Source organism: Flavimobilis soli, from assembly GCF_002564025.1.
Lineage (GTDB): Bacteria > Actinomycetota > Actinomycetes > Actinomycetales > Cellulomonadaceae > Flavimobilis > Flavimobilis soli.
Genome location: NZ_PDJH01000001.1, coordinates 1,999,484 through 2,112,398, shown reverse-complemented (window position 1 = coordinate 2,112,398; position 112,915 = coordinate 1,999,484). Strand labels below are relative to the sequence as shown.

Here is a 112,915-nt window from a genome sequence, read left to right as displayed (position 1 = left end):
GTCGCGGCCTGGGACGCAGCCACGGCAAGGCGATCCTCTTCGGCGAGCACGCCGTCGTGCACGGCGCACCCGCGATCGTGGTGCCTGTCCCGGCCCTCACCCTCACCGCACACGTGACCGTCGTCGACGGCCCGAGCCGCATCGAGTCCTCCCTCTACGCCGGCCCCACCGCCGACGCGCCGGACCGTCTCGGCCCGACCGTCGCGGCCCTGCAGGCCGCCCTCGACTTCTTCGACCTCGCCGACGTGAGCGTCGAGCTGCGCATCAGCAGCGACCTCCCCGCCTCGCGCGGCCTCGGCTCGAGCGCCGCGACGGGCGCCGCCGTCGTCGCGGCGATCGCCGACCTCGCCGGAACCGACCTCACGCCGGCCGAGCGCCACGACCTCATCCAGACGTCCGAGCGCGTCGCCCACGGCGCCCCGAGCGGCATCGACGCCCACGGCGTCGTCTCCGCCTCGCCGCTGTGGTTCCACGGCGGCGCCGTGGAGGCGCTGCCGACGGGCGCCGACCTCACGTTCGTCCTCGCCGACACGGGCGTCGCGGGCAGCACCCGCACCGCGGTCGACGCCGTCCGCCGGGTCCGGGACACCGAGCGCGAGCGGTTCGACGTCGTCCTCGCACGGCTCACCTCGATCGCGCGCACGGCGCGCACCTCGCTCGCCATGGGCGACCGCGCGACCGTCGGCGCGCTCATGGACGAGTCGCACGGGCACCTCGCGGGGCTCGGCGTGAGCGGACCCGAGCTCGACACGCTCGCCGCCGCCGCACGCGCCGCGGGCGCGCTCGGCGCGAAGCTCACCGGAGGCGGGCTCGGCGGCTGCCTGCTCGCCCTCGCACCTGACCTTCCGACGGCGGAGCACATCGCCGCCGAGCTGCGCGCCGCCGGCGCGACCGCAGTCCACACGTCGACCACGGAGGCGTTCGCATGACGACGGCCACGGCCCAGGCGCACCCCAACATCGCCCTCATCAAGTACTGGGGAAAGAGCGACGAGGCGATGTCGCTGCCCGCGACGGGCAGCCTCTCGCTGACGCTCGACATCTTCCCGACCACGACCACGGTCGAGGTCGACGAGGCCCTGACGGCCGACGTCTTCGAGCTCAACGGCACGGTCCGGGACGACGACGCCGCACGCCGCGTGAGCACCTTCCTCGACCTGGTCCGGGCCCAGGCGGGCACGACCGCGCACGCGCGCGTCACCTCGACCAACACCGTCCCGACGGGTGCGGGCCTCGCGTCGTCCGCGTCGGGCTTCGCGGCTCTCGCCGTCGCCGCCTCGGCGGCGTACGGCCTCGACCTCGACGAGGCTGGCCTCAGCCGCCTCGCCCGCCGCGGCTCGGGCTCGGCGTCACGCTCGATCATCCCGAACGTCGCGCTGTGGACCGAGGGCGACGACGCGACGTCGTACGCGCGGGAGGTCCCCGCCCCGACGATCGCGATGGTCGTCGTCACGCTCGACGCGGGCGTCAAGCACGTCTCCAGCCGCGTCGCGATGCGCCGCACGATCGAGACGTCGCCGTTCTTCCCCGCATGGGTCACCTCGACCCGCACGAGCCTCGACGAGATGGTCGCCGCGTGCGCCGCAGGTGACTTCACGCGCATCGGCGAGCTGACCGAGGCCAACGCGCTGCGCATGCACGCCACCATGCAGGGCGCCGAGCCCGCGATCCGCTACCTGAGCCCCGCGAGCATCGCCCTGTTCGACCGCGTGGTCGCCCTGCGCGCCGAGGGCATCGATGCGTACGCGACCGCGGACGCCGGCCCGAACGTCGCGGTCATCTGCCCGCCCGCCGACGCCGAGCGCGTCGCCGCAGCGCTGCGCGAGACCACGGACGCGCTGCCGGGCGTCAACGCCTCCGTCCTCGTCGCCGGACCCGGCCCGGGCGCCCACCTCGTCGACCGCGCCGGCGGCGCCGCATGATCACCGTCCGCGCGCCGGGCAAGCTCTTCGTCGCCGGCGAGTACGCCGTCGTCGAACCGGGCCAGCCCGCGGTCATCATCGCGGTCGACCGCTACCTCGCGGTCACGCTCACCGAGAGCGTCGACGTCGGCACCGTGCACTCCCCCGAGTACGGCCAGCTGCCGCTCGTGTGGCGGCGCTCCGGCGACGACGTCACGATCGACCGCGACCACCACCCGTACGACTACGTCATGTCCGCCATCACGACGGTCGAGCGCGTGCGCGCCCGCCGCGGCGTCGCGCCGAAGTTCTTCGACACGCGCATCGACAGCCAGCTCGACGACGTCTCCGGCCGCAAGTTCGGCATCGGCTCGTCGGCCGCCGTCACGGTCGCGACCGTCCGCGCCATGTCCGACTTCTACGGCCTCGCGCTGACCAACCTCGAGGTGTTCAAGCTCGCTCTGCTCGCAACCGTGCAGATCGCGCCTGCCGCCTCGGGCGGCGACCTCGCGGCGAGCTGCTTCGGCGGCTGGATCCGCTACAGCGCCCCCGACCGCGCGGCCCTCATCGACGAGCTGCGCCGCCACGACCCGGCGGACCTGCTCGACGCCGACTGTTGGGACGGCCTGTCCGTCACCCGCCTCACCCCGCCCGAGGACCTCCAGCTGCTCGTCGGCTGGACCGGCTCCCCCGCCTCGACCACCCGATTCGTCGACGTCGTCAAGGCCAAGCAGGCGACCGGGGACGTCGACATGGCGGCGTTCGTCGCCGCCAGCCGCGAGCACGTCGACGAGCTCGTCCGCGGCCTCCAGGAGCACGACGACGCGGCCGTCCTCGACGCGATCCGCGGCGCCCGCGCTCTCCTGCAGGGGCTCGGGACGCAGGCCGGGCTAGACCTCGAGACGGCGCGGCTCGCGGCGCTGTGCGACGCTGCCGAGGAGGCAGGCGCCGCCGGCAAGCCCTCGGGCGCCGGCGGGGGCGACTGCGGGATCGTGCTCGCGCCGCCGTCGGCCGACGTCGCCCGCATGCTCGTCGCCTGGGAGCGGGACGACGTGCGCCACCTGACCATCTCGGTCCACCCACCCGAAGGAGCCGTCGATGACGAGTGAACGCAAGGACAACCACGTCGCCCTCGCGATGGACCAGAACCGTGGCGTGCGCGGCCGCAACGACTTCGACGACGTCGAGCTCCTCCACCATGCCCTCGCCGGCATCGACCCGGCGACCGTCAGCCTCGGCACGACCGTCGGCGGCGTGAGCTGGGACGTGCCGTTCTACATCAACGGCATGACCGGCGGCAGCACCTCGACCGGCGAGATCAACCGCACGCTCGCGATCGCGGCTCGTGAAACAGGCATCCCCATGGCGTCCGGCTCGATGAGCATCGCGCTCAAGGACCCGTCGCAGATCCCCACCTTCCAGGTGATCCGCGAGGAGAACCCCGACGGCTTCGTCATGGCGAACCTCGGCGCGGACCACGGCGTCGACAACGCGCTGCGCGTGATCGACCTGCTCCAGGCCGACGCGCTGCAGATCCACGTCAACGCCATGCAGGAGACGGTCATGCCGGAGGGGTCGCGCGACTTCTCCGCGTGGCCTGCCACGATCGAGGCCGTCGTCGCGGCCGTGCCGGTCCCCGTCGTCGTCAAGGAGGTCGGCTTCGGCCTGAGCCGCCGCACGCTCGACACCCTCGCAGGCCTCGGCGTCACGGTCGCCGACGTCTCCGGCCGCGGCGGCACGAACTTCGCCCGCATCGAGAACTCGCGCCGCGCAGGCGGCGACTACGCGTACCTCGAGGGCTGGGGCCAGTCCACGGTGAGCTGCCTGCTCGACGCCCCGAGCGGCTTCCCGACGCTGCTCGCCTCGGGTGGCGTGCGCAACCCGCTCGACGTCCTCAAGGCCCTCGCGCTCGGCGCGAAGGGCGTCGGCGTCGCGGGCACGTTCCTCGCGCTCGCCGTCGACGGCGGCGTGGACGCGCTCGTCACCGAGATCAACCGGTGGAAGGAGCACCTGACGCAGCTCATGGCGACCGTCGGCGCGCCGACCGTCTCCGCCCTGGCGGGCACCGACCTGCTCGTGCGGGGATCCGTGCGAGAGTTCTGCGAGCTGCGCGGGATCGACGCCGCCGCACTCAGCGCCCGCTCCGCGGGCGCGACCGACAACACCCGAGGAGGCCACGATGGCCGCTGACGCCACCGACGCCGAGGTGACCCGCACGGTCACATCCGTCCCCACGCGCTGGGTGGGTCCGCTCAAGCTCTCCGGCAACGTCATGACCGGCGAGCAGTCCGTCCCGCTCGCGACGTACGAGATCCCGCTGTGGCCGTCGGTCGGCCGCGGCGCGCGCATCTCGCGCCTCGTCCCCGACGGCATCGTCACGACGCTGATCGACGAGCGCATGACCCGCTCGACGCTGTTCGTCGCGGAGAACGGCGCCGCCGCCTTCGCGGCCTGGCAGCGCATCCGTGCGCGTCTGCCCGAGCTGCAGGCCGTCGTCGCCGCGCAGAGCGCGTTCGCGAAGCTCATCGACCTCGACGAGCAGATCGTCGGCAACCTGCTGTTCGTGCGCTGGGAGTTCACGACCGGCGACGCGTCGGGCCACAACATGGTGACCAAGGCGTCCGAGGCGCTCATGTCGTTCGTCCTCGACGCCGAGCCGACCCTCTCGTACGGCTCGATCTCGGGCAACTACTGCTCGGACAAGAAGGCCACCGCGATCAACGGCATCCGCGGCCGCGGCAAGAACGTCGTCGCGGAGATCCTCATCCCCGAGGAGCTGGTCCACAAGCAGCTGCGCTCGACGGCGAAGCAGATCGCCGAGCTCAACCTGCGCAAGAACTTCGTCGGCTCGACGGTCGCGGGCGCGCTGCGCTCCGCCAACGCGCACTACGCGAACATGCTGCTCGCGTTCTACCTCGCGACCGGCCAGGACGCGGCGAACATCGTCGAGGGCTCGCAGGGCATGACCCACGCCGAGGACCGCGACGGCGACCTGTACTTCTCGTGCACGCTCCCGAACCTGATCGTCGGCACGGTCGGCAACGGCAAGGACGTGCCGGGCATCGACGAGGCGCTCGTCCGCCTCGGCTGTGAGCGAACCGACGTTCCCGGGGCCAGCTCCCGGAGGCTCGCGGTTCTCGCAGCGGCTACCGTGCTGTGCGGGGAGCTCTCGCTCATGGCCGCGCAGACGAACCCTGGCGAGCTCATGGCTGCGCACATCACCCTCGAACGGAACGCAAGGAGGTCGTCGTGACGGCGACTGCACCCCAGATCGGCCTGATCGACCTCTCGGTCGCGACCGGCCACCACGTCGTGTCCCTCACCGACCTCGCGGTCGCGACGGGCGTCGACCCCGCGAAGTACCACGTGGGCATCGGGCAGGACGAGATGAGCCTGCTCGCACCCGACGAGGACATCGTCACGATGGCCGCGACGGCCGCCGCGCCGATCATCGAGCGTCACGGCACGTCGAAGATCCGCACGGTGCTGTTCGCGACCGAGTCGGGCATCGACCAGTCGAAGGCTGCGGGCGTCTACGTCCACCAGCTCCTCGGCCTGCCGTCGGGCTGCCGCGTCGTCGAGATGAAGCAGGCCTGCTACTCCGCGACGGCTGGTCTCCAGGCGGCGCTCGGCATGGTCGCGCGCAACCCTGACGAGCAGGTGCTGCTCATCGCGAGCGACAACGCGCGCTACGACGTCGACTCGGCCGCCGAGGCGACGCAGGGCGCGGGCGCGGTCGCGATGCTGATCGGTGCCGACCCGGCGCTGCTCGCGATCGAGCCCGTGACGGGCGTGCACACGGCGGACGTCGACGACTTCTGGCGTCCGAACGACCGCTCGACGGCCGTCGTGGACGGGCGACTGTCCGTCACCGCGTACGTGGACTCGCTCCTCGGCGCGTGGGACGACTACCAGGCGCGCGGTGGCGTCGCGGCCGAGGAGATCGACCGCTTCTGCCTGCACCAGCCGTTCACGCGCATGGCCGCGAAGGCGTTCGCCCAGCTGAGCAACCACACGGGCGTCACGCGCGATGACACGGTCATCTCGTCGACGTTCACGTACAACCGCCGCATCGGCAACTCGTATACGGCGTCGCTGTATTTCGCGCTCGCGTCCGTCCTGGACAACGAGGCTGACGTCGCGGGCCGCCGCATCGGATTCTTCTCGTACGGGTCCGGCAGCGTCGGCGAGCTGTTCACGGCGGTCGTGCAGCCCGGCTACCGCAAAGCGCTGCGCCCCGGCGCCGTCACGGCGCAGCTCGACGCGCGCGTGCCTGTCGACGTCCCGGAGTACCGCAGGATCCACGCGGCCGCTGAGCTCGCCTCCGACGTCGACGTGAAGACGCCGCACGTGACGGCCGCGCCGTTCCGTTTCGCGGGCATCGTCGGGCGCGCCCGCCGGTACGAGCGCAACTCCTGACGCAACGCTCGACGAGGGCCCGGCCGCCGCAGCGGCCGGGCCCTCGTCGTAGGGCCGCTGCTCGCGACCGCCGCGACGTCCGCTCCGATCCCTGCCGTACCGCAGGTCGGCTCCGGTGCACTGGGTCCGTCGAGCCCGGTAGAGAGGGTCGTCCTTGCGCCCGCGGTGACCGTGAAGGTCCTGCTGGACGCGCCGCCGGCACCGGTCCAACGTGTCACCGGCCAGGCGCCCGACGTGGAAGGGGTCCATCACTGCGACTGCGTCGGGCAGCTCCTCGGTGGTGGCGGTCTTGAAGCCGGAAGACCCGTCCATCGCTACGACCTCCAGGCCGTCCCGCCAAGCCTTGGGACGCTCGGCGAGCCACGTCTTGAACGCCTGCTTGGAGCGCCCCTGGACCATGTCGAGCAGCCGTGGAGGACCGGTGCGGTCGCGGATCGGGGTCAGGTCGATGATGACCGTGACGTACTTGTCGCCGCGGCGGGTGTGGCGCCAAACATGCTCGTCGACGCCGATCACCTTGACGCCCTCGAAACGGTCCGGGTCCTCGATGAGGACCCGCCGGCCCTCGGCGAGCACGGCGGTATTGGCCGTGTTCCACGAGACCCCGAGGCTTTCGGCGATCCGAGCGACGGTCAGGTGCTGGGCGACCAGACCGACCAGAGCCCACCTCAGCGCACTGCGGGACAGCTTCGCCCGCGGCTCGGCAGCGCGGCTGGTGTCTTGGCGCAACACGTAGCCGCAGCCGGTGCACTGGTAGCGGCGGACGGTCACCAGAGGCGTCGTCGGGCGCCAGCCCAGCGGCTCGTGCGCCAACCGGCGCGTGACGGTGTCTCGCGCCAGGCCTTCGCAGCCGCAGCGCCGGCACCACCGGTCCGCCTCATCGACGTCGATGACCCGGCAGGCGAGCACCGCCCGGTCCGGCTCGAGATGCTGCCCGACGACCTGCAGGCCGAACTCATCGAGACGGCAGAACGTGGTCAGGTCAGCGCGCGCGAAGGTAGCGTCAAACACGTCGAGGTCTTCCTGGATGGGCAGTGTGAGAACTTCCGTCCTCGGGAGACCTCGACCTCTACGCAGGCACCGACGCGCCGCCTGCTACACCCTCAACTGCGATGAGCCGTCAATCAGTGATGCGAGCGAGCTTCAGAACGCCAAAGGGACCATCGCCAGCTTCCTCCCATGACACGTATGAGCCAGCCACCATCAACGAGTGCGCAAGGCCTTCACCGTCCGGCAAGCGATATACGTTCATGTCAGAGAGCCGGACAATCCCACGCTCGGCATCGGTCGCGAAGACAAGAGAGTCGCCATCAATACCGAGTCGGGTCACCCCGTATGCGGACTCGACATCCACCGCAGAGAGCACGCCGCTCCTGAGATCTAAGATATTGATCCGGGATGTCGCCGTCTCAGACGATCCCCCTCTGAGCGCCCACACGAGGTGCGACTCCGTCGCGACCATTCCCTCGAACTGGGTCGACTCCGCCAGGACTCCCGAGACAAGCTCCTCCTCGGGGGTCTTTGCCTCTCCGTCTCTCCGGGCGATCACAAAACGCCCTTCAGGCAAGGCAGGGTCGTACCCGCTCACACGCACATAGACGACGTCCTCACCGACAGCGGTCGGCAAGATCCCTCCGTCCGCAAGCCTGTCAAGGCTGCCACGACCGTCGAGGTCCTTGCCAAAGATGCCAACACCGAGATCATCCAGAGTAAGTACCGCTGAGCCAAGAGGGTAGGGCGACCCCCAAAATACCCTCGAAGAACCGACGCTTGGCTGAATGTACGGCCCCTTGATGGGCAGCAACTCGTCCGGAAGAAGGTCTTCGGAACTGGCTATCGGCACACTGGCTCCCTGCCCATCGAGGCGGTGCGAGAACACGGACCAACTGTCAGTAGCCAGGTCAGTCGACGGAGTCTCGACCCATGCGACCACTCCACCGAATGCATCTGCAGCCTCGCCTTGGCGCGGAACCCGGCGATCAACGCCATTCACATGCACGGTCGGCCACAGCGTGACCCTCCCGCCAGCAAGCACGCCGGTACGCGTCTGCGTCAGACTAGTCGGCTCAGCCTGGTCCTCGATCGACTCCACAACAAAAGATCCGTCATCGAGCAATACCCTCGGAATAAGCCCCTGCTCGCGCATGTCCGGTGCCTTCACCTCTTCAATGACTCCTTTCGCTAGGGCGTCCTGCACCGCGGCGAACTTGAGCAACTTGTCGGGAGCACTGATGAGCCGGCCCTCGAACTGAATGTCGAGGTCCAAGGGGCCATCCGTACCCGCACCGTCGTCGTATCCGGGGAGCGACCCAGACCCACTAGGGCTCGGAGCGTAGGTTGGCGAGGCGGATCCCGAAGACGTCGCGGCTGTACGAGGCGGGGCGTCGCCACCAGCTGCTTGCCAGACCCCTACAGCGCCGACTCCCGCACACACAAGAAGGGCACCGATCAGGATGGGCCGACGACGAGGACTCAACCCACTATTCCGTTCGACTGAAGATAGCGACTGGTGAAGGTGCTCGTGGCATGGCTGAACGTGGGCTTCGTGGCCCCGAAGCCGGTGAGACTCGGCGCATTCGCCGCAGGATCGGCGAAGTACAGGGTATCGCCCGATGCACTGTAACGGTATCCCGCCAACCAGTGCCCAAGGGTGCGGTTCGGATGCCCGTTGTAGTGGGTGCCGCCTTGAAACTCGACAGTATCGACGGCAAAGGCATAGCCGAGATCGATGTTGAATGTTGCGATCGAAGCTACTCGGGTCACAGTGGGCGCATTCACCTGATACCAGGTCTTCGGGTTCGCGCCGGTCCACTTGTTCAGAGCCGCCACAAAGCTCTTGCTCGCCCAGGTTGTGGCGCCGCGACTATCGGTCATCATGTATCCGCTGCCCGCTAGGTTCGACTGCGACAGAGCCTTGCCGTCAGCTACGCTCTTCGCCCCCTTGAACTTAGGTGTCTTCAGAATCATGAAGCCCACAGCAGGCCCGCAATAGTAGCTCTTCGACTGCGGAACCTGTGCGATGCTAATCTGATTCCCAGTCGCGGCAGCCGCGGCGACTAGGCCGGCTTGGGCAGACTTAGCGCCAAGGCGCGTCGTGGAGGCATCTACGCCGAGCGCCCCACTCTCTGCAATAGCCAATCGTCCCCCCTTAGACGAGCGGCCAACCTTCTGCAGATAATGCTGAAGAGCCTCGGCGACGTAGCGCTCCTCCGCTGCCCCGAGGACTGGACTCGAGGGCACAGCAGGCACATCTCCGCCAGTCTCACTTCCGAGGATCGCCGGGCCGTCTGGTTCTGTGGCGGCGCTCGCCCCCCCCGGCAGCAGCGAAGGTTGCAGCCAACGCAATGGAAACCGACGCGGCGATCCGACGGACAGCCTTGTGACGCAAGCGATTATTCACATCATCCCCTGACTTTTGTAAGCACACGACCTCGTGTGACGCGGAGAGCATATAGGACGCGGCGGTCCGCTGTGTAGAGCCGTGCCCGAACGTATTTACCGGAGGAGCGAGCCGTCTCGTGGAGCGCTCGGAGTGCGCTCTCCCTGCCCGACAGGCCGCAAAGATCGCAAGGGGACGGGCACCGCAAGTGGTGGCCTCCATCACTGTGCGGAATGGCCTTCGCCGCCAGGGTGTTCCCCAGGCAGACAGACACTCCCAGGAGGCTCGCATGACGTCCGACGGCCAGGACCGCGGCACGGTCGACGTCGACGTCGTCGTGGTCGGCGCCGGTCAGGCTGGGCTCTCCGCGTCGCACCACCTGCGACGGCTCGGTGTGGAGCACGTCGTGCTCGACGCGAACGAAGGCCCTGGGGGCGCGTGGCGGCACCGCTGGCCGTCGCTCACCTTCGGCGGCGCGCACGGCATCCACGACCTGCCCGGCCTCCCGCTCGGCACGCCCGACCCGGACGAGCCGTCGTCGCAGGTCGTCGAGCGGTACTACGGCGAGTACGAGCGCCGCTTCGACCTGCCGGTCGTGCGCCCGGCACGTGTGACGGCGGTGACGTCCGACGCCGGGCCCGACGGCCCGCTCACCGTCACGTCGGACGCGGGCGTGTGGCGGGCGCGCCGAGTCGTCACCGCGACCGGCACGTGGGACCGCCCGTACTGGCCGTACGTCCGCGGCCGCGAGACGTTCCGCGGCCGGCAGCTCCACACGCGCGACTTCTGGACGGTCGAGGACATGCGCAACCTCGACGTCGTCGTCGTGGGCGCGGGTGCGTCCGCGACGCAGTTCCTGCTGCAGCTCGACGGCGTCGCACGCTCGACGACGTGGGCGACCCGGCGCGAGCCCGAGTGGGTCGACCGACCGTTCGACACGGAGTGGGGCATCGACGTCGAGAAGCGCGTGCAGGCGCGGACGCTCGCCGGTCTGCCGACGCTCAGCGTCGTCGCCGCGACGGGACTGCCGCTCACGCCCGAGTACCAGCGCGCGATCGACTCGGGGCTGCTCGTCTCGCGCGGGATGTTCACGCGGGTCGTGCCGGACGGCGTCGTCTTCCCGGGACGCGACGGCGGCCCGGAGGAGAGCGTGCACGCGGACGTCATCCTGTGGGCGACCGGCTTCCGGCCGGCGCTCGACCACCTCGCCCCGCTCCGGCTGCGCGAGCCGGGCGGCGGCATCAGGACCGACGGGACCGTCGTCGACCGCGACCCGCGCGTGCTCCTCGTCGGCTACGGGGCATCGGCGTCGACCCTCGGCGCGACACGCGCCGGACGGCGCGCTGCCCTCGCCGCGGCCCGCAGCCTGGAAGACGCGCCGCTCACGGCAGCGGCCCCGGTGCCAGCACGCTGAGCACCGGGGCCGCTCGGGCGCGTCAGTAGCGGAAGGTCGAGACTGAGGCCCGCAGGTCGGACGCCATCTTCGCGAGCTCGTTGACCGCAGAGGTCGTCTGCGCCAGCGCCTGCGTGGTCGAGTCCGCGGCGCCCGACACCCCGGTGATGTTCGAGGCGATCTCACCGGCGCTCGAAGCGGCGTCGGCGACGTTACGGCTCATCTCGTTGGTGGTGGCGGTCTGCTCCTCGACGGCCGAGGCGATCGTGAGCTGGTAGTCGTTGATCTTGGCGATGACGTCGGAGATCTCGGTGATGGCGTGGACGGCGTTGTCGGTGTCGGCCTGGATGGCCTCGACCTTGCGGGCGATGTCCTCGGTCGCGCGGGCCGTCTCCTGGGCGAGGTCCTTGACCTCGCTCGCGACGACCGCGAAGCCCTTGCCGGCCTCGCCCGCACGCGCAGCCTCGATCGTCGCGTTGAGCGCGAGGAGGTTCGTCTGCTCGGCGATCGAGGTGATCGACTTGACGACCGCTCCGATCTCCTGGCTCGACGCACCCAGGCGCGAGACGGTGTCCGTCGCGTTCGCGGCCTGGCTCGTCGCGCGGCTCGCGACGCCCGCAGCCTCGGAGGCGTTCTGGGCGATCTCACGGATCGAGGCACCCATCTGCTCGGCGCCCGCGGCAACAGTCTGGACGTTGCCCGAGACCTGGACGGCGGCGTCCGAGACGACGGCGGCCTGCGCGGAGGTCTCCTCGGCGCCGGCGGCGATCTGGTGCGAGCTCGCCGAGAGCTGCTCCGACGCGGCGGCCACCGAGTCGGACGACCGGACGACCGACTCCATGACCGAGCGCAGGCTGCTCAGCGCGTCGTCGAGCGCAGCACCCATACGACCGAGCTCGTCGCGCGACTGCAGTCCGGCCTCGCGGGTGAGATCGCCCTCGGCGAGCCCCTCGACGACGTTCTGCACCGCCTTGGTGCTGCGCGCGACGCCCCCCGCGACGAACCAGCCGAGGACGAGCGCGACGAGCCCGCCGACGACGAGGATCACGATGGACACCAGGCTCTGGGACTTGTACGCCGCGTTCGAGCGGTCGACGGCCTCGCTCGCCTCGGCGTTCTCGGCGTCGAGCAGCGCGCTGAGGCTGTCGACGACCGTGTTCGTCACGTCCGTGCCGCGGCTCTCGTTGGCCTGGACCCATCCGGCGACGTCACCGGCGTTCGCGAGCCGGGCGAGGTCGCCGCGCTGGAGCTCGAGGTACTGGTCGATGCTCGTGCTGAGCGTCTCGAGCGTCGCCCTGCGCGAGGTGTCGAGGTTCGTCGCCGCGTAGCTGGCCTGCGCCTTCCGGAAGACCTCCTCTGCTGCGTCGAGCTGCGCGAAGGCCTCGTCCCTGGCGGCCTGGGCGCTCGCCATCGCGGCGTCCCGCACAGCGATCCGCATCTGCGCGCTCGAGTACCGCATGTTGGCCACGTAGCGGATGCCGAGGATGTTGTCCTCGTAGAGGTCCTCGGTGTTCTGGGCGGAGCTGCCGAGAGCGACCAGCCCGAGCACGCCCACCAGCACGGCCATCGCTGCGGCGACGACGACCGCCGCGAGCACCTTGCTGCGGATGCTGAGGTCCTGGAGGCGAGAGAAGAAGCTCCTGGACTGGGCGGGCACGTCGGACATCACTAGCTCCATCGGGTAGGTGGCCGGTCGCCTGGTCGCGAACGGCGTCTGTTTCCCGATCGGTAGGTGAGATCTCGGGTCGAGCGCTCGCGATTTTTCACGGCGACATCAGTGAGGGGGCTCACAGGCCTCACGCTCTCCGCGCCCGGCAGCCTGACCTGCGGCCGCCGGCCCTTCGGTGCGACGGCGCGCGCCGGCGCTCCTGCTCAGCGCGGCAGCTGCGAGACGATAGCGAGCGCGGCGAAGCCCAGCCCGCCGATCGTGACCGCGATGAACAGCAGCACGACGCCGACGAACATCATCCGCGAGTTGCCGTTCTTCTCCGGGTCGACGACGACGTCGTCGGGGTTCCGCGGGTCGACGTAGACGGTGATCGGCTGACCGTCCGCGTACGGCTTGAAGATCATCGGCAGGCGGCCTCGCGCACGCCTCCACGTGCCGTCGGGCAGCGGGTAGTCGAACTCGATCGTGTGGGCGTTGCCGCCGAGCTGCCACCGCTGCACGACGCGCCCCTCGACCGCGACGCGCGCGACCTTCGGGCGACCTCGCGCCCCCTTGGCGAGCAGGACGATCGCAGCGACGAGCAGAGCGAGCCACACGAGCACTCCGAGCACGACCCAGACCCCAGCCGCACCGATCATCCGCGCTCCTTCCTTGGACCCGCCGCCCTCGCGGCAGCCGCCCCATCCTGCCGTGCGCACCACGCCCTCGCCACCGGTCGTGGCGGGCGCGCCCAGCGACACCGGCGCACCGCCCCCGCTACCGTCGAGGCATGACGACGTTCATCGCGCACCGGGGCGCGAGCACCGCGTACGCCGAGCACACGCGCGCGGCCTATGTGCAGGCGCTCGCCGACGGCGCGGACGGCCTCGAGTGCGACGTCCAGCTCACGGCGGACGGCGAGGTCGTGCTGTGGCACGACCCGACGCTCGACCGTACGAGCGACGCGACGGGTGACCTGCACGACCGCACACTCGCGGAGCTGCGCGGCCTCGACACGTTCTCCTGGCGCACCGCCGACCTGCCGACCTCGCACGGTGACGCAGCCGCGCAGGTCCTCACGCTCGGCGAGCTCGCGGCGCTCGCGATCGAGGCGGACCGGCCGGTCGTGCTCGTCGTCGAGCTCAAGCACCCGAGCCCGTTCGGGCACGCCCTCGAGGACGCGACGCTTGCCGCGCTGCGCGCGCACGCGTGGGACTCGGCGAGCGGGCGTCTCGGCGAGTCCGACGTGACCGTCTGCTTCATGAGCTTCTCGACGTCGTCGCTCGAGCACCTCGCGTCCGACGTCCCGGGCGACGCGCTCATGCTCCTCGTCGACGAGCTCTCGGACGCTGCCCTCGTCGAGGATCTTGCGCCGGGCACCGAGGCGACGCCCGAGGCCGTCGCGTCCGCGCGCGCCGCGGTCGGCCGGGGCCTGGCTCTCGTGGCCGACGGCGCGGTCGGCGGCTTCGGCCCGTCCGTCGCCTGGTGCCGCGCGCACCCTGACGAGGTGCGGGACCTCGTCGCGCAGGGCCGGACGCTGCGGGTGTGGACGGTCGACGACGTCGCGGACGCGGAGTTCCTCGTGAGCCTCGGCGTCGGAGAGCTCACGACGAACACCCCGCGCGAGCTCCGCGCTGCGCTCGCCGCGACCCAGCCTCCACCTGGCGCAGCAGCCTGACCTGCAGAACCACCCCGCAGAGCCGACGAGACCTCCACGGTCCGTCCACCCGGCCGGGTCCGCGCAGGGCCACGATGAGAGCACGCGCAGGCCGACGAGTCGGGCTCGCCGCCGCTGTCTGGGCGGCGGCCGCCCTGTTCACAGCTTCTGGGACAGCCAGTCGAACACGGTAGCGAGGTACTGCTCGCGCGCCGGCTCGGGCGACAGCGCAAGGTCGTGCACGCCGCCCGGGATCTTCGCGAGCGTGACGTCCTCGCCGACCTGCTTGGCCCGCGCCTCGATCTGCTCGACGTCGAGGACCTCGTCACCGTCAGGACCTGACCGGTCGCTCGTGCAGACGAGAACCGGGCAGCGCACCGCGAGCCCACGCGCGAGACGGCGATGCCCGCGTCGCACGGCGCGCAGCCAGGCTGCACGCACCGGTACACCGTCGGGGTTCTTGAGCGCGACGTCGTAGTCCCACTCGCCCCCGCCCGCGACGTGGAGGCGCTGGGCGTACGTCGACGGTCCGTCGTTGATCACGTACGTCGGCCCGAGCGGCCCGACGACGTCGAGCACCCGCGTCGCGACCTCACGGTCGAACCACGGCGCCGCGAGGTCGAACCACGGCGAGTTGAGCACGAGCGCGTCGACCGCGACCTTCCTCCGCAACGAGTGCGCCCACAGGCTCGCTGTGAGCCCACCGGTCGAGTGCGCGTTGACGGCCAGCACGTCGTGCGACCGCCGGATCCACGCCGCCGCCTCGGTCAGCTCGGGCCGGTAGTCGCGCAGGTCGTCGACGAAGTGCGGCAGCTGCCACGGCCGCCACGAGCGCCCGCACCGGCGCAGGTCGAGCGCGTAGAAGTCGTACCCCTCGTCCTCCCAGCGCTGGGCGAGGTGCGTCTGGAAGAAGTAGTCGTTGTAGCCGTGCACGTAGAGCACGGCCCGACGGCGCGCTGGCGCCCCCTCGGGCTGCACCCGCCGCACGAGCGTCGCGACGACAGGACCGTCGTCGTCCCCCTCGAGGTCGAACGTCGCCTTCTCGAAGCCGTCGAGCTCGTCTGCGACCCAGCGCATCGGCACCCCCTGTGCGGTCCGTCGGTCCTGGTCAGCAGGTTACGCCGGGACGTCGTCGCGCCGCGCGCCCACGACGTCGTCCTCGCGCGCACCGTCCGGGATCGGCACGAGAAGCAGCAGCCCCACGAGCAGGACGACCATGATGCCGAGGATCCCCCAGTACTGCGCACCCGAGATCGCGATGAACGTCGAGAACGCGGCAGGCGCCATGAAGCTCGCGGCGCGCCCCGTCGTCGCGTACAGCCCGAAGATCTCGGACTCGCGACCCGCCGGGATGCGCCGCGCGAGCATCGTGCGGCTCGCGGACTGGGCGGGCCCGACGAAGAGGCACAGGAGCAGGCCGAACACCCAGAACGCGCCCTGACCGGCGTCGTGCAGGAAGAACACCGCGACGCCCGAGACGACGAGGCCGACGAGGGACCCGACGATCACCCGCTTCGGTCCGAGGCGGTCCTCGAGGAACCCCGCGGCGATCGTAGCGAGGCCCGCGACGACGTTCGCCGCGATCGCGAAGACGATGATCTCGGAGCTGGAGAAGCCGAACGTCCCCGCCCCGATCACCGCGCCGAACGTGAAGACGCCCGCGAGCCCGTCGCGGTACACGGCCGAGGCGATGAGGAACCGCACGACGTCGCGGCGCTCGCGCCACAGGGCCGCGACGTCGCTGAACAGCTTGCGGTACGCGCCCGCGACGCCGAGACGCGCACGCGTCGGCGACGGCGGCACCTCGGGGACGGCGAACAGCACGGGCAGTGCGAAGACCGCGAACCACACCGCGGAGAACAGGACGGCGACGCGGTACCGCAGCCCGGCGTCGTCCCCCACGCCGAACCAGCCGACCTCCGGGTTGATGAAACCGACGAACAGGATGAGCAGCAGCACGATCCCGCCGATGTAGCCGGCGCCCCAGCCGATGCCTGAGACGCGTCCGACGTTCGCCGAGGTCGAGACCTGCGTGAGCGTCGCGTTGTAGTTGACCGACGCGAGCTCGAAGAAGATGTTGCCCGCCGCCAGCAGCGTGATGCCCAGGAGCAGGTTGCCCGTGAGGTTGTCGGGATCGGGCGTCACGAAGAACATCGCGGCGCTGATGGCGACCGTGACGAACGTGTTGACCGCGAGCCAGCGGCGGCGGCGCCCGCCGTCGTCCGAACGGGCGCCGACGACGGGCGCGCTCACCGCGATGAGCACGCCGGCGATCGCGAGGCCCCAGCCGAGCCACGCGGAGTGGTCGGCGAGGACGCCGTCAAGCAGGAGCTTTGCGGGGCCCTTCGCCACGCCGGCGACCTTCTCGGCCTCGGCCGCGTCGACGACGTCGCGCGCGACGAAGTCGCTCGACGTGATCCATCGCGTGAACACGAAGGTCGTGATGACGGCGTTGAACGCCGCGGAACCCCAGTCCCACAGGGCCCACGCGGCCACGGTGCGCTTGCGCACGGGAGCTGCGGGAGAGAGCGACGTCGGGCGATCGGTGAGGTCGGGCTCGTCGTTGAGCCCCGCTTCGTCGGCGGTCATGGTCGGATGGTAGACCGATGAGACGGCGCAGGTCGGAAGCCGAGACGAACGGGGCGTGTCCCCGCCCGTCCCGGCCCGCTCAGGTCAGACGTCGATGCGACGCGGCCCCGCCTGCCAGGCGCTCCACGCGGACGCCACGATCTCCTCGAACGAGTGCTGGGCCTTCCAGCCGAGCACCTCGTTGATGCGGTCCGGGGAGGCGACGAGCTGCGCCGGGTCGCCCGCGCGGCGCCCCCGGATCTCGGGCGTCGCGTCGAGGCCGGACGCGACGCCGATCTGGTCGATCACCTCGCGGACCGAGGCGCCCTTGCCGGTGCCGACGTTGAACGTGTCGTGCGGACGCTCGTCCTTGCCCAGGTAGTCGATCGCGGCGATGTGCGCCTCGGCGAGGTCACGGACATGGATGTAGTCGCGGATGCAGGTGCCGTCGGGCGTCGGGTAGTCGTCCCCGAAGATCAGGGGCTTCTCGCCGCGGCCCAGACGCTCGAGGACCATCGGCACGAGGTTGAGCACCGCCGGGTCGCCCAGGTCGTCCCAGCCGGCACCGGCGACGTTGAAGTAGCGCAGCGCGACGAAGCGCAGGCCCCACGCGCGGGCGGCCGCACGGCCCAGCCACTCGCCGATGAGCTTGGTCTCGCCGTACGGGTTGATGGGCTCCGCGTGCAGCTTCTCCTCGACGACCGCCGAGGACGGGTTGCCGTAGGTCGCGGCGGAGGAGGAGAACACGAGGCGGTCGACCGTGGCCGCCTCCATCGCGGTGATGACGTTGGTGAGGCCGCCGACGTTCTGCTGGTAGTAGTAGGCCGGACGCTCGACCGACTCCCCCACCTGCTTGCGCGCGGCGAAGTGGATGACCGCGTCGACCCCGTGCTCGCGCATCGTGGCGGTCAGCACCCCGACCGCCTCGGGCGACGCGACGTCGAGCTTCACCAGGACGGCGTCGCCGATCCGGGAGGCCGAGCCCGTCGAGAGGTCGTCGACGACAACGACTCGCTCCCCCCGCTGCTCGAGAAGACGGACGACGTGTGCTCCGATGTACCCGGCTCCGCCGGTGACGAGGGTGGTCATGCTCACGATCCTATCGAGCCGGCCTGGCTCACCGCAGCGACCGGAGGGCCCAGACCTCGGGCGAGTCCTGGTCAGGCCCAGCCGAGCTCGTGGAGCTTGTCGTCGTCGATGCCGAAGTGGTGCGCGATCTCGTGGACCACGGTGATCCGCACCTCCTCGACGACGTCCTCCTCCGTCTCGCAGATCGCGAGCGTCGGGTTGCGGAAGATCGTGATGCGGTCGGGCATCGCGCCGGCGGCCCACGCGGCGCCCCGCTCCGTGAGCGGGATCCCGTCGTAGACGCCGAGCAGCTCCGGGTCGTCCGGCGGCGCGTCGTCCTCCACGAAGACGACGACGTTGTCCATCTGGGCGGCCAGGTCCTGCGGGACCTCGTCGAGGGCGTCGCTCACGAGCTCCTCGAACCGCTCCCTGGTCATCTCGATCACTCGTCCATCATCCCTTGCGTCGTAGCGCGAGGGCAGCGAGGGCTCCACACGCCCTCTGAGCGCCTCACAACCGCAGGATCACGCCGATTTTGCCAGGACGCCGTCGTACGCATATGCTTACCGAGGTCTCCAACGGAACCGACTAGGCCCCCATCGTCTAGCGGCCTAGGACGCCGCCCTTTCACGGCGGTAGCACGGGTTCGAATCCCGTTGGGGGTGCGCAGCACCAGTAAGACATGCAGTAAGGTCTTGTCTCACCACAAGGCCCCGTAGCGCAGTTGGTTAGCGCGCCGCCCTGTCACGGCGGAGGTCGCGGGTTCAAGTCCCGTCGGGGTCGCTCGATATCGCCCGGTCACCTGACCGGGCGTCGTCGGTTACGGCCACTTAGCTCAGTTGGTAGAGCGTTCGACTGAAAATCGAAAGGTCGGCAGTTCGACCCTGCCAGTGGCCACAGCTCAGAAGCCCCGCCCGGTCCCCGGAGCGGGGCTTCGTCGTCCCGGACCGTCTGTCGGCGCGCCCTGCTGCGCACCTGACGTCCCGGTTCTCGCCCTGGCGCACGCCCGGAGCTACCACACCCCTCTCACCAGCAGCTCGGCCTCCCTGTCTGCGGACTCCTCCGTGCCGCCCTACAGTTGTCTCGCACTCCGAATCACGATTGAGTGGAGTGTCGGCGCAACCGCGAACGGCCGGACGAAGGCAGGTACCTCATGACTGACCCGCTGCACGGCGACGGCGCCCGCACCGGCGCCTCGAAGAACGACGAACCGTCGGTCGGCGAGCTCTTCGGGAGACTGACCGAGCACACGACCCGGCTCGTCCGCGCGGAGATCGCGCTCGCGAAGGCGGAGCTCAAGGCGAAGCTCACCAAGATCGGCATCGGTGCCGGCCTGCTGGTGGCCGCCGGGGTCCTCTCGCTCTACGCGCTCGGCAAGCTGTTCGACGCCGCGGCGCTCGGTCTTGCCGAGGTCGTCGCCCCGTGGCTCGCGTTCCTGATCGTCGGGGTGGTGCTGCTCATCATCGTCGGCATCCTCGCCGCGGTCGGCGCGAAGGCTCTCAAGGCTGGCACGCCGCCCGTCCCCGAGAAGGCGATCGACAACGTGAAGACGGACGTCGAGGAGATCAAGAAGGGACTGCGTCGATGAGCGCCGAGAAGGAGCCCCAGCTCTCCCTGCCCGCCGCCGAGGCCGAGGTCCTCGCGGCCCGCGCGGACCTTGCGCGGACGGTCGACGCCCTCGCAGGCCGGCTCGACCCGCGCGTGCGCGCGGCGGAGGCGGCGCAGGCGGCCAAGCAGGCCGCGGTCGACGCGCGCGGGCTGCTCACCGGCAAGGGTGCGCCGCAGCACGACCGGGAGCGCAGCCGGAACCTCAAGATCCTCATCGGTGCGGCGCTCGGGGCGACCGCTCTCGTCACGCTCGTGATCGCCCGGCGGCGTTGAGCCGACCGGCTCCTGGTTCCGGGTACACGAAAGACGGGACCGCCACGGCCCCGTGAGGGTATCGCTGGAGCTGACGAGCACTGACGGCTGGGGGTCACCGGGAGGGCGCCCCCAGCCGCGAAGTTCGACGATGCCGCTGAGTGGGCGGCTACGTCAGCTCCCGTCGGCGAGAGCGGCCTGCGTCGCGCTCTCGTTGAGGAGCGAGAGAACCTCAGCCTCGCGGTAGCGGCGGTGACCACCCAGGGTGCGGATCGCGGAGATCTTGCCCGCCTTGGCCCAGCGGGTGACCGTCTTGGGGTCAACACGGAAGAGGCTCGCCACCTCGGCCGGAGTCAGCAGTACGTCGGACTCATTGCCGTGGACAGGCATGGTCGCTCCTTCATCGTCGTTCTTATAAGGCATCATCATGCCACCCGCAACTGGGACAAGTTGCCACCGGCGCGGGTGAAGATGTGAGGTTCGTCGCACTTCATCCGATCTGTCCAGATAGCCGCGCAGCGGGCCTCTCCCTCCTTATCGGCAGGGAAAGCCAAAGTGGTCGGAATACCGTCGGACCATGTACCGTTGGGGGCGAATAGACGAGTCAACATGCCGGACCGCCCGTGCACCGGAGCCCTGAAACGGCATACCGACACGAGCCAGTCCTGCCTCTATGTAAGGGGGGTCACAGCCATGGGCCGCGGCCGTCAGAAGGCGAAGCAGACGAAGGTCGCTCGCGAGCTGAAGTACTACACCCCGCCTACGGACATCAGGGCGCTCGAGCAGGAGCTCTCCCGCCGCAGCGCGACTGACGTCGTCGACCACCGCAGTGCGGCGGAGGACGACGTGGACCCGTACGTGGACTGGAACGACGAGCGCGACTGACTCGCTCCCCCCTCGGCTCCACGGCCGTCCGTCGTCGAGCTGACCCGAGCAAGCGAGAGCGCCGTACACCCCAGGTGTGCGGCGCTCTCGTTCGTCTGTCGCCAGGTGGACCGGCGTCGCGGGCCGCAGCCCGCGACGCCTGACGCCTACCGGTAGTCCCCGACGAGACGCACGGCTCCCGCCTGGACGCCCTTCGTCCCGGAGACGAGCCCGTCGCGGTCGTCGTCCGGACCGAGGTGAGCAACCTCACCCAGCACCCACGCGTCGATGCCGGCCGCCTTGCAGCGCGCGATCGTCGCGGCGACGCCGTCCGCGCCGACGACGGCGACCATGCCGACCCCGAGGTTGAGCGTGTTCTCCAGGTCGCCGCGCGGCACGCCGCCGAGCTCACGGACGAGGCGGAACACCGCGGGCACCTCCCACGAGGCGCGGTCGACCGTCGCGACCGTGCCCGCGGGCAGGACGCGCGCCAGGTTCGCCGCAAGGCCGCCACCGGTGACGTGCGTGAACGCGTGCACCTGGGTCGCAGGGTCTCCCGCGATCGCGAGGACGTCGGACGCATAGACGCGCGTCGGCTCGAGCAGCTCCTCGCCGAGGGTGCGGCCGAGCTCGTCGACGTGCCGGTCGAGCTCCCAGCCCGCGTGCTTCACGACGGCACGCACGAGCGAGTACCCGTTCGAGTGCAGGCCCGACGACGCCATCGCGACGAGCACGTCACCCGCCTCCACGCGGTCGGGGCCGAGCAGCGCGTCCGCCTCGACGACGCCCGTCGCCGCACCCGCGACGTCGTACTCGTCCTCGCCCAGGAGACCCGGGTGCTCGGCGGTCTCCCCGCCGACGAGCGCCGTGCCCGCGACGGCGCACGCCTCCGCGACGCCGCGCACGATGTCCGCGATGCGCTCCGGCACGACCTTGCCGCACGCGATGTAGTCCGTCATGAACAGCGGCTTCGCACCGACCACGACGATGTCGTCGACGACCATGCCGACGAGGTCGAAGCCGATCGTGTCGTGCTTGTCCATCGCCTGCGCGATCGCGACCTTGGTGCCGACGCCGTCGGTCGACGTCGCGAGCAGGGGCTTGCGGTACGTGAGGACCTCGGAGAAGTCGTACAGGCCCGCGAACCCGCCGGCCCCGCCGAGCACCTGCGGCCCGTGCGTGCGCCCGAGCGCCGCCTTCATCAGCTCGACGGCCTTGTCGCCCGCCTCGGTGTCGACGCCTGCCGCGGCGTACGTGATTCCTTCGGTCATCGGTGCGCTCCTCGCGTCGTGGACCGCTCGCGGACCACGGGGATGGACGTTGTGCTTGCGGTCAGGGACGGTTGAGCGCGTCGCCGCCGCCCGTGGACACGGCCAGGGTCGTCAGGCCGTCGGTCGGGTTGCCGAGCGGCGCCTCGCCGGACTCGAGCAGGTGCTTGCCGAGCTTCTCGTCGTCCGGCAGCTCGATCGGGTACTCGCCGGTGAAGCACGCCGCGCACAGCTGTGCCTTCGGCTGCTCGGTCGCCTCGATCATCGCCTCGAGCGAGATGTAGCCGAGGGAGTCGGCGCCGAGGGAGGCCGCGATCTCGTCCTTGTTGAGGCCGTTCGCGATGAGCTCGGCACGCGACGCGAAGTCGATGCCGTAGAAGCACGGCCACTTCACCGGCGGTGCGGAGATGCGGATGTGCACCTCGGCGGCACCCGCCTCGCGGAGCATGCGCACGAGCGCGCGCTGCGTGTTGCCCCGGACGATCGAGTCGTCGACGACGACGAGGCGCTTGCCGCGGATGACCTCGCGCAGCGGGTTGAGCTTGAGCCGGATGCCGAGCTGGCGGAGCGTGTCCGACGGCTGGATGAAGGTGCGACCGACGTAGGCGTTCTTGGTGAGGCCCTGGCCGAACGGGATGCCGGACTCCTGCGCGTAGCCGACCGCGGCCGGCGTCCCGGACTCGGGGACGGGGATGACGAGGTCCGCCTCGACGGCGTGCTCCTGCGCGAGACGGCGGCCCATCTCGACGCGCGCGGCGTGCACCGAGCGACCGGCGATCGTCGTGTCGGGGCGGGCGAGGTAGACGTACTCGAAGACGCAGCCCGCGCGCTTGACCTCGGCGAAGCGGTGGGAGCGCAGGCCCTCGTCGTCGATGATGATCATCTCGCCGGGCTCGACCTCGCGGACGACCGAGGCTCCGACGATGTCGAGCGCCGACGTCTCGGAGGCGACGACCCAGCCGCGCTCGAGGCGGCCGAGCACGAGCGGACGCACGCCCTGCGGGTCGCGCGCGGCGTAGAGCGTGTGCTCGTCCATGAAGACGAGGCTGAACGCGCCGCGCAGGCGCGGCAGGACCTCGAGCGCCGTCTGCTCGAGGGTGTGCCCCTCGTCGCCCGCGAAGAGGGCGGTGATGAGGGCCGTGTCGGTCGTGTTGCCGCGAGCGAGCTCGCCGCGACGCTGGGCGCCGTAGCGCTCCGCGACGAGCTCGACGAGCTCGGCGCTGTTGACGAGGTTGCCGTTGTGGCCGAGGGCGACCGTCCCCTTGGCTGTCGCGCCGAGCGTCGGCTGGGCGTTCTCCCAGGTGACGCCGCCGGTCGTCGAGTAGCGGCAGTGGCCGACGGCGATGTGCCCGCCGAGCGCGTTCAGCGCGGTCTCGTCGAAGACCTGCGAGACGAGACCCATGTCCTTGTAGACGAGGATCTGCTGGCCGTTGCTCGTCGCGATGCCGGCTGACTCCTGGCCGCGGTGCTGGAGGGCGTAGAGCCCGAAGTACGCGAGCTTGGCGACCTCCTCGCCGGGCGCCCAGACGCCGAAGACGCCGCACTCGTCCTGCGGTCCCTTCTCGCCGGGCATGAGGTCGTGATTGAGCAGTCCGTCTCCGCGCAAGGCCACGAGTTCAGTGTCCCACAGCACACCGAGCCCTCGCGGAGAGCCCACGATTCGGAACGAACGGTGCGCGGCCGCCGACGTGGCCGCCGCGCGAACCGCCCCCCGACCTCGGCCGGGACCAAGGTCCGTGGACGGACCTTCCTGACATGTGAGACAGCCGGAGCATTGTCGATCGATTCCGTCGGGTTGCGGTTACGTTCCTGCTCCGACCAGCACCCGCCGGCCGACCCCTACGGAACGAAGGCACCACGATGACCGCACGCTCGACTCGAGGGATCCTCACCCTTGCCCTGGCCGCACTCACGGCGACGGCGCTGAGCGCCTGTGGCCCGGAGCCTCTCAACGCCTCGACCAGCGGCGACGCCGCGAGCACGCAGCTCAGCCTCGTCGGCTTCGCTGTGCCGAAGGCCGCGAACGACGCCGCCCAGGCCGCGTTCGCGAAGACCGACGCGGGCGCCGGCACCACCTGGACGACGTCGTACGGCGCCTCGGGCGACCAGTCCCGCGCCGTCGAGTCCGGGCTCGACGCCGACTACGTCCACTTCTCGCTCACGGGCGACGTCACGCGCCTCGTCGACGCGGGCCTGGTCGACGAGAGCTGGGACGACGGCGAGCACAAGGGCATCGTGTCCGACTCCGTCGTCGTGCTCGTCGTCCGCGAGGGCAACCCGAAGAACATCCAGGGGTGGGATGACCTCGTCCGCGACGACGTCTCGATCGTCTCGCCCAACCCCGGCTCGTCCGGCTCCGCGCGCTGGAACATCCTCGCCGCGTACGGGTCCGTCCTCGCCAAGGGCGGCACCGAGGCGGAGGCGACCGAGTACCTCACGAAGTTCTTCGAGAACGTCGCCGCACTCCCCGGCTCCGGCCGTGACGCGACGACGGCGTTCACGTCCGGCACCGGCGACGTCCTCATCTCCTACGAGAACGAGGCGATCCTCGCGCGGCAGAACGGCGAGACCTTCGACTACGTCGTCCCCGCCGAGACGCTCCTCATCGAGAACCCGGCCGCCGTCCTCAAGGACGCCGACCCCAAGGCCAAGGCCTACCTCGACTTCGTCCTGACGGCCGAGGGCCAGAAGGAGTTCGCCGCGAAGGGCTTCCGCCCGCTCGTCGACGTCGGCCCGATCGAGGTCGAGGGCGCGAACGACCCGAAGAACCCCTTCCCCGAGCCGGAGAAGCTGCTCACGATCGCCGACGACTTCGGCGGGTGGAGCGAGACCAACGCCAAGTTCTTCGGCGACGACGGCCTCGTCACCAAGATCCAGCAGGAGACGGGCAAGAAGTGACCTCGTCGCGCACCACGCTCGGGCGGCCGGCCCCTCAGGGGCCGACCGCCTCGGCCGTCTCTCCACAACCGCCCGACGACGCGCCGCAGCCCCCGGCTCAGCAGCGGCGCGTGCGCCGCGCACCGGGCGCCCGCGACCTCACCGCCTCATCACGCGTAGGCCTCGGCGTCGCTGTCGTCTGGTTCTCCGTGCTCGCGCTGCTGCCGCTCGCCGCCGTCGTCGTCGCGACGTCGTCCGGAGGCTGGGGCAGGTTCAGCGCGACGATCACCGACCCGCAGACCGCCGCCGCGATCAGCCTGACGATCACGCACGCGCTGATCGTCACCCTCGTCAACATGGTCATGGGCACCGTCATCGCGTGGGTCCTCGTACGCGACTCGTTCCCCGGCAGGCGCCTCCTCGAGGTGCTCATCGACATCCCGTTCGCGCTGCCGACGATCGTCGCCGGCCTCGTGCTGCTGTCCCTCTACGGGCCGTCGAGCCCGCTCGGCGTCAACGTCGCCAACACCGAGCTGTCCGTGACGCTCGCGCTGCTGTTCGTCACGCTGCCGTTCGTCGTGCGCACCGTCCAGCCCGTCCTCGCCGAGCTCGACCAGGACGTCGAGGAGGCCGCCGCCTCCCTCGGCGCCGGGCGCACGACCATCCTGCGCCGCGTCATCCTCCCCTCCCTCGTCCCCGCGATCGCCTCCGGCGCCGCACTCTCCTTCGCGCGCGGGATCAGCGAGTACGGCTCGCTCGTCCTCCTCTCAGGCAACCTGCCCATGCGCACCGAGGTCGCGTCCGTGCGGATCCTGTCCTACCTCGAGAACGGTGACCAGGCCGCGGCCGCCGCCGTCGCGACGCTCCTGCTCGCCGTCTCGCTCCTCGCGATCGTCGCCCTCGACCTCATCCAGCGGAAGGTGGCGTCCCGTGGCTAGGAGCAGGACCACCACCTGGGTGCTGCGCGTCGTCGTCGTCGCGTACCTCGTGCTGCTCGTCGGCTGGCCGGTCAGCCTCGTCGTGCAGCACACGTTCGCCGACGGCCTCACGTCCCTGCGGCACACCCTGAGCGAGCCGTCCGTCGTCTTCGCCCTCCAGCTCACCGCGTCCGTCGCCCTGCAGGCGACGCTCCTCAACACCGTGTTCGGCGTCGGCATCTCCCTGCTGCTCGTCCGCAAGGAGTTCCGAGGAAAGCGCCTGCTGTCGGCACTGCTCGACCTGCCGCTGTCCGTCTCCCCGGTCGTCGTCGGGCTCGCGCTCGTCCTCGCCTACGGCGGCCGCGGCACCTGGTTCGGGCCGACGCTCGAGGCCAACGGCCTGCAGATCATCTTCGCGACGCCGGGCATCGTGCTCGCGACCGCGTTCGTGTCGCTGCCCCTCGTCATCCGCGAGGTCGTGCCCGTCCTCACCGAGATCGGCACCGATGAGGAGCAGGCCGCGCGGTCCCTCGGCGCAGGCGGGCTCCAGACCTTCTGGCGCATCACGCTGCCCGCGATCCGCTGGGCGATCGTCTACGGCGTCGTCCTCACGCTCGCGCGGTCCCTCGGCGAGTTCGGCGCCGTCAAGATCGTCTCCGGCAACCTCGAGGGCCGCACGCAGACGGCGACGCTCCTCGTCGAGCAGAAGTACCAGGACTTCGAGCAGGCCACCGCCTACGCCACGAGCTTCCTGCTCGCCGCCGTCTCCGTCGCCTGCATCATCGTGGTCTCGTTCCTGCGGCCCGAGACGAAGGCCCGCCGATGACCGCACCAGAGCACGCGCGCCCGGCGCGCCCCACCGAACCCGCGCGCCCGGCGCGCCCCACGCACCGCGCGAACCACCTCGAGGAGCGACCATGAGCATCGACGTCCGCGGCGTCGGCAAGAAGTTCGGCGACTTCGTCGCCCTCGACGACGTCTCCGTCTCCATCCCCACCGGCCAGCTCACCGCGCTGCTCGGCCCCTCCGGCGGCGGCAAGTCCACGCTCCTGCGCATCATCGCCGGGCTCGAGACGGCCGACACCGGCACCGTCTCGATCGAGGGCCGCGACGCCACGAGCCTGCCCGCGCAGAAGCGCAACGTCGGCTTCGTGTTCCAGCACTACGCCGCGTTCAAGCACCTGTCCGTGCGCAAGAACGTCGCGTTCGGGCTCGAGATCCGCAAGACGCCGAAGGACGAGGTGCGACGGCGCGTCGACGAGCTGCTCGCGCTCGTGCACCTCACGCAGTTCGCGGACCGCAAGCCCGCCCAGCTCTCCGGCGGTCAGCGGCAGCGCATGGCGCTCGCCCGGGCGCTCGCCGTCCAGCCGTCCGTGCTGCTGCTCGACGAGCCGTTCGGCGCGCTCGACGCGAAGGTGCGCAAGGAGCTGCGCGACTGGCTGCGCCGCCTGCACGACGAGATCCCCGTGACGACCGTCTTCGTGACGCACGACCAGGAGGAAGCCCTCGAGGTCGCCGACGAGATCGTCGTCATCAACGAGGGTCGCGTCGAGCAGGTCGGGTCGCCCGACGACCTCTACGACACCCCGGCGAACCCGTTCGTCATGGGCTTCCTCGGGCCGGTCACGACGCTCGGCGACCGCCTCGTGCGGCCGCACGACGTGCACGTGTTCACGGAGCCGCCGTCGGGCCTCGCGACCGTCGAGGGGAAGGTCGTGCGGGCGCTGCGCGTCGGGTACGAGGTGCGGCTCGAGGTCGAGGCGGCAGGCAGCCGCACCGAGGTGACGCTCACGCGCGCCGAGCAGCGCGCGCTCGGCGCATCGGGCGGGTCGACGGTCTGGCTGCGCCCGGCGCCGGACGCCCGCACGCTCGCCCTCGTCTGACGCTCGGCGACCGATCGCCCGATTGCACGGCCCACGCGTGCAATCGGGCGATCGGTGGGAGGGAGACTCCCCCACCAGACGACAGATCGCCCGGGTGCACACGTCGCGCGTGCAACCGGGCGATCAGTGCGAGGGGCACTCCCCCACCGGACGACAGATCGCCCGGGTGCACACGTCGCGTGTGCATCCGGGCGATCAGTGCGAGGGACACTCCCCCACCAGACGACAGATCGCCCGGGCGCACACGTCGCGCGTGCAACCGGGCGATCAGTGCGAGGGACACTCCCCCACCAGACGACAGATCGCCCGGGCGCACACGTCGCGCGTGCAACCGGGCGATCAGTGCGAGGGACACTCCCCCACCAGACGACAGATCGCCCGGGCGCACACGTCGCGCGTGCAACCGGGCGATCAGTGCGAGGGACACTCCCCCACCAGACGACAGATCGCCCGGGTGCACACGTCGCGTGTGCATCCGGGCGATCGGTCGGGACTCGGGCGCGGCTCGATCCCCGCTGGGTCAGCGGCGGGAGCGGCGGTCCGCGATCAGCGCCCAGACGACGCCGACGACGAGACCCGCGAGCGTCACCTCGAGCGTGAGGATCGAGCGCGACCACGTGGGGTGCCCGGGCTCGAGCGCGAACAGGTTGAGCGCGGCGCTCACGATCAGACCGACGACGACGCCGGTCCACGCGAACGCCTTGAAGCGGGGCGCGCGGCGCACCGTCCGCGGGTCGACGACCTCCGTCACGGGCACCGTCTCCGCAGGGGTGGGCGTCTCCGCGGGGTCGAGCACCCCCGCGGGCGTCCCCGCGGATTCGGGCGTCTCCGCGGGGTCGAGCATCCCCGCGGGGTCGGGCATCTCCGCGGGGTCGGGCGTCGGCGAGCTCGGCTGCTGCGGGTCGGTGGAAGTCACGTTCCGACCCTAGCCGCTCGGCGGCGTCATCCTACGATCGAGCCATGCCCGCACGACGCCGCACCGACCCCACCGCAGGACGCGCCGCGATCGCCGCCTGGCGCGAGGACCCGACCAACCGCCGCGCCCGCGCGACCGCCGTCCGCTTCACGCTCGAGGAGGTCGCGGCGATCGAGCCCGGGCACGCGGTCGAGGTCCGCGTCCCGCCCGACGGCGCGGTCCAGGCGATCGAGGGCCCGCGCCACACGCGCGACACCCCGCCGAACGTCGTCGAGACGGACCCGCAGACCTGGCTCAGCATCGTCACCGGCGAGGTCGCGTGGGCCGACGCCGTCGACGACGGACGGCTGCGCGCGTCGGGGACGCGCGCCGACATCTCGCGACTGTTCCCGCTCCAGGCCGCGAGGCTGCGCTGAGCCCCTCAGGTCAGGCCCGGCACGGACGAACGGCCAGCTCGGTGGCACCGGTAGACCACGCGCCGCGCAGCTCCGCCGCCCGGGAGCCGGTGTCAGACCCCGCCGATAACGTCGCGGTCATGATCGACACGCTCGCCCCGGCGCCCGCACTCCGTTCCGCTCGGCTCCTGCTCACCCCGCTCACGCACGCGGACGCGGACGCGGTGCACGCGATCTTCGCGGACGCGCGCACGTGGCAGCACCTGCCGAGCGGCCGGCACACGGACGTCGAGCAGACGCTCGCCATGATCGAGCGGTCGCTCACCAGCCTCGCGGAGTACGGCTGCGGCACGTGGTCGATGCGCCTCGCCGACGACGGCCCTGACGGGCCGGTGATCGGCGTCGGCGGTGTCACGTGGTCGAGCGCCGGCTGCTGGAACCTCGGCTACCGGCTCGCATCCGAGGCATGGGGCAAGGGCCTCGCGACCGAGGTCGCGCGCGCGGGCATCGTGCACGCCCGCCGCGCCGAGCCGGACGCACCGGTGACGGCACGCGTCCTGTCGACCAACCCCGCCTCGGCGCGGGTGCTCGACCACGTCGGCCTCACGCAGGTGTGGCGCGGTGTGCCGCGCGACCGCACGCTCGAAGTGCCCGACGTCGAACGGCTCGTCTTCAGCGACCGTCGCCTGCGCCCCGAGACGTTGGACGGGCTCATCGCCCTCGGCTAGGCGCCCCGTCGCCCGCCTCGGCAAGCTCGAACGCAACCTTGCCCGCCGCCACGTCGACGGACACGAGGCGCACCCGTACCCGAGCCCCCAGCTCGATCTCCGCCTCAGGCGACGAGACCTTCGCCCGCACCGCAGGCTCCGCGATGATCACCGTGCCGCGGCCGCGACTGCCGTTCGTGTCGACGACGACGCCGTCGAACACCTCGCCCTCACGACCGCTCAGCACCGCCGCCTCGACCGCGTCCACGCACCCGCGCTCGAACGCCGCCGCACGCTGAGCCGTCGACGACATGATCTGCGGCAGACCGACGAGCCCCTCGCGCACCCACGCGGGCACCGGCTCGCCGGCGCACACCGCCGCGCACGCCGCGAGCCCGTACCGGTCGACGAGCCGCCGCAACGGCGCCGTCACGTGCGCGTAGTGCGCCGCGATCGCCGCGTGCTGCGACTCCGACGGCTCGGCAGGCAGCGGTTGCCCGGCGTCGCCGTCCAGCACGAGGTAGTCGGCACCGCGGAACAGCGACGTCGCCTCGTTCATGAACGCCGCGTGCGCGGGCGTCCGAGCGTCGAGCTGGTCCAGCAGGTCCGCGTAGGCGAGCGCCTCGGGCCACTCGATCCCGAGCGCCGCAGCCGCCCGACGCAGACGCGCGAGGTCGCGCGGGTCCGCGGGCGGAAGCGTCCGGAGGATCCCCACGCCCGCACCGACCATGATCCGCGCCGCCGCCATGCCCGTCAGCAGGGAGATCTGCGCGTTCCACGCCTCGACCGGAAGGACCTCGCGGAACTCGAGGTGCACGTCCACGCCGTCGACCACCGCCTGCTGCTCCGGGACGTCGAGCGAGACTCCGCCGCGCTCCCGCTCCCGTTCGAGCCGCAGGGTCCCGACCTCCCGCAGGAGGAGCAGCACGTCGGACGCGCTGCCGTCGTCGAACGCGGCCTGCGCCTGCGCGTAGGAGAGCCGTGCGCGCGAACGTACGACGGCGCGGCGCACCTGCGCGTCGACCTGCTCGCCGCGGGCGTCGAGCAGGACGTCCCACAGGTAGGCGAACCGGTCGACGTCGGGCAGGAGGCTGAGCACGCCCTCGCTCAGCACGGGAGGGTGCAGCGGGATGCGGGTCGCCGGCCCGTAGACCGTGGTGCCGCGCTCGCGCGTCACGCGGTCGAGCGCGCCCCCCGGCGCGACGGCCTGCGCGACGTCCGCGATCGCGTACCGCACGCGGAAGCCGCCGTCCGTGCGCTCGATGTGGACCGCCTGGTCGAGGTCCATCGACCCGGGCGGGTCGATCGTCACGAGCTCGACATCACGGGCGTCGAGCACATCAGCGGGCGGGGACGCGAGCTCTGCGACCACGCGCTCTGCGGCAGCCTCGGCCTCGGCGAGCGCGTCCGCAGGGAACTGCTCCTCGAGGCCGAGCTCCGTGCGCAGCGCCTCGAACCGGTCCGCGAGCGACGGCGACGGCTGCGGCTCGAGGCGCATCGTGTGCCGGGTCATCGGGCTCTCCGGTCGACGAGACCGAGCGCGTACTCGGTCCACCAGGTGCCCGCCGAGGGGCCGCCGTTGCAGCTCCCGTCGCTCTCGCCCGGGCGCTTGACCCAGAGGAAGGCGTCGAGCCTCTTCCCTCCGACCCAGCGCGGCTTGGCGCCGAGTCCCTGGCCGGGCGGGTTGCACCACTCGGCGCCCGCCGTCGCGCGGCCGTTGCGGGACGTGTCGATCACGTAGTGGCGGCTCTTCGCCTTGACCCCGCGCTTGCCGAGTGCCCTGGACACCTTCTCGGCGTACGCGCGCTCGTCCTTCGTGGAGCGGAAGTTGGAGACGTTCGTCGCGAAGCCCCGCGCCTTCGCGACGCCGGCGGCCTTGAGGCGCTTCGCCATGTCGGCGGGTGTGCGCCAGCTCGAGTGCCCTGCGTCGATGTAGACGAGCGCGCCTGCGGCGGAGAGCTTGCCGACGGCGTACGTGAGCAGCTTCGCGCGCTGGGCGCCGCCGCAGTCGAGCCCGAGCGCGTCCGGCTCGAGGACGACGATCGCCTTGCTGCCGCGAAGCCCCGCAGCCACTTCCCGGACCCACCTCTTGTAGGTCGAGGCCGTGAAGCCGCCGGACGAGTGGCCGCCGCAATCGCGGCCGGGGATCGCGTACAGGACGAGCTGCGGGACCGCCTTGGCCTTCGTGGCCTTGCGGACGTAGGTCCGCACATCCTTGCGGACGGTCGACGTCGCGTTCCAGGTTCCGAACCACCTCGCCTGGGCGGTGCTGGAGATGACCTTGAGCTTCTTCGCGACGCTCTTCCTGCCGGCCTTGGCCGCCGCCTTGCGGGCAGCCTCGGCCTGCGTGTCCTTGTCGACGTAGAGCCTGCGCGTCGTGGTCGCGGTCGCGAGCCCGCTCGCGACGGACGCAGCCGCGGTCGGGGAGGTCGCGGCGTCGGGCAGCGCGGCGCTCGCACGCGAGAGGGAGATGGTGCTCGCGGGTCCGAGGGTCGTGGCGCCGCCGCCGGCGGCGGCCGTCGCCGGCGGCACGGCGAGGACGACGACCAGGGCGAGAGCGGCGGTGGCGCGACGGCGGCGTGCGGCGGTGCGGAGCATGGCACGAACGTAGCGCGGATCCGCCGCGCAGGACGGGTGACGAGCGCCGGAACGACAGCGGGCGGGCTCCCTCATGAGGAGCCCGCCCGCTGGTGCGCCGTCGTCCCGGGTGAGGGGTGCGACGCGGCCTCGCGCGGCGTGCCGCGCGAGGAGGTCGTGTCGGGTCAGATGACGCCGAGCGCGAGCATCGCGTCGGCGACCTTCGTGAAGCCGGCGATGTTGGCACCCGCGACGTAGTTGCCCGGCTGGCCGTACTCGTCGGCCGTGGTCGCGCAGCGGTCGTGGATGTCGTTCATGATCCGCGCGAGCCGCTCCTCGGTGTGCTCGAAGCTCCACGAGTCGCGGCTCGCGTTCTGCTGCATCTCGAGGGCCGACGTCGCGACGCCGCCCGCGTTCGCAGCCTTGCCGGGGGCGAAGAGCACGCCGGCCTCCTGGAACATCGTGATCGCGGCCGGGGTCGTGGGCATGTTCGCGCCCTCGGCGACCGCGAGCACGCCCGAGGCGATGAGCGCCTTGGCATCCTGCTCGTCGAGCTCGTTCTGGGTCGCGCACGGGAGGGCGACGTCGCCGCCGAGCTCCCAGACGCGGGCGCCCTCGACGAACCTGGCAGACGGACGACGGGCCGCGTACTCGGCGATGCGGGCACGCTCGACCTCCTTGACCTGACGGACGAGGTCGACGTCGATGCCGGCCTCGTCGACGACGTAGCCGGACGAGTCGGAGCAGGCGATGACGTGGGCGCCGAGCTGCTGGGCCTTCTGCATCGCGTAGATCGCGACGTTCCCGGAGCCGGAGACGACGACGCGCTTGCCCTCGAAGGACGTGCCCTTCGTCTCGAGCATGTGCTGCGCGAAGAAGACCGTGCCGTAGCCGGTGGCCTCGGTGCGGACGAGCGAGCCGCCCCACGTGATGCCCTTGCCGGTGAGGACGCCGGACTCGTAGCGGTTGGTGATGCGCTTGTACTGGCCGAACAGGTAGCCGATCTCGCGGCCGCCCACGCCGATGTCACCGGCGGGGACGTCGGTGTACTCGCCGATGTGGCGGTAGAGCTCGGTCATGAAGGACTGGCAGAAGCGCATGACCTCGGCGTCGGACTTGCCGCGCGGGTCGAAGTCCGAGCCGCCCTTGCCGCCGCCGATCGGCATGCCGGTCAGCGAGTTCTTGAAGACCTGCTCGAAGCCGAGGAACTTCACGATGCCCAGGTACACGGACGGGTGGAAGCGCAGGCCGCCCTTGTACGGGCCGAGGGCGGAGTTGAACTCGACGCGGAAGCCTCGGTTGATCTGGATCTGGCCACGGTCGTCGACCCACGGCACGCGGAAGATGATCTGGCGCTCGGGCTCGCAGATGCGCTGGAGCACGGCGGCGTCCGCGTACTGCGGGTTCTTCTCGAGGACGGGGCCCAGGGAGTCGAAGACCTCGCGAACTGCCTGGTGGAACTCCTCCTCGCCAGGGTTGCGTCGGAGCACCTGCTCGAAGACGGGCGCAAGTGAGCTCTGCATGGGTTCTCCTCGGGTGACGATTCGTTGCAAACCACTGTCCCACCGCGAAAACGAGACGGTCGTCCCGTCTCAGGATGCGACCCTGGTTCACGCGCGCTAAACCCGCGTCAGAAAGCAGTTCCTGACACCCTCTCGCTCACGATATGAGACTTTGGTCCTAACTGGATCAGATCGCTCGACAAGGGCGTATCACTGTTGCAGGAGGTCGCAGCACCGCGACCCACGGACGAAGGACGAGGGAGGGAACGTGCACCACATGCCCGCAGCGCGCCGTGCGACTCCGGCCACGCCCTCGTCGCCGCGCCGCGACTGTCCGAGGGGCACGAGCCCCGCGGTCGCCACGACCCGCTGACTCGTCGCCCCTCACCGGCGTGACGCCGGACGGCACGGCCTCGCCGCGCCCGCTCTGACAGCCACACTTCTGCCTTTTCTCGACCATCGCGGTCCAGAAATGCGCCCGGTGCTGCCCTCGCACACCCAGAAACCCACCCAGGAGCCACCATGACCGCTACCACCGCACGCCCCCGCCGCCGCGCCGCCGCCGCGCTCGCCGCCCTGCTCGCCCTGCCCGCCGCGCTCGCCGCGTGCGGCACCGCCCAGGCCGACGCCGGCGCAGCCGACGGCACGACCGTCCTGCGCTACCAGGGATCCGTCGGCCAGGTGACCTTCCCCGAGCTCGCCGAGGACCTCGGCTACTTCGAGAAGGTCAGCCTCGAGTGGATCGGCGACGTCACCGGTGGCCCCGCGTCGATCCAGGCCGTCGCGACCGGGCAGGCCGACATCGGGAACGCGTTCAACGGCGCGATCATCAAGCTCGTCGACTCGGGAGCGCCCATCAAGGCCGTCCTCGCCTCGTACGGCTCCGACAGCCTCACCAACGGCGGCGTCTACGTCCTCGAGGACAGCCCCATCACGACCGCCCGCGACCTCATCGGCAAGAAGATCGCCGTCAACACGCTCGGCGCTCAGGCCGAGGCCGTCGACCGGAGCTGGCTCAAGCAGGAGGGCCTCACGCCCGAGGAGATCGCCCAGGTCGAGCTGACCGTCGTCCCACCCGTGAACGCCGAGCAGACGCTCCGCGAGGGACAGGTCGACGCCGCAGGGCTCAGCGGCCCGCTCCAGGACCTCGCGCTCGAGCGCGGCGGCATCCGCAAGCTGTTCTCCGAGGTCGACCTGTTCGGCGAGCTGTCCTACGGCAGCTACGTCCTGCCGACGTCGCTCATCGAGAAGAACCCCGACGCCGCCGCGGACTTCGTCCAGGGCACCGCCCGCGCGATCCGCTGGGCCCAGGTGACCCCGCCCGAGGAGGTCCGCGAGCGCTACACCTCGATCATCACGGAGCGTGGCCGCGGCGAGAACACCGACCTCGTCGCGTTCTACAAGTCCAGCTCGGTCGCGGGCGCCGGCGGCGTCGTGGCCGACGACGAGATCAACCTGTGGATCGACTGGCTCGTCGAGGACGGCCAGATCGAGCCCGGGATCACCACGGCCGACGTCGTCACGAACGACCTCAACCCGTACGCGAACGGCACGTACGCCCCCGACGCAGGCCCCGACGGCAAGCCCGTCGACTGACGCCGCACCTCAGCACCCCAGCACCCCAGCACCGAAGACCACCGCACCCAGGAGGAACCATGTCCGCGCGACCCGACCGCCAGCTCCACCTCAACCTCTTCATCACCGCGACCGGCCACCACGAGGCCTCGTGGCGCCACCCCGGCTCGCCCGTCGAGAACATCTACACGGCGAAGCACTTCCAGGACCTCGCGCAGCGCGCCGAGGCGGCGAAGCTCGACGCCGTCTTCTTCGCTGACATCCCCGCGCTCACCCCGCAGGTCGAGCACGGACCGGCGGGCCACCTCGAGCCGATCACGACGCTCGCGTCGATCGCGGCCGTGACCGAGCGCATCGGGCTCATCGCGACGGCGTCGACGACGTACTACGAGCCCTACAACCTCGCTCGCCTGTTCGCGTCGCTCGACCACCTCTCCGGCGGCCGCGCCGGCTGGAACATCGTCACGACCGCGAGCGCCGCGGCCGCCGAGAACTTCGGCAGCGAGCCGTTCCCGGACCCCGCGCAGCGGTACGCCCGCGCGGAGGAGTTCCTGCAGGCGGCGACCCGCCTGTGGGACTCGTGGGAGGACGACGCGATCATCGCCGACCGCGCCTCGGGCCGGTACGCCGACCCGGCGAAGATCCACCGCGCGGACTTCGCCGGCTCGCACCTGTCGGTCGGCGGCGCGTTCAGCGCGCCGCGCCCGCCGCAGGGCTACCCGGTGCTCGTGCAGGCCGGCTCCTCGAACGAGGGGCGCGCGTTCGCGGCCCGGTGGGCCGAGGCGATCTTCACCGCGCACCAGCGCATCGAGGACGCCCAGGCGTTCTACGCCGACATCAAGTCGGGGGCGATCTCTGCGGGCCGTCGTCCGGACGACGTCGTCATCCTCCCGGGCCTGAGTCCGTTCATCGGGTCGACGGCCGCCGAGGCGCACGACCTCGAGCAGGAGCTCAACGAGCTGACCGTGCCCGCGTACGGGCTGCGCCAGCTGTCCGCGCTCGTGGGCGTGACGCTCGGCGAGGACGACCTCGACCGGCCCGTGCCGCTCGAGCTGTTCGCGGGCGCGGGTGACGTCACCGACAACAACCGCTCGCGCTTCCAGGTCGTCGCAGGCATCGTCGAGCGTGAGCGTCCGACGCTGCGCGGCCTGCTGCACCGCCTCGCTGGCGCCCGCGGCCACCGCGTCCTGACGGGCACGCCGGACCAGATCGCGGACTCGATCGAGGAGTGGTTCACGCGCGGCGCGGCGGACGGCTTCAACGTCATGCCGCCGTTCCACCCGGGCGGCTTCGAGGCGTTCGTCGACCACGTCGTGCCGATCCTGCAGCAGCGCGGCCTGTTCCGCACCGAGTACGAGGGCCGCACGCTGCGCGAGAACCTCGGCCTCGAGCGTCCGGCCAACCAGTACGCGGGCACGCTCGCCGGCTCGCTCGCCGAGGCGATCGCGTGACCGTCCCCCCACCGGCAGCCGGCACCGGGACGACGCGCGCGCCGGCGACGCTGCGCTCGCTCGTCGTGCCGGTGTACGCCCCGGCCGTCGTCTTCGGGATCGGGCAGGGCGCGGCCCTGCCGGTCGTCGCCCTGTCCGCGACCGAGCTCGGCGCGTCGACGACGGTCGCCGCGTTCGTCGCGGCGTCGACGGGTGCGGGGCTGCTGGTGGGGGACCTCCCGGCCGGGCGGATCGTCGCCCGCTACGGCGAGCGCGTCGCGATCGTCGGCGGCTCGGTCGCCGGCGCGCTCGGGGTGCTGCTCGCGCTCCTCGCGCCGACGGTCTGGCTCCTGGCGGCGGGCGTGCTCGTGTCGGGCTGCGCGATGTCCGTGTGGACGCTCGCCCGGCAGCGGTACCTCGCCGACGCCGTCCCGGTCGTCATCCGCGCCCGCGCGATGTCGGTGTTCGCGACGATGTGGCGCGTCGGCGCGCTCGTCGGCCCGTTCGTCGGCGCCGCCGTCATCTCGCGGACGGGCACGCGCGGCGGCTTCGCCGTGCAGCTCGTCGCGATCCTCGTCTCGGGCTGGCTCATGTCACGCCTGCCCGACGACGGTCCGCGCCGCGAGCGGGGCGCTCCCGTCCGCAGCATCCCGGGAGGGGGACGCGCGACGCTCGTGGGCGTCGCCGTCGCGCACCGTCGGCTGTTCCTGTCCCTCGGGCTCGGGACGCTCCTGCTGGGCGCGACGCGCGCCTCACGTGACGTCGTCGTGCCGCTGTGGGGCGAGCACATCGGGCTCGACGCGGCACAGATCTCCCTGATCTTCGGCTGCGCAGGCGTGCTCGAGGTGCTCGTCTCGACACCGGCCGGGCACCTGATGGACCGCTTCGGCCGGGCCGTCGTCGCGGTCCCGTCGCTCGCCTTCCTCGCCGTCGCGTACGGCACCCTCCCCCTCACGACGACGGCGCTCGGCATGTGGGTCGTCGTCACGGTCCTCGGCATCGGCAACGGCCTGAGCAACGGGTTGCTCATGACGATCGGCGCCGACGTCGCACCGCCGGCCTACCGCGCGGAGTTCCTCGCGTCGTGGCGGCTCATGCACGACTCCGGGATGTTCGCGGGCCCGCTCGCCGTGTCCGCCGTCTCGGTCGCCTCCCTCGCCGCCGCGAGCCTCACGATCGCGGGCCTCGCCGGGCTCGGCGCGCTCGTCATGTGGCGCTCCGTGCCCCGCTGCGTGCCGCACCCGCGGCCCGACGACTGTCCGGACGCCCCGCCGCCCGCCGCGCACGACACCCACCCCCAGCCCCACCTGTCCCAGGAGGTCTCCCGATGACCGCACCGACCACCACCCTGCCGAGCGCCTCGGGCGCGACCGCGGTCCGCGACCGCGTCGCCCCGGCCGGCGCCACCCTGCCCGACGGCGCCACGTCCGACGGGCGCCCGCCGCGCCTGCGCCTCGCGAACGTGCACAAGGAGTTCGTCGTCCGCGACCGCAGCCGCGGCCGCCGCGGCGCCCGGCGCCGCTTCGTCGCCGTCGACGACTTCACGCTCGACGTCGCCGCGGGCGAGTTCCTCACCGTCGTCGGCCCGTCCGGCTGCGGCAAGTCCACCCTGCTCGACCTGCTCGGCGGACTCGCGACGCCGACGTCGGGCAGCATCCAGCTCGACGGGCACGAGATCACGGGCCCAGGCCTCGACCGTGGCGTCGTCTTCCAGCAGTACGCGCTGCTGCCGTGGCGCACCGCCCGGTCGAACGTCGAGTTCGGCCTCGCCGCGAAGGGCGTACCGCGCGCCCGACGCTCCGCGATCGCGCGTGAGTACCTCGACCTCGTCGGCCTCACCGGCTTCGAGGACCGCTACCCGCACGAGCTCTCGGGCGGCATGAAGCAGCGCGTCGCGATCGCGAGGTCCCTCGCCTTCGACCCCGAGGTGCTGCTCATGGACGAGCCGTTCGCCGCCCTCGACGCCCAGACGCGCGAGACGCTGCAGGACGAGCTGCTGCGCATCTGGCGCGCGACCGGCAAGACGGTCGTCTTCATCACGCACGGCATCGACGAGGCCGTCTACCTCGGCCAGCGCGTCGCGATCATGACGCCCCGCCCCGGCCGCCTGCACTCGGTTCTCGACGTCGACCTCGACGTCGAGTCGGCCGAGGACGTGCGGTCGACCGCCGAGTTCGGCGCGCTGCGCCACGAGATCTGGACGCGGCTGCACGCCGCCGATAAGCAGGAGCCCCACCATGACTGACACCGTCGCCTTCGCCGACCCGCCCACCCTCGGGCGACGCCAGGTCCTCACCGCCGAGGCGGTGCGCGAGCCGCTGCGGCGGCGTGTCGCCACCGGCGCCGTCCGCACGGCCCGGTCCTCCGTCGCGATCCTTGCGTTCCTCGCCCTGTGGGAGGTCGCCCCGCGCGTCGGGCTCGTCGACGCCGTGTTCCTGCCGCCCCTGTCGACCGTGCTCGTCGCCCTCGGCGACCTCGCGGCCGACGGCGCGCTCGCGACCCACGTGTCGGCGAGCCTGGGCCGCGCCGCCGTCGGCTTCGGCATCGCCGTCGCCGTCTCGATCCCCGTCGGCATCGCGATCGGCTGGTACCGGCCGGTCGCCGAGCTGCTCACGCCGATCCTCGAGCTGTTCCGCAACACGGCGGCGCTCGCGCTCCTGCCGGTGTTCATCCTCATCCTCGGCATCGGCGAGACGTCCAAGATCGCGCTCGTCACCTACGCGTGCTCGTTCCCGATCCTGCTCACGACCATCTCCGGCGTCCGCACCGTCGACCCGCTGCTCGTGAAGTCCGCCCGGTCCCTCGGGCTCACGCCCGTCCGCCTGTTCTGGCACGTCGTCCTGCCTGCCGCCGTCCCCGCGATCTTCACGGGCGTGCGCATGGCCGGTTCGGCGTCGATCCTCGTGCTCATCGCCGCCGAGATGATCGGTGCGAAGGCCGGGCTCGGGTTCCTCATCACCTACACCCAGTACAACTTCCAGATCCCCGAGATGTACGCGGGGATCATCGTCATCGCCCTCACGGGGCTCGCGATCAACGGCGTGCTCCTCGCGATCGAGCGCCGCTTCTCCCGCTGGCGCACAGCCTGACCCTCCCCCTTCTTCCCGCTTGGAGCCCACCATGTCCGCACCCCTGAACGTCGTCGTCCTCAACGGCAGCCCGTCCTTCCCGTCCAAGACCGCCGCCCTCGGCCAGGAGATCGTCACGCGCCTCGCCGCGCACGTCCCCGTCGCCGCGAGCACCGTGAACGTCGCCGAGCTCGTGCCGTTCTTCGGCGACACGTATGGCGACCCGCGCTCTCCCGTCGCGGCCGCCCTCGAGACCATCGCGGCCGCCGACCTGCTCATCGCCGCGAGCCCGATCTACAAGGGCTCGTACACGGGGCTGTTCAAGCACGTCGTCGACCTGCTGTCGCCGTCCGCTCTGCTCGGCAAGCCCGTCCTGCTCGTCGCGACCGGCGGCTCGGAGCGGCACACGCTCGCCCTCGAGCACCAGTTCCGGCCGCTGTTCGGCTTCTTCCAGGCCGACACCCTGCCCGTGACCATCTACGGGCACGACTCCGAGTTCACCGACTACCAGGTCACCGGCGAGGGTCTCGACTCGCGCATCGACAAGGCGATCGCCCGCGCCCTGCCGTTCCTCTCCGCGGACGCCCGCGAGGCTACCCTCCTGCCGGTCATCTAGGTCAGGCACGGTCCCGCGCGGCCGCTCCCGCTGTCCCGACACCAGCCCCTCCTTCCCGAGCCCTCGCCACCCCACGTCGACAGATCGCCCTTCTGCACGCCTCACGCGTGTAACGGGGCGATCGGTGCGGAGGGCCCGGCCACCCGAGGTCGACGGATCGCTCGTCTGCACACCTCACCTGGGCAGACGGGCGATCTGTCGCCGATCAGAGGACGGGATCGTGTGGGCCCGCTGCGTCAGCGGCGGGCAGCCGCGAGCCGTGCGAGCGCGAAGCGGTCCGCCCGCGCCGCGACCGGTGCGTCCGGCGTGAGCGTCTCGTCGGCGAGGTCCGCGAGGACGCGCCCGAGCGCAGGCGCGAACTTGAAGCCGTGCCCCGAGAAGCCCGCCGCGACGACCACGCGCCCGACGCGGTCGAGCACGAAGTCGTGGTCCGGCGTCGTCGTGTACGTGCAGGAGATCGCCTCGAAGGCATCAGGGTCGGCCCCCGGGACCCGCTCAGCGACATAGTCGCGGAGCTGCGCGAGCTGCCGCTCGTCCGGCTGGAACGTCCGTCGGTCCGGGTGGACCACAGGCCCGACGGCGTGGAAGCCCACCTTGACGCCCTCGCCCGGCGTCTCGAGCCCGTACGTCCCCGACGGCCAACGCCGGCCCGGCCCGACGACGTCCGCGCCAGGGTCATGCGTGAACGACGGCCACGGCGTGGCCGCGTCGCGCGGTGCGAAGTGCGCCGGCTGCTCCTGCGTGACGACGAGCCGCGACAGCCCGGCGAACGCCGGGCGGCGAGCCACGCCGTCGTGCACGCCGGCGAGCAGGTCCGTGCTCCACGCCCCCGCCGCGACGACGACGCGCTGCGCGACGAGCTCGGCGACGTCGTCGTCCGACGACGACGCGAGCGCCTCAGGCTCGGTGCGGACGAGCACGCCGTCCGGCACGTCCTCGATCGCCGTCACGCGGCGCCCGTGGACGACACGCGCACCGTGCGCGACCGCGTCGGCTTGGAACGCCGCGACCGCGCGGTCAGCGTGCAGGCGGCCCGCCGTCTCGGGCTCGACGAGCACCCGCCCCTCGAACGCGAGACCGGGCCAGCGCTCAGCGGCCTCGGCCGCGCTCACGAGCGCGTGCGGCACGCCGCGCGACCCGAGGGCGGCCGCGAGGTCCGCGAGGTGCGCCTGCACCGACGGCCCGCCCGACGCGACGCCGCCCGTGATCGTGAGGATCTCCACGCCCGTCGCGGCTTCGAGCTCGCGCCACAGGCCGTGCGCCTCGAGCGTCAGGTCGAGGTACTCGGGCTCCGTGTACGTCGTCCGGTAGATGCGCGACGCGCCGTGCGACGCCCCGCGCACGTGACCGGCGTCGAACCGCTCGAGAAGCACGACGTCGGCACCGCGCCGCGCGAGCGCCCAGGCGGTCGCAGAGCCGACCACACCCCCGCCGACGACGATCGTCTGGACTCGCTGGGTCATGCTGGCTCCTCGAAGGGGTGCGGGCGACGACGCCCGGGCGGTGCGGACGACGGCATCGTTCCACCTGCCCGCGCGCTGCGACAGAGCAGTCCACTGTCAGGCTGCGGAGGGCTCCGGTAGCGTCGGGCCATGGGACTCCTGCACCAGTACGACCTCACTGTCGAGTGGACCGGCGCCGGCGAGTCCGGGACCGCGTCCTACACCTCCTACACGCGTGACCACGTCGTCCGCATCGACGGCAAGCCTGACCTCCTCGGGTCCTCCGACACCGCCTTCCGTGGCGACCCGTCGCGCCACACACCCGAGGACCTGCTCGTCGCGGCCCTCTCGCAGTGCCACATGCTGTGGTTCCTGCACGTCGCGTCGAGCGAGGGCGTCGTCGTCACCGGCTACACGGACCGCGCGCAGGGCACGATGCGCGTCGAGTCGGGCGGCGCGGGCCAGTTCACGGACGTCGTCCTGCACCCGCACGTCGTCGTACGGGACGCGACGACGGCGTCGGGCGCGCCCGTCGACGACGCGCTGCTGGCACACCTGCACGCGACGGCGCACGAGCGCTGCTTCATCGCCCGCTCGGTGAACTTCCCCGTGCACGTCGAGCCGACGCTGAGCGTCGAGCAGGGCGCACCCGCATGACGGTGACGTTGCCGTCGTCCGTCCGCATCGAGCCCGGCGTGGGCGACGGCGACCTGCTCGTCGTCGAGACGCCGTCGGGCACCGCCCGCATCCACACGTACGGCGCGCACCTCGTCTCGTGGGTGCCCGCGGGTGGCGCGGACCTGCTGTGGGTGTCGCCGCGCACGGCGTACGAGCCGGGCGCGGCGATCCGCGGCGGTGTGCCGCTGTGCTTCCCCTGGTTCGGCCCGCACCCGTCCGGGACGGGCCCCGCGCACGGCTTCGCGCGCGTGTCCGTGTGGCGCCTCGTCGAGGCGACGGAGCTGCCCGACGACGCCACTCACCCCGGCGGCGGCGTCGCGGTGACGCTCGAGCTGACGGAGCAGGACGTCGACCCGGCCCTGACGAGCGTGTGGCCGCACCCGTTCGCGGCGCGCGTGCGGCTCGTCGTCGGGCGCGAGCTGTCGCTGTCGCTGGCCGTGACGAACACCGGCGGGCAGACGTTCTCCGTGTCGGAAGCCCTGCACACCTACGTCGCGGTCGGCGACGTGCGCCGCGTGATCGTCACGGGGCTCGACGGCGCGACGTACGTCGACAAGGTTGCTGACGACGTCCACGTCCAGGTCGGCCCGGTCGTGCTCGACGGCGAGACCGACCGCGTCTACACGGGCACCGCGGCGACCACGCAGGTCGTCGAGCCGGGCCGCCCGACCGTGACGGTCGCGAAGTCCGGGTCGCGGTCGACCGTCGTGTGGAACCCGTGGGCCGAGAAGGCCGCCGCGATGGCAGACGTGCCCGACGACGCGTGGACCGGCTTCGTGTGCGTCGAGACGGCGAACGCGTTCGACGACTCCTTCGCGGTCGAGCCGGGCGAGACCCGCACGATCACGGCCCGCTTCACGGTCGGCTGAGGCGGCGCCCACCCCGCGCCGCGCAGCGCCGCGCCGTGCCGCGGCGCCCTCCGGCGTCGGCCGTCTTGTCGCCCAGCGCCGACCACCTGCGTCGGCCGTCTCGTCGCCGAGGTAGGGGCGTGCACGCGAGGTAGGGCCCTGCATGGCCCTACCTCGCGCGGGAGGCCCTACCTCGCGTGGGTGGCCCTACCTCGCGATGGTCAGCACGCCTGTGGCACGTGTGCCGTCCGACCTGGGTCAGGCGACGGCGAGGCGGTAGCCGCGCTTGACGACCGTCTGGACGAGCGCCCGGGCGTCCGGGGCGTGCTGCGCGACGGCGTCGCGCAGCCTGGCGACCGCGACCTCGGCGGTGTGCGGGTCCTCGGACAGACCGGGCAGCACCTGGAGCAGCTCCGCGCGCGTGACCACCTCGCCCGCCCGGGCGGCAAGGACGCGGAGCACCTCGAGCGTCGCTGGGGACAGCGGCAGCACGTGGCCGTCCAGCAGGGCAGCGCGCGACCGGACCTGCAGGCACCCGGCGACCGTCGCGACCTGGGTCGTGCGGTCCTCCTCGTAGTGGCTCACGAGCGCACGCACGAGCGCCCCGAGGCGCGCCCGTTCCGGCACGACCGGCTCGATCCCGCGCGCGACGAGCGGCGCCGCCGTGACCGGCCCGACCGCCGCGGCGATGAGCGACCGGTCGGCGAAGCGCGTCGCGAGCGCCTTGCCCACACCCTCGCGGTCCACGACCTCGAGCCAGGCGTGCGCGCCCGGCGCGGACGTGAACACGACGGCGTCGACCTCGCCGAGCGCGGCCGCGCGCACCGACTCGACGACCGCCTGCGGGTCGGCCGGCGGGCCCCACCGGTAGACGACGAGGTTCCGGACCTCCGCGCCAGCCGCAGCCAACTCGACGTCGAGCTGGTCGGCGCCCGAGCCGTGCTGCTGGATCGCGACCCGCTCGCCCGCGACGCCCTCGGTCAGGAGCAGGTCGAGGATCTCGGCGCTCGTCTCGGACTCGGCGACCCAGTCAGCGGTGAGGCCCGCAGCCTGGATGGCCCCGCGGGCCTTGGGGCCGCGTGCGATCAGCCGGGCCCGCTCGAGCAGGGCGTGCAGGTCGTCGGCGAGACCGGCGGCGTCGGCTGCTTCGATCCACGCGCGGAACCCGATGCCCGTCGTCGCGATGACCGTGCTCGGCGGATCGGCGAGGAGGGCGCGCGTCGCCGCGACGAGCTCGGTGTCGTACTCGTGCGGGATGATCCGCATCGCCGGCGCGTGGCGGATGGTCGCGCCGCGGCGCTCGAGCGCGGCGCTCAGCTCGGTCGACCGACGGTCCGCCGTGATCAGCACCGTGAGACCAGCGAGCACAGGGTCGAGACCGGGCTGGGACGTCGGGGTGCCGGTCACCGCGGGGCGCGCGGGAGCGGCGGTCGCGGGCGACGTGGACGCGGGGGCTGCGGCGTCGGCCCCGGTGGCGGCAGGAACAGCTGCGGTGCCGCTCTCAGCGGCACCGGTGACGGGCGCGGCCCCGGGGGCCGTGCTCGGCGTCGTCATGCGTAGGCCACCTCGGCCTCGCGGGCTGCAGCGTCCACGTGAGGAGCGTACGCGCGCGCGTCGGACGGTGCCGAGGTGTCCACACCCGCGCCGTCGGCCAGCGTCTCGGGCGTCAGGGGCACGTCGAGCGCATGGAGGTCGAGCCCCAGCAGGGCGGGGTCCGCGACGTCGCCCAGCACGACGACGGCGGGCGACCGCACGCCGACGTCCGCGCACGTCTGCACGAGGGACCCGAGCGTCGTGAAGGTCGCGCGCTCGCCCTCGGTCGTCGCCTGCTCGACGATCGCCACGGGGGTCTGCGCGCCCGCGCCCGCGGCGAGCAGGGCCTCGACGTGCTCCGCGAGCCGCGCGACGCCCATGAGCACCGCGACGGTCGCCGCCCGCGTCACGACCGCCTGGACCGCGAGCTCCGGCAACTCGTCGTGCCCCTGCACGACGAGGAGCGCGGACGCCGTCCCGCGGTGCGTCACCGGGACGCACGCCGAGGCAGGGGCGGCGAGCGCGCTCGAGACACCGGGCACCACCTCGACCGCGATCCCGCGAGCGCGGCACGCCGCGACCTCCTCGCCACCGCGGCCGAACAGGAACGGGTCGCCGCCCTTGAGGCGTACGACCCTGTTCCCCGCGACCGCCTCCGCGACGAGGATCTCGTTGATGCGTTCCTGCGGCACCGCGTGGGCGCCCGGCCGCTTGCCGACGTCGATCACGCGGACGCGCTTCGGGAGGTCGCCGAGCACCGACGTCGGGCCGAGCCGGTCAGCGACGACGACATCGGCCGAGAACAGCGCGCGTCGCGCGCGCACCGTCATCAGGTCCACCGCGCCCGTGCCGCCGCCGACGAGGACGACGGAGCCCGGCGCCACCGCGCCCCGCGCGGCCGAGGTGCGCGCGGCGGAGATGCGCGCGGCGGATCCCGGCGCCCCCGAGCCGTTCGCGGCCGGGTTGCGCACGGCGGAGCCCGGCGCGACCGGACCCTGCCCGACCGAGCGCCGCGTACTCATGCCGCTGTCCTCGCTCCCGGCGCACCCGAGGACCCGACGTGCACGACGCCGTCGCGCACCTCGACCGGCCACGTCACGAGCGGCGTGCGCTCGCCCTTCGTCGTGTCCAGGCACTCCCCCGTCAGCAGGTCGAACACCTGCTTGTACAGGGGCGACGTCACGACCGGTCGCCCGCCGCGGGTACCGACGATGCCGCGCGACATGACCATCGCCTGGGTGTGCGGCTCGTGCTGCTGCACGGCGTGGACGGTGTCGTCGAGCAGCCGGAAGAGCGCGACCTGCTCGCCGTCGACGAGAGCCGCCGCGCCCCGCTCGACCGCGAGGTCCGCGAGCGCGCAGACCGGGGTCCACGCGGCGTCGGGCACGTTGCCAGGCAGGACACCGCCCGGCACGGCCGCGGCGGGCGCGCCCTCGGCGGGCGTCGCGTCGACGAGAGCGGGGATGCCGGTCATGAGCGGACCTCCAGGGTGGTTCCAGCGACGAGCACCGGACCCGAGCCGCGCGCGGCGCGCTCGTCAAGTGTCGCGGGCCGCGCCTGCCCGCGCTCCGCGACGTACGCGAGGGTGCGGTCGTGCTCGTCAGGGGCGTTGACGAAGCTGCGGAAGTGCCGCAGCTTCTCCGGGTCGGCGAGCGTCGCCGCCCACTCGTCCTCGTACGTCTCGAGGTGCAGCGCCATCGCGGCGTCCAGGTCGGCGCAGATGCCGAGCGAGTCCTCGAGGACCACCGACCGGATCGCGTCGACCCCACCCTCGTAGTCCTCGACCCACGCGGCCGTGCGCTGCAGCCGGTCCGCCGTGCGGATGTAGTACATGAGGAAACGGTCGATCGTGCGGACCAGGTCCTCGGTCGACAGGTCCTCCGCGAGCAGCACCGCGTGCTTCGGCGTGAACCCGCCGTTGCCGCCGACGTACACGTTCCAGCCGTTGTCCGTCGCGATCACGCCGACGTCCTTGCCGCGCGCCTCCGCGCACTCGCGGGCGCAGCCCGAGACGCCGAGCTTGATCTTGTGCGGCGACCGCAGCCCCCGGTAGCGCAGCTCGAGGTCGACGGCGAGACCGACCGAGTCCTGCACGCCGAAGCGGCACCACGTCGACCCGACGCACGACTTCACCGTGCGCAGCGACTTGCCGTACGCGTGACCCGACTCGAAGCCCGCGTCCACGAGCCGCTGCCAGATCTCCGGGAGCTGGTCGATCCGCGCCCCGAACATGTCGATCCGCTGACCGCCCGTGATCTTCGTGTACAACCCGAAGTCCTTCGCAACCTGCCCGATGACGAGCAGGCCCTCCGGGGTGATCTCACCGCCCGGGATGCGCGGGACGACCGAGTACGTGCCGTCCTTCTGCATGTTCGCCATGACGTGGTCGTTCGTGTCCTGGAGCGTCGCGCGTTCGCCGTCGAGCACGTGCGCCGGCGCGATCGTCGACAGGATCGACGCGACGACCGGCTTGCAGATGTCGCAGCCGCGACCGGCGTCCGGCGTCCCGAACCGTGCGACCACCTCGCTGAACGACGTCAGGCCAGCGACGCGGACGGCGTCGTACAGCTGCGCGCGCGACAGGTCGAAGTGCTCGCAGAGCGCGTTCGACACCTCGACGCCCGACTTCGTGAGCTCCGCCGTCATGAGCTTCTTCACGAGCGGGAGGCACGAGCCGCAGCTCGTGCCGGCGCGCGTGCACGCCTTGACGCCCGCGAGGTCGGTACAGCCGTGCTCCGTGACCGCGGCGCGGACCGTGCCCGCCGAGACGTTGTTGCACGAGCAGACGCCCGCGTCGTCGGGCAGCTCGAGGTCCGGCGCACCCGCGCCGCCCTCCGGCAGGAGGAACGCCGCCGGGTCGCCCGGGAGGGCACGGCCGAGCATCGGCCGCAGGCTCGCGTACGCCGACGCGTCACCGACGAGCACTCCGCCGAGCAGGGTGCGCGCGTCGTCGGCGAGCACGAGCTTCTTGTAGACGCCACCGACCGGGTCCGCCCAGACGACCTCCATCGACCCCGGCGTCGTCCCGAACGCGTCGCCCCACGACGCGACGTCCACGCCCGCGAGCTTGAGCTTCGTCGCCGTGTCCGCACCCGGGAACGTCGCCGCGCCGCCGAGGAGCCGGTCGACGACGACCTCCGCCATCGCGTACCCCGGCGCGACCAGGCCGATGCACGCGCCCTGGATGCACGCGACCTCGCCGATCGCCCACACGTTCTCCGCCGCGGTGCGGCACGCGTCGTCGACCACGACGCCGCCGCGCGCGCCGATCTCGAGGCCCATGCCGCGGCCGAGCTCGTCGCGCGGCCGCACGCCCGTCGCGATGACGACGACGTCCACGTCGAGCCGGCCGCCGTCCGCAAAGTCGAGCCGCCCGACGGCGCCCGTCCGCCGCGACGGCCGCATGCGCTGCGTCGCGGTGTTGACCCGCACCGCGACCCCCAGGTCGTTGATGAGACGGCGCAGCGCCTCACCGCCGCCGAGGTCGACCTGCGCGCTCATGAGGTGCGTGCCGAACTGGATGACGGTCGCGTGCGCGCCGAGCGCCTTGAGCGCTCCCGCCGCCTCGAGACCGAGCAGGCCGCCGCCGATGACCGCGCCACGGACCGGACGCTTCGCCGCGCGCTCCTCGACCCAGCCGCGCAGGGCCGCGACGTCGTCGATCGTGCGGTAGACGAACACGCCCGGCAGGTCGTTGCCCTCGATCGGCGGGACCGCGGCGTCAGAGCCCGTCGCGAGGACCAGCTCGTCGTACGGGAACGTGCGGCCCGAGGCCGTCGTGACGGTCCAGGCGTCGCGGTCGACGGAGGTGACCGCATCGCCGCGGACGAGCCGCACGAGCGGGTCCTGCCACAGCGCCGAGTCGCCGAGCGCGAGGTCCTCGGGGTCGCGGCCGGAGAAGTACGAGGTGAGCGCGACGCGGTCGTAGGGCGCGCGCGGCTCCTCCGCGAGGACCGTGACCGAGAACCGGCCGGCGTCGTCACGGTCGCGGAGCGCCTCGACGAACCGCTGCGCGACCATGCCGCCACCGACCACGACGACCCGCCGCGGCGCGCTGCCCTGAGGTTGCGTGGTGGCGGGGGGCGTCGGGGCCTCGGTGGGGCCGGCCGAACTGCCCTGAGGCTGCGCGGCGGCGGGTGCCGGGGCCTCGGCGGGGCCGGCCTCGTCGTCGGCCGGGAGCGCAACCGGCGCGTCCGTGCCCGTCCGAGCGGGCGCGACGTCGGTGCCGGGCGCGGCGATCGCACCGTCCGCGGGCGTGGGCGAGACGACCTCGGGCTGTGCCGAGCCGCCGTCTGCCTGGGGCTGGGAGGTCGTTGTGTCCATGTCTGCGACGCTATGGCGGGGCGATTTCCACGCCATACCCCGGCTGTTACCCGACCGTAAACCTCTCCTCACACGCGCCCGGCCACCCCTGTGAGCCGCCGCCCCCCTGCGTGCGGCACGCAGCCCGCTCCACGTCAGCGCTACGCGCGTCCCGGCCTGCCGTGTGCCCGTCAGGCGGCCCCGCGCTCCCGGCGGCCCCGAGGCGCCCGGCCACCCGTGAGTCAGTCAGTCCCGGCGCGAGTCCGTCAGCTGCGACCCACGGAATCAGGCCAGAACCGACGGACTCGCGTTTCGGCGGTTCTGGCTGGCCACCGGCCCCGGCGTCCCCGCAAGCCCGACAACTCTGGCGGCACCTGCGCCCCCCGGCCCCGCAGGCCCCTCCGGCCCCGCAGGCCCCCCGGCCCCGCAGGCCCCTCCGGCCCCTCATCCTTGAGTCAGTCAGTCCCGGCGCGAGTCCGTCTGCTGCGGCCCACCGACTCGCGCCAGAACTGACGGACTCACCGTTGCGGCTGCCCTGGCTGCCCCGACGGGTCCCGCGTTCGCGGCGGGTTCGGCGAGTCCGGCGGACCCAGCGGCCAGCGAGACACCGGGGCCGCACCGGGTCACCGGAGCAGAAGGTGCGGGCGCGGGGTCAGTCCTGCCCTCTCGGCTGTCGGCGCGAGCGCCCTGAGTCTGTGGTGGAGTCCCTCGACGTCACGGAAGTCGGCGCTCGTCAGGCGCAGGATCTTCCAACCGCTCTCGACGAGCGCGTCCTGCCGTCTCTTCTCCGCCATCAGCACGGCATCCGGGTCACCGTTCGCGAGCTCTCGGTACTTGACCTTCCCGTCGAACTCGATCAGCTGGCGCCACGCGTCCCAACCCATGTCTGCGCGATAGTTCCCCCGAGAGGTCGAGACCTCGATCTGCAGGCGCGGCCCCGGCAGTCCGGCAGCCAGAACGTGCAACCGGGTGAACGACTCCCAGGGTGACTCGGCACCACCGTCTGCAAGACCTAGCACCTCCCGCGCCCGGGCGATTCCCCGGCGACCCCGATGGCCCGCGGCCAGCTCGCGCACCGCGTCACCGTCGGCGCCGTGTCGGAGGCACGCGTCCGCCACGACGAGAGCGTCTGTGACCGGTTCCGTCCGAGCGACGTCGAGCATCGTGCGTTCAAGACTCGTGACCAGCACGCCCCGGTGCCTGACGACGTCGTGCGGCTCGAGCGCGACCACGTGCGCGGTCTTGAGGCGGGAAGCGTCACGCCCGCGGCTGTGCCTGGCGTAGACGTGCACCGCTGCCGGGACCCGCCACAGCGGCAGGCCCCACAGCAGGGCAGCGGTCGTGTGCGTGAACACGGGCTCCTCGCTACGGGCCGACGTTGCGGCGACCGAGGCGACCTGAGCGAGGGCGAGCCGGCGGCGGTTCGCGGGCAGCTCTAGTCGCGGATCCGGGTGCGCGCCCCGGGTGGAGGGACGTGCGGTCGGTACGGGCTGCCCTGCACCGCGGGAAGGCGGGACGCTACGGCGCTCTGGTGACCTGGCCAGCCAACCCGCGTCGACGTAGCAACCGCGCCACACTCGCACCCACCGGCGAGCGCGGACCATCTCACGGACGACGCGATCGTCGTAGTCCGCGGCTCGGTAGATCGCGGGAAGGTCGAGCTGTGTCCGATGCCCCAGTGCAGTCATGGTCACTTCACTACGCGGACGAGAGCTAGCCCCACCGGCCGCTCGGCGTCGCGGTGAGGTCGGCACCACTGCTTCGGGACTGTGGGCACCCGTCCGGCAGGTCCTGGGCTCCTGGCGGCCCTTGCGACTCCGTCAGTTCCAGCACGAGACCGTCAGTTGCAGCCGACTGACTCGCGCCGAAACTGACGGACTCGAGGGACGTGTGGGCGGCGGCCCGGCCTGAGCCGCGGCGTCAGCCGGCGCGGGAGGGGGCTGGGGCGGAAGGGGCTACGGCTGGGGCGGGGGCTTCGCCGGGCCGCTCCGCCGCCGCGTCGGGGGCCGGTTCGGCGGCGTGGAGCCAGTCGAGGATGCCGCAGACCGGGGCCTTGCAGCCGCTGCAGCCGGTCGTGGCGCGTGTCGACCTGGCGATCTCTTCGACCGTGCGGTTGCCGTCCCGCCAGGCCCGCACCAGGTCGCCCTTGGTGACGCCGTTGCAGCGGCAGATGGTCGCGCGGTCCGGGATGCGCACAGGCGTGTCGGCGCCGCCGCTGACGGGCCCGACGGCGCGCACGAGGAGCTGCGCGGGGTCGCGCGGGACGGGGGTGCCGCGGGTGAACGCGGCGACGAGGTCTGCTGCGACGGCTCCGCCGCCGACGCACGTCGCGCCGACGACGCGCCCTGCCTGGACGACGACCTCGAGGTGGCGCACGGCGTCGGGGTCGCTGAGTCGGACGGTCCGGCGCGGGTGCTCGGCGCACGCGGCGGGCCGCGCGCTGCCCGAGACGCCCATCGCGACGACGTCGACGCCGCGGCCCTTGACCTTGACGACCGAGCTGTCGTCGACGGGCCCGCACGTGCAACCACCAGACGCGCGAGCCGACGACGCGGGACGTTGGCCGGCCGCCGACCCTTCCGGGTCCTGCGGCCGTGCCTCCACGACACCATCGTGACCTTGGCCGTCGCTGGGGCTGGCCTGGAACTTGCCGGTGAAGACGCCGCCGCGGTCGTCGGGCTCGCTGCCCATCGCGGTCCGGCGCCCTCCCGGAAGTGCCTCGCCATGCCCGTGACGGGCTGCGCTGCGCGGTTCGTCGGGAACGGTGGCATGTCCCCCGTCCCGGCCCGCGACGGCCGCCGACCGGTCCTTCGGGGACTCCCCGGCACGCTCTGCGAGGTGGCGTGCGAGCCGCCGCGCCTGGTCCCACCCCTGCACGACGAGGCCGGTCCCGCCCTCCGGTGGCTGCGCGCAGTCCCCGATCGCGAAGACGCTCGCGTCGCCGGGCGTCGCAAGGTCAGGGCCGACGACGACGCCGCGGTCGACGTCGAGCCCCGCCTCCGCCGCGAGCCGCGTCTCGGGGACGGTACCGGCGGTGACGACGAGCAGGTCGGCGGGCAGCACGGTCGCGTCCTCGAGGACGACCCCGGCGACGCGCCCGTCGCGCAGCAGGACCTCGGCCGCACCGACTCCCGTGCGCACGTGGACGCCGAGGCGGGCGACGGCGTCGGCTGCGACCTCGCCTGCGGCCGCGTCGAGCTGGGCGTTCATGAGCCCGCGCGGGTGCACGAGGTGCACGACGGCGCCCGCACCGGTGCGTCCTGCGAGACCGACGGCGACCTCGAGCCCGAGCACGCCAGCCCCGAGCACGACGACGTGGCGCGCGTTGGCGCTCGCCGCGACGATCTCGCGGGCGTCGTCGATCGTGCGCAGGACGTGCGCGCCCGGGACGAGGCCAGCATCTCGGGCCCCGCGAGGGCCGGGCGCCGGGCGGGCATCGCGACTCGCGTCGTGGCGCTGCGGGCCGGGCGACAGGTTGCTGGCAAGGCTGGTGGCGTCGCGCTGCGGGCCGGGCACCGGGCGGGCGTCGCGCCCCGCGTCGTCGCGCTGCGAACTGGGCAGCGGGCTGCCGTCGAGATCAGCGTCTTCGCGCACGAGCCCGGGCAGCTCAGGCACGCGCGCCGACGCGCCGGCCGCGAGGACGAGCGCGTCGTACCGGTGCCGCCCGCCGATCGAGTCGACGACGACGCGGCCGTCGCGGTCGACCGCGACCGCCGAGACCCCGGTCCAGACGCCGACGCGCGGGTCGACGACGCCGGGCAGGTCGATCGCCCCGAGGTCGTAGGCGCCTGCGACGACCTCGCTGAGCAGCACCCGGTTGTACGGGAGGTGGTCCTCGGCGCCGAGCACGGTGATGTCGAGCGCTGCCGCGCCGGGCTCGGAGCTCGCGCACAGCTCGGCGACGAGCCGCGACCCGACCATCCCGTTGCCGACGACCACGACCTTCATCGCGCACCTCCCGTCGCGACGCCGACCGGCTCAGGAGCGAGGGCCGCGGACTCCCCCGCGACAACCTCCAGCGAGACGGTCGCGACCTTGAACTCGGGCATCCCGGAGACGGGGTCGGTCACCGGGTTGGTGAGCCTGTTGACGCTGTTCGCGCCGGGCCAGTGGAACGGCATGAACACCGTGTCGGGCCGGACGTTGCGCGTGAGCCGCACGACGGCGACCGCGGTGCCGCGCCGGGAGGTGAGGCGGACGCTGTCTCCCTCGGCGACGTCGTGCAGCTCGGCGAGCAGGGGGTGGATCTCGACGTACGCGTCGGTGACAGCGCGGGCGAGCTCGGGGACGCGGCGCGTCTGCGCGCCGGACTGGTAGTGCTGCAGGACCCGCCCGGTGACGAGGTGGACGGGGTGCGCGGTGTCGAGGACGTCGTCGGGCCCGCGGTGCTGCACGGGCATTAGGCGGGCGCGGCCGCCGGGGAGGGGGAACGAGTCGAGGAAGGCGCGCGGGGTGCCGGGGTGGTCCACGCTGGGGACGGGCCAGTAGAGGCCGCTGCCGTCGGCGCCCTCGGTCGCGGCTTCGTGCGCGTCGAGGCGGGCGTGCGAGAGGCCGGAGTAGTCGGCGCGGCCGCCTGCGCTCGCGCGGGCGAGCTCGTCGAAGACGGCGGACGGGTCGGTCGGCCAGTCGCCTGGCGCGTCGAGGCGGCGCGCGAGCTCCGCCCAGACCCACAGCTCGCTGCGCGCACCCTCGGGCGCGGCGACGGCCGCACGACGGCGCAGCACGCGCCCCTCGAGGCTCGTCATCGTGCCGTCCTCCTCGGCCCACTGCAGGACTGGGAGCACGACGTCGGCGCTCGCCGCGGTCTCGGACGGCACGAAGTCGCACACGACGAGCAGGTCGAGAGCGCCGAGGCGCTCGCGGACGCGCGCGCCGTCGGGCGCGGAGACGAGCAGGTTGGACCCGTGCACGAGGAGGGCACGCGGCCCGCCCGGCGTCCCGAGCGCGCGCAGGAGCTGGCCGGCCGGCATGCCCGGGCCGGGGATCGTCGCGGGGTCGACGCCCCAGACGCGGGCGACGTGCTCGCGCGCGGCGGGGTCGGTGATCGAGCGGTAGCCGGGGAGCTGGTCGGCCTTCTGCCCGTGCTCGCGGCCGCCCTGCCCGTTGCCCTGGCCGGTGAGCGTGCCGAAGCCCGCACCCGGGCGCCCCACGAGACCGAGCAGCAGGGCGAGGTTGATCGCCGCGGTGACGCCGTCGGTCCCCTGCCGCGACTGCTCGAGGCCGCGGCCCGTGAGGACGTATGCGCCCGCCCCGCCGCGGTGCGGGCTCGCGTGGGCGAGCAGCCGCGCAGCGCGGCGTAGCTCGTCGGCGGGGACGCCGGTGACCTGCTCGGTGCGCTCGGGCCACCACTGCGCGAGGTCGGGCCGCAGGTCGTCGAGCCCGGTCGTGCGGTCGTCGAGGTAGTCCGTGTCGGCGAGCTGTTCGAAGACGACGACGTGCGCGAGCCCGAGCAGCACGGCGAGGTCGGTGCCGGGGAGGGGCTGCAGGTGCATGCCGGCGCCGTCGTCGGTGAGCTCGGCCGTCGCAGAGCGCCGGGGGTCGACGACGACGAGGCCCCCGTGCTCGCGCGCACCGGCGAGGTGCGCGACGAGCAGGGGCATCGTCTCGGCGGGGTTCGAGCCGACGAGGAGGATCGCCTGCGCTCCGTCGAGGTCGGTGACGGGGAACGGCAGCCCGCGGTCGAGGCCGAGGGAGCGGTTCGCGGCCGCGGCGGCGGAAGCCATGCAGAAGCGTCCGTTGTAGTCGATGTTGCGGGTGCGCAGCGCGATACGCGCGAACTTGCCGAGCTGGTAGGCCTTCTCGTTCGTGAGCCCTCCCCCACCGAAGACGGCGACGGCGTCCGGCCCGTGGAGCGCGCGGATGCTGCGGAGCCCGTCGGCGACGACGTCGAGCGCGTCGTCCCACGATGTCGGGACGAGGGTGCCGTCCGCGCCGCGGACGAGCGGCGTCGTCAGACGGTCGGGGGCGGCGAGGACGCTCGCCGACGTCCAGCCCTTCTGGCACAACCCGCCCCGGTTGGTGGGGAACTGTCGCCCCGCGACCGTGACGGGGAGCCGACGGCGGTCGGCCCCGACGGGCGGCGCTGCGGCGGTCGCCGCGACGCCGGGTGAGGCGAGGCGCATGCCGCACTGCAGCGCGCAGTACGGGCAGTGCGTGTCCGTGGCCGGCACGGGCTCACACGCCCTCGGCCGCGAACGCCGAGCCCGGCCGGACGTAGAGGACCCACGTCAGCGCGGCCATGACGGCGTAGACGGCGATGAAGATCGCGAGGGCGGGCACGAGCGTCCCGGCGACGGACGTCGACATCGCGAAGCCGCGCGGGATGAGGAAGCCGCCGACGGCGCCGACCGCTCCGGCGATGCCGAGGCAGCCGGCCGCGGACTGGCGTGCGCGCCCCAGGTCGGCCGGCGCGACGCCGGTACGGAAGACGGCGGGGATCATGCGGTAGGTCGAGCCGTTGCCGACGCCGGACGACGCGAACAGGAGGAGGAACGCCCCGAAGAAGAGCGGGAACGAGTGCTGCTGCAGTCCGAGGATCGCGCCGCCCGCACCGACGGCGAGCCCGCCGAAGCAGATGATCGTCAGGCGGGCACCGCCCACGCGGTCGGCGAGCGCGCCGCCGAGCGGACGCATGAGCGCCCCGACGAGCGCGCCCAGGAAGGCGAGCGACGTCGTCGCCTCGGGGAACTGCGTCTTGAGGAGCGTCGGGAATGCGCCCGAGTAGCCGATGAACGAGCCGAACGTGCCGATGTAGAGGAACGAGATGAGCCACGTGTGCGGGTGGCGCCCGGCGGCGGCGAAGCTCCGCGGGTCGCTCGCGACCCCGCTGAGGTTGTCCATGAACCGCCACGCGACCACGGCCGCGACGAGGACGAGGGGGACGAAGATCAGCCCGGCCCGCTCGAGGCTCAGGCCCGCCCCGGTGATGACGACGAGCGGGACGACGAGCTGCACGAGCCCGGTGCCGAGGTTGCCGCCCGCGGCGTTGAGGCCGAGCGCCTTGCCCTTCTCCCGCTCGGGGTAGAAGAAGGTGATGTTGGTCATCGACGACGCGAAGTTGCCTCCGCCGAAGCCCGCGAGTGCGGCGACGGCGAGGAGCGTCCCGAAGCCGGTCTCGGGTCGCTGGACGACCCACACGAGCGTGAGGACGGGCAGGAGCAGCAGGAGCGACGAGATGATCGTCCAGTTCCGGCCGCCGAACAGCGGGACCGTGAACGTGTAGGGGATACGCATCGCCGCGCCGACGAGGCTCGGGACGGCGATGAGCCAGAACTGCTGGTCGACGGTGAGGTCAAAGCCGGCCGCGGGCAGGTGCGGCACGACGACGCTCCACAGCGCCCAGACACAGAAGCCCAGGAACTCAGCGTAGATCGAGCCGGCGAGGTTGCGGCGGGCGACCTTGCGGCCGACGGCGGTCCAGAACCCTTCGTCCTCGGGGTTCCAGCCGTCGATCCAGCGGCCGGGACGGACGGCGAGCGTGGGGGCCGTCGCTGGGGCTGTCGTGGCGGGTGCGGTCATGGCGGGCTCCTTCCAGGGGCGTGGAAGGAGTCTTTAGGCGCGTTGTTTCGCCCCCGCAGGGTCGGGGTAAACCGCCCGTAACGTTGTCCGCACAGCGCGGGACCGGCCGCTGTGAGGCCGCGAGGCCGGTGCCCGGCTCCGTGAAGTAGGGCCCCGCACGCGAGGTAGGGCCCCGTCCCAAGAAATCCCCTCGCCGGGCAGGTCGCCGCACGCGAGGTAGGGCCCCGCACGCGAGGTAGGGCCGTGCAACGCCTTACCTCGCGTGGACGGCCCTACCTCGCGCCGGAGCGCCTGCTTCGTGGGGCGCCTGCCGCGCGGCGCCGCAGCCCGCCCCGCGCCTCAGCCGAAGATCGCGGGCAGCGCGCCCTCGAAGACCTCGCGGGCCTGGTCGAGCGGCAGCGTGAACACGCCCTCGACGACGAGCGCCTCGGCGTCGTCCTCCGTCGTCGCGCCGGTCTCGCCGAGGCGCAGGTGGGGGACGCCGCGGGCGACGCACGCGTCGACGAGGCGCACCTCCTCGCCGCGGGGGACGGACACGATCGCGCGGGCGGTCGACTCGGAGAACAGCGCCTCGAACGCGGTGAGGCCGTCGCGCTCGAGGAGCGCGTCGAGCGACACGGTCGCGCCGACGCCGTAGCGCAGGCTCGCCTCGACGAGCGCCTGGACCAGGCCGCCCTCGGAGAGGTCGTGCGCGGCGTCGACGAGCTCGTCGCGGCTCGCGTTGATGAGGACGTCGGCGAGCGCCTTCTCGGCGGCGAGGTCGAGGCGCGGCGGCAGGCCGCCGAGGTGCTGGTGCACGACGTCGGCCCACGCGGAGCCGTCGAGCTCGGCGCGCGTGGTGCCGAGCAGGAAGATCGACTCGCCCGGGTTGCGCCAGCCGGAGCCGGTCGCGCGGGTGACGTCGTCGATCACGCCGAGCACGCCGACGACGGGCGTCGGGTGGATCGACGAGTCGATCTGGCCGGGCTCGCCCGTGCCGTTGTAGAGGGACACGTTTCCGCCCGTGACGGGCGTGCCGAGCTCGGCGCAGCCGTCGGCGAGGCCCTCGATCGCCTCGACGAGCTGCCACATCGAGTCGGGGTCCTCGGGCGAGCCGAAGTTGAGGCAGTCGGTGATCGCGAGCGGACGGGCTCCCGTCGTCGCGACGTTGCGGTACGCCTCCGCGAGCGCGAGCTGGGCGCCCGTGCGCGGGTCGAGCTTCGCGTAGCGGCCGTTCGCGTCGGTCGCAAGCGCGACACCGAGGCCCGTCGACTCGTCGACGCGGATGACGCCGGAGTCGTCGGGCTGCGCGAGCGCGGTGTTGCCCTGCACGAAGCGGTCGTACTGGTTCGTCACCCACGCCTTGGAGGAGTGGTTGGGCGAGCCGAGGATCTGCAGGGCGGTCGCGAGCAGCTCGTCGCCCGTCTCGGGGCGGGCGAGGCCCGCAGCGACGGTCGTGTCGGCGTTGAGGCCGTCCTGCCAGGCCGGGCGCGCGTACGGGCGGTTGTAGACCGGGCCCTCGTGCGCGACCGTGCGCGGGTCGACATCGACGATGCGCTGACCGTGGTGGTCGATCGTCAGGCGGCCCGAGTCGTTGACCTCGCCGATCACGGCGGTCTCGACGTCCCACTTCTTCGTGATCGCGAGGAACTCGTCGAGCTTCTCCGGCGTGACGACCGCCATCATGCGCTCCTGCGACTCCGACATGAGGATCTCGCCGGCGTTGAGCGTGGGGTCGCGCAGCAGGACGTCGTCGAGCCACACGTGCATGCCGCCGTCACCGTTCGAGGCGAGCTCCGACGTCGCGCACGAGATGCCGGCCGCGCCGAGGTCCTGGATGCCCTCGACGACCTTCGCCGCGTACAGCTCGAGGCAGCACTCGATGAGCACCTTCTCCATGAACGGGTCGCCGACCTGGACGGACGGGCGCTTCGCGGGGACGCCGTCCTCGAACGTCTCGGACGCGAGGATCGAGGCGCCGCCGATGCCGTCGCCGCCCGTGCGGGCGCCGAACAGCACGACCTTGTTGCCGACGCCGGAGGCGTTGGCGAGGTGGATGTCCTCGTGGCGCAGCACGCCGAGGCACAGCGCGTTGACGAGCGGGTTGCCCTGGTAGGACGCGTCGAAGACGAGCTCGCCGCCGATGTTGGGCAGGCCGAGCGAGTTGCCGTAGCCGCCGACGCCGGACACGACACCGTGCACGACGCGCGCTGTGTCGGGGTGGTCGACGGCGCCGAAGCGCAGCTGGTCCATGACGGCGACGGGGCGGGCACCCATCGAGATGATGTCGCGGACGATGCCGCCGACGCCGGTCGCGGCGCCCTGGTAGGGCTCGACGAACGACGGGTGGTTGTGCGACTCGACCTTGAACGTGACGGCCCAGCCGTCGCCGATGTCGACGACGCCTGCGTTCTCGCCGATGCCGACGAGGAGGTGCTTCTTCATCTCGTCGGTGGTCTTCTTGCCGAACTTCGACAGGTGCACCTTGGAGGACTTGTACGAGCAGTGCTCGGACCACATGACCGAGTACATCGCGAGCTCGGCGGCGGTGGGGCGGCGTCCGAGGATGTCGCGGATCCGCTGATACTCGTCGGGCTTGAGCCCGAGCTCGGCGAACGGCTGCTGCTCGTCCGGTGTGGCCGCTGCGTTCTCGACGGTGTCCAGGGTGGGCTTGGGCGCGGTCATCGGTTCCCTCAGGTCTGGTGGGCGAGCGTACGGCGAGCCGGCATCGTCCGCGTGGAGCCGGGCGGCGCCCGTGCGGGCGCCGGGCGGCAGGTGCGTCCGGGTGCTCATCCGTGCGGGCGAGACGGCGTCAGTCTATCCAGGCGCCGTCGTCGTCCGCCGCGCGTCTCACGCCGCGCAGGAGCGCGCGGTCGCCGCGCGGCGGGAGGGCCGACGTCGGCCCGTGCGCGGGCGCTGCCGGCTCAGTGCCGGATGAGCGCCAGGAGGAGCGCCGCGAGCGCGAACGCGCACGCGAAGCCGCGGTTGACGGCGCGCTGCTGGCGCGGGGAGCGCAGCGCGCGCAGCACCTTGGCGGCGAACCCGGTGTAGCCGGTCATGACGAGGACGTCGACCGCGACCATGGTCGCGGTGATCGCGAGGTACTGCGGCACGAGCGGGCGCGCCGGGGCGAGGAACTGCGGCAGCACGGCGAGCATGAAGACGACGGCCTTGGGGTTGGACGCGTTGACGAGGAAGCCGCGCGTGACGAGCGCACGCGGGCTGAGCTCGGCGACCTCGACGGTCACGTCCGCCTCGGCGGGGGCCGCGCGCCACTGCGCGATCGCGAGGTAGGCGAGGTACGCGACGCCGAACCACTTGATGACCTCGAACGCGACGTCGGAGCCTGCGATCAGCGCTCCGACGCCCACGGCGACGACGCCGATCTGGAGGACGACGCCGATCTGCAGGCCCAGGATGTTCCAGTAGCCGCGCCGCAGCCCGACCGCGAGACCGGTCGACATGGACGTCACCGCGCCGGCGCCGGGCGACAGGCTGATCGCGAGCGACGCACCGAGGAACGCCGCCCACACCTGCCATGTCATGCCCGGATGCTATGCCCCTGGTGTTCCGGTGCGCCTCGTAATTCGCGAGGCGGTGGGCGCCGCGCTGCGCTCGCCTCCCAGGAGCGGCACCCTGCCTCCGCTGCCCGATCCGGGCGGGTCGGCCGGGGGCGTGCGGGCCGGGGCGCTCGTCCGCGTGGGCGGTTAGCCTCGACGCGTGCGCCCCACCGTCCTCCGCCCGTCCGGGCACACCCCGCGCGGGGTGCGCGCGGCGTCGTGCACGGTCGCGATCGCCGCGCTCCTGCTCGCCGGGTGCTCGCGGCCGTCGATCCCGGCCCCGACCGTCCTGCCGCCGACCACCGCGAGCGCGACGTCGGCTCCCACCGCGACACCGAGCCCTGCGGGGCTCGAGGTGACGGACGGGCTCGGCCGGACTTTCGCCGTCGCGCTGTCCGACGGCGCGCTCACGACCGGGACGAGCGACCTCGGCGAGGGCGCAGTGCAGGTCGTGGCGACGTTCGCGACCCGCGACGCGGTCCTCGCGCTGCCCGCGCCTGAGGGCGCGCGCTGGGAGGTGCAGTCGGACCGGTCAGCGGTGCTCGTCGACGATGCGCGGCCCGAGGTGGGCGGCCTGGCGCCGCCGACGGCGAAGGACGCGGCGGGCACGCCCGTCGGCACGCTCGTGGAGGGTGACGGCGAGCGGCTCGAGGTGCGGCTCCGTGCCCGCGGCACGGCACAGCTTCCTGTGACGGTGACGCTCGACGTCGCGCCGTCGGCGCTCGACCGCGCCGAGTGGGCGGACCGCCTCGAGGGTGGCAGATCGCTGCAGGTCTTCCCGACGGCGTTCGGCCGCTCCGGCTCGGTCGCCGCGCTCGAGGCGGTGCGGCAGGCGCTCGCCGCCGCGGAACCGAAGGCTGCGACGTCGGTCATGGACAAGCAGCTGCGCTGCCACGCCCTCGGCGCCCCGACGAAGGAGAGCTGGAACCTCGAGCCGTGGCGCCCCGACGTCGACTATCTCGAGTACCTGCTCGCCCGCTGCAACCCGGTGGACTGAAGCCGCGTCTCAGGACGCGGGCCGGCCGTGTCCGTCTGCGGGCGCCCGCGGCTACGGTCGGTGACATGACCGCCCCGCGCCTCTCCGCCCCGACCGGGCTGATCGCCTACCTTCCGACGCCTGTGCAGCACGACTGCGTCGACGTCGCCGCGTTCGCGCGGCTCGTCGAGCGGGCGACAGCCGCGGGGGTCGACGGGCTCGGCGTCCTCGGGTCGACGGGAGCCGCGATGCACCTGAGCCGCGAGGAGCGGGCGGAGGTCGTGCGGGCGGCCGTCGAGCACACGGACCTTCCGGTCGTCGCGGGTGTCTCGGGGCTGCGCACATCGCTCGTCCGCGCGCACGCCGACGACGCGCAGGCTGCAGGCGCGGCCGCCGTCCTGCTCGCGCCGGTCGGGTACGTGCCGCTCGTCGACGCCGAGGTGATCGCCCTCTTCACCGACGTGCTCGTTGGGCTCGACGTGCCTCTCGTCGTCTACGACAACCCGGGCACGACGCGCGTCGACATGTCCCGCGGTCTCCTCGCGGAGCTCGCCACTCTGCCGGGCGTTGGCGGCATCAAGACGCCCGGCCCGACGACCGGTCCGGGCGAGTCGCGCCGGCGCGTCGCAGAGCTGCGCGCTGCCCTGCCCGACGGCGTGACGCTCGGCTTCTCGGGCGACGCGTCCGGCCCTGCGGGCCTGCTCGCGGGCGCGGACACGTGGCACTCGACGGTCGGCGGCGCGCTGCCTGACGTCGTCGTGCCGCTCGCCCGCGCCGCCCGCGCGGGCGACGAGACGGTGCAGGACGCCGTCGCGAACCTTGCGCCGCTGTGGGACCTCGTCCGCGCGAACACGGGCGTCCGCGTCTCTGCAACGCTCGTCGAGCTGCTCGGCCTCGTCGAGACGCCGTCCCTCCCCCGGCCGCTGCTCCCGCTCGACGGCGACGACCGAGCTGCGGCGGCGCGGATCATCGCTGCACTCGGTTGACGCCGCCCGGCGGCTGACGCTCAGCAGAGACGGCACACCGATCCCCCACGCCAGACGAACTGGGGCTGCGGTGCGCGCGGGGAGGACGTTCCTGGCCCTGGCCCGCGCCAGCCCGCCACCGCTACTGTCAAGCCCAGGTGGGCCATGCGGCATCTTCGCGGCAGTGCGCACCGACAGCAGCCGCGCCCCCTCGCCGCATGCAGATCCAGTCTGACGGGGCGAAGACCGCCCCCTCGGCAATCTGGGGCGTGCCGGTCCACAACAGTTGGAGTATTCGATGAACAGCAACCCTGAGGGCCCCGCCGAAGGTCAAGCCCCACCGCCTGTGCCCCCGCCCGGCTCCCCGTACGGCGGACAGCCGGTCCCTCCCGAGAGCCCCCAGCAGACGCAGCCTCCAGGCATGCCCTACGGCGCCCCGCAAGCTGCGCCGTATGGCACCCCGCAAGCTGCGCCGTACGGCGCGCCGCCGATGGCGCCGTACGGGGCCCCGACCATGGCACCGAAGAAGCCGGGCAACGGCCTCGCTGTCGCGGGATTCGTCCTCGGGCTGCTGGGCTTCCTCGGCTCTTTCGTCCCGGTGCTCAACATCGGCGGGATCATCATGGGCCTCGTCGGCGTCGTGCTGGCGATCGTGGGCCTCACCAAGGCCAAGAACACAGGCACCGGTAAAGGGCTCGCCCTGGCGGGCGTGATCCTGGGCGCGCTCGCCGTCGTCATCGGCATCGTCATCAACGTCGCCTTCGCCAGCGTGTTCAAGGACGCCGTCGACGACGCGACCGGGACGACCGTCGTAGCCCCCGGCGGCTCACGGGACTCAGCGGACGCCGGGCTCGGCTCGACACGCGACAATCCCGCACCGCTCGGGTCTGCCGTCACTGGTGACGACTGGACGGTGACGATCAACTCGGTCGCGAAGGTCGAGGAGGACTCGTTCGGCTCCAAGGCGGCCGAGGGATCGGTCCTCCTTCTCGTCAACCTGACCGCTACCTACGACGGCGACGATCCGCAGGGCTCGACCCCGTGGGCCACGGTGAACTTCGTGACCGCCGACGGTACGACCGTCGACAGTCTCGACGCGTCGACCTTGTTCGTCGCGGAGGACAGCTTCGACTCCATGACGACCCTCTATGCGGGCGGTTCCACTGCCGGGGACCGGATCCTCGAGGTGCCCGCAGACGGCTGGGAGCAGGGCGTTCTCGCAGTCTCCCCCGGCATGTTTTCTGACGACACCTTCGTCGCGGTGAAGTAACGGACTGACGCACAGATCTACGGCCCCCTTCCCGCCAGGAAGGGGGCCGTCGTCGTCCCCCCGGACGCACAGGGAATCAGGTTGAGCGCCCGCCGTACGGACCATTGCCAGGCCTCCACCGCGCAGGGGCCACAATGGTGCCCATGGTTGATTTCGCACTAGTCGTGGCAGGGTCTGAGGCTTCCGGCGGCGCCGGCATCCAGGCTGATCTCAAGACGTTCCAGCAGCTGGGAGTGCACGGTTCGGGGGCGCTGACGTGCATCGTGTCGTTCGACCCGAAGAACGACTGGGGGCACCGCTTCGTGCCGGTCGACGCGCCCGTCATCGCTGACCAGATCGAGGCCGCGACGGCGGTCCACGACATCGACGTGGTCAAGATCGGCATGCTCGGCACGCCCGTGACGATCGAGACGGTCGCCCGCGAGGTCTCCGCCCGTTCGTTCAAGCACGTCGTGCTCGACCCGGTGCTCATCTGCAAGGGCCAGGAGCCGGGCGCCGCGCTCGACACGGACACGGCTCTGCGCGAGAAGGTCCTCCCCCTCGCGACGGTCGTCACGCCGAACCTCTTCGAGACGAAGACGCTCGCGGGCGTCGACGACATCACGACGGTCGACGAGCTGGTCGCCGCCGCGAAGCGCATCCACGAGCTGGGTGTTCCATTCGTCGTCGCGAAGGGCGGCGTCGAGCTTCCCGGTCCGGACGCCGTCGACGTGCTCGTCTCCGACGACGGCGTCGAGGTGTTCTCCCGTCCGAAGATCGGCGAGGAGCGCGTCTCCGGCGCCGGCTGCACGTTCGCAGCGGCAATCACCGCGGAGCTCGCGAAGGGCGCGTCGGTGCGTGACGCCGTCGCCGTCGCCAAGGACTTCGTGACCGCTGCGGTCGAGGCACGCCTGCCGTCCAACGCGCCCTTCACGTCTGCTTGGCAGGGTGCTTACGCAGGATGACCCGCACGCTCCCGAGCTGGCGCCGCAGCGCCGGCTCGGGAGGCCGTGGGGGCGCAGGGGGAAGCTGGGCGTGCGTGGGCTGAAGGACTTCGGGCGCCCACCACGCGTGATGGGGGTCGACGTCGCGCGCGCGGTCGCCGTCGTCGGCATGATCGCCGCGCACGTCGGCGGGGTGCCCGATCTGGAGTGGAGCGACCCCTCGACGTGGGCAGGGCTCGCGAACGGGCGGTCGTCCCTGCTCTTCGCGCTCGTCGCGGGCGTGTCGGTCGCGCTCATGACGCGCAAGCTCGACCCGTCCGACGACGACGCGGTGCGCCGGACGCGACTCACGCTCGTCGGGAGAGGCCTCGCGGTCTTCGTCATCGGGTTGGTGCTCGAGTCGCTCGGCACTCCCGTCGCGATCATCCTGTGCGTGTACGGCGCGCTGTTCGTCGCCGTCGCGCCGTTCGTGGGCTGGTCGAGGCGGCGGCTCCTCGTCGCCTCGGGGCTTCTCGGCGTGCTCGGCCCGGTCGTCGCCGCGACGCTCGCTGCGACCAACCGCTACGGCGGTATCGGAGCGACCTTCACGTTCTTCTCCACGTACTCCGTGCCGGTGTGGCTCGCCCTGATGTTCGCGGGGATGGCAGTCGGCCGATCGCAGCTCCGTTCGCTCGGGATCGCCGCACGGCTGCTTGCGATCGGGCTCGCTCTCGCGATCACCGGCGCGATCGGCGGCATGCTCGGCACGCAGCTCGACGAGCCGGTCGCCGCGTCACCCTCATCCTCGACGGGGTCCGCGTCCGTTACCTCAACCTCGTCAACCGATACGGCTCCCGCTGGTTCCGACAAGGTTGCCGGGCCGGAGACGCTCCCGGGCGAGGACGTCGACCTCATCGGGATGACGTGCGAGCGCTACCCAGGGCCCGGCAGCTACGTCTCGTGCTACAACGCCACGGACGCGCCCGACGACGAGCCGATCATCGACAACCCTGACGAGCCCTCGGTCCTCGACTCGATCCGTTCGTCGGTGCTCGCGGACTACCCGCACTCAGGCGGGGTCTCCGAGGTCGTCGGCTCGGGCGGCATCGCGCTGATGGTCCTCGCGCTGTGCCTGCTCCTCGCGCGGTTCCTGCGGGTGCTGCTGATCCCGCTGGCCGCGCTCGGCAGCATGCCGCTGACGGCGTACTCGCTGCACATCGTCACGCTCGCAGTCCTGGGCGACTCCGTAGCGCCGGGACCGATCCAGTGGGCCGAGCAGAGCATCCTCCTCATGGTCTTCGCGACCGTGTGGGTCGCAACCATCGGGCGTGGTCCCCTCGAGCGTCTCGTCGCGCGAACCGCACGATGGTTCGCCCGCGCTACCGTGAGCTGATCGATCACCGACGCCGACCGAGGATGGCTGATTCCCATGTCCGACCCGTACTCGTCGGGGCCGTACCCGCCGCAGCCCTACGCCCACGCCTACGGGACGACGTGGGGTAGCGCGCCCGCATACGTGACCGACCGCCGCGTGGTCGACCCAGCCGTCGTGGTCATCGCCTGGGTCCTCGCTGTGCTGAGCGGGTTCTACATGCTGCCCTGGGCGATCGCCGCGACCCGCGGGCGCTCCAACCACGGCATGATCGCGCTGATCAACGTCCTCCTCGGGTGGACCTTCATCGGATGGGTCGTGGCACTCGTCATGGCGTGCCAGTCGCACGCCGTCATCGGCGGCGCCGGGGCGCCCTTCGCTTCGACACCTCCAGGCTGGTACCCGAGCCCGCAGGGCGGGCAGGAGTTCTGGGACGGCGTGCGTTGGACCGGCCAGCGAGCTCCGTGACGGTCGTCTGAGCCTGGCCTTGGTGCGTTCCCTGCGCTAGCGCCTGGCGACCTTGACGGTCGCTGGCGACCGAAGGATCACGGTGCGGTAGTTCTTCTTGGTGACCTTGACCCGCACGGAGATCTTCTTGCCGCGGTACTTCGCGGCCACCTTGTACTTCGCCTTCGTCGCCTTGGGGATCTTCTTGCTGCCCGCATACCACTGGTAGGTCTGCTTGGTGCCCTTGGCGTCGACCTTGGGCTTGACGATCTTGAGCGTCCTGCCGACGCGTGCCTTCCCCTTGATCGCGGGCTTCCTCGTGACGGTGAGCTTCCCCTTGAGCACCTTCGGTGCGGTCTTCACCGAGGCAGGCCGTGCGCCGGGGCCGGCCGCGGTGACGACCGCGTGGATCGTCTTGCCCTCGTACTTCGGCAGCAGGTAGAACGACGGCCTTGTGGCGCCAGCGACGGGCTTCCCGCTGACGTACCACTGGTAGGTGATCTCGGGCGCGGCGGGTGCCCAGTTCCCTGACGAGACGGCGAGCGTCCCGTAGCGGGCGAGCTTGCCCGACACGGTCGGCCGCGTCGTCGCCCGCCGCACGACGTCGGGCCGGGTCGTGTCGACCGTATAGAGCCGCACGTCGTACGGTGCGAAGCGCGTTCCGGGCGCCTGGTAGAAGGTCGCGGGAAACACCACGCGGCTTCCGAGCACGGTCGCTCCCCGCGCGGAGCTCTGACCTGATGTGACGCTATCGAATCCTCCGCTCGACAGGGCGAACGTTCCTCCGGCAGTGCCGTCGCTGCGCCACAGCACGTACCCGCGCGAGCTCCAGGCGGTGAAGTAGATCTTGCTGCCGACGACGACCGGCACGCTGTCGAGCACCCCGGGCAGGCGGGTCACCAGCCTGGTGCCGCCAGCGGTCCCGTCGGAGATCCACAGCTCGGCGCCGCTGAACATCGCGACCCGCGAACCGAGCGCGGTCAGGTGCACCCGGTTGCTCTGCACGCCGTGCGTCACCCCGGGCACGATGTCCTTGACCACCCGGGTCCCCGCAGGCGTCCCGTCGCTGCGCCACAGCTCGACGCCGGTGACGGCGTCGTCAGGCGTGTAGAAGAGCGTCCGCCCGACCGTGACCGCTCCGCCCGGAGGGACGTACGTGCCCCGCGCTGGCTGATGGTCGAAGACGAAGCGCGTGCCGTCAGTCGTGCCGTCGGAGTACCAGAGCTCCTTGCCGGTCACCGAGTCGTCAGCGAGGAAGAAGATCCCGCGGTCGGTCGTCGCGAGGAACTCGGGGTTCGACCGGTTCTCGCGCCCCACGTCGGGAGCGATGTTCTTCACGAGCTGCGTCCGCGTCCCATCGGTGCGCCACAGCTCGTTGGGGGTGGCGCCTCCGACGATGCTCAGGTTGAGATAGAGGTGCCCGCCGAACGCGATGCCGGTCTCGACGTTGCCGCGAACGTCGTCGGGCAGCTCCCGCAGCACGGCGGTTCCGGGGTCTACGGTCCTGACGGCGCTTGACCAGGTGGCGAAGAGCCGGTTCCCGACAGCGGTGAGTCCGTGCACGCGCGCGCGGCGGCCGTCGCCGTCCCGGAGAGGGACGGGGGCGCCCGCCCCCTCGATGTACCAGAGGCCAGCAGCGACACCCTCAGCGTCGACGCCGTCGTTCGTCGAGAAGTAGAGGCGGTTGCCTGCCACCGTGAGGAAGCGCGGGGTGGAGCCGCTTGCGGCCCCTCCGACGGCGAAGTCTTTGACGAGGGTCGCTCCATCGGCGCTCCCGTCGGTGCGCCACAGCTCGGTGCCACGCGTCCCGTCGTCGGCGACGAAGTAGAGGGCGCCGTTGAACGCGATGCGTTCCCCGATCGAACGGAACACCTGGGTGGTCACAGCCGACACCTGATCGGCGGCGGCCGGGGTTCCGGCGAGGAGAGACACCACGAGGGCGGTCGCCGCTACGGCGGCCACGGAGGTTCGTCCTGTTCGCATGACTGCTCCTGACGATCGGGCGCCGTCCGGCCGAGCGGACCGACTGGGTGCGTGCGCTCAACGTAGCGACACCCTGTCAGGTTGGGAGGGGGGAAAACCCATCGCCCTCACCTAGCCCGGGCACCTCACCCTCGACGACGCAGCGCCCCACCCCGCACGAGACCGTGCGGGGTGGGGCGCTGCGCCGTCTAGCGCTGTGTCAGCGCTTCTTGGTGAGGTGCTTCTCCTTGACGGGCTCGTCGCCCGCGGCGCGCAGCGCGCGGTAGTAGGCGCGCGCCTCGTCCTGACGCTCCTTCTCCGCACCCGTCGCGATCGAGGCGCGCAGGTGCTCCGGACCGTAGCCGAACGCGTCGACGAGGTCCTGCGCGTGCGGGCGCAGGCGCAGCACGAGCCGGTCGATGTAGCTCGACACCGTGCGGGCGCGCTGCCCGGTAAGGCGCCCGTTCATGAGGTACCAGGCGAGGTTGCTCTCGATCACCGTGAGGCCGTACAGGTCGCGCACCCAGGTGAGGACGCGACGCGTGCCCTCGTCCTCGACGTCGAGCAGCGCCTTGGTGAACGCCTCCCACTGGACGAGCTCCGCGTGGGCCTTCGCCATCTCGATGAGCTCGTGCTGGTTCTGGTTGAACAGCGCGGCCGCCTCGGCGGCGGGCAGCTTCGACGCGGGGCGCAGGCGCCCGGCGACGTGCTCGACCATCGTCTCGACGCGGTCCGCGAGCAGCGAGCGCTGCGCCTCCTCGCCGCGCAGGTGCCCGACGGCGCGGCGCCGCTGGCCCTGGTCGGTGATCGTCTGGAGGGCGCGGGCGACGGGCGTGCCGTACAGGACCGTGTCCGCGGCGCGCTCGACGACGAGGCGGGCCATGCCGCCAGCGTCGATGTTCTTGAACTCGTTCGCGTAGTCGGTCAGCAGGCGCTTGCCGACGAGCTGCATGAGCACCGTGTTGTCGCCCTCGAACGTCACGTAGATGTCGAGGTCCGCGCGCAGGCCCGTGAGGCGGTTCTCCGCGATGAAGCCGGCGCCACCGCACGCCTCGCGGCACTCCTGCAGGGTGCTGAGCGCCGTCCAGGTCGACGAAGCCTTGAGCGCGGCCGCCATCGTCTCGAGGTCCTCACGCGACTCCGGGGTGTCCATCTCGCCCGAGAAGACGGCGTGGAACAGGTCGAGCAGGCGGTCGTGCGCGAAGTGTGCCGCGTACGTGCGCGCGATCAGCGGGATGAGGCGGCGCTGGTGCCGCCCGTAGTCGAGGAGCACCGTCTCCTCGCCGTTCGCTCCCGGGAACTGCCGCCGCTCGTTGCCATAGCGGACGGCGATCGCGAGGCCGATCTTCTGCGCGTTGACGGCCGCGCCGTCGAGGGACACGCGTCCCTGGACGAGCGAGCCGAGCATCGTGAAGAAGCGGCGGCCCGAGCTCTCGATCGGCGACGAGTACGTCCCGTCGGGCGCGACCGAGCCGTACCGGGCGAGAAGGTTCTCGCGCGGCACGCGCACGTTGGTGAAGTGGAGTCGGCCGTTGTCGATGCCGTTGAGGCCGCCCTTGACGCCGTCGTCCTCCCCACCGATGCCCGGCAGGAACGCCCCCGCGGTCCCGTCCGGGTTCTTCTCACGGATCGGCGTGTAGAAGGCGTGCACGCCGTGGTTGACGCCCTTGGTGATGAGCTGGGCGAAGACGACCGCGGCGACGCCGTGCTTGCCCGCGTTGCCGAGGTACTCCTTCCACGCCGCCTTGAACGGCGTGTGGATGACGAACTCCTGCGTCTCCTCGTCGTACGTCGCGGTCGTGGCGACGGACGCGACGTCAGACCCGTGACCGATCTCGGTCATCGCGAACGCACCCGGCACGTCGAGCGTCATGGCTCCCGGCAAGAGGCGGTCGTGCTGCTCGGGGGTGCCGAGGTGCAGGATCGCCGACGCGAACAGGCCCCACTGCACGCCCGACTTGATCTGCATCGACGGGTCCCCCGCGACGAGCTCCTCGAAGCCGGCGAGCGAGCCGCCGGCGTCGTCGGCGCCGCCGAGGCGCTCAGGGAAGGCGCGCAGCACCTTCGCCTCGGTGACGAGCAGCTTGAGCTGGTTCAGGACGCGCTCGCGGTGCTCCTCGACGGACATGCCCTCGATCTTCTGGAAGCGCGGGTCGCCCACGATGGCCCGGGCGAACAGGCGCAGGTCCCCCCACCGGCCGAGAAGCTGGTGCGTGAGGCTCGCGACGTCGACGCGCGCCTCCACGTCAGCGTCCTTGGCCGAGGGTGCAACGGTGGTGGTCATCGGGACTCCTTTGTCTCCACGGGTCTTTCGGGTGCGGGGCTCGTGCCCCGGTAGCTCAGGGGGTCGTGCTGGACTGCGGGACCATGCCGCTGCCGGGGCCGACCCAGAGCCATGCGGTGATCTGTGCGGCGACGTGCGCGGCGTCGGGCGTGCCGGGCTCGTGGCGGCGCGAGAGCCACCACTCGCCGGTGCCCGTGACGAAGCCGACGGCTCCGGCGGCCCAGGCGTCGACCTGGGCGGTGTCGTAGCTGCCGACCTCTTCGGCGAAGGGGCGGGCGACGAGGGCGACGACGGAGTGCATGAAGTCGCTCAGCGGCGCCTGCTGCGCGGTGAGGGGTGCGTCGCCGGAGTGCTTGACGACGGAGTTGGCGACGGAGGCGTTGCGGGTGACGAAGTAGTAGACGCTCGGCGAGTGCTCGATCATCTGCAGGTAGGCGCGCACCATGGCCTCGAGCGAGGCGCGGGGCGTGGGTTGGTGCTCGGACGCCTGGGCGAGAGTCGCGCGGATCGCCTCGACGACGGCTTCGCCGACGGCGTTCTGCAGGCCTACCTTGTCGCCGAAGTAGCGGTAGAGGATGGACTTGGAGGTGCCGAGCTCGCCGGCGATCTCGTCCATGGAGAGGTCGGGGCCGCGGCGGTGCACGGCGCGGCGTGCGGCGTGGGTGAGCTCGGTGCGGCGCGCTACCCGGTGGCCTTCCCACCGGGTGGAGCGGCCGTCGGCCGCGTCCGTCTGTTCGACGACGTCGTTCGCTCGCATGGCTTCCTTGCCTGTTCGATGCCTGGTGTCGGGTACCTCACGGGGTGACCCGGCTCACGAAACCCACAGTATCAGGTACTGTGGGTTCGAGGAACATTCCCAGCAACGGAGCGAGAGGGAACCGATGTCCCAGTCCACCACCCCCACGGCAGACGGCGTCCGCGACGCCTACGTCCTCGGCGGCAACCGTATCCCCTTCGGCAAGGTCGGCGGCGCCTATGCGCGGGCCAGCAACCAGGACATGCTGACCGCCGCGCTCGACGGGCTGATCGCCCGCCACGGCCTGCAGTCCGAGCGTATCGGCGAGGTCGTGGGTGGCGCGGTGCTCAAGCACTCGGCCGACTTCAACCTCGTCCGTGAGTGCGTGCTCGGCACGACGCTCGACCCGCGCACCCCCGCGTTCGACCTCCAGCAGGCGTGCGCGACCGGCCTCGAGGCCGTCGTCACCCTCGGCAACAAGATCCGTCTCGGCCAGGCCGAGTCGGGCATCGCGTGCGGCGTCGACTCGACGTCCGACGCGCCGATCGCCGTGAGCAAGGGCCTGCGCCGCGCCCTGCTGACGGCCGCGAACGCCAAGGACACCGCGACCCGCGTCAAGGCGTTCCTCAAGGTCCGCCCCAAGGATCTCGCGCCCGACGCACCGCGGACCGACGAGCCGCGCACGGGCCTGTCGATGGGTGAGCACCAGGCGATCACGACCGCCCGCTGGGGAGTCACCCGCGAGGCCCAGGACGAGGTCGCCCTGCGCTCGCACCACAACCTCGCCGCCTCGTACGAGCGCGGCTTCCAGGACGACCTCGTCACCCCGTACCGCGGGCTCGTGCGGGACCAGATCCTGCGTCCCGAGACGTCCGCCGAGAAGCTCGCGAAGCTCTCGCCCGTCTTCGGCAAGCGCCTACCCACCCCCGCGACGATGACCGCGGGCAACTCGACGCCGCTGTCCGACGGCGCGTCCGCCGTCCTGCTCGGGTCGCGCGAGTGGGCGCAGGAGCGCAACCTCCCGCTGCTCGCGCGCTTCGTCGACGCCGAGACCGCAGCGGTCGACTTCGTGCACGGCCACGAGGGCCTGCTCATGGCTCCGGTCCACGCCGCGGCGCGCCTGCTCAAGCGCAACGGGCTGCGCCTGGAGGACTTCGACTACGTGGAGATCCACGAGGCGTTCGCGTCCGTCCTGCTGACGACGCAGGCCGCCTGGGCCGACGACGAGTACTGCCGCACCGAGCTCGGCCTCGACGGCGCGCTCGGCACGATCGACCCTGACCGGATCAACGTCAACGGCTCCTCGCTCGCCGCGGGCCACCCGTTCGCCGCGACCGGCGGCCGGATCGTCGCCCAGACCGCCAAGCAGCTCGCCGAGCACCAGCGCGAGCACGGCACGCCCGCCCGCGCGCTCATCACGGTGTGCGCGGCCGGCGGCCTCGGCGTCGCCGCGATCCTCGAGTCCGTCCCCGCCGAGGGAGGCAACTGATGAGCGACAAGTACATCGACCTCGTCAACGGCGGCTTCGGCGGGACCGTCGCCAAGAAGCTCGGCCTGCCGCAGCCTGCGCCGCTGCGCCGGTACAAGCCGGGCGCGGCGCTCGTGCCTGGTCCCGTGCTCGTGCTCGGCCCGGACACCGACCAGACCGACGCCGTCGCGTCCGCACTGCTCGGCTGGGACCTCGAGGTGCACCGCTCCCCCTCGACGGGCACCGCCCGCTGGGGCGCCGTCGTCGTCGTGCTCTCGGAGGTCGACGACGCGAGCCAGCTCGGCGAGCACGTCCTGCCGCTCTCCCCCGCGCTCAAGCAGATGGCCCGTGGCGGCCGTGTCGTGACGATCTCGCGCGCCGCGTCGGGCGCGACGACGCCCACCGCGGCAGCGGCCCGCCAGGCCGTCGACGGTTTCGTGCGGTCGCTCGGCAAGGAGATGCGCGGCGGCGCGACGGCCAACGGCCTCGTGCTCGCGCACGAGTCCACGACTCCGGCCGACGACGGCGTCCTTGCCGCGCTGCGCTTCTTCCTGTCCGCGCGGTCGTCGTTCGTCGACGGCCAGCTCCTCACGATCGGCGACGCGCCCGTCCTCGCCGACGTCACCACCTCCGACGAGGAGCGGCCGCTCGCCGGCCGCGTCGCCGTCGTCACGGGCGCCGCCCGCGGCATCGGTGCCGCGATCGCGCGCACCCTCGCGCGCGACGGCGCGGCGCTCGTCCTCGTCGACGTGCCGGCCGCGGGCGAGCACCTCGCCAAGGTCGCGAACGAGGTGCGCGGCACCGCGCTCCAGCTCGACATCACCGCGCCCGACGCGGGCAGCCGCATCATCGAGCACGCGATCGCGCGGCACGGCGGGCTGCACGTCGTCGTGCACAACGCGGGCATCACGCGCGACAAGCTGCTCGCGAACATGAAGCCCGAGACGTGGGAGTCGGTGCTCGCGGTCAACCTCGCCGCGCAGCTCCGGATCAACGAGCAGCTGCTCGCGTCCGAGCACTTCCGCGACGCGCCGCGCATCGTGTCGCTCGCGTCGACGTCGGGCATCGCGGGCAACCGCGGGCAGACGAACTACGGCGCGTCGAAGGCTGGCGTCATCGGCATGGTGCGTGCGACCGCGCCGCTCCTCGCGGCGGCCAGCGGCGGCACCGGGACCGTCAACGCGGTCGCGCCGGGCTTCATCGTCACGGAGATGACGGCGCGGATCCCGTTCGCGACGCGCGAGGTCGCCAAGCGCCTCAACTCGTTGCAGCAGGGCGGTGACCCGTCCGACGTCGCCGAGGCGATCGCGTTCCTCGCGTCGCCCGCAGGCGGGGCCGTCAACGGCCAGGTGCTGCGCGTCTGCGGGCAGAACCTGGTGGGGGCCTGACATGACCGCGCCACGGTCCCGGACGATCGCGGGCCCGCCGTCCGGCACGAGGGTGCAGGCCCTCGCCGACGTGCCCGGGCTCGGCGGGCTGTACCTGCGCGGCGCCGCCGGCTCGGCGCGCACGAGGCTGCCGGGGGTCCGCCGCGGGGGCGGCGGACCCCCGGCCCTCCCGCCCGTCGCGTACCGCGCGAACGGGCTCCGCGTCGACGTCGACCACCTGACGACGTACCAGCACCTGCTGCGCGAGCCCGGAGCCGACGCCCTGCCGTCGGGGTACCTGCACGTGCTCGCGTTCCCGGTCGCGACGGCGGTCATGGTCCGCGACGACTTCCCGCTGCCGCTGCTCGGCATGGTGCACGTCGCCAACTCGGCGTCGCTCCTGCGCCCTGTCACGGTCGGTGACGAGCTCGAGGTGACGGCGTGGACACAGGACCTGCGTCCGCACCGTCGCGGCAGTCAGCTCGACGTCGTCGCGGAGGTCTCGGTCGACGGCGAGGTCGCGTGGCGCGGCGTGTCGACGTACCTCGCGAAGCACGCGGGCGGTCGGGCGCCGGGCGGCGCCGACCGTACCGACCGCGCCGACGGCTCTCCTGACGCCGAGGTAGGGGCTTCGACGCGAGACAGGGCCTCCCAGGGCCCTACCTCGAGTGCAGACCCCTACGTCGACGAAGGGGCGGAGCGTGACGGCGGCGGGACGGGCAGCCACGGAGCAGGGCGGGACAGCGGCGCGCCCGTCGGGTCGGTCGTGTGGAAGCTGCCTGCTGGCGTCGGTCGGGAGTACGGCGCCGTGTCAGGCGACCGGAACCCGATCCACATGTCGGCGCTCTCGGCGAAGGCCTTCGGGTTCCCGCGGGCGATCGCGCACGGCATGTACACGGCCGCGCGGGCGCTGTCCGACGTCGGGCCGCGCCGCGGCGACACCTACGACTGGACGGTCGAGTTCGCCAAGCCCGTCCTGCTGCCCGGCACGGTGTCCGTCGAGATCACCGAGCCGCAGTCCGGCTCCTTCGAGTACGCGGCGCGCAGCCCGCGCAGCGGCAAGACCCACCTGACCGGGACGGTCACCAGGATCTGACGGGCCCAGCGCACGGCTCCGAAGGGGTGCCGGACCTCGATGGTCCAGCACCCCTTCTGTCGTGTCGTCAGCGCGCCGCGGCCTCGCCCTGCGGCACGTAGCGCACCGGCACCGTGGGCGCGGTCGGTGCGTCCAGCTCAGCGAGCCGGGCCGTGAGACCGGCGCGGGCCGCCGGCCACTCCGAACGCAGGATCGAGAAGTACGCCGTGTCCGAGCGCGTGCCGTCGAAGGCCACCCGGTGGCTCCGCAGCACGCCCTCAGGCTGCGCGCCGAGGCGTCGGATCGCGGCGAGCGAGCGGGTGTTGCGGACGTCGGCCCGGAGCGCGACGCGCTCCATCCCCCACACGTCGAACGCCTGCGAGAGCAGGAGCAGCTTCGCGGCCGGGTTCACGTGCGTCCCCCACCAGCGACGGCCGTAGAACGTGTGCCCGATCTCGACGCGCCTGACGTCGTGCGCGACGTCGTAGAACGCCGTCACGCCCGCGACCGTTCCCGCGGTCGCGTCGACGACGGCGAACGCGACGGCTCCGCCGGCCGCCAGCCGTTCGAGGTGGGCGACCATCGCGTCAGCAGTGTCAGGCAGCGGCACGGTCATGCCGTGCCACATCCCCGCGTCGACGAGGCCGCTCAGGTCGTGAGCGTGTCGCTTCTCGAGGGGTTCGAGCCGGACTCCGTGACCTGACAGGACGAGCTTTTCCATCCGCCCACACTAGGTCGCGCGGCGCGGTCGCGGCTCGAGATTTGTCACGGCCCGTCCGTGGCCGGCCTCGCCTCGGTCAGCGCAGGCGACGGCGGCGCGCGAGGCGTCCGCGGGGCGCGCGCCCTCGACGTGCACCGAGGGGCGGCTGGTCACCGGCCAGCTCCAGGCTCGGCTCCTCGGCCATGCCCAGCTCGGGGACGGACGCGCCGACGGCGGCGAGCGGCGTGGGGCCGTTCGCGTCGAGGAGCGCGGTCGCGTCGGGGCCGCCCAGACCGGCGATCGCGCGCAGCGGGTCGATCCGCGCGAGCAGGCCCTCGCGTACGACGGGCCACTCGGGGGCGAGGATCGAGAAGACGACCGAGTCGACGCGCGACCCGTCCTGGCCGTCGCGGAAGCCGCGCAGCGTGCCCTCGCGGGTCGCGCCGAGCCGCTCGATCGCGGCGAGCGAGCGGACGTTGCGGGCGTCGGCGCGGAGCTGGACGCGGTGCACCCTGAGACGCTCGAAGGAGTGCTCGAGGAGGAGGAACTTGCAGACCGGGTTGACGACGCGACCCCAGACGGCGCGGTCGTAGAACGTCCGGCCGATCTCGACGCGACGAGCGGCGCCCTGGTGGTCGACGAGCGCCGTCGAGCCACGCACCTCGTTGCTCACCTCGTCGACGACCGCGAACGCGTAGCAGCCCTCGAGAGCCTGCGAGTCCTCGATGTAGTTCATCAGCCCGACCTCGCCCACCGGCATAGGTGTGGCCATGCCTGCCCACAGGTCGGGATCGACCATGGCAGCAAGGTCGCCGACGTGCTTGTGCGTCAGCGGCTCGAGGCGAAAACCGTGCCCCGAGAGGGTGATGTCGTGCTCCACGCGAGAATGAAAACACGCGTCAGGGACACCGCCAACACCTGCCGTGTGACCTGTGGGCGAACGCCAGGCGACCACCCTTCGCGAGTGGCGGTTTTCCGCCCCTCACCTCGGGAACCTTGCGACTCACATCACCTCGACGGACGGCCCGGGAACCGCCCCGGAAACACCCTTGACGGACGCCGCGTTCACGCCTCGGACGGAGCGCCGCACCCGCCCGCGAGCGCGACGTTCGCGACGGCCGCCGTCGCGACCAGACCGGACAGCCCGGAGACGTCCGGGAGGGGGCGCCGGTCGTCGCGGACGACCCAGCACCCGTCCTGCACCGCGTAGTCGGCCCGGGTGCCCTCGCGGACATAGCTCGCGAGGGCCGTGACCAGCCGCTCGACGTGCTCGCCGGTCGTCCCCACACCGACGCTCGCGCGCACCGCGCCGTACCGGTGGCCCAGGCGGGCGAGGAGCGGGTGCGCGCAGAACTTCCCGTCACGCACGCCGATGCCGTGCTCTGCCGACAGGTAGGCGGCGACGAGGCCGGGGTCGTGCCCCTCGACGACGAACGTCACGACGCCCACCGGGTCGACGGCGTCGTCCCACGCGCGCAGCACCTCGACGCCCGGGATCTGGGAGAGCCCCTCGACGAGCCGGGCGCGCAGGCGCGCCTCGTGCGCGTGCAGCGCGGCGGGGTCGAGCGCGGCGAGCTCCTCGCACGCGGCCGCGAGCGCGACCGCGCCGATGACGTTGGGCGAGCCGGCCTCGTGGCGGGCGGGCGCGAGCGCCCATGTCGCCGACGCGGCGCCGGCCGCCGGGACGTCGGGCTCGGAGTGGGTGACGGCGCGGACCGCGCCGCCGCCCGCGAGGTGCGGCGTGCCGGCGTCGAGCCAGTCGCGGCGGCCGACGAGCGCGCCCGCGCCGTACGGCGCGTAGGTCTTGTGACCGGAGAAGCCGACGTAGTCGACGTCGAGCGCGGCGATGTCGACGCCGCGGTGCGGGACGAGCTGTGCGCCGTCGAGCACGACGCGCGCCCCTGCGGCGTGGGCGAGCGTGACGACGTCGGCGACCGGCAGGGCCTCGCCCGTCACGTTGGACGCGCCCGTGACAGCGACGAGCGCGTACGGGCGGGCGGCGAGCTCGGCGCGCAGCGCGTCGAGCGTCGCGGCGACGCTCGACGCTCCCGCGAGGACCGCGGCGCCGCCGGGCGCGGCGGCCCAGGGCAGGAGGTTCGCATGGTGCTCGACGTCGAGGACGAGCACGCGCCCCTCCCCGACCGTCGCGGGCACGCAGCCCGCGAGGAGGTTGAGCGAGTCGGTCGTGTTGCGCGTGATGATCGTGACGTCGTGCTCGCGTGCCCCGACGAACGCGCCGATGGTGCGGCGGGACGCCTCGTAGAGCGCGGTCGAGACCTGGGACAGGTAGCCGGCGCCGCGGTGGACGCTCGCGTAGAGCGGGAGCGCCTGCGCGACGCGCGCGGCGACGGACTCGAGGGCGGGTGCGGACGCGGCGACGTCGAGGTTCGCGTAGGTGACGTTACGTCCGTCGACGAGCGGGACGAGGGTGTCGCGGCCGACGACGGGCAGGAGCGCGGGCTCGTCCGTCACGTCGGTGCGGTTCTCAGGACAGGTGGTGCTGGCGATCGACATGGCAGGGCCCTTCAGAGACTGGGCGCTGTGCGCCCGCGCTTGCCGCGGTCGGTCGACCGCAGCCTGGTCGTCACCCGGGGCACCCCGCCGCGAGAGGAGGGTTGCCGGCCAGCAAACCGGGGTTTTGCGCTGGCACTCATGACCGTGCGGACATCGTGCCACCGCCCCTGGAGGCGCGTCAACATCTGAGACGCGATGCCAGTTTCTGAGACCCGCGCTCGGGAACCGCGGAATCTCGCCATTCGCAACGGCCTCGGCAGCACCCCTGCCGGGAGGGTACGATCCCCTCACCATCCAGAGCGGCCGAGTGACGTGGCACGACGACGCCGCAGCAACCCCCCAGCAGGACGAGGGTGCTACCGCCACGTTCGATGCGAACGGAGAACGCCATGAGCTACGCAGGAGACGTCACCCCCGAGGCCGCGTGGGAGCTGATCACCACGACACCCGACGCGATCCTCGTCGACGTCCGCACGCAGGACGAGTGGCGCACGATCGGCGTCCCCGACACGAGCGCCGCCCGCACGGCCGCGCGGTTCGTCGAGTGGAACACCGCCTGGGGACCCAACACCGAGTTCCTCGCCCAGCTCGAGGCCGCAGGCGTCGCGAAGGACGCGACCGTCCTGTTCCTGTGCCGCTCCGGTGTCCGCTCGGTCGCCGCCGCCCAGGCCGCGACGGCCGCCGGCTGGGCCGACGCCCGCAACGTCCTCCAGGGCTTCGAGGGCGCCCAGGACGCGACCGGCGCCCGCACGATCGACGGCTGGCGCAACGCCGGTCTCCCGACCACCACGATCGACGAGGCCGCCCGGTGACCGCGGGGCCCCGTGAGGTCCCCGCATCCTGGCGTCCCGCGACCGTCTCGGTCCGCGGCGGCATCGAGCGCTCCGGGTTCCACGAGACGAGCGAGCCCATCTACCTGACGCAGGGATACGTGTACGGCTCCGCCGCCGAGTGCGAGGCCGCCTTCAAGGGTGAGGCCGACCGCTTCATCTACTCCCGCTACGGCAACCCGACCGTCCACACCTTCGAGCAGCGGCTGCGCCTCATCGAGGGCGCCGAGGGCTGCTACGCGACCGCGACCGGCATGTCCGCCGTCTTCACGGCGCTCGCCGCGATCGTCGGACAGGGCTCCCGGATCGTCGCCGCCCGCGCGCTCTTCGGGTCGAGCCTGACGATCTTCGACGAGATCTTCGCCCGCTGGGGCGTGCACACCGACTACGTCGACGGGCACGTCCTCTCCCAGTGGGAGGAGGCGCTCGCGACGCCCGCGGACGTCGTCTTCTTCGAGACGCCGTCGAACCCGATGCAGGACATCATCGACGTGCGCGCCGTCGCCGACCTCGCGCACCGCGCGGGGGCGACCGTCGTCGTCGACAACGTCTTCGCGACGCCCGTCCTGCAGAAACCGCTCGAGCTGGGCGCCGACGTCGTCGTGTACTCCGCGACGAAGCACATCGACGGGCAGGGCCGCGTGCTCGGCGGCGCGATCCTCGGCAGCGCCGACTACATCGACGGGCCCGTGCAGACGATGGTCCGCCACACCGGCCCGTCGCTCTCCCCGTTCAACGCGTGGGTGCTGCTCAAAGGCCTCGAGACGCTCTCGCTGCGCGTCCGCGCCCAGTCCGACGCCGCACTCCAGGTCGCGACGGCGCTCGAGTCCCTGCCGGGCATCGGTCGGGTCTACTACCCGTTCCTCGACTCGCACCCGCAGGTGGCGCTCGCACGGGCCCAGCAGACGGGCGGCGGCACCGTCGTCACGTTCGACCTCGAGGTGCCGGGCTCGGCATCGCCGGACCAGGTCAAGGAGCGTACGTTCCGTTTCCTCGACGCGCTGCGCGTCGTGGACATCTCCAACAACCTCGGCGACGCGAAGAGCCTCATCACGCACCCGGCGACGACGACGCACCGCAAGCTCGGCCCCGAGGGCCGCGCAGCGGTCGGCATGGCGGAGTCGACGGTGCGGCTGAGCATCGGGCTGGAGGACCCGCTCGACCTGCTCGACGACGTCGAGCAGGCCCTCAAGGCGTGACGCGGCAGGCGTCGGCGGCGTCGAGGTAGGGGCGCGCACGCGAGACAGGGGTCTGCACGGCCCTACGTCGCGTGCACGCCCCTACGTCGCGCGCACGCCCCTACCTCGCGCGGACAGCCCTGCGTCGCGCGACGCGCCTCGTGGCGACCGGCGGACGCCGGCGGCCTCAGACGTACTTGAGCATCCACTCCTTGTTCGGGTCGCGACCGAACTCGGGGTCAGGCACGTCTGACACGTCGACACCCTCGACGTAGCTGTCCGGGTCGATCCGCTCGGGCAGCTCCGCGAAGCGCGCCGCAGCGCGCTCAGGCTCAGGCACCACCGTCTCGTCGCTCATGGCACCACCGTACGCCGCGGACGACCGCCCGCCCAGGGGTGATTTTCACGGCGCCGCCCGTCCAAAGGTCCCACCATTGCGCGCAGATCGACGGCGAGACTGACGACGACGAGAGACCGCCGAGCAGAAGGCCCGCCATGTCCGAGCAGAACGCCCCCGCCTCCCCCGGGCGCATCGTCGTCGTCGGCGCGGGCATGGTCGCCCACCGGCTCGTGGAGCAGCTCGTCTCCCGCGCCCCCGGCGAGGCGACCTGGTCAGCGACCGTGCTCGGCGACGAGGCGCACCTGCCGTACGACCGTGTCCACCTCTCCGAGTTCTTCGGCGGACGCTCCCCCGAGCAGCTCGCGATGGCCCCGAGCGTCTGGGACGACCCGCACGTCACGCTGCGCACGGGCGACGCCGTCGCGTCGATCGACCGGGACGCCCAGTCCGTCACGACGCGCTCCGGCGAGACGTTCGAGTACGACACGCTCGTCCTGGCGACCGGCTCCTGGGCCTGGACGCCCCGTACCGAGGGCACCGACCTCACTGGTGTCTTCAGCTACCGCACGATGGACGACGTCGTCGGGCTTCGGGCCTGGGTCACTGACCGCGCGACCACGCTCGACCGGCCGCTGCGCGGCGCCGTCGTCGGCGGTGGCGTCCTCGGGCTCGAGGCCGCGTCCGCCCTGCAGGACCTCGGCGCCACCGCGACCGTCGTCGAGTTCGCCGACCGCCTCATGAGCGTCCAGCTCGACGACGGCGGAGGCGAGGCGCTGCGCGTCCTGATCGAGGACATGGGCGTCACCGTCCGCACAGGGACGGGCGCGACCCGCCTCGTCGCGGCACCCGACGGACCGGTCGGCCTCATGGTCCTCTCCGACGGCTCGACGCTCGACGTCGACGTCGTCGTGTTCTCGACCGGTATCCGCCCGCGCGACCGGCTCGCCCGCGAGTGCGGCCTCGCGATCGGCGAGCGTGGCGGCGTCGTCGTCGGCCCCACGTGCCGCACGTCCGACCCGGCGATCTGGGCGATCGGCGAGGTCGCGTCGCACGACGGCGAGTGCGCCGGCCTCGTGGCTCCCGGCAACGCGATGGCTGACGTCGTCGTCGACCAGCTCCTCGGCGGCGACGCGGTCTACACGCCCGCGCCAGACGGCACGAAGCTCAAGGGCGTCACGCACGACGGCGTCCCGGTCGAGGCCGCGTCGTTCGGCGACGTCTTCGCGCTCACCCCCGGCGCGCTCGAGGTCACGTTCGCCGACCCGGTCGCCAAGACGTACAAGAAGCTCGTCGTGTCCGACGACGCACGCACCCTCCTCGGCGGGGTGTTCGTCGGGGACTCGTCGCTCTACCCGTCGCTGCGGCCGATGCTCGGCCGCGCCCTCGGCGCGGACCCGAGCGCGTTCCTCGCCCCGGAGGGCGGCGCAGCCGCCCCGAGCGCCGACGTGCCCGACGACGTCGTCGTCTGCTCGTGCGCGAACGTCACCGCGGGCACGGTTCGCGGTGCCGTGACCGACCACGGGTGCACGAGCGTCGCCGAGGTCAAGAAGTGCACCAAGGCCGGCACGGTCTGCGGCTCGTGCGTGCCCCTCCTGACGAAGCTCGTCAACACGCAGCTCGAGGCGTCCGGCGTCGAGGTGTCGCGAGCGATGTGCGAGCACTTCGCGATGTCCCGCCAGGAGCTCTTCGCGCTCGTCCAGGCGGAGGGTCTGCGGACCTTCTCGCAGATCGTCGCCGCGCACGGGCGTGGGCGCGGGTGCGTCATCTGCAAGCCCGTCGTCGCCTCGATCCTCTCCTCGCTCGGCATCGGTCACGTGCTCGAGCGCGACCAGGCGTCCCTCCAGGACACGAACGACCACGTCCTCGCCAACATGCAGAAGGACGGCACCTACTCCGTCATCCCGCGCGTGCCCGGCGGCGAGATCACGCCCGAGAAGCTCGTCGTCATCGGGCAGGTCGCCGCCGACTTCGGCCTGTACACGCGCATCACGGGCGCGCAGCGTATCGGCATGTTCGGTGCGCGCATCGACCAGCTCCCGGAGATCTGGCGGCGCCTCGTCGAGGCGGGCTTCGAGTCGGGGCAGGCCTACGGCAAGTCGCTGCGCGCGGTGAAGTCGTGCGTCGGCAGCTCGTGGTGCCGGTTCGGCGTGCAGGACTCGGTCGGCATGGGCGTGCGGCTCGAGCTGCGCTACCGCGGCCTGCGCACCCCGCACAAGTTCAAGGTCGGTGTCTCGGGCTGCGCCCGTGAGTGCGCCGAGGCGCGCGGCAAGGACGTCGGCATCATCGCGACCGAGCGCGGCTGGAACCTGTACGTCGGCGGGAACGGCGGGTTCACGCCACGGCACGCCGACCTCCTCGCGGAGGACCTGTCCGACGACGAGCTCATCACGGTCGTCGACCGGTTCCTGTCGCTCTACGTCCGTTCGGCGGACCGCCTGCAGCGCACCGCTGGCTGGGTGGCCGAGTACCCGGGCGGCGTGGCCGAGCTGCGCAAGGTCCTCGTCGAGGACTCGCTCGGCATCGCGAGCGAGCTCGAGGCGGCGATCGCGGCGCACGTCGAGTCGTACACGGACGAGTGGGCGGCGACGCTCGAGGATCCTGAGAAGCTCGCCCGCTTCACGTCGTTCGTCAACGCGCCCGACGTGCACGACCCGGACCTCGCGTACACGCCCGAGCGCGGCCAGGTCCGCCCTGCGCGCCCGGGCGAGCCGGCCGACAACAACCCGGTGATCGCCCGCACGATCACCGTACGCTCGTGACCCTCGCGCGCCGCCCCGGCCGGCAGCCGGGACCGCGCTCCACCGAAGGAGAACCATGTCCGCCCACGGCGACCTGACCTGGACCGACGTCTGCGCGCTCGACGCGCTCGTCCCGGAGCGCGGTGCGGCCGCGCTCGTCGAGGGGCACCAGGTCGCGCTGTTCCGGCTCGCCGACGACTCGGTGCTCGCGGTGCAGCAGCGCGACCCGTTCAGCGGCGCGAACGTCGTCTCGCGCGGGATCGTGGGGACGGTCGGCGACGTACCAGCCGTCACGTCGCCGATGCACAAGCAGGTGTGGGCCCTCGCGACGGGCGAGTGCCTCGACGCCGCGGGGAAGGAGCCGCAGGACCTGCGGTCCTACCCGGTCGAGGTGCGCGACGGCGTCGTGCGGGTCGCGGTCAGCTAGACCGGTCCGCTCCCGCCCACGGATCGCCTCGATCCACGCGTGACGTGTGCGTCAGGGCGATCGGTGGGCCCGAGAGGGAACGCCTCGTTGCACACGCGACGTGTGCGGCAGGGCGATCGGTGCGTGCGAGGGGCGCAGGGCAGAGCCGCGCCTGTCAGACGGCGGGGAGGTCCTTCGCGAAGCACAGGGACTCGTCCGAGTCGGCGTACTCGCCGTAGCGCTCGATCGGCTCGAAGCCGATCGAGCGGTAGAGCGAGACAGACTCGTGCTGCTTCGTGCCCGTCTCGAGGACGAGCCGGCGCAGGCCGGCAGCGCGGGCGTACGCCTCGAGCCCTCGCATGAGCAGGCGTGACAGTCCACGCCCCCGGTACTCAGGTGCGACGAACACACGCTTGACCTCGCCCGTGCCGGGCGCGTGGAAGCCACCGATCTCGTCGGAGACGCCGGAGACGTCGCGCAGCGCGGCGCACCCGACGGGCACGCCGTCGACCCGCAGCAGGAGCGAGACGACGATCTCGTCCGCTGACGGCGGCCGGCCGATGTCGCTCGTCGTCGGGACCTCGTCCGCGTCCGGGTCCGCGTAACGCACGGCGAGCTCCGCCTGCTGGATCGTGCGCAGCTCGGCCGACTCGGCGTCGTCCCACGGCACGGCCGTCAGCGTGACGCCCTCGGGCAGGGCGATGCCGGCGAGCGTCGCGTCGCCGACCGTGCCGGGAAGGTTCGTCCCGCTCATGCGTGGACGAGGGAGCCGATCACCGACGTGAAGAACCGCAGCCCGTCCACACCCGCGCGCGGCCCCGCGGCGGAGTCAGGACCGAAGCCCGCCTCGACCGCGTGCTCTGGGTGCGGCATGAGGCCGACGACGTTGCCGCGCTCGTTCGTGATGCCCGCGATCCCGCGGCGCGAGCCGTTCGGGTTGACGCCCTCGTAGCGGAACGCGACGCGGCCCTCGGCCTCGAGCTCGTCGAGCGTGCGCTCGTCGGCGACGTACTGGCCGTCCTGGTTCTTCAACGGGATCGTGATGCGCTCGCCGTGCGTGTAGTCACGCGTCCAGGCGGTGCTCGCGTTCTCGACCGCGAGGACCTGCTCGCGGCAGACGAAGTGCAGGTGGTCGTTCTTGATCATCGAGCCCGGCAGCAGGTGCGACTCGGTGAGGATCTGGAAACCGTTGCAGATGCCGAGGACGGGCAGGCCGCCGTTCGCGGCGTCGACGATCTTGTCCATGAGCGGCGCGAAGCGCGAGATCGCGCCGGCGCGCAGGTAGTCGCCGTACGAGAAGCCACCCGGCAGGACGACGGCGTCGACCCCGTGGAGGTCGTCGTCCGCGTGCCAGAGGGACACGGCCTCGGCGCCGGCGAGGCGCACGGCGCGGGCAGCGTCGCGGTCGTCGAGCGTCCCGGGGAACGTGACGACGCCGATGCGGGCGCCGGTCGCTGCGGGTGCCATCAGCTCGCGTCCGCGACGCGGACGACGTCTTCGATGACCGGGTTCGACAGGAGCGTCTTCGCGGCCTCCTCGGCGGCGGCGAGCACCTCCGGGGTCACCTCGCCGTCGACCTCGAGCTCGAAGCGCTTGCCCTGGCGCACCCCGACGAACTGGGTGAAGCCCAGCCGGGGCAGCGCCCCGACGACGGCCTTGCCCTGCGGGTCGAGGATCTCGGGCTTGGGCATGACATCGACGACTACGCGTCCCACGGGGTGCTCCTGAGGTGTGCAGCGGACGGGTCGTCCGCACGGCCGGGAGGTTTCGGCATCAGCGTACCGCCCACCCTCCCGGACGCGGCGGGCGGGCCGGAGCGTGGACACGTGCGCCTGCGACCTCAGGCGGAGGGCGACGTCGTGCGGTTGCGGCCGATCGGCACGACCATCGGCGTGCCCGACACGGGGTCCGGGACGACGCGCGACGCGAGGCCGAACACCTCGGCGACCGTCTCCTCGGTGACGACGTCGGCGGGCGCACCCTCGGCGACGATCCGGCCGTCCTTCATCGCGACGAGGTGGTCGGCGTAGCGCGCCGCGAGGTTGAGGTCGTGCAGGACCATGACGATCGTGCGGCCGAGGTCGCGGTTGAGGTCGGCGAGGAGGTCGAGGACCTCGACCTGGTGCGCGACGTCGAGGAACGTCGTCGGCTCGTCGAGGAGCAGCAGGTCGGTGCGCTGCGCGAGCGCCATCGCGATCCACACGCGCTGCCGCTGCCCGCCCGACAGCTCGTCGACCGAGCGGCCGGCGAGGTCGAGCACGCCGGTCTGGGCGAGCGCGTCGGCGACGGCTTCGTCGTCCTCGGGGGTCCACTGCCGGAACCAGCCCTGGTGCGGGTAGCGACCGCGGCCGACGAGGTCGGCGACCGTGATGCCCTCGGGGGCGATCGGCGACTGCGGCAGCAGGCCGAGCACGCGCGCGACGTCGCGCGTCGGCATCGCGGCGATGTCCGCGCCGTCGAGCAGGACCGAGCCGCCCTGCGGCGCAAGGAGGCGCGCGAGGCCGCGCAGGAGGGTGGACTTGCCGCACGCGTTCGCGCCGACGACGACGGTCACGCGCCCGGTCGGGACGGTGACCGTGAGGTCGCGGACGACCTTGCGGTCGCCGTAGCCGAGCGTCAGCCGCTCGGCACCGAGAGTGTGGTGACCCTTCTCGGTCATCAGCCGCCCTTTCCGACGCGGTTGGCCGTGGCGAGGAGCCACAGCAGGAAGGGCGCGCCGAGCACACCCGTGATCACACCGACGGGGAGCCGGGTGCCGAAGAGCTGCGCGCCGGCGAAGTCAGCGGCCGTGACGATGACGGCGCCGACGAGCGCCGAGGGGACGAGCGCAAGCCCGCCGCCGCCGGTCAGGCGGCGCGCGATCGGCCCCGCGAGGAACGCGACGAAGGCGACCGGGCCTGCGGCTGCCGTCGCGACGGCCGCGAGGCAGACGCCGACGGCGACGAGCCAGGCCTTCGACGGCTCGATGCGCACGCCCAGCCCCGCGGCGGCGTCCTCGCCGAGCTGGAGCGCGCGCAGCCGCTTGCCCAGGACACCCGCGGCGGGGAGCAGGACGAGCAGCGGCCACCAGAGCAGGGGCAGCCGGCTCCACGTAGAGCCGTTGAGCGAGCCGGTGATCCAGACGAGCGCCTCGGACGCGTCCGTGACCTCGGCACGCGTGAGCGACCAGCTCGTCACCGAGCCGAGGACCGCCGCGATGCCGATGCCGACGAGGATCAGGCGCTGCCCGCTCACGGCCCCGCGCCACGCGAGCCCGTAGATGAGCGCGGCGGCGGCGAAGGCACCGCCGATCGCGAAGGGTGCGGCGTGCCCGGGGTTCAGGCCGAGCTGGGTGATCGCGAAGACGGCGGCCGCGCTGGCGCCCGCCGTGATGCCGATGATGTCCGGGCTCGCGAGCGGGTTGCGCACGAGCGTCTGGAAGATCGCGCCCGAGACGCCGAACGCGGCGCCCGCGCCGAGGCCCGTGAGCAGCCGCGGGAGGCGCACCTCGTGGACGATGAACGTCGCGCCCGGGATGTCCGCGCCCCCGATGATCCGGACGACGTCGACGAACGAGACGGTGAAGCCGCCGAGGCACGCGGTCACGACCGCGAGCGCGAGCAGCACGACCGAGAGCCCGGCGGCGACGCTCGTCGCCCGGGCCCGGCCACGTCGTCGGACCGCACGGACGGTCGCGACGGCGTCGGCTCGCGCCTCGTCCGGCCTGCGCAGACCGGCGGGGGCGCTCACAGCTCCGCCAGCCGGCGACGGCGCACGAGCGCGATGAAGACGGGCGCCCCGACGGTCGCGGTCACGATGCCGACCTGGAGCTGGCCGGGCTGCGCCACGAGGCGCCCGAGCACGTCCGACAGGACGACGAGTGCCGCCCCGAGCACCGCGCTGTACGGCAGCACCCAGCGGTTGTCGGGCCCGGTGATCGCGCGCGCGACGTGCGCGACGGTCAGGCCGACGAACGCGATCGGACCCGCGGCGGCGGTCGCTCCCCCGCACAGGAGCACGACGGCGCACCCGACGACCAGCCGCGAGCGCCGCACGTCCTGGCCGAGGCCGCGAGCGACGTCGTCGCCGAGGGAGAGCGCGTTGAGCGCGCGCCCCGACGCGAGCGCGACGAGGGCGCCGACGGCGAGGAACGGCAGGATCGGCAGGAACGTCTCGAACCCGCGGCCGCCGACGGACCCGACCTGCCAGAAGCGGAACGTGTCGAGCACCTCGGTCCCCGTCACGAGGATCGCGGTGATGAGGCTCGTGAGCGCCGCGGAGACGCATGCGCCTGCGAGCGCGAGCTTGATCGGCGTCGCGCCCTCGCGACCCGCGGCGGCGACGCCGTAGACGATGACGGCGGCTGCGGCGGCCCCGGCGAACGCGAACCACACGTACCCCGCGGGCGACGAGATGCCGAGCAGCATGATCGCGACGACGACGGCGGCGCTCGCTCCGGCGTTGACTCCGAGCAGGCCTGGGTCGGCGAGGGGGTTGCGCGTCATGCCCTGCATGAGCGCGCCGGCGAGGCCGAGAGCCGCACCGACGGCGAGCCCGAGGACCGTGCGGGGCACGCGCGCGCGGACGGCGTCGTGGTCGAAGCTCGTCGGGTCGTAGTCGGTGAGCGCGGCCCACGCGTCCGCGACCGGGACGTGCCGCGCGCCGACGCCGACGCTCACGAGCGCGAGCACGACGAGCAGCCCGAGCCCGGCCGCGAGGCCGAGCGAGAGCCCCGCGGCACGCCGGCCGGCCGGCCGGGCGAGCGCGAGGCTCTCCCCGACCGGCCGGTGCGGCGTCGCGGTGCTCATCGGTGGCAGGTGCTCAGCGGGACGTCACTTCGCGCTCTCGAGCGCGTCCTTGATCGCGGGGACGTACTGGTCGACGGCCCACGGCACGGAGAGCGGCGACGGCGCGGACGTCGACAGGATGAACGTCGGGTCGTCGAGCGCGATGACGGCGCCCGAGGCGATCGCGGGGATCTTGCCGAGCAGCTTGTCGGCCTTGACGGCCTCGAGGTGCTCCTTGCTGTCGACGTACGCAAGGACGACGTCCGCGTCGATCTCGTCGGCGAGCTCGGCCGAGATGGTGCCGAAGAACTGGTCGTTCGACCCGGAGAGCTCGGCGATCTTCGCCGAGCTCTTGAGCCCGAGCGACTCGACGAACGCGACGCGCGCGTCAGCGGTCGTGTAGTACGTGATGGTCGACGGGTCCGAGGAGTTGAACCACAGGTAGGCGAACGTCTTGCCCTCGAGCTCGGGGGCGTCGTCGAGCGCGCTCGCGAGCTTGGCCTCGATGTCCTTCGTGACCTGCTCGGCCTCCGCCTCCTTGCCGAGCGCCTTACCGGTCATCGTGAGCTGGTCGCGCCAGCTCGTGCCCCACGCGACCTCGGGGTACGCGATCGTCGGGGCGATCTTCGTGAGCTTGTCGTAGTCCTCGTCGGTGATGCCCGAGTAGGCGCCGACGATGAGGTCGGGCGCCGCGGCCGCGAGAGCCTCGAAGTCGAGGGTGTCGCCCTCGTCGAGGAGCGCGGGAGCCTCGCCGCCGAGCGCCTCGAGCGCGGGGCGCGTCCACGGGAGGTAGCCATCGGCGTCGCCACCGTACGACGCGAAGGGCATCGCGGCGGGCGTGACGCCGAGCGCGATGATCGCGTCCTGGTTGGCCCACGAGATGGCCGCCACGCGCTGCGGCTCCTTCTCGACGACCGTCTCGCCGAACGCGTGCTCGATCGTCACCGGGAACGAGGTGGACGCGGCGGGCGACGTGCTCGACGTCGTCGTGCCGGCGGGGGTGTCGGTCGAGCACGCGGCGAGCGTCGCGAGCGTCAGAGCGGCTGCGACGGCAGCGGCGGGGCGCAGGGCGCCGGAGAACGTGGTGCGCACAGGGGTGCCTCTCGGGTGTTCGGTGCTCGCTCGGAGCGGGTGCGGTGGGAGCGGGGACGGCGGGGCCGTCAGCCCTCGGCCTTGCCGCGCCGCCAGTAGCCCATGAAGGCGACCCAGCGGCGGTCGATGCCCAGGTCGCGCACCAGGTGGCGGCGCAGGTCCCGGACGATCGCTGCCTCGCCTGCGATCCAGGCGTAGCAGCTGGCCGAGCCGCGGACGGGCTCGGCTTCTTGCGCGGGCTCCGCGCCGGCGACGCCTGCGAGGGCGCGCATGCCGGGGGTGTCCCACAGGATCGTGGTGTCGACGTCGATGTCGTCGACGTCGTCGGGCAGGCGGTTGTGCGCGACGGCGCACGAGTGCCCGAGGGCGCACGCGACGCAGGCGTTCTCGCGCTCGGCCATGCACGTGCGCACGGCGGCGTCGAGCAGCTCGCCGCGCGGGCGCGGCGCATCGTCGTGCGTCTGGACCGTCGCCGTGCCGGATCCGGCGGCGGGGCCGCCGTCGCGGGCGGGGCCCGGGGTGCGCGGCAGCCACGTGAGGCGTGCGCCGAGCGGCAGGTCGACGTCGAGAGCGTCGGCGGGCGTCGGGACCTCGAGGAAGGCGTCGACGTCGGTGCCTGCGGGAAGCTGCTCGAGGATCGCGCAGACGGCGGGCACGGCGGTCTCGTCGCCCGCGAGGATGACGCGGGCCGCGGCGGCGGGCGGGTCGAACTCGAGGCCCACGGGCGGGCCGTCGTACGCGGCGTTGGGGCCGCTGATGACGACACGGTCGCCGACCTGCGCGTTCGCGACCCAGCGGGAGGCGGGGCCTGCGGTCGGGCCGGTGCCGTGGAGGACGAAGTCGACGTCGAGCTCGGTCGCTGCGCCCTCGCCACGCAGCGCGCGGATCGAGTAGGTGCGGAAGGGGTGGCGCTCGGCCTCGGGCTGCTCCCGCCACACCTGGTACCAGTCGCCGGTGAAGTCGTCGAGTCGCGGTGCGCGCCCCGCGGCGTCGGGCAGGACGATCTTGATCCGCTGGTCGAGCCCCTCACGGCCGAAGCCCGCGAGGTCCTCGCCGACGAACGTCACGCGCGCGAACGAGGGGCTGAGGCGCTCGACCCGGCCGACCGTGACCGCGAACGCGCGGTACGACGGCTCCGCGCTGGCAGCGGCAGCAGCGCGCCGGGCGCGGTTCTCCGCACGGCGCGCATCTCGGACAGCGGGTGCGGTCGAGCTAGCCATGGCTCAAGTATGGCATGCCTAACCTAAGCGTCCTAGGCCCTTCGGCCACCGTCTCGCTCTGAGGGACGGCTAGAGCTCGAGATCGCGTCCCGTGAGGCGCCGGAACGCCTCGAGGTAGCGGTCGCGGGTCGCCGCGACCACGTGCTCGGGCAGCGCGGGCGGCGGGACGTCGCTCGCGCGGTCCCAGCCCGCCTCGGGCGACACGAGCCAGTCGCGCACGTGCTGCTTGTCGAAGCTCGGCTGTGCGCGGCCCGGCTCCCACTCGTCCGCCGGCCAGAAACGCGACGAGTCCGGCGTGAGCACCTCGTCCCCCAGGACGGTGAGGCCGGTCGTCGGGTCGACGCCGAACTCGAGCTTCGTGTCCGCGAGGATCACGCCACGCTCCTCGGCCATGGCGCTCGCCCGCGCGTAGACCTCGAGCGTGAGGTCCCGCAGCTGCCCGGCGGGCTCGTCGCCGATGCGCGCGGCGACCTCCTCGAACGTCACGTTCTCGTCGTGCTCCCCCACCGCCGCCTTCGCGGCAGGGGTGAAGATCGCCTGCGGGAGGCGCGAACCGTCGACCAGGCCCTCGGGCAGCGGGACGCCGCAGACCGTGCGGTCCGTGCGGTACTCGACGAGCCCCGACCCGGTGAGGTAGCCCCGGACGACGCACTCGACGGGGAACATCTCGAGGCGCCGGCAGACCATCGCGCGCCCGTCGACCGCGGCGGGCACGAGCCCGTCGGTCGGGTCGGTCGAGACCTCGACCGTCACGACGTGGTTGTCGACGACGCCGGCGAGCTGCTCGAACCACCACAGGCTCAGCTGCGTCAGGACGACGCCCTTGCCGGGGATCTCCGTGGCGAGGACGTGGTCGTACGCGCTGATGCGGTCCGACGCGACGACAAGGACGACGTCACCGAGCGGGTGCGGCCCGCCGAGGACCGCCTCGTCGGGCTCGTACAGGTCGCGGACCTTGCCCGAGTAGACGTGACGCCAGCCCGGCAGCACCGGGGCGCTCACGCCTGGGCCGCCTTCGCGGCGATGTCGCTGCGATGGTGCGAGCCCGGCAGCGAGATGCGCTCGACGCCGGCGTACGCGGCGGCGCGCGCCGCCGCGAGATCCGGGCCCCGCCCGACGACGGACAGCACGCGACCGCCCGACGCGACGAGCGCGCCGTCGACCACCGCGGTGCCCGCGTGCAGGACGTGCACCCCCGGCACCGACTCGGCGTCGTCGACGCCCGTGACCGGGTCGCCCGAGCGGACGTCCGCTGGGTAGCCGTGCGCGGCGACGACGACCGTCACGGCCGCGTCCTGCGTCCAGTGCAGCGGCTCGAGGCCGCCGAGCGCACCCGTCGCGGCCGCGAGCATCACGCTCGACAGCGGCGTGCGCAGCCGCGAGAGGACCACCTGGGTCTCGGGGTCGCCGAAGCGCGCGTTGAACTCGATGACGCGGGTGCCGCGGCTCGTGAGGGCGAGCCCGACGTACAGGACGCCGACGAAAGGCGTGCCGCGGCGCGCCATCTCGGCGATCGTCGGACGCGCGATGCGCTCGAGCACCTCGTCCGTCAGACCGGCCGGCGCCCACGGGAGGGGCGAGTACGCGCCCATGCCGCCCGTGTTGGGGCCCTCGTCGCCGTCGTACGCACGCTTGAAGTCCTGCGCGGGCGCGAGCGGCACGACGTCGGTGCCGTCGCTCACGCAGAAGAGGGAGACCTCAGGCCCGTCGAGGAACTCCTCGACGACGACGCGGCCCTGGCCGCCGCGCGCCGCGAGGCACGCCTGCGCGTGCTCGAGCGCGGCGGCGAGGTCGCTCGTCACGACGACGCCCTTGCCCGCGGCGAGGCCGTCGTCCTTGATGACGTAGGGAGCACCGAACGCGTCGACCGCCGCCTCGACCTCGGCGAGCGTCGCGCAGACGTACGCCTGCGCGGTCGGGACGTCGGCCGCCGCCATGACGTCCTTCGCGAACGCCTTCGACCCCTCGAGGGCTGCTGCGTCGGCGCTCGGGCCGAACACCGGGACACCCGCAGCGCGGACGGCGTCCGCGACGCCGGCGACGAGCGGGGCCTCCGGCCCGACGACGACGAGGTCGACCTCGAGGCTCGTCGCGAGGGCCGCGACCGCGGCGCCGTCGAGCGGGTCGATGCCGTGCACCGTCGCCAGAGCGGCGATGCCGGGGTTGCCGGGCGCGGCGTGGAGCTCGTGAGCCCCGCCCTCGTGCGCCAGGGAGTGGAGGATCGCGTGCTCGCGGGCACCGGAACCGATGACGAGGATCTTCACGTCGACGATCCTACGGACGTGGCGCCGGGAGCGGGCGGGCGTCCGCGTCGTGGCCACGAATCGGGACCAACCACGCCAGCAGGACCGTCATCGGTAGCGCTTGCACCGCTTCTTCACGGTTCCCGCCGCGCCTTGCCGCCTGACGTCCCGCTCGAACGCATATGTTTCCTACCGTGCCCAAGAAGTCTGCGAACCCGACCGCGCCCCGCCACGGCCTCCACAAGCGCAACCACCGGATCCTGCGCGGCATCGCCCTCGTGGCGACCGCGCTGATCGCGTTCAGCGGGACTGCCGTCGCGCTCGTCAACGCCGACCTCCAGTCGAAGATGACGGTCGACGACGTCGACAAGCTCCTCGGCGACAACCGTCCGACGATCGTCGCCGACCCGGACGACCCGTACGCGGGCCAGCAGCTCAACATCCTCGTCATGGGCACCGACCTCCGCGACGCGGAGAACGAGAAGATCGCCGGCAAGGCCGGCGGCATGGCCTCCGACACGACGATGGTCGTGCACATCTCGGGCGACCGGAAGTCGATCGAGGTCGTCTCGATCCCGCGCGACTCGCTCGTGGACATCCCCGCGTGCGTCCGCGGCGGCGGCGGCGAGAGCGCCCCGGAGTCGCGATCGATGTTCAACAGGGCGTTCGCGAACGGCGCCGGGTCCACGCAGGACCTCGCGACCGCGGCGGCGTGCACGATCAAGACCGTCGAGCAGCTCACGGGCGTGCGCATCACGAGCCACGTCGTCCTCAAGATGACGGGCGTCATCGACGTCGTCGACGCGATCGGCGGCGTGACGATGTGCCTGCCCGAGCCCGTCAAGGAGCGACCCGAGTACGGCAAGCTCGACCTGCCGGCCGGCAAGAACGTCCTCGACGGCCGCACCGCGATCAACTTCCTGCGCGCTCGCAAGGGTCAGGGCATGGGCCTCGAGCTCGGGTCGGACCTCAAGCGCATCGAGCGCCAGCAGGCGTTCCTCGACGCTGCGGCGCGCGAGATCCTCGACCAGAACCTCGTCACGAACTCGCCGGAGCTCTACCGGGTGGTCAAGGCGGTGCTCGGCGCGGTCAACACGAGCCCTGACCTCGGCTCCCCGTCGGCGCTCGCCGGGCTCGCGTTCTCGCTGCGGTCGGTCAACAAGGACGACATCACCTTCACGTTCCTCCCGGTCTTCGACTCGGCGGTCGAGGGGCGCGTCGAGTGGAAGGCCGAGGCCGCCGAGATCTGGGAGCGCATCATCAACGACGAGCGCGTCCCGGGCACGCCGGCCGCCCTCGCGGACGAGAAGGCCGCGGCCCAGCCGACCGGCGACTCCGAGAAGCCTGCCGGCAGCGCGACGAGCGACGCCCCGAGCAGCACCGAGACCACCAAGGCGCCAGAAACGCCCACGACGAAGGCTCCCGAGAAGACGAAGAGCCCCGCCACCTGCTGACCTCCGCACCGCGTCTGCTCGGGTCGTGGCACCGACCGCCGCGGCCCGAGCAGATGCCGTTCCCAGGCCTGGCACGTAGGGTCGATCTATCACGAGATGCCGCCAGGACAGGAACCTGCACCCCGATGTCTGCCACACCCCGCACGCTCGCGCTCGCCTTCGTCTCGACGGTCGCGCTTCTCCTCGCCCCCACCGCTGCAGCAGCGCCGGCCATGTCCGCGCCCGCAGCGACGACCGCCCTCCCCGCAGCCAAGGTCGCCACCGCCAAGAAGGTCACGTTCCGGCTGCAGACCAAGGCCAAGACGGTCATGTACACCTCGGCGAAGGGGTCGAAGAAGCGCGCGACCATCCCGGCCGACTACACGATGAAGGCCAAGAGCGCGACGCTCAAGAACAGCCGCTACAAGGTCACCTACAAGGGCAAGACCGGCTGGGTGAAGAAGTCCAAGGTCTCGAAGGTCTCCGTCAAGACGAAGATCGGCAAGCTCTCCTGGGCCGGCTCCGCGAAGAAGAACATCAAGCGCTGGTGCAAGGGCGTCCCCGTCACCACGAAGAAGGAGACGACGAACTACGCGCAGGTCAGCTCCAACGGGACCGCGCGCATCGTCCTCTCCCGCACGGCCTTCGGGAAGAAGCTCGACCCCAACCACGCGCTCGCCGTCGCGACGCAGTACCACGAGTGCGCGCACGTCCTGCAGTACCGCGTGTACAACTACGACTTCCGCGCCGCCGAGAAGGCGATGAAGAAGGTCTACCCCAAGCCGCTGAAGCACGCGAGCAGCTTCGAGCACATGGCCGACTGCATCGCCGACGCGATGGGCGCCAAGCGTGAGGGCAAGCTCACCGGCTCGATGACCTACATCGCCGGCTACGGCGGCGACTGCTCCAAGAAGCAGATGAAGGCCGCCAAGAAGATCCTCGCCGGCAAGCGGATCTAGTCCCCCCGGACGCACGAGAGGCGCGCTTCCCGCAGGGAGCGCGCCTCTCGTCGTCTTGCGCGACGCCTGATCAGACGAGCGGGTAGCGGACGATCGTCGCCTCGCGGTCCGGGCCGACGCCGACGACGGACATCCGCGAGCCGGACATCTCCTCGAGCGCGAGGACGTACGCCTGCGCGTTCGCCGGCAGGTCCTCGAACGTGCGGGCCTTCGTGATGTCCTCGGTCCAGCCGTCGAAGTACTCGAAGATCGGCTTCGCGTGGTGGAAGTCCGACTGGTCCGCAGGCATCTCGTCGTGACGCACGCCGTCGACGTCGTACGCGACGCACACCGGGATCTTCTCGAGACCGGTGAGCACGTCGAGCTTCGTCAGGGCGAAGTCCGTCAGGCCGTTGACGCGCGCCGAGTAGCGCGCGACGACCGCGTCGTACCAGCCGCAGCGGCGCGGGCGACCGGTCGTCACGCCGAACTCGCCGCCGGTCGTGCGCAGGAACTCGCCCATGTCGTCGAACAGCTCGGTCGGGAACGGGCCCTCGCCGACGCGCGTCGTGTACGCCTTGATGACGCCGATGACGCGGTCGATGCGGGTCGGGCCGACGCCCGAGCCCGTGCACACGCCGCCCGCGGTCGCGTTCGACGATGTGACGAACGGGTACGTGCCGTGGTCGACGTCGAGCATCGTGGCCTGGCCGCCCTCGAAGAGGACCGTCTTGCCCTCGTCGAGCGCCTTGTTGAGGACGAGCGACGTGTCGGTGACCATCGGGCGCAGGCGCTCGGCGTAGCCGAGCAGCTCGTCGACCGTCTCGTCGATCGTGATCGCGCGACGGTTGAAGACCTTCACGAGGAGCTGGTTCTTCTGGTCGAGGGCGCCCTCGACCTTCTGGCGCAGGATGTTCTCGTCGAACAGGTCCTGCACGCGGATGCCCACGCGGTTGATCTTGTCCGAGTACGCCGGGCCGATGCCGCGACCGGTCGTGCCGATCTTGCGCTTGCCGAGGAACCGCTCGGTGACCTTGTCGAGCGTGCGGTTGTACGGTGCGATGACGTGCGCGGCGGACGACACGAGCAGGCGCGAGACGTCGACACCGCGCGCGATCAGGTCGTCAAGCTCCTCGAAGAGCACCTCGATGTCGACCACGACGCCGTTGCCGATGACCGGCGTGACGTCGGGGGTCAGGATGCCCGACGGCAGGAGGTGGAGGGCGTACTTCTCGTCGCCGACCACGACGGTGTGGCCCGCGTTGTTGCCCCCGTTGAACTTGACCACATAGTCGACCTGGGAGCCGAGCTGGTCCGTCGCCTTGCCCTTGCCCTCGTCGCCCCACTGGGCTCCGACGACCACGATGGCTGGCATGCCGATCACCACTTTCGTCGCTGCCCTCGCGTCGGCGCGCGTCTCAGCCGCAGGCTCGAGGTGCCTGATCGGCACCCGGCACGCGTCGCGTCCGCCGGGGTCCGGGCGACAGCAGCCCGGTTCCCCCGCGAGTTTACCGGCTCGCGCCGCGAGCGACACAGCAGGATCACGCGGAAGACCGCGCGTCCCGCGTCAGCGCAGCGCAGCCACCGCGGCGCTGTCGGTGCCGCAGTCCACGAGGAACTGCTCGCACCGCTGCGCCTCGTCGTCCTCGCCGATCGCGGCGGCCGCCTGCGCGAGCGCGAGGAGCGCGCGGAGGAAGCCCTGGTTCGGCTCGTGGTCGCACGGCACGGCGCCGACGCCGCGCCAGCCCCCGCGGCGCAGCGCGTCGAGACCGCGGTGGTAGCCGGTGCGCGCGAACGCGTACGCGGTGACCGCGTCCTGCTCGAGCGCGCCCTCGGCGAGGACCGCCCACGCGTACGACGACGCAGGGACCTGGCGTGCGACGTCGACCGGGGCGGTGCCCTGCGCGGCGAGCGCGCGGGCGCGCGAGTCCGCACCCTCCTCCGGGAGACGGGTGACGGCAGGGCCGAGGTCGATGCGCTCAGGACGCGGGTGCTGGGTCATAGGTCGATTATCCCGGACGGCCCCGGGGCGGGCCGCCCGAGGCGCATATTCTTCAGGGATGGAGCTTGCGCTGCTCGGAGTCCTCGCTGTCGTCGTCATCGTCGCGGTGGCGAGCATCGCCCCGCGCCTCGGCGTCGCGGCACCGATCCTGCTCGTCCTGATCGGCATCGGCGCGAGCTACGTGCCGGGCGTGCCCACGTTCGAGCTCGACCCGCACCTGATCCTCACGGTCGTGCTGCCGCCGATCCTCTACTCGGCGGCGGTCAACGTCCCGCTCATGGACTTCCGCCGGAACTTCAAGGCGATCACCTGGCTGTCGGTCGTGCTGGTCATCGTCACGGCGGTGCTCATCGGCCTCCTGCTGTTCTGGATCTTCCCCGACCTGTCGCTGCCCGCCGCGATCGCGCTCGGCGCGGTCGTCGCACCGCCCGACGCCGTCGCCGCGACCTCGATCGGCAAGCGCCTCGGCCTCCCCCACCGCCTCGTCACCGTCCTCGAGGGCGAGGGCCTCGTCAACGACGCGACCGCACTCGTGCTGCTGCGCTCCGCGATCGCCGCGACGGCAGGCGCCGTCTCCTTCGTCGACATCGCCTGGGACTTCGTGCTCGCCGTCGTGATCGCTCTCGCGGTCGGCGCCGTGATCGGCTTCGTGAGCATCTGGGTACGCAGCAAGATCGAGGACCCGGTGCTCACGACCGCGATCTCGTTCGGCGTGCCGTTCATCGCGTTCTTCCCCGCCGAGGAGGTGCACGCGTCGGGTGTGCTCGCCGTGGTCGTCGCGGGCCTCATCACCGGCCACCTCGGTTCGAAGTACCTCTCGCCGCAGGCGCGCGTCTCGGAGCGCATCAACTGGCGCACCGCGCAGCTCCTGCTCGAGAACGGCGTCTTCCTGCTCATGGGTTTCGAGCTGCACGCCCTGACGAACCAGGTCCACGAACGTGGCCTGAGCATCTGGACCGCCGTCTGGATAGGGCTCGTCCTCACCGTCGCGCTCACCGTCATCCGCGGCGCGCTCGTCCTCCCGCTCGTCGCCGTGCTTCGCAAGGAGCAGGAGCTCGCCCGCGAGCGTGCCGCAGAGCTCGACTCGGTCATCAGCCGGATCGACGCCGTCCGCGACGCCCTGCCAGCAGACCTCGATCACTTCCCCGCGCGGCACGCCCGCCGGTTCGCGCAGCGCCTGCGCCGCAAGCGCGCCGACATGGACTTCCTCCAGACCGAGGGGCTCAGCTGGCGCGGGGGCGCGGTCATCGCGTGGTCGGGCATGCGCGGCGTCGTCACGCTCGCGGCGGCGCAGTCGCTGCCGTCCGACCTGCCCTACCGCCCGCAGCTCGTGCTCGTCGCGTTCACGGTCGCGATCGTCACGCTCGTCGCGCAGGGCGCGTCGCTGCCGTGGGTCATCGACCGGCTCGACGTGCAGGGCTCGGACGAGCAGGCCGAGCGCGTCAAGCTCGCGACCCTCGTCACCGAGATCAACAGTGCTGGCCTCGCGACGCTCGACAACCCGGACCTGCGCCGCCCCGACGGTTCCCGCTACCCGCCCGAGATCCTCGAGCGCGTCCGGGAGGACACGCGCCGTATCGGGCTGCGCCTCGCCGAGCAGATCGCCCGCACCGACGAGGACGGGCCGCACGCCATGAAGCGTGCGCTGCGGCAGCGCGTGCTCGACGCCGAGCGCGCCGCGCTCGACGACGCGCGCGCCGAGGGCGCGCACGCGAGCCACGTGATCGACCGCGCGCAGGCGATCCTCGACGTCGAGCAGTCCCGCCTCGACATCAGCTGACAGGACGGTCACCGGGCCCGGCCGCCCCGACGCCCGTCCGGAATGCCCGGTATCGGGTATCAGGGCACGTCCGGGTGGCTCCTGAGAGGCATGACCCGAGACCCGATCGTGACGGACCACACGGACCGCCTCGCTCGCGCCGACAACCGGGCCTGGCTACGCTCGGTGCCACGCACGCCCGCCCTGGACGTGCCAGCGTGGCTCCTCACGGAGCCTGGCCGCTCTCGGAGGACACCGCTCATGATCGAGATCTCCACGTCGCCGGCGACGACGACGCTGACGATCGCGGGCGACCTCGACCTCGCGGAGCGCGACCAGTTCCCCGAGATCACCGCGCGCGTCGTCGGCCTGCGCCGTCAGCTACTAGTCCTCGACATGTGCCGCGTGACGTTCATGGACTCGACCGGCGCGGCGTTCCTCATCTCGCTCGCGGACGCCGGGCGCCGGCGCGGCGGCGCAACCGTCCTACGCGGCTGCGACGAGCGCGACCTGTTCGTCCTCGAGGTGTGCGGCGCGCTCGACCTGTTCCGTATCGACGCCGACCACGAGTGCCCGCCGGTCGCCGACGACGCCGACCTCACGGCCGCGAGGAAGCCGGCCGTGCCGCGACCGCGGCCCCACGGTCGCGCGGTCGACGCCTGACCCGGCGGCCGCTGCCCCACCTGAGCCTGTCACCCGCGCCCGCAGCCGCGCCCGGCGCTCACGCGCTCAGACGCTGCTGAGCTTCGCCCACACGATCTTGCCGACGACGGACGGCCGCCAGCCCCAGTCCGCGAGCCGGTCGACGATCTGCACGCCGTAGCCACCCACGCCGTGCGGGTGGCCGTTCATGATGACGGGCGGCGCCGGGTTCGCGTCCTCCACCTCGATGCGCAGGCCGTCGCCCGTGTCGAACAGGCGCAGCACGATCGTGCCCCACCCGTGCAGCACGGCGTTCGCGACGAGCTCCGAGACCACGAGCTCGGCGTTCGCGGCGTTGCCCAGCCCCCACGCCTGCACCGTCCGCAGCAGCGCGTGGCGCGCCCGCGCGATCGAGCCCGGCTCGCTCGGCAGGCTCCAACGGCGGCTGCGAGGACCGTCCGCAGGGTTGCCCGCGCGTCGCCGCGAGGGCAGGCGCACGACGACGACGGCGACGTCGTCCTCGGGCCTCTCCGCGAGTGCGCTCACGAGCTCCTCGCCGATGCCGGCGGCGTCGGACGCGACCGAGCGGCCCGCCACCTCGAGCAGCGCCTGGAGCCCGTCGCGCAGGCCGCGGTCGCGGCGCTCGATCAGGCCGTCCGTGTAGAGCACGACCGTGTCGCCCGGGCGCAGCTCGACCGTGCCGACCGTGCGGGCGCGGTTGCCGAAGCCCACGAGAGCACCGGCACCCTGCGCGAGCTGCGTCGCGGACCCGTCCCGCAGGAGGATCGGCGGCAGGTGCCCGGCGCGCGAGTACTCGAAGCGCCAACGCCGGTCGTCCTCCGGCGCGTCCGCGTCCGCGAGCCGCGTGAGGGTGCCGTAGACGAGGCTCGCCGCACGCGCCAGGCCCAGCCCCCGGACCAGCTTGTCCGTCCGTTCGAGGACCTTCGCCGGGTCGGTGAGCTCGAACGCGTACGCCCGCACGACCGACCGCAGCTGGCCCATGACGGCCGCCGCCTCGACGTCGTGCCCCACGACGTCGCCGATCACGATGCCCGCGACATCGTCGCTGATCCCGACGATGTCGTACCAGTCGCCGCCGACCTGGGCATGCTCGACGTTCGGCGAGTAGTACGACCACACGTCGAGCCCCGGCACGTCCGCCTGCTCGGGGAGCATCGCGCGCTGCAGCGCGGACGCGAGCTGGTGCTCGCGCGCGTGCAGGCGCGCGTTCTCGACCGCAAGGGCCACACGGCGGACGATCACGTCGAGGAGGGTCCGGACGTCGTCGTCCAGGTCCTCGGGCTCCGTACCCTCCGGCGGTGCGATGACGAGCAGACCGAGCACCGCGCGGGACCCCGGGATCGCCATGACCCGCACGCGCGGCGCGGTCAGCACGAGGCTCGGGTCGTCACCGAGCACGGCCTTCTGGACCCGGTGCGCGGCCGAGCCCTCCGGGTAGCCGAGCGACAGGTCGAGGATCGCGTCGTGGAGGCGCCCCCCGAGCAGGTGCAGCACCGCACCCCCGCTCGCCCGGTCGACGGGACCCACCGACGCCGGCTCGGGCGGCACCTCGCGCGCGCCGCGCTCCGGCATCCCGGACATGTCGAACGGGCCGACGCCGGCGGTCAGCTCGAGGTGGTTGCTGACCAGGAGGAAGCCTGCCCACGACGCGACCGAGCCCGCGAGCTCGGTCGACACGACGGAGAGCACCTCGGACGCGTCCGTCTCCGTCAGCAGCCCTGAGATCCGCACGAGCAGCGAGAGGCCCTCGCGCGCCCGGCGCTCCTCCGCGAACGACTCCTGGAGCGACGCGTGCCGTGCCATCGCGTCGCTGACGTCGTCGAAGGTCGCCACCCAGTGCTCGGAGCCGACGTCCGTACCGACCTGGGTCGCGGACGTGAGCCTGAGGTGGAGCCACACGGAGTCGCCCTGCGGCTTGCGGAACGGCAGCGTGACCTCGGCCGCCTCGCCCTTGCGCACACGCTGGGCGAGAGAGGCGAAGGCGTCGTCGTTCCACCTCTCGCGCAGGAACTCTCGTGGCTCGTGGCCGACGACCTCGGACGACGGGTGCCCGGTGACCTCCGTGAACCGGTCGTTGACCCACACGATCCGCAGGAGCGGGCCGTCGACCTCGAGCACAGTGATGCCGACACCGGCGCGGGTCGCGGCGACCGCGCGCAGGGCCGCTCCCGCGTCGCCAGGGGTGATGCGGTGCGCTTCGGGGTGATTCATCACTCGTTGTCGCACCTGACCTTCCCCTGAGTTGCCCGCCGCCCGTGCAAGATAGATAGTCTGCTCCAAGGCGAACCTTCGTGGTGGCGCCAGGATAGTGACCATATGCCCGCGCGATCTCCCGCCGCACCACGGCGACCGAAGGAGGACCGTGTACGACACGCCCAGCCCGCAGGATCTCCCTGGGCAGGACCCGTCCGCCGCTGACGAGTCCGCCGCAACTGTGAGCGACCCCGGCACGGTCCACGTCCTCGTCGGCGCCGTGCGCACGCGTATCGTCCTGTCCGGCGAGATCGACGCCAACCTCGCCGACGAGTTCTCCGACGCGATGCAGGACGCCGAGACGGCTGGCCTCCCCGTCGAGGTCGACGCTCACCACGTGACGTTCATGGACTCGTCCGGCGTCGCGTTCCTCGCGCGTCTCGCGACGACGTCGCCGCACAAGGTGCGCGTGCTGCGCGCGCCCGCGACGATGCGCTTCCTGCTCGACGTGACGCGCATCGGCGAGCTCCTCGAGATCCTCGACGAGGACCCGGGCTTCGAGCTCGCACCCGTCGACGAGTTCACGATCGAGCGCCTCCCGCGCCACGCCGACCCCGCGCTCTGACCGGGGGCAGGCCCCGCGCCTGCGACGCACGACCTCCGAGAGCCCTCGCCACCGCTGGTGGCGAGGGCTCTCGCCATCTGCGCCGACCGCCGACCTTGCCGCTGCGCCTCGGGGCCCGCAGATACGAGAAGGCCCCCGCACCCGAGGGTGCGGAGGCCTTCTGCGTCAGCGCTCAGGTCAGAGCTTGTGACCAGCGGAGCGGAGCTGCTGGGCAGCCTCGACGATGCGCTGGGCCATGCCGGCCTCGGCGAGCTTGCCCCAGGCGCGCGGGTCGTACGCCTTCTTGTTGCCGACCTCGCCGTCGACCTTCAGGACGCCGTCGTAGTTCTTGAAGAAGTGGTCGGCGACCGGACGCGAGAACGCGTACTGGGTGTCGGTGTCGATGTTCATCTTGATGACACCGTTGTCGACGGCCTCGGCGATCTCGGCCTCGGTCGAGCCGGAGCCACCGTGGAACACGAGGTCGAACGGGTTCTCCTTGCCGATCTTGTCACCGACCGTCTTCTGGATCTCGGCGAGGATCGACGGACGCAGCTTGACCGCACCCGGCTTGTAGACGCCGTGGACGTTGCCGAAGGTGAGGGCGGTCAGGTAGCGGCCCTTCTCGCCGGCGCCGAGCGCGGCGACGGTCGCGAGGCCGTCCTCAGCCGTCGTGTACAGCTTGTCGTTGATCTCGGCCGTGTGGCCGTCCTCCTCGCCACCGACGACGCCGACCTCGATCTCGAGGATCGTGCGGGCCGCCTGCGAGAGCTCGAGGAGCTCAGCGGCGATGACGAGGTTCTCGTCGAGCGGGATGTTCGAGCCGTCGAACATGTGCGACTGGAACGTCGGGTTCTTGCCGGCCTTGACCTGCTCCGCCTCGATGGCGAGGAGCGGGCGGACCCACGAGTCGAGGTTCTGCTTGGTGCAGTGGTCCGTGTGGATCGCGACCGTGATCGGGTAGTTCTTCGCGACCTCGGCGGCGTACGCGGCGAGCGCGAGCGAGCCGGCGACGCGGTCCTTGATCGTCGAGCCGGAGCCGTACTCGGCGCCACCGACCGACACCTGGATGATGCCGTCGCTCTCGGCCTCGGCGAAGCCCTGGAGGGCGGCCGTGATCGTCTGGGAGGACGTGATGTTGACCGCGGGGTAGGCAAACTTGCCCGCCTTCGCGCGGTCGATCATCTCGTTGTAGACCTCGGGGGTTGCGATGGCCATCGAAGAACTCCAAGTGGGGGTGAGGGTTTTCTACGGGACTGTCGGGGACAGTTTCTCACGGATGCATGACCGCACGCTGGGCCGTTTGACCCGTGGAACACGGTCTCACCAGCGCGGGCTCACTGCTGCGGGATGTCCGCGTACCTGCTGATCCAGGCGTGCATCGCGATCGCTCCGGCAGCGCCGGCGTTGATGGACCGGGTCGACCCGAACTGCGTGATGTGCAGGACGGCGTCGCACGCCGCGACGGCCTCGTCGCTCAGGCCTGCGCCCTCCTGGCCGAACAGCAGCACGCACTCGCGCGGGAGCGCGAACGTCTCGATCGCGACCGAGCCGGGCACGTTGTCGATGCCGATGACCGGCAGCCCCTCCCCGGCCGCCCAGGCGAGCAGGTCGGCGACGTCCGGGTGGTGGTGCACGTGCTGGTAGCGATCGGTGACCATGGCGCCTCGCCGGTTCCAGCGACGTCGCCCGACGATGTGCACGGCTGCCGCGTTGAACGCGTTCGCGGTGCGCACGACCGACCCGATGTTGAGGTCGTGGCCCCAGTTCTCGATCGCGACGTGGAACGGGTGGCGGCGGGTGTCGAGCTCGGCGACGATCGCGTCGACCGTCCAGTACCGGAACTCGTCGGTGACGTTGCGGCGGTCGCCGTCGCGCAGCAGCTCGGGGTCGTAGCACTCGTCGGTGGGCCAGGCTGCCGGCCCGCCGGGCCACGGCCCGACGCCGATCTCCCGGGTGGTCTCCTGGTCACGGTCCTGCAGCACCCGACCATTGTCCAGCAGGTACGGGCGCGAGCGGTCCACGGATGTTCACCGCTTGCTCACGGCGGAACCGCCGGCCGTGCAGGGCACCCCGACTAGGCTGGAGCGGTGCTGACCTCTGTGCTCGACGCCGCGTCCTCCCTACCGCTCTACGCGACCGCCGACCCGAGCGTGCTCGCTCTCGGCCCTGACTGGATGCAGGCAGACTCGCTCATCGCGTCGTTCGGCACGTACGCGCTCATCGGGATCTGCCTCGTCGTGTTCATCGAGACGGGGCTGCTGTTCCCGTTCCTGCCCGGCGACTCGCTGCTGTTCACGGCGGGCATGCTCGTCGCGCAGGACCAGCTCGACTTCCCGCTGTGGCTCCTGTGCGTGCTGCTGTTCGTGTGCGCGTTCGCGGGCGATCAGGTCGCGTACGGGATCGGGCACCGAGTTGGTCCGCGCATCTTCAACAAGCCGGACTCCCGCTTCTTCAAGCAGTCGTACATCGACCAGACGAACGCATTCTTCGACAAGTACGGCGGCCGGGCGATAATCCTCGCGCGCTTCGCGCCCTTCGTGCGCACGTACGCGCCCGTCGCGGCCGGTGTCGGACGGATGCCGTACCGCCACTTCGTCACGTACAACGTGATCGGGGCGCTCCTGTGGGGCGTCGGCATCACGGTGCTCGGGTACTTCCTCGGGCAGATCAGCTTCATCCACGACAACATCGAGGCGATCCTCGTCCTGATCGTGCTCGTCTCGGTGCTCCCGATCTTCATCGAGGTGGGGCGCGGCTGGCTCGCTCGGCGCCGAGCCTCGGACGAGCCTGCCGCGACCGCCCCGACGACCCCGGAGGTGTGACATGACAGACCAGCCTCGCGAGATCCGCTCCTGGCTGACCGACATGGACGGCGTGCTCGTCCACGAGGGCGTCGCCCTCCCCGGCGCGCCGGAGTTCATCCGTGCGCTGCGCGACGCCGAGCGGCCTTTCCTCGTGCTCACGAACAACTCGATCTTCACCGATCGCGACCTGCGCGCTCGGCTCGCGCAGTCAGGCATCGACGTCCCGCAGGAGGCGATCTGGACGTCCGCGCTCGCCACGGCGAGCTTCCTGCAGGACCAGTCGCCGGGCGGCTCGGCGTACGTCATCGGGGAGGCCGGCCTCACGACTGCGCTCTACGAGGTGGGCTACACGCTCACCGAGTCGTCCCCGGACTACGTGGTGCTCGGCGAGACCCGCACCTACTCGTTCGAGGCGATCACCAAGGCGATCCGGCTGATCCTCGACGGCGCGCGGTTCATCTGCACGAACCCAGACGCGACGGGCCCGAGCGCCGAGGGCCCGCTGCCTGCGACGGGCGCGGTCGCCGCGATGATCACGAAGGCGACGGGACGCGAGCCGTACTTCGTGGGCAAGCCGAACCCGATGATGTTCCGGTCGGCGCTCAACCGCATCGACGCGCACTCGGAGACGACGGCGATGATCGGTGACCGCATGGACACGGACGTGGTCGCGGGCATCGAGGCGGGCCTCGAGACGTTCCTCGTGCTCACCGGCTCGACGACGGCGGAGCAGGTCGAGCTGTACCCGTTCCGTCCGTCGCGCGTCGTCCCCTCGATCGCAGACCTGATCGAGCTGGTCTGACCTCGCCGCTGCACGAGCACGACGCAGGCCCGGACGCATCGCGTCCGGGCCTGCGGTCTGTCAGCGCACCCGGTCAGGCGGTGACGGCACCACGGCGACGGCGCACCGCGACGAGCACGGCTCCAGCGAGCAGGAGCGCGCCGGAGAGCGCGACCAGCCCGGCGGGCTCGGACCCGGTCACGGGGAGGGTGCCGGTCGGCGTCGAGCAGTCGGTCTGACCACCCAGCGGGAGGGTGAACGAGACGGGAGCGAGCGAGTCCCCTGCCTTGTAGAAGCCGGAGAACGCCTTGGCGCCTGCCGCCGTGAGGGTCGCGGGGACGCCGCTGTAGGAGACGCGATCGCCCGAGAGCCCGCCGCGACCGCTGAGGTGCAGCGTCGCGAACGTGATGCCGGTGTAGGAGAACGTGTCGCCGTCGAGCGTCGTGCCTCGGGTGTCGAGGACGAGCGACGCCTGCGTCGCGGAGTGCATCACGATGCGCGGGTTGGCGAAGGTCACGTCGAGCACGCCACCGTGACCGACCGTGCGGACCGATCCGGTGAACGAGCCGGTGCCGCGTGCGGCGTCGGCGTTGTACGCGCCCGTGCCGCCGGCCCACGTGAACGTGGAGCCGGAGCGGGTCGCGCCCGACGTCGTGATCTTGCCCTGGGCGATCGAGCCCTCGATGTAGGCGAGGTAGCTCGACTTCAGGCCCCACGTCAGGGTGCCGCCGGAGACGGTGCGCGCGACGCAGCGAGCGGGCTCGTCCGTCTCCGCAGGCGTGTCCGCTGCCGCGCGCACCACGGTGAACGACCGCGTGACCGGCTCGGCGAGGCCCGCGACGGTGAGCACGAACGTGTGCCGGCCTGCGGCGAAGCCCTCGGGCACGTCGAACTCGTACGTGACCGTTCCCTTCGCCGAGGTGCGCTTGGCACCGAGGCTGATCGGGTCGGAGCGGACCTCGGCGCTCGAGGCGGCCTTCTTGGGCAGCCCGCTGACGCGGAACTGGATCGTGCCGCCCTGCTCGACCCGCGCGCCCTCGACGTCGCCGCCCAGCGAGACCGTCGGCGTCGCGACGGGCTTCGGGGTGGGCGGAACCTTGGCGTCGTCGCACTTCTCGGCGACCGTGATCGTGGCACTGAGCGGGTCGAGCTTCTCCCCCGCGGGGTAGAACCCTGCGAAGACGGGCGTGCCGGAGGCGAGGAGCGTCACGGCTGCGTTGGTGATGGTCGTCGTGCGCCCGTCCGTCGTCACGGCGCCGCGAAGGTCGACCGAGCCGATCGCGACGTCCTTGAGGTCCTGTGCGGGGGTCGACAGGTAGGCCTTGACGTCGGCGTCTGCCCGGAGCTCAGCCTTGGTCGACGAGGTGAGGACGAGGCGCAGGTTGCTCCAGCGCATGTTCATCTCGTCGTGGTGACCGAGGAAGTGGAGCGTGCCGGGCAGGAGGACGCTGCCCTTGCCGTCAGCGTAGGTTCCCGTGCCGCCCGACCACTCGAAGCGACCGTCCTTGAGGGCGACGCCCGTGCGCTCGATCCGGCCCTTGGCGATGGAGCCGCCGATGTAGGTCACGAAGCTGGACTTGACGCCCCACGAGACGGTCCCGGAGGTGATCGAAGAGTCAGCGACGCACTCGGAAGGCTTCGGAGCCGGCGTAGGGGTCGGGGTCGGCGTAGGGGTCGGCGTCGGCGTGGGGGTCGGCGTCGGCGTCGGCGTGGTCGCAGCCGCGAAGGTGATGGGTACGCGGACGTCGAGCGACCGGTCAGTTCTCGAGCAGGCGTGGGCGCAGAACGTCACGACCTCGTACGAGCGGGTCGGGTCGAGCGCACCGGCCGCGACGGAGAGCGACGCCGTGAACGCGCCGCCAGTGATCGAGCCCGCAGCGATGTACTTCGTCCCGATGAACTTCGACGCGTCAGGCGCCGCGCCCTGGGGCCAGTCGCTCGTCGCGACGACACCCGCGTACAGGCCCTGCGCAGACCCAGGCAGCACGAAGTTGCTGCCCGAGAGCGAGAACGTGTTGGCAACACCAGCATCGACACCCGTCACCGGCGACACCGAGACCGACGGCCGGACCACGGGCGCCGCGAAGGTGATGGGTACGCGGACGTCGAGCGACCGGTCAGTTCTCGAGCAGGCGTGGGCGCAGAACGTCACGACCTCGTACGAGCGGGTCGGGTCGAGCGCACCGGCCGCGACGGAGAGCGACGCCGTGAACGCGCCGCCAGTGATCGAGCCCGCCGGGATGTACTTCGTCCCGATGAACTTCGACGCGTCAGGCGCCGCGCCCTGGGGCCAGTCGCTCGTCGCGACGACACCCGCGTACAGGCCCTGCGCAGACCCAGGCAGCACGAAGTTGCTGCCCGTGAGGGAGAACGTGTTGGCAACACCAGCATCGACACCCGTCACCGGCGACACCGAGACCGACGGCCGGACCACGGGCGCCGCGAAGGTGATGGGTACGCGGACGTCGAGCGACCGGTCAGTTCTCGAGCAGGCGTGGGCGCAGAACGTCACGACCTCGTACGAGCGGGTCGGGTCGAGCGCACCGGCCGCGACGGAGAGCGACGCCGTGAACGCGCCGCCAGTGATCGAGCCCGCAGCGATGTACTTCGTCCCGATGAACTTCGACGCGTCAGGCGCCGCGCCCTGGGGCCAGTCGCTCGTCGCGACGACACCCGCGTACAGGCCCTGCGCAGACCCAGGCAGCACGAAGTTGCTGCCCGAGAGCGAGAACGTGTTGGCAACACCAGCATCGACACCCGTCACCGGCGACACCGAGACCGACGGCGGCGTCACGAACGTGACTGTCTGCTTCGCGTCCTGGTCACGGTTCGACTGTGCCGTGTGGTCGGCGACGGTGTAGATCGCCGTGCCGTCTGCGCCCTTGTCCGGGACGGCGATCGTCGTCGTGAACGTACCGTCGGACTCGAGCTCGACCTGGGTGCCGGTCGCCCCAGGCTTGATGAGCTTCGCACCGGTTCTGCAATCCATGGCGAAGTCGAAATCAACCTCCGACAGCGGCACGTCGGTGCACACGAGCAGGTACATCGACACGGCCGGGTCATAACCCGAACCAGTGACGGTGACTTCCTCGCCCGGCTCCAGGTCGGTCGTCTTGGAGACGACGAGCTGCGGGCCGGCTGCGGCACTGGCGGGGGTGGCAAGCCCGACGATCGACGCGGTGAGCGTCAGGGCGAGGACTGCCAGCGCCGCAAGGGCGGACCTGGCTCGGGACACAAGCTGCACGACGGGGCTCCTGGTGTCGGGGCGTGCCCGTGCGAGCGACGCACGGGGAGAGGTGAGGCTTGCCTAAGCAAACCAGGCACACCCTACTCTCAGGACCTTCGGCCGTCGAGAAGACTGACGAACTGTCACTTCTTGACGGACGGACTGTCAGAACTTGGCGAACGGGCCGTCAGAACTTGACGAACACGGTGTCAGCATGTCAGCGCCGCAGGGCCCGCCAGAGCAGCATCGCGACGACGCACGCAGCCACGACGCCGAGCCCTCCACGCCCCGCCGCCGCCAGTCCGCCGGCCACACCGACGGCGCCCACGAGCAGCGGACCGTCGGCCAACCAGACGGCCCGGCCGAGCGCCGAGACGTCACCCGCGGGCGTCACGACGGGCACGAGCAGGTCGACCGGCATCGGCCCCTTGAGCGCGTCCGACACCCGCACCCCGACCGCGAGCGCAGCGACCACCGCTGCAAGGCCGACAGGAGCGCCCGCGACTGCGGCCCCGGCGGCCGTCAGCCCGACGGCGGCCACGAGCGGCCAGGCGCCGTTCAGAGCGAGGAGCGTGAGGTCCGAGCAGCCGTACTGGGTCGACACCCGGCCGAGCGCCGCCGCGTGCCGCACGCCGTCGCACACGACCGAGACACCGAGGTACGCCAGCACCGCACTGACGACCGGCCCGACGTGCAACGCCGTGCCGGGCACCACGAGACCGCTCGCGGCACCCGCCGCCACGAGCGTCGTGAGGCCCGCCGCGAGCCGCCACGGCGTGCGCACCGACGCCGTCACGGGGACGAGCAGGACGGCGACCAGGCCCGGGACCTGCCTGAGCGCCGAGAGGCGGCGTCCCGCCGTGGGCAGCGCCCGGTACACCTCACCCGCCGCGGGCAGGTCGAGCGCGGTGACGAGCAGCTGCGCGCGCTGCGCCCGCACGGCCTGCCCCACGAGACGACGCGTCTCGACACGCTCGAGCCCGCGCAGCCCGAGCCACACGACGACCAGGACCGCGGCGGCTGCAGCCACGACGCTCGCGGCAGGCAACCCGCTACCCGGCCATACGCTCGCGACGAGCGCCCACGGCGCCCACCGCCACCAGCCCACGAGCGCGGTCGCTACCCCCGCTGCGAGCGCGACGACCGCGGTCCAGCCGACCGTCGTCGCACGGAGCACCTGACCGGCGAGCCACGCGGTCGCGACGAGCAGCCCCGCGAGCGCCCCCGCGAGCGCGAGCGCGGCCACGTCGCGCGGCCGGGCGAGACCAGCGTCGACGAGCGCGAGCGCGGGAAGCAGGGGCGCGACGGCGCCGGCCACGGCGAGCGTGGCGGTCGCGCGCAGGACCGGACCGCCGAACGCCCTCGCGCGCGACGCGTCAGCATCGCCGAGGACGCCCGTGAGGAACGGCGGACGCAGCGCGGGGCCACGCTCGACCCCCGCGACGAACGCGAGCAGCCACGCGCACCCCGACACGACGGCCCACGCCGCCGGCATGCTCGGGTCGCTCAGCGCGGCCACCCCGGCGTCGCCGGTCGCGAGCAGCCACAGCGCGCGGACGCCCGGTCCGAGCACGATGAACGCCGTCAGCACGACGACGTACACGAGGTATGCCACGTCACTCAGCGACCGTGGCTCGCGCGCGGCCCACACGGCGAGCGCTCCGCGCACCCCGGTGCGCCCTGCTGCCTGCTCGCTCACGCGTCCGCCGTACCGCCGTCGAGCGTCAGGTCCTCCGCCCCAGGGCCGACGTCCTGGCCGGGCACGTCGGCGGTCACAGCGGCCAGGCGGAGCACGTCGCCGCCGAGCGCGTCCTCGAGCGGGGTCGAGTGCGTCGCGACGAGGACGGTCGCGCCCTCCTCCCTGCGTTCCGCGAGAAGCTCGGCGACGACGGCGGTGCGGTCGGCGTCGAGCCGCTGCTCGGGCTCGTCGAGGAGGAGGAGCGACGCGGGCCGCACGAGGACCGTCGCGAGCGACGCGAGCTGCGTCTGCCCGGACGACAGCTCGTGCGGGAAGCGGTGCGCGAGGTTGGCGATGCCGAGACGTTCGAGGAGCGCTCCGGCGGCCGTGCGCGCGTCGCGCACAGGTGTGCCCCACGTCGTCGCGACGAGCGCGACGTGCTCACCGAGCGTGAGGTCCCGTGCGAGCAGCGGTGGTTCGACGGTGCCGGTGACGAGTCTGCGGAAGGCGCGGCGACGGGGCGCAGGCGCAGCGCCGTCGACCGTCACCTCGCCCGACGTCGGGAGGCGCAACCCCGACACGAGGCGCAGCAGGGTGGACTTGCCGGAGCCGTTCGCCCCGCGCAGCACGAGCGTGCCGCCCGCGGGCACGCTCAGGCTCACAGGTTCGAGGAGCGTCGTCCCGTCGAGCTCGACGCCCGCCGAGCGCAGCTCGACACGCACGCCGCGCGGCGCCCCCGGGTCGTTGCGGCGTCCCACGCGTCCCTCAGGCGAGACCGAGGTCGTCGAGGCCGTAGAGGTAGTGGTAGCTGAGGCCGGCGGCCTCGATCTTCTCGCGCGCGCCCGTGTTGCGGTCGACGATCACGGCGACGCCGACGACGTCGGCCCCCGCCTCGCGCAGCGCCTCGACGGCCGTCAGCACGGAGCCGCCCGTCGTGGACGTGTCCTCGACGGCGACGACGCGGCGGCCCGCGACGTCAGGCCCCTCGATGCGGCGCTGCATGCCGTGCGCCTTGCCCTCCTTGCGGACCACGAACGCGTCGAGGTCCTGGCCGCGCGACGCGGCCGCGTGGAGGAGCGCGCCCGCGACGGGGTCGGCGCCGAGCGTGAGACCGCCGACGGCGTCGATCTCGGCAGGGCCGAGGCCCGCCTCCTCGAGCGTGTCGAGCAGGACGTGCCCGACGAGCGGGGCGGCGCGGTGGTGCAGCGTCACGCGGCGCAGGTCGACGTAGTAGTCGGCCTCCTTGCCGGACGCGAGGGTCACCCGGCCGTGCACGACGGCGAGCTCCTTGATGAGGTCGCGCAGCTGCTCGCGAGGGGTCGGGGAGAGGACGGCGTCGTAGTCGGTCACGTCGATCAGGCTAGTAGAGGCGCGCGCGCCGCGTCAGGCCCGTCCGAGACTCGGCGCGAGGCCGCGCAGACCTCAGAGGCCGGAGCGCGCCTGGAGCGCGCGCACGGCCGTGCGCGGCGTCACCTGGAGGAGCGCGCTCACGACCGCGTACCGCACGGACGGCGTCGAGATGACGACGCCGCGGCGCACGTCCGCGAGCGCCTGCGCGACCACACGGTCCGCGTCGAGCCAGGCGACGTCGGGACCGACGCGGCGGAAGCCCGCGCGCTCGTGGAACTCGGTG

General features: G+C 72.3%; 98 protein-coding genes, 3 tRNA genes, 1 pseudogene and 2 riboswitches (2 of these 104 cut by a window edge). Of the genes and pseudogenes, 48 read left to right on the top strand and 54 right to left on the bottom strand.

Going from position 1 to position 112,915, the window contains the following annotated elements:
* The 6 genes in view from mvk to ATL41_RS09550 are tightly spaced (each overlapping or abutting the next) and all read left to right on the top strand, a layout consistent with a single transcriptional unit that may run on beyond the window.
* Positions 1-929 carry the 3' portion of a mevalonate kinase gene (mvk, locus tag ATL41_RS09575; RefSeq protein ID WP_219810382.1) on the top strand. Its footprint begins 28 nt before the window's first position, so 929 of the gene's 957 nt are visible here — the last part of the coding sequence; its start codon lies beyond the left edge, outside the window; its stop codon occupies positions 927-929.
* A complete protein-coding gene (mvaD, locus tag ATL41_RS09570; RefSeq protein ID WP_098458269.1) occupies positions 926-1,921 on the top strand; it encodes a diphosphomevalonate decarboxylase in 996 nt (331 codons plus the stop codon). The genes mvk and mvaD overlap by 4 nt, the downstream gene beginning before the upstream one ends.
* On the top strand, positions 1,918-3,009 hold the full coding sequence (locus tag ATL41_RS09565; RefSeq protein WP_098458268.1) for a phosphomevalonate kinase: 1,092 nt from the start codon (positions 1,918-1,920) through the stop codon (positions 3,007-3,009). The genes mvaD and ATL41_RS09565 overlap by 4 nt, the downstream gene beginning before the upstream one ends.
* Entirely contained in the window at positions 2,999-4,090 is a 1,092-nt protein-coding gene (gene fni, locus ATL41_RS09560; protein ID WP_098458267.1) for a type 2 isopentenyl-diphosphate Delta-isomerase, read from the top strand. The genes ATL41_RS09565 and fni overlap by 11 nt, the downstream gene beginning before the upstream one ends.
* Entirely contained in the window at positions 4,080-5,153 is a 1,074-nt protein-coding gene (locus tag ATL41_RS09555; protein WP_098458266.1) for a hydroxymethylglutaryl-CoA reductase, read from the top strand. Before fni ends, ATL41_RS09555 begins: the two co-directional genes overlap by 11 nt.
* A complete protein-coding gene (locus ATL41_RS09550; RefSeq protein ID WP_245854735.1) occupies positions 5,150-6,319 on the top strand; it encodes a hydroxymethylglutaryl-CoA synthase in 1,170 nt (389 codons plus the stop codon). Before ATL41_RS09555 ends, ATL41_RS09550 begins: the two co-directional genes overlap by 4 nt.
* Positions 6,320-6,421: 102 nt before the next feature.
* On the opposite strand, the pseudogene ATL41_RS09545 reads toward ATL41_RS09550, so the two are convergent.
* The 3 genes and pseudogenes from ATL41_RS09545 to ATL41_RS13055 all read right to left on the bottom strand — a co-directional run.
* Positions 6,422-7,330 (bottom strand): annotated as a pseudogene (locus ATL41_RS09545) (ISL3 family transposase); the annotation flags it as partial.
* Positions 7,331-7,439: 109 nt separating this feature from the next.
* The gene (locus ATL41_RS09540) at positions 7,440-8,585 is read right to left on the bottom strand and encodes a hypothetical protein (RefSeq protein WP_098458265.1); all 1,146 of its coding nucleotides are present in this window, start codon (positions 8,583-8,585) and stop codon (positions 7,440-7,442) included.
* Between the two features lie 206 nt (positions 8,586-8,791).
* Positions 8,792-9,286, bottom strand: a complete 495-nt coding sequence (locus tag ATL41_RS13055; RefSeq protein ID WP_143556602.1) for a hypothetical protein — start codon at positions 9,284-9,286, stop codon at positions 8,792-8,794.
* A 701-nt stretch (positions 9,287-9,987) separates the two neighbouring features.
* Here ATL41_RS13055 and ATL41_RS09535 point away from each other — a divergent pair.
* Positions 9,988-11,112 carry an NAD(P)-binding domain-containing protein gene (locus ATL41_RS09535; RefSeq protein ID WP_098458264.1) on the top strand — a complete coding sequence of 375 codons (1,125 nt, stop codon included), beginning with the start codon at positions 9,988-9,990 and terminating at the stop codon, positions 11,110-11,112.
* Between the two features lie 22 nt (positions 11,113-11,134).
* On the opposite strand, the gene ATL41_RS09530 is transcribed toward ATL41_RS09535, so the two are convergent.
* A complete protein-coding gene (locus tag ATL41_RS09530; RefSeq protein ID WP_098458263.1) occupies positions 11,135-12,757 on the bottom strand; it encodes a methyl-accepting chemotaxis protein in 1,623 nt (540 codons plus the stop codon).
* 206 nt (positions 12,758-12,963) lie between these two features.
* Complete coding sequence (locus ATL41_RS09525; RefSeq protein ID WP_098458262.1) at positions 12,964-13,398, bottom strand: DUF3592 domain-containing protein; 435 nt, start codon at positions 13,396-13,398, stop codon at positions 12,964-12,966.
* Positions 13,399-13,529: 131 nt separating this feature from the next.
* On the opposite strand from ATL41_RS09525, the gene ATL41_RS09520 reads away from it, so the two are divergent.
* Positions 13,530-14,417 carry a glycerophosphodiester phosphodiesterase gene (locus tag ATL41_RS09520; RefSeq protein ID WP_098458261.1) on the top strand — a complete coding sequence of 296 codons (888 nt, stop codon included), beginning with the start codon at positions 13,530-13,532 and terminating at the stop codon, positions 14,415-14,417.
* 138 nt (positions 14,418-14,555) lie between these two features.
* Here the strand turns inward: ATL41_RS09520 and ATL41_RS09515 are convergent, their stop codons facing one another.
* The 4 genes from ATL41_RS09515 to ATL41_RS09500 all read right to left on the bottom strand — a co-directional run bounded on the left by ATL41_RS09515 (position 14,556) and on the right by ATL41_RS09500 (position 18,469).
* Positions 14,556-15,473: an alpha/beta hydrolase gene (locus tag ATL41_RS09515; protein WP_098459031.1), complete on the bottom strand. Its 918-nt coding sequence runs from the start codon at positions 15,471-15,473 to the stop codon at positions 14,556-14,558.
* Positions 15,474-15,512: 39 nt separating this feature from the next.
* Positions 15,513-16,985 carry an MFS transporter gene (locus ATL41_RS09510; RefSeq protein ID WP_098458260.1) on the bottom strand — a complete coding sequence of 491 codons (1,473 nt, stop codon included), beginning with the start codon at positions 16,983-16,985 and terminating at the stop codon, positions 15,513-15,515.
* An 84-nt stretch (positions 16,986-17,069) separates the two neighbouring features.
* A complete protein-coding gene (gene galE, locus ATL41_RS09505) occupies positions 17,070-18,053 on the bottom strand; it encodes a UDP-glucose 4-epimerase GalE (protein WP_098458259.1) in 984 nt (327 codons plus the stop codon).
* A gap of 71 nt (positions 18,054-18,124) precedes the next feature.
* A complete protein-coding gene (locus tag ATL41_RS09500) occupies positions 18,125-18,469 on the bottom strand; it encodes a metallopeptidase family protein (protein ID WP_098459030.1) in 345 nt (114 codons plus the stop codon).
* 155 nt (positions 18,470-18,624) lie between these two features.
* Here ATL41_RS09500 and ATL41_RS09495 point away from each other — a divergent pair.
* From ATL41_RS09495 to ATL41_RS09475, 5 genes are all read left to right on the top strand, one after another.
* Positions 18,625-18,697, top strand: a tRNA-Glu gene (locus ATL41_RS09495).
* Positions 18,698-18,741: 44 nt separating this feature from the next.
* A tRNA-Asp gene (locus ATL41_RS09490) sits at positions 18,742-18,815 on the top strand.
* Between the two features lie 41 nt (positions 18,816-18,856).
* Positions 18,857-18,929: transfer RNA gene (locus tag ATL41_RS09485), tRNA-Phe, on the top strand.
* 256 nt (positions 18,930-19,185) lie between these two features.
* Positions 19,186-19,620 carry a phage holin family protein gene (locus ATL41_RS09480; protein WP_098458258.1) on the top strand — a complete coding sequence of 145 codons (435 nt, stop codon included), beginning with the start codon at positions 19,186-19,188 and terminating at the stop codon, positions 19,618-19,620.
* Positions 19,617-19,913, top strand: a complete 297-nt coding sequence (locus ATL41_RS09475) for a DUF3618 domain-containing protein (protein WP_098458257.1) — start codon at positions 19,617-19,619, stop codon at positions 19,911-19,913. The genes ATL41_RS09480 and ATL41_RS09475 overlap by 4 nt, the downstream gene beginning before the upstream one ends.
* Before the next feature lie 153 nt (positions 19,914-20,066).
* Here the strand turns inward: ATL41_RS09475 and ATL41_RS09470 are convergent, their stop codons facing one another.
* Positions 20,067-20,282, bottom strand: coding sequence for a BldC family transcriptional regulator (locus ATL41_RS09470; protein WP_098458256.1), 216 nt, complete (start codon positions 20,280-20,282; stop codon positions 20,067-20,069).
* Positions 20,283-20,585: 303 nt separating this feature from the next.
* Between ATL41_RS09470 and ATL41_RS09465 the strand changes: the two genes are divergently transcribed.
* Positions 20,586-20,777 carry a DUF3073 domain-containing protein gene (locus tag ATL41_RS09465; protein WP_098458255.1) on the top strand — a complete coding sequence of 64 codons (192 nt, stop codon included), beginning with the start codon at positions 20,586-20,588 and terminating at the stop codon, positions 20,775-20,777.
* Positions 20,778-20,923: 146 nt separating this feature from the next.
* On the opposite strand, the gene purM is transcribed toward ATL41_RS09465, so the two are convergent.
* Positions 20,924-22,027: a phosphoribosylformylglycinamidine cyclo-ligase gene (gene purM, locus ATL41_RS09460; RefSeq protein WP_098458254.1), complete on the bottom strand. Its 1,104-nt coding sequence runs from the start codon at positions 22,025-22,027 to the stop codon at positions 20,924-20,926.
* A gap of 61 nt (positions 22,028-22,088) precedes the next feature.
* Positions 22,089-23,636 (bottom strand): amidophosphoribosyltransferase, encoded by a 1,548-nt coding sequence (gene purF, locus ATL41_RS09455; RefSeq protein ID WP_098458253.1) that lies wholly within the window; start codon positions 23,634-23,636, stop codon positions 22,089-22,091.
* A gap of 248 nt (positions 23,637-23,884) precedes the next feature.
* Here purF and ATL41_RS09450 point away from each other — a divergent pair, with 248 nt between their 5' ends.
* From ATL41_RS09450 to ATL41_RS09435, 4 genes are all read left to right on the top strand, one after another.
* The gene (locus ATL41_RS09450; protein WP_098458252.1) at positions 23,885-24,922 is read left to right on the top strand and encodes a sulfate ABC transporter substrate-binding protein; all 1,038 of its coding nucleotides are present in this window, start codon (positions 23,885-23,887) and stop codon (positions 24,920-24,922) included.
* Positions 24,923-25,032: 110 nt separating this feature from the next.
* Complete coding sequence (gene cysT, locus ATL41_RS09445; protein WP_219810381.1) at positions 25,033-25,839, top strand: sulfate ABC transporter permease subunit CysT; 807 nt, start codon at positions 25,033-25,035, stop codon at positions 25,837-25,839.
* Positions 25,832-26,644 carry a sulfate ABC transporter permease gene (locus ATL41_RS09440; protein ID WP_098458250.1) on the top strand — a complete coding sequence of 271 codons (813 nt, stop codon included), beginning with the start codon at positions 25,832-25,834 and terminating at the stop codon, positions 26,642-26,644. Before cysT ends, ATL41_RS09440 begins: the two co-directional genes overlap by 8 nt.
* Positions 26,645-26,735: 91 nt before the next feature.
* Positions 26,736-27,701, top strand: a complete 966-nt coding sequence (locus tag ATL41_RS09435) for a sulfate/molybdate ABC transporter ATP-binding protein (protein ID WP_098458249.1) — start codon at positions 26,736-26,738, stop codon at positions 27,699-27,701.
* Between the two features lie 520 nt (positions 27,702-28,221).
* On the opposite strand, the gene ATL41_RS09430 is transcribed toward ATL41_RS09435, so the two are convergent.
* A complete protein-coding gene (locus ATL41_RS09430) occupies positions 28,222-28,617 on the bottom strand; it encodes a hypothetical protein (protein WP_098458248.1) in 396 nt (131 codons plus the stop codon).
* 44 nt (positions 28,618-28,661) lie between these two features.
* Between ATL41_RS09430 and ATL41_RS09425 the strand changes: the two genes are divergently transcribed.
* Positions 28,662-29,033 (top strand): sterol carrier family protein, encoded by a 372-nt coding sequence (locus ATL41_RS09425; protein WP_098458247.1) that lies wholly within the window; start codon positions 28,662-28,664, stop codon positions 29,031-29,033.
* Positions 29,034-29,152: 119 nt separating this feature from the next.
* Positions 29,153-29,740 (top strand): GNAT family N-acetyltransferase, encoded by a 588-nt coding sequence (locus ATL41_RS09420; protein ID WP_098458246.1) that lies wholly within the window; start codon positions 29,153-29,155, stop codon positions 29,738-29,740.
* Here the strand turns inward: ATL41_RS09420 and ATL41_RS09415 are convergent.
* The 3 genes from ATL41_RS09415 to gdhA form a co-directional block, all read right to left on the bottom strand.
* Positions 29,724-31,232, bottom strand: a complete 1,509-nt coding sequence (locus ATL41_RS09415) for an RNB domain-containing ribonuclease (RefSeq protein ID WP_098458245.1) — start codon at positions 31,230-31,232, stop codon at positions 29,724-29,726. The genes ATL41_RS09420 and ATL41_RS09415 overlap by 17 nt on opposite strands.
* Positions 31,229-32,317, bottom strand: coding sequence for a glycoside hydrolase family 6 protein (locus ATL41_RS09410; protein ID WP_098458244.1), 1,089 nt, complete (start codon positions 32,315-32,317; stop codon positions 31,229-31,231). The genes ATL41_RS09415 and ATL41_RS09410 overlap by 4 nt, the downstream gene beginning before the upstream one ends.
* A 164-nt stretch (positions 32,318-32,481) precedes the next feature.
* Complete coding sequence (gene gdhA, locus ATL41_RS09405; protein ID WP_098458243.1) at positions 32,482-33,819, bottom strand: NADP-specific glutamate dehydrogenase; 1,338 nt, start codon at positions 33,817-33,819, stop codon at positions 32,482-32,484.
* Between the two features lie 501 nt (positions 33,820-34,320).
* Between gdhA and ATL41_RS09400 the strand changes: the two genes are divergently transcribed.
* From ATL41_RS09400 to ATL41_RS09375, 6 genes are read left to right on the top strand one after another with little or no spacing between them, the layout of a single operon-like run.
* On the top strand, positions 34,321-35,394 hold the full coding sequence (locus ATL41_RS09400) for an ABC transporter substrate-binding protein (protein ID WP_098458242.1): 1,074 nt from the start codon (positions 34,321-34,323) through the stop codon (positions 35,392-35,394).
* A gap of 59 nt (positions 35,395-35,453) precedes the next feature.
* Entirely contained in the window at positions 35,454-36,824 is a 1,371-nt protein-coding gene (locus tag ATL41_RS09395; RefSeq protein ID WP_098458241.1) for an LLM class flavin-dependent oxidoreductase, read from the top strand.
* On the top strand, positions 36,821-38,134 hold the full coding sequence (locus ATL41_RS09390) for an MFS transporter (RefSeq protein WP_098458240.1): 1,314 nt from the start codon (positions 36,821-36,823) through the stop codon (positions 38,132-38,134). Before ATL41_RS09395 ends, ATL41_RS09390 begins: the two co-directional genes overlap by 4 nt.
* Entirely contained in the window at positions 38,131-39,048 is a 918-nt protein-coding gene (locus ATL41_RS09385) for an ABC transporter ATP-binding protein (protein ID WP_098458239.1), read from the top strand. Before ATL41_RS09390 ends, ATL41_RS09385 begins: the two co-directional genes overlap by 4 nt.
* On the top strand, positions 39,041-39,892 hold the full coding sequence (locus ATL41_RS09380) for an ABC transporter permease (RefSeq protein ID WP_098458238.1): 852 nt from the start codon (positions 39,041-39,043) through the stop codon (positions 39,890-39,892). The genes ATL41_RS09385 and ATL41_RS09380 overlap by 8 nt, the downstream gene beginning before the upstream one ends.
* Before the next feature lie 31 nt (positions 39,893-39,923).
* Positions 39,924-40,487: an NAD(P)H-dependent oxidoreductase gene (locus tag ATL41_RS09375; protein WP_098458237.1), complete on the top strand. Its 564-nt coding sequence runs from the start codon at positions 39,924-39,926 to the stop codon at positions 40,485-40,487.
* A 236-nt stretch (positions 40,488-40,723) separates the two neighbouring features.
* On the opposite strand, the gene ATL41_RS09370 is transcribed toward ATL41_RS09375, so the two are convergent.
* Positions 40,724-41,950: an FAD-dependent oxidoreductase gene (locus tag ATL41_RS09370; protein WP_098458236.1), complete on the bottom strand. Its 1,227-nt coding sequence runs from the start codon at positions 41,948-41,950 to the stop codon at positions 40,724-40,726.
* Between the two features lie 129 nt (positions 41,951-42,079).
* Between ATL41_RS09370 and ATL41_RS09365 the strand changes: the two genes are divergently transcribed.
* Together ATL41_RS09365 and ATL41_RS09360 are read left to right on the top strand one after the other, a co-directional pair.
* On the top strand, positions 42,080-42,586 hold the full coding sequence (locus ATL41_RS09365; protein ID WP_098458235.1) for an OsmC family protein: 507 nt from the start codon (positions 42,080-42,082) through the stop codon (positions 42,584-42,586).
* Positions 42,583-43,476 carry a D-hexose-6-phosphate mutarotase gene (locus tag ATL41_RS09360; RefSeq protein ID WP_098458234.1) on the top strand — a complete coding sequence of 298 codons (894 nt, stop codon included), beginning with the start codon at positions 42,583-42,585 and terminating at the stop codon, positions 43,474-43,476. Before ATL41_RS09365 ends, ATL41_RS09360 begins: the two co-directional genes overlap by 4 nt.
* A 237-nt stretch (positions 43,477-43,713) precedes the next feature.
* Here the strand turns inward: ATL41_RS09360 and ATL41_RS09355 are convergent, their stop codons facing one another.
* The 10 genes from ATL41_RS09355 to ATL41_RS09310 all read right to left on the bottom strand — a co-directional run bounded on the left by ATL41_RS09355 (position 43,714) and on the right by ATL41_RS09310 (position 60,332).
* On the bottom strand, positions 43,714-45,009 hold the full coding sequence (locus tag ATL41_RS09355; RefSeq protein ID WP_098458233.1) for a uroporphyrinogen-III synthase: 1,296 nt from the start codon (positions 45,007-45,009) through the stop codon (positions 43,714-43,716).
* Positions 45,006-46,010: a uroporphyrinogen-III C-methyltransferase gene (gene cobA, locus ATL41_RS09350; protein ID WP_098458232.1), complete on the bottom strand. Its 1,005-nt coding sequence runs from the start codon at positions 46,008-46,010 to the stop codon at positions 45,006-45,008. The genes ATL41_RS09355 and cobA overlap by 4 nt, the downstream gene beginning before the upstream one ends.
* Positions 46,007-46,462, bottom strand: coding sequence for a nitrite reductase small subunit NirD (gene nirD, locus ATL41_RS09345; protein WP_098458231.1), 456 nt, complete (start codon positions 46,460-46,462; stop codon positions 46,007-46,009). The genes cobA and nirD (ATL41_RS09345) overlap by 4 nt, the downstream gene beginning before the upstream one ends.
* Positions 46,459-49,311, bottom strand: a complete 2,853-nt coding sequence (gene nirB / locus ATL41_RS09340; protein ID WP_281253870.1) for a nitrite reductase large subunit NirB — start codon at positions 49,309-49,311, stop codon at positions 46,459-46,461. The genes nirD (ATL41_RS09345) and nirB (ATL41_RS09340) overlap by 4 nt, the downstream gene beginning before the upstream one ends.
* A 602-nt stretch (positions 49,312-49,913) precedes the next feature.
* Entirely contained in the window at positions 49,914-50,522 is a 609-nt protein-coding gene (locus tag ATL41_RS09335) for a hypothetical protein (protein ID WP_169924543.1), read from the bottom strand.
* A gap of 688 nt (positions 50,523-51,210) precedes the next feature.
* On the bottom strand, positions 51,211-53,238 hold the full coding sequence (locus ATL41_RS09330) for an FAD-dependent oxidoreductase (protein WP_098458229.1): 2,028 nt from the start codon (positions 53,236-53,238) through the stop codon (positions 51,211-51,213).
* Positions 53,235-55,460 (bottom strand): molybdopterin oxidoreductase family protein, encoded by a 2,226-nt coding sequence (locus ATL41_RS09325; protein WP_181010243.1) that lies wholly within the window; start codon positions 55,458-55,460, stop codon positions 53,235-53,237. Before ATL41_RS09325 ends, ATL41_RS09330 begins: the two co-directional genes overlap by 4 nt.
* 4 nt (positions 55,461-55,464) lie before the next feature.
* A complete protein-coding gene (locus ATL41_RS09320) occupies positions 55,465-56,808 on the bottom strand; it encodes an MFS transporter (protein WP_098458227.1) in 1,344 nt (447 codons plus the stop codon).
* A gap of 339 nt (positions 56,809-57,147) precedes the next feature.
* Positions 57,148-59,472: a phosphoribosylformylglycinamidine synthase subunit PurL gene (gene purL / locus ATL41_RS09315; protein WP_098458226.1), complete on the bottom strand. Its 2,325-nt coding sequence runs from the start codon at positions 59,470-59,472 to the stop codon at positions 57,148-57,150.
* Between the two features lie 239 nt (positions 59,473-59,711).
* Entirely contained in the window at positions 59,712-60,332 is a 621-nt protein-coding gene (locus tag ATL41_RS09310; RefSeq protein WP_098458225.1) for a LysE family transporter, read from the bottom strand.
* A gap of 175 nt (positions 60,333-60,507) precedes the next feature.
* Here ATL41_RS09310 and ATL41_RS09305 point away from each other — a divergent pair, with 175 nt between their 5' ends.
* From ATL41_RS09305 to ATL41_RS09280, 6 genes are all read left to right on the top strand, one after another.
* The gene (locus ATL41_RS09305) at positions 60,508-61,344 is read left to right on the top strand and encodes a DUF2599 domain-containing protein (RefSeq protein WP_098458224.1); all 837 of its coding nucleotides are present in this window, start codon (positions 60,508-60,510) and stop codon (positions 61,342-61,344) included.
* Positions 61,345-61,409: 65 nt separating this feature from the next.
* On the top strand, positions 61,410-62,309 hold the full coding sequence (locus tag ATL41_RS09300; protein WP_098458223.1) for a dihydrodipicolinate synthase family protein: 900 nt from the start codon (positions 61,410-61,412) through the stop codon (positions 62,307-62,309).
* Positions 62,310-62,802: 493 nt separating this feature from the next.
* Positions 62,803-63,558 carry a DUF4190 domain-containing protein gene (locus tag ATL41_RS09295; RefSeq protein ID WP_098458222.1) on the top strand — a complete coding sequence of 252 codons (756 nt, stop codon included), beginning with the start codon at positions 62,803-62,805 and terminating at the stop codon, positions 63,556-63,558.
* Between the two features lie 143 nt (positions 63,559-63,701).
* Positions 63,702-64,502, top strand: a complete 801-nt coding sequence (gene thiD / locus ATL41_RS09290) for a bifunctional hydroxymethylpyrimidine kinase/phosphomethylpyrimidine kinase (protein ID WP_098458221.1) — start codon at positions 63,702-63,704, stop codon at positions 64,500-64,502.
* A 70-nt stretch (positions 64,503-64,572) separates the two neighbouring features.
* Positions 64,573-65,853, top strand: a complete 1,281-nt coding sequence (locus ATL41_RS09285) for a heparan-alpha-glucosaminide N-acetyltransferase domain-containing protein (protein ID WP_143556601.1) — start codon at positions 64,573-64,575, stop codon at positions 65,851-65,853.
* Positions 65,854-65,889: 36 nt separating this feature from the next.
* A complete protein-coding gene (locus ATL41_RS09280) occupies positions 65,890-66,300 on the top strand; it encodes a superinfection immunity protein (protein WP_098458219.1) in 411 nt (136 codons plus the stop codon).
* A 36-nt stretch (positions 66,301-66,336) separates the two neighbouring features.
* Here the strand turns inward: ATL41_RS09280 and ATL41_RS09275 are convergent, their stop codons facing one another.
* The 3 genes from ATL41_RS09275 to ATL41_RS09265 all read right to left on the bottom strand — a co-directional run bounded on the left by ATL41_RS09275 (position 66,337) and on the right by ATL41_RS09265 (position 71,282).
* The gene (locus tag ATL41_RS09275; protein WP_169924542.1) at positions 66,337-68,163 is read right to left on the bottom strand and encodes a hypothetical protein; all 1,827 of its coding nucleotides are present in this window, start codon (positions 68,161-68,163) and stop codon (positions 66,337-66,339) included.
* Positions 68,164-68,461: 298 nt separating this feature from the next.
* On the bottom strand, positions 68,462-70,525 hold the full coding sequence (locus ATL41_RS09270) for an acyl-CoA dehydrogenase family protein (RefSeq protein ID WP_098458217.1): 2,064 nt from the start codon (positions 70,523-70,525) through the stop codon (positions 68,462-68,464).
* A gap of 55 nt (positions 70,526-70,580) precedes the next feature.
* On the bottom strand, positions 70,581-71,282 hold the full coding sequence (locus tag ATL41_RS09265; protein ID WP_098458216.1) for a TetR/AcrR family transcriptional regulator: 702 nt from the start codon (positions 71,280-71,282) through the stop codon (positions 70,581-70,583).
* A gap of 124 nt (positions 71,283-71,406) precedes the next feature.
* On the opposite strand from ATL41_RS09265, the gene ATL41_RS09260 reads away from it, so the two are divergent.
* The 3 genes from ATL41_RS09260 to ATL41_RS09250 are packed head-to-tail and all read left to right on the top strand — an operon-like array spanning position 71,407 to position 75,192.
* Entirely contained in the window at positions 71,407-72,750 is a 1,344-nt protein-coding gene (locus tag ATL41_RS09260; protein WP_098458215.1) for an acetyl-CoA C-acetyltransferase, read from the top strand.
* Entirely contained in the window at positions 72,750-74,117 is a 1,368-nt protein-coding gene (locus tag ATL41_RS09255) for a 3-oxoacyl-ACP reductase (protein ID WP_098458214.1), read from the top strand. The genes ATL41_RS09260 and ATL41_RS09255 overlap by 1 nt, the downstream gene beginning before the upstream one ends.
* 1 nt (position 74,118) lies before the next feature.
* Positions 74,119-75,192, top strand: coding sequence for a MaoC/PaaZ C-terminal domain-containing protein (locus ATL41_RS09250; protein ID WP_098458213.1), 1,074 nt, complete (start codon positions 74,119-74,121; stop codon positions 75,190-75,192).
* A gap of 67 nt (positions 75,193-75,259) precedes the next feature.
* Here the strand turns inward: ATL41_RS09250 and ATL41_RS09245 are convergent, their stop codons facing one another.
* The 3 genes from ATL41_RS09245 to ATL41_RS09235 form a co-directional block, all read right to left on the bottom strand.
* Positions 75,260-75,892: a GNAT family N-acetyltransferase gene (locus ATL41_RS09245; protein ID WP_098458212.1), complete on the bottom strand. Its 633-nt coding sequence runs from the start codon at positions 75,890-75,892 to the stop codon at positions 75,260-75,262.
* A 76-nt stretch (positions 75,893-75,968) separates the two neighbouring features.
* Positions 75,969-76,751 carry a GNAT family N-acetyltransferase gene (locus tag ATL41_RS09240; RefSeq protein WP_098458211.1) on the bottom strand — a complete coding sequence of 261 codons (783 nt, stop codon included), beginning with the start codon at positions 76,749-76,751 and terminating at the stop codon, positions 75,969-75,971.
* A 185-nt stretch (positions 76,752-76,936) separates the two neighbouring features.
* Positions 76,937-78,385, bottom strand: a complete 1,449-nt coding sequence (locus ATL41_RS09235; RefSeq protein WP_098458210.1) for an aminotransferase class V-fold PLP-dependent enzyme — start codon at positions 78,383-78,385, stop codon at positions 76,937-76,939.
* A 30-nt stretch (positions 78,386-78,415) separates the two neighbouring features.
* Positions 78,416-78,529, bottom strand: a riboswitch (SAM riboswitch).
* Between the two features lie 143 nt (positions 78,530-78,672).
* Positions 78,673-78,763, top strand: a riboswitch (SAM riboswitch).
* 11 nt (positions 78,764-78,774) lie between these two features.
* On the opposite strand from ATL41_RS09235, the gene ATL41_RS09230 reads away from it, so the two are divergent.
* Together ATL41_RS09230 and ATL41_RS09225 are read left to right on the top strand one after the other, a co-directional pair.
* Positions 78,775-79,197 carry a rhodanese-like domain-containing protein gene (locus ATL41_RS09230; protein ID WP_098459028.1) on the top strand — a complete coding sequence of 141 codons (423 nt, stop codon included), beginning with the start codon at positions 78,775-78,777 and terminating at the stop codon, positions 79,195-79,197.
* Positions 79,194-80,414 (top strand): O-succinylhomoserine sulfhydrylase, encoded by a 1,221-nt coding sequence (locus tag ATL41_RS09225; RefSeq protein ID WP_098458209.1) that lies wholly within the window; start codon positions 79,194-79,196, stop codon positions 80,412-80,414. The genes ATL41_RS09230 and ATL41_RS09225 overlap by 4 nt, the downstream gene beginning before the upstream one ends.
* Positions 80,415-80,580: 166 nt before the next feature.
* Here ATL41_RS09225 and ATL41_RS09220 read toward each other — a convergent pair whose 3' ends face one another.
* A complete protein-coding gene (locus tag ATL41_RS09220; RefSeq protein WP_098458208.1) occupies positions 80,581-80,751 on the bottom strand; it encodes a heme biosynthesis protein HemY in 171 nt (56 codons plus the stop codon).
* A gap of 137 nt (positions 80,752-80,888) precedes the next feature.
* On the opposite strand from ATL41_RS09220, the gene nirB (ATL41_RS09215) reads away from it, so the two are divergent.
* Positions 80,889-83,492, top strand: coding sequence for a nitrite reductase large subunit NirB (gene nirB, locus ATL41_RS09215; RefSeq protein ID WP_098458207.1), 2,604 nt, complete (start codon positions 80,889-80,891; stop codon positions 83,490-83,492).
* Between the two features lie 55 nt (positions 83,493-83,547).
* Positions 83,548-83,898: a nitrite reductase small subunit NirD gene (nirD, locus tag ATL41_RS09210; RefSeq protein WP_098458206.1), complete on the top strand. Its 351-nt coding sequence runs from the start codon at positions 83,548-83,550 to the stop codon at positions 83,896-83,898.
* A 154-nt stretch (positions 83,899-84,052) separates the two neighbouring features.
* Here nirD (ATL41_RS09210) and ATL41_RS09205 read toward each other — a convergent pair whose 3' ends face one another.
* The 10 genes from ATL41_RS09205 to purD all read right to left on the bottom strand — a co-directional run bounded on the left by ATL41_RS09205 (position 84,053) and on the right by purD (position 93,219).
* Positions 84,053-84,631 (bottom strand): GNAT family N-acetyltransferase, encoded by a 579-nt coding sequence (locus tag ATL41_RS09205; RefSeq protein ID WP_098458205.1) that lies wholly within the window; start codon positions 84,629-84,631, stop codon positions 84,053-84,055.
* The gene (gene purQ, locus ATL41_RS09200; protein ID WP_098458204.1) at positions 84,628-85,344 is read right to left on the bottom strand and encodes a phosphoribosylformylglycinamidine synthase subunit PurQ; all 717 of its coding nucleotides are present in this window, start codon (positions 85,342-85,344) and stop codon (positions 84,628-84,630) included. The genes ATL41_RS09205 and purQ overlap by 4 nt, the downstream gene beginning before the upstream one ends.
* Positions 85,344-85,592 carry a phosphoribosylformylglycinamidine synthase subunit PurS gene (gene purS / locus ATL41_RS09195; protein WP_098458203.1) on the bottom strand — a complete coding sequence of 83 codons (249 nt, stop codon included), beginning with the start codon at positions 85,590-85,592 and terminating at the stop codon, positions 85,344-85,346. Before purS ends, purQ begins: the two co-directional genes overlap by 1 nt.
* A gap of 125 nt (positions 85,593-85,717) precedes the next feature.
* Positions 85,718-86,536: an ABC transporter ATP-binding protein gene (locus ATL41_RS09190; protein ID WP_098458202.1), complete on the bottom strand. Its 819-nt coding sequence runs from the start codon at positions 86,534-86,536 to the stop codon at positions 85,718-85,720.
* Positions 86,536-87,606: a FecCD family ABC transporter permease gene (locus ATL41_RS09185; protein WP_181010242.1), complete on the bottom strand. Its 1,071-nt coding sequence runs from the start codon at positions 87,604-87,606 to the stop codon at positions 86,536-86,538. Before ATL41_RS09185 ends, ATL41_RS09190 begins: the two co-directional genes overlap by 1 nt.
* Complete coding sequence (locus tag ATL41_RS13305; RefSeq protein ID WP_181010241.1) at positions 87,603-88,664, bottom strand: FecCD family ABC transporter permease; 1,062 nt, start codon at positions 88,662-88,664, stop codon at positions 87,603-87,605. The genes ATL41_RS09185 and ATL41_RS13305 overlap by 4 nt, the downstream gene beginning before the upstream one ends.
* 24 nt (positions 88,665-88,688) lie before the next feature.
* Complete coding sequence (locus ATL41_RS09180; RefSeq protein ID WP_143556600.1) at positions 88,689-89,735, bottom strand: iron-siderophore ABC transporter substrate-binding protein; 1,047 nt, start codon at positions 89,733-89,735, stop codon at positions 88,689-88,691.
* A gap of 68 nt (positions 89,736-89,803) precedes the next feature.
* Positions 89,804-90,955, bottom strand: a complete 1,152-nt coding sequence (locus tag ATL41_RS09175) for a siderophore-interacting protein (RefSeq protein WP_098458200.1) — start codon at positions 90,953-90,955, stop codon at positions 89,804-89,806.
* Between the two features lie 69 nt (positions 90,956-91,024).
* Positions 91,025-91,957, bottom strand: a complete 933-nt coding sequence (locus ATL41_RS09170) for a phosphoribosylaminoimidazolesuccinocarboxamide synthase (RefSeq protein ID WP_098458199.1) — start codon at positions 91,955-91,957, stop codon at positions 91,025-91,027.
* Positions 91,954-93,219, bottom strand: coding sequence for a phosphoribosylamine--glycine ligase (purD, locus tag ATL41_RS09165; RefSeq protein WP_098458198.1), 1,266 nt, complete (start codon positions 93,217-93,219; stop codon positions 91,954-91,956). Before purD ends, ATL41_RS09170 begins: the two co-directional genes overlap by 4 nt.
* 173 nt (positions 93,220-93,392) lie before the next feature.
* On the opposite strand from purD, the gene ATL41_RS09160 reads away from it, so the two are divergent.
* The gene (locus ATL41_RS09160) at positions 93,393-94,652 is read left to right on the top strand and encodes an LCP family protein (protein ID WP_245854733.1); all 1,260 of its coding nucleotides are present in this window, start codon (positions 93,393-93,395) and stop codon (positions 94,650-94,652) included.
* A gap of 125 nt (positions 94,653-94,777) precedes the next feature.
* On the top strand, positions 94,778-95,590 hold the full coding sequence (locus ATL41_RS09155) for a hypothetical protein (RefSeq protein WP_098458197.1): 813 nt from the start codon (positions 94,778-94,780) through the stop codon (positions 95,588-95,590).
* Between the two features lie 70 nt (positions 95,591-95,660).
* Here the strand turns inward: ATL41_RS09155 and ATL41_RS09150 are convergent, their stop codons facing one another.
* The gene (locus tag ATL41_RS09150) at positions 95,661-96,944 is read right to left on the bottom strand and encodes an adenylosuccinate synthase (RefSeq protein WP_098459025.1); all 1,284 of its coding nucleotides are present in this window, start codon (positions 96,942-96,944) and stop codon (positions 95,661-95,663) included.
* A 192-nt stretch (positions 96,945-97,136) separates the two neighbouring features.
* Positions 97,137-97,571: a DUF3151 domain-containing protein gene (locus ATL41_RS09145; RefSeq protein ID WP_098458196.1), complete on the bottom strand. Its 435-nt coding sequence runs from the start codon at positions 97,569-97,571 to the stop codon at positions 97,137-97,139.
* 58 nt (positions 97,572-97,629) lie between these two features.
* Between ATL41_RS09145 and ATL41_RS09140 the strand changes: the two genes are divergently transcribed.
* Both ATL41_RS09140 and ATL41_RS09135 read left to right on the top strand, forming a co-directional pair.
* On the top strand, positions 97,630-99,351 hold the full coding sequence (locus tag ATL41_RS09140) for a cation:proton antiporter (RefSeq protein ID WP_098458195.1): 1,722 nt from the start codon (positions 97,630-97,632) through the stop codon (positions 99,349-99,351).
* Positions 99,352-99,591: 240 nt separating this feature from the next.
* Positions 99,592-99,993 carry an STAS domain-containing protein gene (locus ATL41_RS09135; RefSeq protein ID WP_098458194.1) on the top strand — a complete coding sequence of 134 codons (402 nt, stop codon included), beginning with the start codon at positions 99,592-99,594 and terminating at the stop codon, positions 99,991-99,993.
* A 66-nt stretch (positions 99,994-100,059) separates the two neighbouring features.
* Here ATL41_RS09135 and ATL41_RS09130 read toward each other — a convergent pair whose 3' ends face one another.
* Complete coding sequence (locus tag ATL41_RS09130) at positions 100,060-102,204, bottom strand: ATP-binding SpoIIE family protein phosphatase (protein ID WP_169924540.1); 2,145 nt, start codon at positions 102,202-102,204, stop codon at positions 100,060-100,062.
* 151 nt (positions 102,205-102,355) lie between these two features.
* Here ATL41_RS09130 and ATL41_RS09125 point away from each other — a divergent pair, with 151 nt between their 5' ends.
* Entirely contained in the window at positions 102,356-102,811 is a 456-nt protein-coding gene (locus ATL41_RS09125; RefSeq protein WP_098458192.1) for an STAS domain-containing protein, read from the top strand.
* Positions 102,812-102,988: 177 nt separating this feature from the next.
* Here ATL41_RS09125 and fbaA read toward each other — a convergent pair whose 3' ends face one another.
* A complete protein-coding gene (fbaA, locus tag ATL41_RS09120; protein ID WP_098458191.1) occupies positions 102,989-104,008 on the bottom strand; it encodes a class II fructose-bisphosphate aldolase in 1,020 nt (339 codons plus the stop codon).
* 119 nt (positions 104,009-104,127) lie between these two features.
* Positions 104,128-104,775 carry a TrmH family RNA methyltransferase gene (locus ATL41_RS09115; protein ID WP_181010240.1) on the bottom strand — a complete coding sequence of 216 codons (648 nt, stop codon included), beginning with the start codon at positions 104,773-104,775 and terminating at the stop codon, positions 104,128-104,130.
* 105 nt (positions 104,776-104,880) lie between these two features.
* Between ATL41_RS09115 and ATL41_RS09110 the strand changes: the two genes are divergently transcribed.
* Positions 104,881-105,615, top strand: a complete 735-nt coding sequence (locus ATL41_RS09110; RefSeq protein WP_245854730.1) for a DedA family protein — start codon at positions 104,881-104,883, stop codon at positions 105,613-105,615.
* 1 nt (position 105,616) lies between these two features.
* Positions 105,617-106,399, top strand: a complete 783-nt coding sequence (locus tag ATL41_RS09105) for an HAD-IIA family hydrolase (RefSeq protein ID WP_098458189.1) — start codon at positions 105,617-105,619, stop codon at positions 106,397-106,399.
* A gap of 73 nt (positions 106,400-106,472) precedes the next feature.
* Here the strand turns inward: ATL41_RS09105 and ATL41_RS09100 are convergent, their stop codons facing one another.
* From ATL41_RS09100 to ATL41_RS09080, 5 genes are all read right to left on the bottom strand, one after another.
* On the bottom strand, positions 106,473-109,622 hold the full coding sequence (locus ATL41_RS09100) for an HtaA domain-containing protein (RefSeq protein WP_143556599.1): 3,150 nt from the start codon (positions 109,620-109,622) through the stop codon (positions 106,473-106,475).
* A 199-nt stretch (positions 109,623-109,821) separates the two neighbouring features.
* Positions 109,822-111,303 carry a hypothetical protein gene (locus ATL41_RS09095; RefSeq protein WP_098458187.1) on the bottom strand — a complete coding sequence of 494 codons (1,482 nt, stop codon included), beginning with the start codon at positions 111,301-111,303 and terminating at the stop codon, positions 109,822-109,824.
* Complete coding sequence (locus ATL41_RS09090; RefSeq protein ID WP_245854727.1) at positions 111,300-112,040, bottom strand: ABC transporter ATP-binding protein; 741 nt, start codon at positions 112,038-112,040, stop codon at positions 111,300-111,302. The genes ATL41_RS09095 and ATL41_RS09090 overlap by 4 nt, the downstream gene beginning before the upstream one ends.
* Before the next feature lie 7 nt (positions 112,041-112,047).
* Positions 112,048-112,632: an orotate phosphoribosyltransferase gene (gene pyrE / locus ATL41_RS09085; protein ID WP_098458186.1), complete on the bottom strand. Its 585-nt coding sequence runs from the start codon at positions 112,630-112,632 to the stop codon at positions 112,048-112,050.
* Between the two features lie 72 nt (positions 112,633-112,704).
* Positions 112,705-112,915 carry the end of an SDR family NAD(P)-dependent oxidoreductase gene (locus ATL41_RS09080; protein WP_098458185.1) on the bottom strand. The gene runs 545 nt beyond the window's last position, so 211 of the gene's 756 nt are visible here — the last part of the coding sequence; its start codon lies beyond the right edge, outside the window; the stop codon is at positions 112,705-112,707.

Excerpts from the sequence above, each read along its gene's own strand:
- mvaD (WP_098458269.1), top strand. The coding sequence starts at position 926 with ATGACGACGGCCACGGCCCAGGCGCACCCCAACATCGCCCTCATCAAG.
- ATL41_RS09565 (WP_098458268.1), top strand. The coding sequence starts at position 1,918 with ATGATCACCGTCCGCGCGCCGGGCAAGCTCTTCGTCGCCGGCGAGTAC.
- fni (WP_098458267.1), top strand. The coding sequence starts at position 2,999 with ATGACGAGTGAACGCAAGGACAACCACGTCGCCCTCGCGATGGACCAG.
- ATL41_RS09555 (WP_098458266.1), top strand. The coding sequence starts at position 4,080 with ATGGCCGCTGACGCCACCGACGCCGAGGTGACCCGCACGGTCACATCC.
- ATL41_RS13055 (WP_143556602.1), bottom strand. The coding sequence starts at position 9,286 with ATGATTCTGAAGACACCTAAGTTCAAGGGGGCGAAGAGCGTAGCTGAC.
- ATL41_RS09535 (WP_098458264.1), top strand. The coding sequence starts at position 9,988 with ATGACGTCCGACGGCCAGGACCGCGGCACGGTCGACGTCGACGTCGTC.
- ATL41_RS09530 (WP_098458263.1), bottom strand. The coding sequence starts at position 12,757 with ATGTCCGACGTGCCCGCCCAGTCCAGGAGCTTCTTCTCTCGCCTCCAG.
- ATL41_RS09525 (WP_098458262.1), bottom strand. The coding sequence starts at position 13,398 with ATGATCGGTGCGGCTGGGGTCTGGGTCGTGCTCGGAGTGCTCGTGTGG.
- ATL41_RS09520 (WP_098458261.1), top strand. The coding sequence starts at position 13,530 with ATGACGACGTTCATCGCGCACCGGGGCGCGAGCACCGCGTACGCCGAG.
- ATL41_RS09515 (WP_098459031.1), bottom strand. The coding sequence starts at position 15,473 with ATGCGCTGGGTCGCAGACGAGCTCGACGGCTTCGAGAAGGCGACGTTC.
- ATL41_RS09510 (WP_098458260.1), bottom strand. The coding sequence starts at position 16,985 with ATGACCGCCGACGAAGCGGGGCTCAACGACGAGCCCGACCTCACCGAT.
- galE (WP_098458259.1), bottom strand. The coding sequence starts at position 18,053 with ATGACCACCCTCGTCACCGGCGGAGCCGGGTACATCGGAGCACACGTC.
- ATL41_RS09500 (WP_098459030.1), bottom strand. The coding sequence starts at position 18,469 with ATGACCAGGGAGCGGTTCGAGGAGCTCGTGAGCGACGCCCTCGACGAG.
- ATL41_RS09480 (WP_098458258.1), top strand. The coding sequence starts at position 19,186 with ATGACTGACCCGCTGCACGGCGACGGCGCCCGCACCGGCGCCTCGAAG.
- ATL41_RS09475 (WP_098458257.1), top strand. The coding sequence starts at position 19,617 with ATGAGCGCCGAGAAGGAGCCCCAGCTCTCCCTGCCCGCCGCCGAGGCC.
- ATL41_RS09470 (WP_098458256.1), bottom strand. The coding sequence starts at position 20,282 with ATGCCTGTCCACGGCAATGAGTCCGACGTACTGCTGACTCCGGCCGAG.
- ATL41_RS09465 (WP_098458255.1), top strand. The coding sequence starts at position 20,586 with ATGGGCCGCGGCCGTCAGAAGGCGAAGCAGACGAAGGTCGCTCGCGAG.
- purM (WP_098458254.1), bottom strand. The coding sequence starts at position 22,027 with ATGACCGAAGGAATCACGTACGCCGCGGCAGGCGTCGACACCGAGGCG.
- ATL41_RS09450 (WP_098458252.1), top strand. The coding sequence starts at position 23,885 with ATGACCGCACGCTCGACTCGAGGGATCCTCACCCTTGCCCTGGCCGCA.
- ATL41_RS09435 (WP_098458249.1), top strand. The coding sequence starts at position 26,736 with ATGAGCATCGACGTCCGCGGCGTCGGCAAGAAGTTCGGCGACTTCGTC.
- ATL41_RS09425 (WP_098458247.1), top strand. The coding sequence starts at position 28,662 with ATGCCCGCACGACGCCGCACCGACCCCACCGCAGGACGCGCCGCGATC.
- ATL41_RS09420 (WP_098458246.1), top strand. The coding sequence starts at position 29,153 with ATGATCGACACGCTCGCCCCGGCGCCCGCACTCCGTTCCGCTCGGCTC.
- ATL41_RS09415 (WP_098458245.1), bottom strand. The coding sequence starts at position 31,232 with ATGACCCGGCACACGATGCGCCTCGAGCCGCAGCCGTCGCCGTCGCTC.
- ATL41_RS09410 (WP_098458244.1), bottom strand. The coding sequence starts at position 32,317 with ATGCTCCGCACCGCCGCACGCCGCCGTCGCGCCACCGCCGCTCTCGCC.
- gdhA (WP_098458243.1), bottom strand. The coding sequence starts at position 33,819 with ATGCAGAGCTCACTTGCGCCCGTCTTCGAGCAGGTGCTCCGACGCAAC.
- ATL41_RS09400 (WP_098458242.1), top strand. The coding sequence starts at position 34,321 with ATGACCGCTACCACCGCACGCCCCCGCCGCCGCGCCGCCGCCGCGCTC.
- ATL41_RS09395 (WP_098458241.1), top strand. The coding sequence starts at position 35,454 with ATGTCCGCGCGACCCGACCGCCAGCTCCACCTCAACCTCTTCATCACC.
- ATL41_RS09385 (WP_098458239.1), top strand. The coding sequence starts at position 38,131 with ATGACCGCACCGACCACCACCCTGCCGAGCGCCTCGGGCGCGACCGCG.
- ATL41_RS09380 (WP_098458238.1), top strand. The coding sequence starts at position 39,041 with ATGACTGACACCGTCGCCTTCGCCGACCCGCCCACCCTCGGGCGACGC.
- ATL41_RS09375 (WP_098458237.1), top strand. The coding sequence starts at position 39,924 with ATGTCCGCACCCCTGAACGTCGTCGTCCTCAACGGCAGCCCGTCCTTC.
- ATL41_RS09370 (WP_098458236.1), bottom strand. The coding sequence starts at position 41,950 with ATGACCCAGCGAGTCCAGACGATCGTCGTCGGCGGGGGTGTGGTCGGC.
- ATL41_RS09365 (WP_098458235.1), top strand. The coding sequence starts at position 42,080 with ATGGGACTCCTGCACCAGTACGACCTCACTGTCGAGTGGACCGGCGCC.
- ATL41_RS09360 (WP_098458234.1), top strand. The coding sequence starts at position 42,583 with ATGACGGTGACGTTGCCGTCGTCCGTCCGCATCGAGCCCGGCGTGGGC.
- ATL41_RS09355 (WP_098458233.1), bottom strand. The coding sequence starts at position 45,009 with ATGACGACGCCGAGCACGGCCCCCGGGGCCGCGCCCGTCACCGGTGCC.
- cobA (WP_098458232.1), bottom strand. The coding sequence starts at position 46,010 with ATGAGTACGCGGCGCTCGGTCGGGCAGGGTCCGGTCGCGCCGGGCTCC.
- nirD (WP_098458231.1), bottom strand. The coding sequence starts at position 46,462 with ATGACCGGCATCCCCGCTCTCGTCGACGCGACGCCCGCCGAGGGCGCG.
- nirB (WP_281253870.1), bottom strand. The coding sequence starts at position 49,311 with ATGGACACAACGACCTCCCAGCCCCAGGCAGACGGCGGCTCGGCACAG.
- ATL41_RS09330 (WP_098458229.1), bottom strand. The coding sequence starts at position 53,238 with ATGAAGGTCGTGGTCGTCGGCAACGGGATGGTCGGGTCGCGGCTCGTC.
- ATL41_RS09320 (WP_098458227.1), bottom strand. The coding sequence starts at position 56,808 with ATGACCGCACCCGCCACGACAGCCCCAGCGACGGCCCCCACGCTCGCC.
- purL (WP_098458226.1), bottom strand. The coding sequence starts at position 59,472 with ATGACCGCGCCCAAGCCCACCCTGGACACCGTCGAGAACGCAGCGGCC.
- ATL41_RS09310 (WP_098458225.1), bottom strand. The coding sequence starts at position 60,332 with ATGACATGGCAGGTGTGGGCGGCGTTCCTCGGTGCGTCGCTCGCGATC.
- ATL41_RS09300 (WP_098458223.1), top strand. The coding sequence starts at position 61,410 with ATGACCGCCCCGCGCCTCTCCGCCCCGACCGGGCTGATCGCCTACCTT.
- ATL41_RS09295 (WP_098458222.1), top strand. The coding sequence starts at position 62,803 with ATGGCACCGAAGAAGCCGGGCAACGGCCTCGCTGTCGCGGGATTCGTC.
- thiD (WP_098458221.1), top strand. The coding sequence starts at position 63,702 with ATGGTTGATTTCGCACTAGTCGTGGCAGGGTCTGAGGCTTCCGGCGGC.
- ATL41_RS09280 (WP_098458219.1), top strand. The coding sequence starts at position 65,890 with ATGTCCGACCCGTACTCGTCGGGGCCGTACCCGCCGCAGCCCTACGCC.
- ATL41_RS09270 (WP_098458217.1), bottom strand. The coding sequence starts at position 70,525 with ATGACCACCACCGTTGCACCCTCGGCCAAGGACGCTGACGTGGAGGCG.
- ATL41_RS09265 (WP_098458216.1), bottom strand. The coding sequence starts at position 71,282 with ATGCGAGCGAACGACGTCGTCGAACAGACGGACGCGGCCGACGGCCGC.
- ATL41_RS09260 (WP_098458215.1), top strand. The coding sequence starts at position 71,407 with ATGTCCCAGTCCACCACCCCCACGGCAGACGGCGTCCGCGACGCCTAC.
- ATL41_RS09255 (WP_098458214.1), top strand. The coding sequence starts at position 72,750 with ATGAGCGACAAGTACATCGACCTCGTCAACGGCGGCTTCGGCGGGACC.
- ATL41_RS09250 (WP_098458213.1), top strand. The coding sequence starts at position 74,119 with ATGACCGCGCCACGGTCCCGGACGATCGCGGGCCCGCCGTCCGGCACG.
- ATL41_RS09245 (WP_098458212.1), bottom strand. The coding sequence starts at position 75,892 with ATGGAAAAGCTCGTCCTGTCAGGTCACGGAGTCCGGCTCGAACCCCTC.
- ATL41_RS09235 (WP_098458210.1), bottom strand. The coding sequence starts at position 78,385 with ATGTCGATCGCCAGCACCACCTGTCCTGAGAACCGCACCGACGTGACG.
- ATL41_RS09230 (WP_098459028.1), top strand. The coding sequence starts at position 78,775 with ATGAGCTACGCAGGAGACGTCACCCCCGAGGCCGCGTGGGAGCTGATC.
- ATL41_RS09220 (WP_098458208.1), bottom strand. The coding sequence starts at position 80,751 with ATGAGCGACGAGACGGTGGTGCCTGAGCCTGAGCGCGCTGCGGCGCGC.
- nirB (WP_098458207.1), top strand. The coding sequence starts at position 80,889 with ATGTCCGAGCAGAACGCCCCCGCCTCCCCCGGGCGCATCGTCGTCGTC.
- nirD (WP_098458206.1), top strand. The coding sequence starts at position 83,548 with ATGTCCGCCCACGGCGACCTGACCTGGACCGACGTCTGCGCGCTCGAC.
- ATL41_RS09205 (WP_098458205.1), bottom strand. The coding sequence starts at position 84,631 with ATGAGCGGGACGAACCTTCCCGGCACGGTCGGCGACGCGACGCTCGCC.
- purQ (WP_098458204.1), bottom strand. The coding sequence starts at position 85,344 with ATGGCACCCGCAGCGACCGGCGCCCGCATCGGCGTCGTCACGTTCCCC.
- ATL41_RS09190 (WP_098458202.1), bottom strand. The coding sequence starts at position 86,536 with ATGACCGAGAAGGGTCACCACACTCTCGGTGCCGAGCGGCTGACGCTC.
- ATL41_RS13305 (WP_181010241.1), bottom strand. The coding sequence starts at position 88,664 with ATGAGCACCGCGACGCCGCACCGGCCGGTCGGGGAGAGCCTCGCGCTC.
- ATL41_RS09175 (WP_098458200.1), bottom strand. The coding sequence starts at position 90,955 with ATGGCTAGCTCGACCGCACCCGCTGTCCGAGATGCGCGCCGTGCGGAG.
- ATL41_RS09155 (WP_098458197.1), top strand. The coding sequence starts at position 94,778 with ATGTCTGCCACACCCCGCACGCTCGCGCTCGCCTTCGTCTCGACGGTC.
- ATL41_RS09150 (WP_098459025.1), bottom strand. The coding sequence starts at position 96,944 with ATGCCAGCCATCGTGGTCGTCGGAGCCCAGTGGGGCGACGAGGGCAAG.
- ATL41_RS09145 (WP_098458196.1), bottom strand. The coding sequence starts at position 97,571 with ATGACCCAGCACCCGCGTCCTGAGCGCATCGACCTCGGCCCTGCCGTC.
- ATL41_RS09140 (WP_098458195.1), top strand. The coding sequence starts at position 97,630 with ATGGAGCTTGCGCTGCTCGGAGTCCTCGCTGTCGTCGTCATCGTCGCG.
- ATL41_RS09135 (WP_098458194.1), top strand. The coding sequence starts at position 99,592 with ATGATCGAGATCTCCACGTCGCCGGCGACGACGACGCTGACGATCGCG.
- ATL41_RS09130 (WP_169924540.1), bottom strand. The coding sequence starts at position 102,204 with ATGAATCACCCCGAAGCGCACCGCATCACCCCTGGCGACGCGGGAGCG.
- fbaA (WP_098458191.1), bottom strand. The coding sequence starts at position 104,008 with ATGGCCATCGCAACCCCCGAGGTCTACAACGAGATGATCGACCGCGCG.
- ATL41_RS09105 (WP_098458189.1), top strand. The coding sequence starts at position 105,617 with ATGACAGACCAGCCTCGCGAGATCCGCTCCTGGCTGACCGACATGGAC.